The organism is Serratia bockelmannii, assembly GCF_051803255.1.
GTDB classification, from domain to species: Bacteria; Pseudomonadota; Gammaproteobacteria; order Enterobacterales; family Enterobacteriaceae; genus Serratia; species Serratia bockelmannii.
Genome location: NZ_CP196512.1, coordinates 2,841,327 through 2,951,294, shown reverse-complemented (window position 1 = coordinate 2,951,294; position 109,968 = coordinate 2,841,327). Strand labels below are relative to the sequence as shown.

Below are 109,968 nucleotides of genomic sequence, written 5' to 3'. Positions count from 1 at the left end.
TCCACCACCAGCAGGCGTTTTACCGCCAGCAACAGGCGTTGGATGACGTGCGCCGCAAGATGGCGACGCTGGACAGCGAGCTGGTGGCAATCGAGGTGCCGACAGAGCGCGTCTCGGTGGCGGACGCGGTAGCGACCTATCTGTTCAACAGCCAAATTCTCACCAAGCCGAACGGCAAGATGATGATCGTGGTGCCAGAAGAGTCGCGCCAACATGCCGGCGTGTGGCGTTATCTGAACGACATGGTCGGCAGCGGCGGCCCGATCGATGAAATTCGCGTGTTTGACCTGCGCGAAAGCATGCGCAACGGCGGCGGCCCGGCCTGCCTGCGGTTGCGGGTGGCGCTCAACGAGCAGGAGCTGCGGGCGGTGAATCCACGCGTGATGATGAACGAGCGGCTGTTCGCGACGCTGAACGAGTGGGTGGATCGCCATTACCGCGATCGCCTGACGCAGGATGACCTGGCCGATCCGCTGCTGCTGCGCGAAGGGCGTGAGGCGCTGGATTCGCTGACGTCGATCCTCGGTCTCGGCGCCATTTATCCGTTCCAACGCTAAGGGAGGCGGCATGATCGATCTACTGCCCCTGACGCTGGAAGGGAACGAACCCGTCGAATGGCAAGGTGAAACGCCGCAGCTGCGCTGGCGTTGGCAGGGGGAAGGCGTGCTGGAGCTTATGCCGCGGCAGCCTTACCGCCAGGCGATGGTCATGTCGGCGGGCGTGCACGGCAACGAAACCGCGCCGATTGAACTGCTCAATCAGCTGGTTGGCGATCTGCTGATCGGCCGGTTGCCGCTGACGGTGCGGCTGTTGGTGGTGCTGGGCAACCCGGCGGCGATGCGGGCCGGCAAGCGTTATCTGCACAGCGACATGAACCGCATGTTCGGCGGCCGCTACCGCAACTTCGCCGCCAGCGGCGAGACCGTGCGTGCGCAGCAGTTGGAGCGTGCGCTCGCCGCCTTTTTCGATGGGGAACTGGCGGCGCGTTTCCATTACGATCTGCACACCGCCATCCGTGAATCGCGGTTGCCACGTTTCGGCATTCTGCCTTTCCAGAAACGCCCGTACAGTGAGCCGATGTTGAAGCTGCTGGATGCCGCCGATTTGGATGCGCTGGTGGTGCACAGCGCACCAGGCGGGACGTTTAGCCACTATTCCAGCGAGCATCTCAATGCGGCGAGCTGTACGCTCGAGCTGGGCAAGGCGCGGCCGTTTGGCAGCAACGATCTACAGCAGTTTGCTGCCATCGATCGCGCTTTGCGGGCGGCGGTCAGCGAGGGGCCGTTGCCGGAGCGCGAGGGCGAGGCGATCCGGGTATTCCGTGTGATGCATTCGTTGATCAAACACAGCGAGGATTTCAAGCTGCACCTGGATGATGACACGGCCAACTTCACCGAGTTGAAACCGGGGATGTTGCTGTGCGAGCAGCCGCAGGAGGACTATCGCGTTGGCCAAGAGGGCGCGTGGATACTGTTCCCTAACCCCACTGTGGCGCTGGGCCTGCGCGCTGGCATGCTGTTGAGCGAAGTTTCCCGTTCTACGCTCTATTGATTTATCCTCGGCGGCGCCGTCAGCGCGCCGCCGTTATTCCGTTCATTATTTTGCTCTGCTATTTCCCGCTATTTTAATTGCCCTAAGGCGAATTTTATTCGTTCCTAATACCTCCTTTTATACGCGTGAATAAAAGGCTGTATCAGGTCGTTATCTGAAAGCCTTAATTGCCTGGTGAGATTGTTAAGATAAAAATGTGAAATAAGTAACGTTTTTAATAACCATGCTAATTTTGTTGTTACTTTTGAATCGCGCAGAAAGCACGCAAAACGAAACCAAAATGCACCAAAATAGTGCGATGCACCATTTTGGTTATAAGTTATGTGATAAAAAATTCTTATATTCAATAGGTTATATGCTTTCTTCTTGGAAATATTTAGTTACAAATAAACATGCTTTCTCCTCGTTGTTTCATGAACTTTTTGATTTTAAGTTTTGATTCATGATGCTAATGTCACATCACCCCACATTAGGGGGGCTCATAAAATACCAAAAGATAAAATCACAGCCCAAACTATAAATTGGGCGTGACGGGCAGGGTTCTAATTATAATATCTAGGAAAATAAATGATGAAACGCAGTGTATTAGCCTTAGCTGTCGCCCTCGGGGCGATCACCTCCTTCGCCAACGCGGCTGAAATCTACAATAAGGATGGTAATAAACTCGACCTGTACGGCCGCGTTAACGCCAAGCATTATTTCAGCGACAGTAAGTCCAATGACGGCGATATGACCTATGTTCGCCTGGGCTTCAAAGGCGAAACGCAAATCAATGACCAGTTGACCGGTTACGGTCAGTGGGAATACAACGTCCAGGCCAATCACGACGAAGCGCAGGGCACCGCCGGCACCAAAACGCGTCTGGGCTTCGCGGGGCTGAAATTCGGCAACTACGGTTCTTTCGACTACGGCCGTAACTACGGTGTGGTGTATGACGCCGAGGCTTACACCGACATGCTGCCAGAATTCGGCGGCGACTCCTACAGCTATACCGATAACTTTATGACCGCCCGTTCCAACGGTTTGGCTACCTACCGTAACCGTGATTTCTTCGGTTTGGTGGAAGGCCTGAATCTGGCGGTGCAGTATCAGGGTAAAAACGACGGCGACGGTCGCAGCGTGACCAAGCAAAACGGCGACGGTTACGGCCTGTCCCTGGACTACCAGGACATCGGCGGTTCCGGCATCGGCGTAGCGGCGGCGTTCTCTGATTCTAACCGCACCAGCAAGCAAAAAGAGCTGCAGTATGGTAAGGGCGACAGCGCCACTGCATGGACCACCGCAGTGAAATACGACGCCAACCAGGTTTACCTGGCCGCGATGTATGCCGAAACCCGTAACATGACGCCGATCAGCGTCAGTGGCACCTCCGGCTTCGCCAATAAAACGCAAAACTTCGAAGTGGTGGCCCAGTATCAATTCGAAAACGGCCTGCGTCCTTCCTTGGGCTACGTGCAGTCCAAAGGCAAGGATATCGAAGGGATCGGTGATGCCGACCTGGTGAAATATGTGGAAGTGGGGGCGACTTACTACTTCAACAAAAATATGTACACCTACGTTGATTATCAAATCAACCAGCTGAGCGACAATAACAAACTGAAACTGGCCAACGATGATATCGTTGCCGTCAGCTTGACGTATCGCTTCTAAGCGGCAATTTCATTACCTTCATCCTGTGTCGGGAGTGGTAATCAGGCAGGGCGTAAGCCCTGCCTTAGCTTGCTGACAAAGGAGGAAAAAGCGTGGTTTTTCCTCCTTTGTGGTGAGCAGTCGAAAATCAATGAATTGATTTTCCTTATTTTAAAGGTTGTCTTCGGTAAACCTGGTAATGTCATCAGGTTTGTCATTAACCTCAGGCAGGGCGCAAGCCCTGCCTTTGTTTTATCGGGAACTCAGCCTTTGGGTGCCAACCCGACCAGCTCAATGGCGGAACGCAGCGCGGCGAAACGTTGCTGATCCTGCTCCCGCTCTATTTCGGTCACCAGCTGTGAAAGAATATTGCCGCCGGATACTTTTTTATGGTTTTTGATTAACTGCAACACTGCGTCGCCTAACGCCAGGCTGACGTCGCGCAGCAGAGTTTCATATTGCTCGTTGGAATGAGCTGATGCTGGCATGACCTTTCTCTGTCTCTCTCTTCTTCGGGAGCCGCAATTTAGCAAAACAGCGGCCTTATGCCTCGGAGGAAGGCGAAGTTTCTGATGAAATCAGAAATTCCTCAGCATCGCGCGGGGAGGGAATTAAAAATCCGAATATTCGCTGGCTGGCAACCAGAAGCCGTCAATGAACTCTTCCATGGGATAACAACCGGCGTGTCGCAAGTTCTGTTCCTTCATCGCGACCAGGCATTGTGGCTCGTCGCGCAATATGTCGACCACCATTTCACTGCAGCCACCATCCAGATAACAGACAAACATCACCAATGCGTACATCGTTGCACGCCTCCTTCGTCGAGTTGCCTTGTCTGCAACAGTGTAGGTAAAAAAGCACGATTTTTCAGCATCATTGCGCAATTAATCACCGTTGAAACGCCGCTGACGACACTTTCGGAATACTCTACCCGTTTCTGGCGCCGTGAGCGGATGGCATATCCTTTTGACGATGCTAAGCTTAACAAGCCTTACTTAAACGCATTAATGCAACCATCAAAAGGAGTGAATATGGGCTTGTTTAACTTCGTCAAAGAAGCGGGAGAAAAACTGTGGGACACAGTCACCGGCAATGCCTCCGCCGAAGATCAAGGCGCCAAACTCAAGGAGCATCTCGATAAGAGCGGCTTGCCGGGCACCGACAAAGTCGATGTGCAGGTGGTCGATGGTAAAGCCGTAGTGACCGGCGATGCCGTCAGCCAGGAGTTAAAAGAGAAGATCCTGGTGGCTATCGGCAACGTGGCGGGTATCAGCGGGGTGGAAGACAAGGTGGCGGTGACGCAACCCGACGCCGAGAGCCGCTTCTATACCGTGAAGAAGGGCGATACGCTGAGCGCGATCTCTAAAGAGATGTACGGCAACGCCAATCTGTATAACAAGATTTTTGAAGCCAACAAGCCGATGCTGTCGAGCCCGGACAAGATTTATCCGGGGCAGGTATTGCGTATCCCGCAATAACGCATCGGTCTGCCATAGCCCGGTTGCGTACCGGGCTTTTTTTTGCCCTCTGCAATAGGCGTCTCTTATTTCCCTGCGATCTCCATGCCAGTTACATCTCCCCTGTGTCCCTGCTCGCTCGCCGGCAGGGGCGGTGTTGACCCTGATGGGGAAAATTGATAGCGTCATCCCCCGGTTGAGGCCGGAACGACCAAGGCGCCAACGTGCGTGCCTTATTCTGAGGGGATATTTTGCCCCGTCAAACAGCAATGCAGCAGTTGAACGAGTGAAAACCGATTTAGTGAAACAACAGCGTAACGCCTCAACGGATAAAAATTATCGAGAAACCTTGGGTGATGCGCAATTTGCGATCGTCGTGTTGGCGGTGGCGTCCTGCTCACTGATTATCTTTACGCTGGCGGTCACGCTGTGGGTGACCTGACGCGATTAACTAGGGGAGATAAAATGGAGCCTAATCTCCATGATGAAACCAAACTGCTGGCGATCATCGGCCTGTTGGTGTCCGTGCTGCTGGTGGTATCAATTCTCTTTGGCGTGACCTATTTCTCCGATCTCAGGCACGCGCATGACGATCTAGACATCAAGAGCTGCTATATCAAAGCGCCCTGAACCGCGCGAAAGCGCCTGAGCGTCGCCGCTCTGTGGGAGGCTGTCCTGTGTTAAGCTTGGGGGTACCCTTGGCGAATCGGCGCCATTCAGGAGGTCTTTGCGATGAGTCAGTCACGTCCTACGCTCTCTTCATCTTCACGCGAATGCCCTGTCGTTGACGGCGTGCGCCAGATACAACGTATTGCCGTGCGTAATGCCGAAGTGGGAGGTATCCCGATCAATCGTGCGTTGCCAACTCGGGAGCGGCGCACCGTCGGCGCCTGGTGTTTTCTCGATCACGCTGGACCGACGGTATTCAACGGCACCTCGCCCGGCATGGATGTGGGGCCGCATCCGCACATCGGGCTGCAAACGTTCACCTGGATGATAGAGGGTGAAGTGCTGCACCGTGACAGCCTCGGCAGTGAGCAAGTGATTCGCCCAGGGCAGGTTAATCTGATGACCGCAGGGCGTGGCATTGCGCATACGGAACAGTCGGTGGGCGAGCAGCGGCGATTGCATGCCGCACAATTATGGATCGCGCTGCCGGCCGAACATGCCGACATGGCGCCACGTTTCGATCACTATCCGGACTTGCCACAATGGCAGAATAACGGCGTGAATCACCGTTTGTTGGTCGGGGAATTTGGCGCTTATCGTTCACCGGTGTTTACTTTCTCGCCACTAATTGCCATTGATATGGAGTGGCAGGAAGCGGCGAGGATAGAATTGCCGCTGCGCGATGATTATGAAATCGGCTTTTTGCCCCTTATTGGTGCATTTGAACTTAATGGTGAAACTTTTTCACCTGATGAGTTTGCCTATTTGGGCATGAAGAATAACTCTATTGGGTTAAATGCACGGAAGGGCAGCCGGGGATTATTAATCGGTGGAGTGCCACTAAACGAAGAGATCCTTATCTGGTGGAATTTCGTTGGCCATACCAAAGCTGAAATTACTCAGGCTCAGCATGATTGGGAGCAAGAGGCGCCGCGTTTCCCGGCGGTTGACGGTTATTCTGGTGAGCGCATGACCGCGCCACGCCTGCCCTGGAGCGATGTTTGATAGCGTTAGGATATAATCGCCGCGGTTATTCGGCTTATTTCGCTCTAATAAGACGTAATTAATGTGATCACGGCTCCAGCTTTAGGACAATATAAGGTTTCTCGGCGGAAAAGTGATCTGGCGCATATAATGACAACGAGAAGAAGTTTAGGATAATCCTCAGGAAGTCAGGTTGTCTCCCGTTAGTCAGATGTCAGTGAGGTCATTATGAGCCAGGTACTCTATCGTGCAAGACTGTCCCATGTCGTGGTTGCCACGGCGTTGTTTTGGGTCTCTGTCGCGGCATTGTTGGTCGCCGTATTAAACTAACCTCAAAAAATGACTCCTGCATAAACCCGCTTCGGCGGGTTTTTTTATCTCTATCGATGGGGAGGTGAGAGGCGGCGTTTATAATTGACGACATCTTCAATAAACGACAGGGATCATCATGAAGCTCTTTGCCGATATTTTGTTGCTGCTCATCGCAGCGCTCCATCTTTATATCCTGGTGTTGGAAATGTTCCTGTGGCGTACGCCACTCGGCAGACGCGCATTTGGCACGACGGCGGAGTTCGCTGCAGCCACGCGGGTGTTGGCCGCCAATCAGGGGTTGTACAACGGCTTTCTGGCGTTGGGGTTGGCATGGAGCTACTGGCGTGAGGATATGGCGCTGCAGCTGTTTTTTCTCGGGTGTGTGCTGGCGGCCGGCGTATTCGGCGGCCTGAGCGCCAGCCGTAAAATTCTCTGGGTGCAGGCTCTGCCGGCCGCGATCGCGATACTGGCGGTCTGGGGAACGCGTTAACCCGCCGGTTTACGGCGGGCTTCAGGCGGATTTTTGATGAATGACGTGCAGCGGCGGATCGATGTGCAGATCGACGCTCAAATCCTGGCGAAAATCATAGGGCGTGATATTAAAACGCTTTCTGAACATGTAGGTGAAGTGGGACTGTGAACCGAAGCCAAAGTCCAGGGCGATATCGAAGATCGACGCTTCACTGCTGCGCAGTTGATAGACCGCGCCGGCCAGACGGCGTTCGCGAATGTATTTGCCGAGCGAAATCCCTGTCGCTTCTTTGAACAGCTTCTGCATGTGCCACAGCGAGTAGCCGGAGTACTCGGCCAACTCTTCGAGATGGATCACTCGTCCGAGGTGAGTTTCGACCCATTTGCTGAGGGCGCAGACCAATGAGAGGTGGTGTTCTTGTATCATCAGTGCGTCAGTGTGAGACCTACATAGCGGTGAAGTATACACAACTTGCCGCCGTGGACAAAAACGCCACCGATGACCGGGGGGGATTATTCGGAAAAACCGTTGAACCGCCGCTTGTCAGCAGAAAGGAAAAACGGCTAATCTGAGACTGTCGCCGCCGCGGTGGGGGACGGAAAGAAGGCCACAGCAAGTAACCGCCAAAACAGAGTCAGCCGTAACAACTCAACGTTGATGGGGTGATCGCATGTTAATGACAGTGATTATTACTCTGGTTGTAATCGTGGGCGTCGGCGCTTTTATGGCGATGCCGGTGATGAGCATGAAAAATGCGGAAAGTGTGGGAGGTGAAGAGCCGTGAGAGCAAGAGACATTGCACGCCGCTGAGCGGGGCGTTCGCTAATCGGGAAAGCCTGGGTCAGAAACCCGGGCTTTTTGTTGCGCGGGCGCTCAAACGTTTTTCCGCTCGACGGTTTCCTCTCCCCAATAAAGCTGGTCGGCGGTGGTTTTGGCAAAGGCCTTCTCCAGTGCTTCATCGCTGCCTTCTTCCCAGATTTTCTGCGCCAACACTTCGTCGTTCCCTGCCAGCTCAAAAATGGCTTCGGCGATTTCCACCGAAGTTTCACGCACTGTCGCCCAGGATTTCACATTGTGATTCGCCATAACTTTCTCCTGTTGGTTGTGGCTTATGGGTGGTTTTTGCCACCGTCATGCTGCAAGTATAGGCTAATCCGCCGCGGGCTTTTGCCCGGCGGTGCGCAGAAGGGGAAAAAAACGGGGAGAGCGGGCAATGGCGCGGACGCCGTGCTATTCTGTGCGGCGTTTGAATCAAGAGGGAAAGTTATTATGTCTGACATGCTGAGCAACGAGCAGGAACTGGCTTCCGATCTGGTCGCTTGCCAACTGGTCATCAAACAGATTTTGGACGTTATCGACGTGATTGCGCCGACCGAAGTGCGCGACAAGATGGCGGGTCAGCTAAAAAGCATTGATTTCTCCACGCACCCGGCAGGTGCCGATCCGGTGACACGCCGAGCGATTGACAAGGCGATTGCGCTGATCGAGATGAAATTCACCCGCAGCTGAGGCGGGGCCGCCGCAAAGCGACGGCGTCGGGCGGTGGCGGTTAATCCACCACCGTTTCGATTTTCTTGAACAACGGGCAGTCGGCTACGCCGATGAAACCGTTGTCGCCATTCACGTACTGGGCGATCGCCACGTTGCGCGCCGTCAGGTATTTGCACTGCAATCCCAACCCGCCAACGTTTTTGTTGCTGCCGATCAGCACGCCGTAACCCGAGATCAAAAAACCGCCGTAAATGACCGCTAGCACCAGTACCCACTTAATCAATTTGCTCATTGCGCTTCCTCATTATCCCTGAGGGTTCATCTAGCCATGACTGCCGCGCGACGACAAGGGTAACAGTCTGAAAACCGGGCAATAGCCAGAAATCTAAACGGAAAGTTAAACTTCGTTTAACTTCGCTGTGATAACATGCGCGATAGATTACCCAGATAACAATGAGGCTGCTAAATTTGTTGCGAAAAAAAATCCTCGTGATAATGACGGCCGTCGCTGCCTGCCTGTTTTTCTACCTGCTGGCGCTGGATAGCTATTGCGACGACGGTGGAAATTTTGCGTTGGGCATCTGTTCGGTGACCCGCTTCGTGCCCTGGTAAGCAATTTTCGGTAGGGATGTTCGCACGGCCGCCGCGAGTGCTAAGATGGCGGCCTGAATTTCGCAGTAGATAGGGTTGTCCATGTACGATTTAGGTTTTGGCCAGAACGGCCTGTTGTCGCTGGCGCTCGCCGTTGTGGCATTGTTGGCCGGGCTGTGGGTTTGGTTCCTGGTGAACCGCGCCAGTGTGCGCGCCAACGAGCAGATTCGCCTGCTGCAGGAAATTGCCGAGCAACAACGCCAGCAAACGGCGCTGTTGAAGCGTTTGGCGCACAGCGCAGGCGCTGACGGCGCCGCTGCGGCTGACGACGACGATCTCAGCCCCGCGCTGGATTTCAAAGGTTTTATCCCCGAACGTTGAACATGATGCTCCGGCCGGCGGCAGCGTCGCCGGGGCGTTTCAGTAAAACACCATGCCCTGATACGGTTTTTCCCGGCATGCCGCCAGGCGGCTGGCCAGATCGCCGGCATGGATCTCCAACTGATGCCCATCGGGATCGAGAAAGTAGAGCGATTCGCCTTCGCTGCGATTGCTTTTCCACTCTTCGACGCCGGCCTGGCGCAGCCGCTCGCTGACCCGTTCAATGTGTTCCGGCGCGACGCTGAAGGCGTAATGGGTGTAATCACGCTCCCGTGGTCGCATGCGGGCCTCATCCAATGACAGACACAGCCACAACGCCCCCAACGACAGATAGGCGCCGCCTTGCCAGCGGGCGTGAGGGGTAAACCCCAACAGATGACGATAAAAATCGAAGCTGCGATCGAGATCGCTGACGGCGAGCGTCAGGTGGTTGAGGCCGGTCAACATGCGTGCGTTTCCTGGGCGCTAAACAGAGGAAAAGTGTACGCAGAAGGGGAGAAAAGTTAAAGGGAGCAAAACATTAGTTCAGATAATGTGAAAACCGGCGGCACTGTCATAAAACTGTCTTACAGACATCGTAATGTAGCGCGAACCTTACGAAAGATGGATGAAGCCGATGATTAAATGGTACGAAGAAAGCGATGCCGAAGTGAATCGCAGCATCGCGCTGCTGACCGGAGAGAACCCGGACAAGTGGTATCCCTACGGTGGCGTGAAAGGTAAAGATTACTGCAAGAATCCCTCCGATGCCTGGCCGATCATTTGCGCCAACAAAATCAGTCTGAACCCCGACAATCAAAGCGACAGCCCGCAGTGGCAGGCGCGCATGAGCACCCAGGGCGGTGAATGGCAGGCGGACAGCGCCAGCCCGCTGCGCGCGGCGATGATCTGCTTCCTGATGAGCCGGCAGGCTAACTGAGTCGAACAATACCGGTGATTGGTAAGAGTTTCTCCTTTTTCTAATAACAGAGCTGTCGTTGGCGGAGGCTGTTTATGAAGCGCATTATCAAAGGTGATAAAAACTTGTCTCATCTGGTGATTGCCCATGCGGCGATCGATCGTCATGCCGAAAGCTTTGGCCAGCGTCGTCAGGGTTGGCCCTCGACCTACCTGATAAAATATCAAAACGATCGCGTGGCGGTGGAAGTGGTCACGCGTCGCCAATCTTATGTCGCCACGCTGATGATAGGCGCGCGCAACCTGACCAAACTGTGCGGCATGCCTGGCTGAACGCCGCCATTTCACGCTTTCTCACGGTTAAAAAATCGCGCTCCGCTACGCCGTCTCGGGGCGCTTCTCCTTGATGCTCACGGGGTTAAGTGTTAAAAAGCCGCCCGCAGATACATTTATTGATTGGTGATATCTTGGCCGATAACGGCAAGGGTGTACGCCATATGAGGATAAGATGGGCGGTCAGCATCAGGATACTCCGCTAAAACGCGGCTTAAAAAACAGACATATACAGCTTATTGCCCTCGGGGGCGCCATTGGCACCGGTTTATTTCTCGGCATTGCGCAAACCATCAAGATGGCCGGCCCCGCCGTGCTGTTGGGCTACGCCATCGGCGGTTTTATCGCGTTTTTGATCATGCGCCAGCTGGGAGAAATGGTGGTGGAGGAGCCGGTCGCCGGATCTTTCAGCCACTTTGCCTATAAGTATTGGGGCGACTTCGCCGGCTTTCTTTCCGGCTGGAATTATTGGGCGATGTTCATTCTGGTCGGCATGGCGGAATTGACCGCCGTCGGCATCTACATTCAGTACTGGTGGCCGGAGATCCCCACCTGGGCCTCCGCCGCGCTGTTTTTCGTGCTGATCAACCTGATTAACCTGGTAAATGTGCGCCTGTATGGCGAAACCGAGTTCTGGTTCGCCATCATCAAGGTGGTGGCGATTGTCGGCATGATCGTGTTCGGCGCCTGGCTGTTGGCGAGCGGCAACGGCGGGCCACAGGCCAGCATCACCAACCTGTGGCAGCAGGGTGGCTTTATGCCGCACGGCTTCTCGGGGCTGGTGATGGCGATGGCGGTGATCATGTTCTCGTTCGGCGGCCTGGAAATGGTCGGCATCACCGCGGCGGAGGCCGCCGATCCGCGTCGCAGCATTCCTAAAGCCACCAATCAGGTGGTGTACCGCATTCTGATCTTCTATATCGGCTCGCTGACTGTGCTGCTGTCGCTCTATCCGTGGGGGCAAGTGGTGGAGGGCGGTAGCCCGTTCGTGTTGATCTTCCATGCGCTGAACAGCAACCTGGTGGCAACCGTGCTCAACGTGGTGGTATTGACCGCCGCGCTGTCGGTTTACAACAGCGGTGTCTACGCCAACAGCCGCATGCTGTTCGGGCTGGCCAGCCAAGGCAATGCACCGAAGGCGCTGACGCGCGTTAACAAGCGCGGCGTGCCGGTGCTGTCCATCGCGCTGTCGGCGTTGATTACCTCGATCGGCGTGCTGATTAACTACCTGATGCCCGGTAAGGCGTTTGAGCTGCTGATGGCGCTGGTGGTTTCAACGTTGGTGATCAACTGGGTGATGATCTGCCTGGCACACCTGAAATTCCGCGCTGCCAAGAACCGTCAGGGCGTCATTCCCAGCTTTAAGGCGCTGTGGTATCCGTACGGCAACTACCTGTGCCTGGCGTTCCTCGGCCTGATTCTGGTGATTATGTATTTCAGCGAAGGGATACGCATTTCGGTGTTGCTGATGCCGGTGTGGATTGCGGTGCTGTGGTGCGGGTTTATGCTGACGCGCCGTAAAGGCGCCAAGCGCTAAACGGTATGCAGCGGAGGCGTAGTCTGCGCCTCCGCGCTTTTCTCGTCAGCCGCGCGGCATAAAGGCGCGCCCCTCAGCGTGACCCCGCCCCAGCAGTTTCCGGCACAGCAGCAGCAGAGTACTGATCACGTCGATGGCCACCACGCTGAGCATCAGCAGGGTCAACATGAAGAATCCGAGCAGCGAACCGCCCAGCAGCACCAGCGGTGCAGGTACGCGCAGACGGCGCAACTTCATGGCGAAATACATTTTCCAGTATTGCTTCTGCGCCAGCAGCGCGCTGCGAATACGGCGCCCCAGGCTTGAGCCTGATTTGCGGGATGTAGAACGACTCATAACTTCTCCTTTTCTGTATGCCCTACAAGTCAATCACAAAGATCTTAAGAGAGTCTTAACGGGCTCTTGGCGGCCCTGGCTGTCTCACCGGAGTGAGACAACAGCATACGGCAAAAGGTCCCGAGATGCAGCGCACGGCTGACAAAGTGCGAGCTTCATCGGGTTTGTTACACTGAAAGTCATGCCCGTGCAGGGCGCAGTGGTCGGGAGAAAAGGCTGGATGAAAAGAATCAACCGTTATTACGACGCGGCCAAGGCGCATCATACGCCGGAGGGATTTCGCAACCTGGAACCTTCGCGGCGTCAGGAGGGGGACCTTCAACGTTGGCAAGATGAACGCAAGCGCCAGGGATTGCCCAAGCCGCCGCAGCAGGGTTACGCACAATTTACCGAACGCTGGTGGCAGCCTGCCGATCTCAGCGGCAACGACGACAGCGTCTGGTGGTTGGGGCATGCCTCGATGCTGCTGCGGTTGAGCGGGCGCTATATCCTGATCGATCCGGTGTTGTCCGAACGTGCATCGCCACTGAGCTTTTACGGCCCGAAGCGCAGAACGCCGCCGCCGCTGACGGTGGAGCAACTGCCGGCGGTGGATGCGGTACTGATCTCCCATAACCATTATGACCACCTTGACAGGCGCACGGTGCGGCAATTGGCGCGGCGTTTCCCTCAGGCCGAGTTCATCGTGCCGCTCGGCTTGAAGCGCTGGTTCCGCCGTTATCGGCTGAAGGTGCATGAGCTGGACTGGTGGCAAAGTCTGCCGTTGGGCGAGCTGACGGTCTACGCCACGCCGGCGCGGCACTGGAGCATGCGCACGCTGTGGGATCGCAATCGCTCACTGTGGTGCGGATGGGTGATCCACCATCCGGCGCTGCGGTTTTATTTTTCCGGCGACAGCGGTTATTCGGAACGGCTGGCGGAGATTGGTCAACGGCTGGGGCCGTTCGACGTGGCGGCGCTGCCCATCGGCGCCTACGCACCGCGCTGGTTTATGCAGGAGCAGCATATGGATCCGCAGCAGTCGGTGACGCTGTACCGTCAACTCAATCAGCCGCGCGCCATTCCCATCCATTGGGGGGTATTCGAATTGGCGGATGAGTCGCTGGACGAACCGCCGCAGCAGTTGAATCTGGCGCTGAGTGAGGCGGGGCTTGAACAGCATCAATTCCACCCGCTGAAGATTGGCGAGCGCATCGCGTTGCAGGATTCTCAGCAAGCGTGGTCTCTTCGCCCTGCGGTACAGAGGAAAGAATAAGAGCAACGGTTTGAAAGCGCGGCAGTAATTAGCAAAATTGATAAGTGCGGGTGGTGATTCAAATAACCACCCGATCTTCAGGATTTAATTCAACGCCACACTTTTGCTATTCATAAGATTATTCCGGCTATTCGGACTCATGGTTTTCGGATTATTTAGGATGAAGCCACTGGCCAGCGGGAGAGGCGTCTGGACGTTGCATGCTTATGCAACCGTTGTGCAGGACGGTAACATCATCGCCCGCCTGTGTGCTGCTCCTGCTCGCGCGGTGTGGCGGCAGGGCTGAAGGCTGATGATGATGCGTTTTCGACGGTAAAGGGTCGGAGCAGCGATGAATAAATTGGCCCCCGTTCATCGATATTCAAATGTTGCATATCAAATTCCATAAAGATTCAAATTTTTTAACGCTATAAGCGGCAAAAAAGCGGAAATGACGAGACGGACATGCGACAAAACGATGAAAGTTTTGTTAAAACTCCACCAGAATGCGGGGTCTGGTGCGGTGGTTTTAGCAAGCAGAAAATAGCCGATGCTTCAACATCTTTTGGCCTATTTAAGCAAATGTGGCTCTCGACCGTTTCAAATATGTGCGACATGTCGTTCAGTGATTAAAAATGGCTTGCCATCGCATACAGAGTATGTGATAACGCATCTGGGTAAAACGAGGTACAGTTCTGTATATGTGTGGCATTTTCAGTAAAGAAGTTCTGAGTAAAGACGTTAGCGTTGAATACCGCTTCTCTGCCGATCCTTATCTTAGTGCCTCAAGCAGTAACGACTCTAGTTTGTCTATGTAACGCCCACGGGCGGTTTAAACAATCCAAAGGAAATACTCAAGATGGCAAAGATCAAAGGTCAAGTTAAGTGGTTCAACGAGTCTAAAGGTTTCGGTTTCATCACCCCGGCTGACGGCAGCAAAGACGTGTTCGTACACTTCTCTGCAATCCAGGGTAACGGCTTCAAAACCCTGGCTGAAGGCCAGAACGTTGAGTTCGAAATCCAAGATGGCCAGAAAGGCCCATCTGCAGTAAACGTTACTGCTATCTAATCAGCGTCAGCTGTACAAAAAGCCCGCCTTCGCGCGGGCTTTTTCGTTTCCGTCATCCGGCGGCGATGACGATGCCTGCGTACTGGTTACGGCCTTTGATTCCCGGATGCGTCGGATCCTGCGCGCGCCGGTGGCTATTGCGGCGATAGCTGGTGTATTTGAAGCGCTGCGGCCGCTGCGGGTCGACGTCCGGCGTGCAGATGGTGCAACTGCCGGCGCGGTCAACGGCGGCGAAACCGAGCGCCGTCAGCTTGTATTCGGCAATTGCGGCCAGATCCAGATGCCGGTAATGCGGGCTGATCAGCGTGGCGGGCAGCGGCAGGCGCTGTTTAAAATTTTCCACCAGCGCTTCATCGACTTCGTAGCAGCATGGGCCGGCGGCGGGGCCGATAGACACCACCCAATCGGCGGTGTCGCCATCTTGGCGAATGCGGGACGCCATCTGCTCCAGAATGCCGTCCAGTAACCCGCGCCAGCCGGCGTGTACCGCCGCGATAGCGCCACCGTCGCGGCGGCTGAACAGCACCGGCAGACAGTCCGCCGTCAGTACGCTGATCAGAATGCCGGGCTGGCGAGTATAAAAACCATCGGCCTCGCCGCACGCCTGCGCCGGTTGCAGCACGTCGACGATGCGGGTGCCGTGTACCTGCTTTTTTTCCGGCAGCGTGGCGCTGTAGGGCAGCAGATGCCCTGGCAGCAGCGCGAGTTTGCTGCCGAAGCCGTGCTGAATGTGGGGCACCGCATCGAGCAGCGCGGAACGATCGCTCATAAGTTATGTTCACCTGCGTGAGAAAACAGACTCTCAGTGTAGCCAGCTTTTTCCCCGCTTGGCCAGGTGTTGTTGGCGGCGAAAGCGAGTGGGGATGCGCCTTGCATCAAACCGGCGCCTTCTTTAGACTAGCCGCGCCCTGTCTCTCTGGAAGCCCATTCATGTCTTATCAATGTCCCCTGTGTCATCAATCGCTGCATTTTTCATCACAACACTGGCGTTGTGACGGCAATCATCAGTTCGATCAGGCCAAAGAGGGCTACGTCAATCTGCTGCCGGTACAGCACAAGCGATCGAAGCAGCCGGGAGACAGCGCGGAAATGATGCAGGCGCGGCGAGCGTTTCTCGACGGTGGATATTATCAGCCGTTGCAAGAGCAGGTGGCCGAGTGGCTGGATTTGGCGCTGGCGGCCGATGCTGGCGCGTTGTTGGACATAGGCTGTGGGGAAGGGTATTACACTGCCGCGGTGGCCGCCAGGCTGGCCCAGGAGCGCAATATGGCGGTCAATGGGCTGGATGTCGCCAAGGTGGCGATCCGCTACGCCGCTAAACGTTATCCGGCGGTCTCGTTCTGCGTCGCTTCCAGTCACCGTTTGCCGTTCGCCGATGGGGCGTTGGATGCGGTCTTGCGCATTTATGCACCTTGCAAGGCGGAGGAGCTGGCACGGGTAGTGAAGCCGGGCGGCGTGGTGCTGACGGTGTCGCCGGGCCCGCGTCATCTGTACCAGCTGAAAGAGCAGGTGTACCAGCAGGTGCAGCTGCATGCCGAACAGGATGAACAGTTCGCCGGATTCGACTGCGAGCGCAAAGAGGCGCTGGCCTATACGATGACCCTACCGGGCACGCAGGCCGCCAATCTGCTGCAGATGACGCCGTTCGCCTGGCGCGCCACGCCGGAGGTGCAACAGCGGTTGGCCGAGAGCGGCGAGTTTGTGTGCGAGACGGACTTCGTGCTGGCGTTGTACCGACGTCGCGCTTAAGGGGCCTTGAACTCAAAAACAAAAAAACCTGCCGCGGCAGGTTTTTTTCAAAGCGAGCGCTTCAGGCCAGGTAGCCGAGGTGCTCCAGCAGAATGTTGACGCCGATACCGATCAGCACCACGCCGCCGAGGATTTCGGCGCGCTTGCCCAGCAGCGGGCCGATAAAGCGGCCGATCATCATGCCTAGCGTCGCCATGATCATGGTGGCGCAGCCGATGGCCATCGCGGTATGCACGATGTTCACCTGCAGGAAAGCCAGACCGACGCCGATGGCCATCGCGTCGAGGCTGGTGGCGATGGCGGTGGCGACCAGCAACCAGAAACCATGACGTTTGACCTTCTCTTCTTCATCGGGCTTGTTACGTACCCCTTCGACGATCATGCGCATGCCGAGAATGAACAGCAGCGAGAAGGCGACCCAGTGGTCCCATTCCATGATGTATTGACTGGCGAACAGGCCGATGGCCCAACCGATGAGCGGGGTGATCGCTTCGACCACGCCGAAGATCAGGCCGGTGCGGATCGCTTCGCGGAAACGGGGTTGATGCAAGCTGGCACCTTTGCCGATCGACGCGGCGAAAGCATCCATGGACATGCCAAAAGCGAGAATAAGCGTTGCTGAAAGGTTCATGTGAAATAGCCTCGGCCGGGTGGCTCCATATACACGTAACCCACCCCCAACCAAACGACGGAGTTACGTGTCTATGGTCTCGCCAACCTTACCTGGCTGCCCGCACCACGTTTCTTACGGCGAAACGAGTATGTTGATACGGGCGTTTCTGGCTTTTTATTCTCCAGAAACCGGCTACTCCCCAATGACGGCGCAACCATATCATATTATTTCCGCCACGGACAACCTTATTCTATGGCAATGTTTGTTCTTAATTGAGACTCGTTTTCATTAATCTAATTTCATGCGGGAATATAATGTAGCCAGGGGTAACAATGTTGCAGAAATAATAGTCAGAAAGGAGATTGCGCTGCCGATTAATTACCCACAAGCAGCGCAAGGTTTGAGCTAAAATAACGTTAATTTTTCTTTATTTATTGATTATCAACAAAAAAGTGGTAAATCTTCTCCAGGTCGTCCAGGTGGGTCACCTGAACCAACAGCCGGCGCTGTTCCAGGTCGACGGCCAGAATGCCGTCCTCCGATAAATTCATGGCTTTAATGCGGTTATATTCGACAAACACATTGGCGAAGAAAAAACCGTGCGCTTTAAACACCATCTTGGGAGCGCGAATATAAGAAATATAGATGGCGAGCAACGCCAAAGAAATAAGCAGATAGGTGGTTAATACCGCACCGTTGTCGGTGACATTGCGGTAAATCAGAATGGCGATCAGGCCGACGAAAATCAGGCTGTCGAGGCGGTGGCGGCGTTTAAGCGGTACTTTGAGCCGCGTTTTACCTTTCAGCAGATCCAAGCCGAATTCGTCGTACAGCGAATACAGCAACAGCAGGGCGATAAACAGCATCAGTACGGCGTCGGTCAGTGACATCTCTTGCTCCATAAAAAAGCCGGGGGTTGCCCCCCGGCCGTTTCGAACGATTACAGGCCCAGCAGGCCAATCCAATAGCCAAAGATACCGATGACGAAGAAGCCGATGATGATCCACAGCGCGTTGACTTTCTTGCGCAGCAGCCACATACAGGCGAAGGTCAGCAGCAACGGCACCAGGCCCGGCATCAGCTGGTCGAGGATGGTCTGCACCGTGGTGACGTTGGTATGCCCGGTCTGGTCGGTTATCTTGGACACCACCAGCGGGATATTCACGTGCGTCCACTTGTTGACCAGCGCCCCCATGACAAACAGGCCGAGAATGGACGCTCCTTCCGTCAGTTTCTGCAGGAAGCCGCCGCCCATGTCGTTGACGATATCGACCCCTTTACGGTAACCGTAGGCCACGCCGTAGTAGCGGGTCAGCAGGCGCACCAGGTTGAACAGCACGAAGAACAGGATCGGTCCAAGCAGGCTGCCGCTCATGGCGATGCCCGCCCCAAGCGCGGCGAACACCGGTCGCACGGTGCCCCAGAAGATCGGGTCACCGACGCCCGCTAAAGGCCCCATCAAACCGACCTTGATGCCGTTGATTGCGGCGTCATCGATCGGCGCGCCGTTGGCGCGTTGCTCTTCCATCGCCATGGTCACACCGAGCACCGGCGCCGCCACGTAAGGGTGGGTGTTGAAGAACTCCAGGTGACGCTTGATCGCCTGTTTGCGATCGTCATTGTTTTCCGGATACAGGCGGCGGATCACCGGCACCATCGAGAAGCAAAAACCCAGCGCCTGCATGCGTTCGAAGTTCCATGAACCCTGGAACAGGTTCGAACGCAGGAATACGCCGCGAATATCGGCCGGCGTGAGTTTCTTTTGAGCAGTTGTATCAACCATTTCTCTCACCTATTCCTAGTCGAGTTCGTTATCGAGATCGTTCGCGTTAGCCGGGCCGGCCTGTACAACTTGAGACTTGTTGTATTTCGGGCTGAGCTGGATATACAGCACGGCCATCACCACGCCAATGACGCCGAGCGCCACCAGGTTGAAGTTGGTGAAGGCGGCGGTAACGAAACCGAGATAGAAGAACGGCATCAGGTAGCCGGCGCGCATCATGTTAATCACCATTGCGTAACCGACCACGACGATCATGCCGCCGGCGATGTTCAGGCCGCTGGTGACCACTTCCGGGATCGAGTTGAGCAAGGCATGTACCCCGGCGGTGCCGACCGAGATGGCGACGATGACCGCCGGGATGGCGATACGCATCGCCTGCAGCAGCAGGGCGCCGACATGGATCCAGCTAATGGCGCGCAGGCTGCCGCGCTCCGCTGCGCTATCCGCCGCGTGCTGGAACGCCACGGTGAGGGTACGCACGATGATGGTTAATACCTGGCCGGCCGCCGCCAGCGGAATGGCCAGGGCGATACCGGCGCCGACGCTTTGCCCGCCGGCGATGACCAGAATGGTCGAGATGATGGACGCCAGGGCAGCATCCGGCGCGACGGCCGCACCGATGTTCATCCAGCCCAGGGCGATCATTTCCAGCGTACCGCCGATGATGATGCCGGTTTTCATATCGCCGAGGATAAAGCCGATCAGGGTACAGGCGACCAGCGGACGGTGGAACTGGAACTCGTCGAGGACGGAACCCATCCCGGCGATACAGGCAACGATAAATATCAGCACAATCTGAAGAGTGGTGATCTCCATTGCACTTCTCCTATGACCAAAAAGCTCTGAGTAAAATAATTAGCGGCTGGCGCCACTAATTGAGTTTGTTAATCAGGTCCATCATTTTTAGCCGGCTGTCGGACGAGACCTTACGCACCTCCAGCTCGATACCGCGATCGTTCAGTTTCTTAAACGCTTCGATATCTTTTTCATCGACGGAAACGGCGTTGTTCACCTGGGTTTTCCCCTGGCGGAACGCCATGCCGCCGATATTGACGGATGTAATCTCCACGCCGCCTTCCACCAAACGCCAGACGTCGGTCGGGTTGGTGAATAACAGCATCACGCGATCGTTGGCGTATTTCGGGTTGTTCCAGACGCGGATGGCCTTCGCCACGTCCACCACGTGGGCGGTGACGCCCGGCGGGGCAACCTGGGTCAGCAGGGTCTTGCGCACATGGTCGGCGGCGACTTCATCGCTGACGACGATAATGCGGCTGACGTTGGTCTCTTTGGTCCAGCGGGTAGCGACCTGGCCGTGGATTAAGCGATCATCGATGCGCGCCAGGCCGATTTTCATGTGGTCGTTCGGCCCCAGCGGCGCCTGAGGGGCAGCGGCTTTGGCGACGGGTGCTGCGGGTTTTGCGGGTTCTTCCTGCGGTTTTTTCAGCGCTTTCACGCCTTCACGGCCGGTTTCCAACGCCAGCGCCACCAGTTCATCGAAAGCGGGGTTGTCGTCCCGCGCCATGAAGGTTTCCACCAGCATCGGGATGTTGACCCCGGTGACGACCTCATAGTTTTCTTTGTCGACCGCAATGCGGCTGGCGGCGTTGAACGGGCTGCCGCCCCAGGTATCCACCAGGAACAGCACGCCGCCGCTGGTATCCAACCCATTGATTTTTTCGTTGTACTTGACGATTAACGTTTCGGCATTCTCACCGGGAACGAAGTCTATAAAGGCGACGTTGTCCTGCTCGCCCAATAGCATCTCCGCCGTTTTCAGCAGTTGTTCCGCTGCAGCCCCGTGTGTGCCGATGATAATAGCTATTGCCACTCGCTACCTCCTCATTGAACTCCAGACGCGGTGTGTGTCGTTTCTCCGCGCCGTCTTGGCAGTCACTTCCGCGGTTCAGATACATTATGGTAGAAAAAAAGAAACGCACGCCTAACATTTCTCACGCAGTTTCAAATGCCTGTGCGTGATACTTCACGAACGCGAGATTTATTTTAGTGAGTGAAAAAATATTTTTTGTGACGCTGCTCCGCTATTGAATGCTCGGAGAAATCTTAGCTGTCGCAGACGATATGGTGTGGCGCCACCCTAAACCGCCGTTGAAAAAGCCGCTTTGTCCCCCAGAAAAATCCTGATACAGTAATTTCTTCTTTCATCACTAAGGAGTGAAGGGCCTCAGCCCTCCCTATGGACTGTCACCGAAGTTACTGTTTTTCCAGGTTTCACCCGCCACCTGCTGGCGTTGTATATGCTGTTCGGCCCTTCGGCCATCTCCCGGTAACCCCATCCCGTCACCTTGCTATTGTCGACTGCGCCCATGCAGCGGCGGCATCGTCACGTCTGAGCGGCGAGCGCTCATTCCCACTTTTTTCTGGAGTCTGATATGGAATTTTTAATGGACCCCTCTATTTGGGCGGGGTTGCTTACGCTGGTGGTGCTGGAAATCGTCCTGGGCATCGACAACCTGGTGTTCATCGCCATTTTGGCCGACAAATTGCCGCCGAAGCAGCGCGATAAGGCGCGCGTTATCGGCCTGTCGCTGGCGTTGCTGATGCGTTTGGGCCTGCTGTCGGTGATCTCCTGGATGGTAACCCTGACCACACCGCTGTTCAGCGTCGGCGATTTCAGCTTCTCTGGCCGCGATCTTATCCTGCTGTTCGGCGGGGTATTCCTGCTGTTCAAGGCCACCATGGAGCTGCATGAGCGGCTGGAAGGGCAGACGCACCAGGATGGCGCCAACCGCGGTTATGCCAAGTTCTGGGCGGTGGTGGTGCAAATCGTGATCCTGGACGCGGTGTTTTCGCTTGATGCGGTGATTACCGCCGTAGGCATGGTGAACGATCTGCCGGTAATGATGGCGGCGGTGGTGATCGCGATGGCGGTGATGCTGTTGGCATCCAAGCCATTGACCAACTTCGTCAATGCGCACCCGACCATCGTGGTGCTGTGCCTGAGCTTCCTGTTGATGATCGGCCTGAGCCTGATCGCCGAAGGCTTCGGTTTGCATATTCCGAAAGGCTATCTGTACGCCGCGATCGGCTTCTCGATCCTGATTGAATTGTTCAACCAGATCGCGCGTCGCAACTTCATCAAGCATCAAGCGCGTCGGCCGATGCGCGAGCGCACCGCGGAAGCGATCATGCGCCTGATGGGGCAGCAGCGCGCGCAGCAGTCGGACGATGAGGTCGCTTTGCCGAGGGATGAAACCTTTGCGGCGGAAGAGCGTTATATGATCAGCGGCGTGTTGACGCTCGCCTCGCGTTCATTACGCAGTGTGATGACGCCTCGCACGGACATCTCCTGGGTCGACTGCGAGCGCTCCCGCGAGGAGGTGCGCGCCCAGTTGCTGGATACGCCACACAGTCTGTTCCCGGTGTGTCGCGACTCGGTGGATGAGATCGTCGGCGTGGTACGCGCCAAGGATCTGCTGGTGGCGCTGGAGCAGGGTGAAGATATTGCCGAGTTTGCCGCCCGCACGCCGCCGATCGTGGTGCCGGAAACCATGGACGTCATCAAACTGCTGGCGGTGCTGCGCCGCGCCAAAGGGCGTCTGGTGGTGGTCACCAATGAATTTGGCGTTGTGCAGGGGCTGGTGACGCCGCTGGACGTGCTGGAAGCGATTGCCGGTGAGTTCCCGGACGAGGATGAAACGCCGGATATCGTGGCGGAAGGCGACGGCTGGCTGGTGAAGGGGGGAACCGATTTGCACTCGCTGGAACAGGCGCTGGCCTGCGATGACCTGGTCAGCCCAACCGCAGACTACGCCACCCTGGCGGGGCTGCTGTTGGCTCACTACGGCCAGATGCCGGTGGTGGGGGACACCATTGAACTGAACCACCTGCGTTTCGATATCGTCGAGGTCTCCGACTATCGCATCGAATTGGTGCGTGTTACCCGCGTCGTCTTTGACGAGCCGACGCAGTCGTAACCCTCCCGCCGGGGGCTCAGGCCTCCGGCGGATCCTCTTCCGCTTTCCTGACGCGCGATTCGTACTGTTGCAACCACAGCGGGAAAACGTGGATCGGCATCGGCTTGGCGAAATAATACCCCTGCAGGGCATTGACCTCGCGTGAGCGCAGATAGTCGGCCTGTTCCTCCGTTTCGACCCCCTCTGCCACCAGTTTCAGCTTCAGCCTCTGCGCCAGCGTAATGATGGTGTCGGTCACCGTGGCGTTGACCGCGTCGGTGCCGATGGCCGCGGTAAACCCGCGGTCGATCTTCAACACGTCCGGGCTGAGGTTTTTCAGGTAGCTCAGCGAGCTGTGGCCGGTGCCGAAATCGTCGATAGCCAGCATGATCCCCATGTCTTTCAGCGTGCGAATCTGGTCATACTGGATCGCCGACAGCGCGGTGCGTTCGGTCAGCTCCAGCATCAATGAGGGCATCGGATGTGCCGGCAGCCAAATCTGGCGGATATCGTCGATGATGTTGAGCGTTTTAAAATGCTCGGCAGCAACGTTAATGCTGATGTAGAAGGACGGTCGTGGCGGGAACAGCTGCAGATTTTCCGTCACGGTGTTCATTAGATAGCGAGTGAGCGGAATGATGAGGTCATGCTGCTCGGCCAACGGAATAAACACGTCTGGCGAGATCCACCCCTGCCGCTTCTTTTTCCAACGCAGCAGCATCTCTACGCCGGCACAGCGCCCGGTATCGCTGTGAATGATCGGTTGGCAGTAAACGCGGAACTCCCGATGGGTAATAGCATGGCCAATGTGGTAAGACAGGCTCATGCGGTTAGCGGTGAGCAGGTAGACCACATAGGCCGCCAGCAGGCTGATCAGCAGCGCCAGCGGGATATGGCGCGGCAGTGCGGAAAACGCCAACATGCCGACCTGCGGGCCGAACAGCGAAATCGAGAACGGGTAACGCTCGGAACCGGCGGTGTAACGCAGATCGTTGGTCAGGGTGTCGCGGCGCAGGATTTCGCGGCGCCCGTATTCCAGGCTGCTGTCGGCTACGTTCAGCACCATGCGCTGAACATAAGGCTCCTGGGGTTCGAGTAAAAAGTTCGATAACAGCTCGATATTGAAGACGTGCAGCACGCCGCTGCTTCTATCGCCGGGGGAGGGTGTCCACATCACCAACGTGGGCAGTCCTTTGCTCACCGCCAACGAAGGGCGCAGCGCCAGCCTGACGTTGCTGTTGACGAAAATCGGCAGCACTGCAGCCAACTGATAATGTCGGGCGCCAAACAGACTGGAGCAGTAGATGATGCCATTTTTTACCAGCAGCATGGCGCGCAGCGCCTGATTTTGCGCGGCGCGAAAGCGCAGGGTCGATGAGACGTTCTCGCAGGGTTGTTCCAGCATGTCCATACTGCGTTCCGCCTGCAGCTGCGCGGGGGACAACAGCTGGTCAATTTTACCGACGGTGCGGGTGGCCAACGTTTGCTGGCTCTGCTCGATGCTTTTGACCTCTTGATAGTAACGGGTATACAGCGATACCAACAGAATAGCCACGCCCACCGCTCCGGCCAGCAGCCAACGGTAGTAACGATATTGGGACGCGGCGAGATGGGTCATCAACATCCGGTAAATCCTTGTTCGGTAATCCAGCTCCGAGTCACAGTCAGGCCACAGCTCCTTAAGTTGCGCTCGGCTAATTCTAGCCTGAGGTTATACAAGATTGATGGTAACTCAGTAAATTATTTCGATTTGGCAAAACAGAAGGTCAATTTGCAGGCTAACCGCTGGATCGATGAGAAAAATGCAGGATATTTTCTGGTGACATTGTCACTAAAAGCGGTCAATGAATTGATTGCCCATAAAAAACCCCGCCGGGCGGCGGGGTTGTCTGTCAGTCGCATTGCACCTTGATTGCCAGGCCACCGCGTGACGTTTCTCGGTACTTGGCGTTCATGTCTTTGCCGGTTTCGTACATGGTCTCGATCACCTTATCCAGCGAAACGCGCGGTTCGCTGGTGCGGCGCAGAGCCATGCGGGCGGCGTTGATCGCCTTGACCGAGGCGATGGCGTTGCGCTCGATGCACGGCACCTGTACCTGGCCGGCGACCGGGTCGCAGGTCAGACCCAGGTTGTGTTCCATGCCGATCTCTGCCGCCACACAGACCTGCTCAGGGCTGCCGCCCAGCAGTTCAGCCAGGCCTGCGGCCGCCATGGAGCAGGCCACGCCGACTTCGCCCTGACACCCGACTTCGGCGCCGGAAATGGACGCGTTCATCTTGTACAACGCGCCGATGGCGCCCGCTGCCATAAAGTAACGGATGTAGATATCCGGGCTGACGGACTCGATAAAGTGATCGTAGTAAGCCAGCACCGCAGGCACGATGCCGCAGGCACCGTTGGTCGGCGCGGTGACGACGCGGCCGCCGGCGGCGTTTTCTTCGTTAACCGCCAGTGCGAACATGTTGACCCAGTCGATCACGTTCATCGGATCGTTGGACAGTTTGTCCGACGCCACCAGCATGCGGCGCAACGCGGAAGCACGGCGCGGTACGCGCAGCGGCCCCGGCAGCACGCCTTCGGTGTTCAGACCGCGATCGATACAGGCACGCATGGTTTGCCAGACGTTGCCGAAGTAGGTTTCGATCTCTTGCTTGCTGTGCAGCGCCAGTTCGTTCTGCATCACCATGCCGGACAGTGACAGCCCGGTCTCGCGGCAGTGGTCGAGCATTTCGCGCGCGGAGTTGAATGGATAAGGCATTTGCAGCTCTTGCTCGGCGTCCTTACCGAAGTTCTCCTCGTCGACGATGAAACCGCCGCCGATGGAGTAATAGGTCTTGCTGTACACTTCTTTATCGCCGGCGAAGGCGTGGATTTGCATGCCGTTCTCGTGCAGCGGCAGGTTGTCGCTGCGGAAGACCATGCCGCCGTCGCGTGGGAAATCGACTTCATGCAGGCCGTTGGCCAGCATCAGGCGTTGACGTTGTTCTACATCGCGAATAAAGCCAGGAATGCTATCGATATCGACGGTGTCCGGCATGTTGCCGGCCAGGCCGAGAATGATGGCGATATCGGTATGGTGACCTTTACCGGTCAATGAGAGTGAGCCGTAAACGTCTACGGCAACACGCGTGATAGAAGGCATCAGGCCTTTATTTACCAGATCGTCGACAAACTGTTTGCCGGCTTTCATCGGTCCAACCGTATGAGAGCTGGACGGGCCGATGCCGATCTTAAACATGTCGAAAACGCTAATCACGCTAAAACTCCTTAAAGAGACGTATTGTTATGGCTGCGGCGGTTAAAAACCGCGCAGGGAACAGCGATATTGTAAAAGGGCCGTGCGGGTTCGGCTGCCTTTTTCGCATGAAATTAAATAATCCGTGGTGTCGCTTTTTTTACTGATTACCCGGGGCGAACCCTTATGCGAGGTATCCGCTTTCGCCCAAGCTCCATTAGCGGTAATCGCGCCAGCTTTCCGTGCTGAACGCCGCCGGCTTAATCCCTGTTTCTACAGTGGTTTATCTCGGACGGTGGTATTTTACAGGTATTTCGTAAGGTTTAAGAGAGGGTTTACAGTTTTTTTAAAACCATTCAATCGGAACGGTAGTTGAAAAAGCGTTCAAATGAAGTGATTTCGATCGCTTTACCGGCAGCGGAGGCCGTCGGCCATGCCAGATTGCGAGTCAGATCACGTAATATGGGCTAAATACTGACCTGCTGCGCCAGACGCCGAATGATGGCTGCGGTCAGCCCCCAGATAAACTGGCTGTGATACCAGGAGAGGTAAATGCGGTGCGTATGGCCGGCGCGATGAATATCCAGCGGATAGTAACGCGACAGGGTCAGCGCTTCCCTCAAGGGCATCTCGAACACGTCCGCCACTTCACCCTCATTGGCGTGGAACTGCACATCCGGCGAGACCAGGCCGACGATGGGCGTGACCTGAAATCCGGTGCTGCTGTCGAGCGGCGCCATTTGGCCGAGGACGGTCACCGCCTGCGGTGGTATCGCCACTTCTTCCTGCGCTTCTCGCAGCGCCGTGACGATCGCCGACCCGTCTTCGGCATCGGTTTTACCGCCGGGGAAGGCCACCTGGCCGGCATGTTTGCGCAGCGAGTCGGCGCGGCGGGTCAACAGCAGCGTCGGCTCTGCGCGGCAGACGATCGGGATCAGCACCGCCGCCGGGCGCACATTGTGCGAGATCTGCGCCGCCTGGGGCAGCTGCAGTTGAAAACGGCTGATAAAGGCGTGCAGTGAGGCCGGTGTGTTCGATGGGATCACGACAGGGCACACTCCCCAAGCTGCGGCAGAATACGGCCAACCTTGTCAAAGGTCTCCTGGTATTCCGCCTGCTCCTGGCTGTCCGCCACGATGCCGCCACCGGCGGAGCAGTGGATGCGGCCGTTTTCGGTGACGAGCGTGCGGATGGTGATATTGGTGTCCATGGTGCCGCAGGCGCTTAGGTAACCGATACTGCCGCAATAGGCATTGCGGCGCTGCGGCTCCAGCTCTTCGATGATTTCCATCGCCCGCACCTTGGGCGCGCCGGTGATCGAGCCGCCGGGGAAGCAGGCGCGCAGCAGTTCGGCCGCCGAGGTCTGTTCCGGCAGGGTTGCGGTGATAGTGCTCACCAGGTGATGCACGGCGGGAAACGGCTCCACGGCAAACAGTTCCGGCACCCGTACGCTGCCAGGCTGAGCGACGCGGCCGATATCGTTGCGCAGCAGATCGACGATCATCAGATTTTCAGCGCGATCCTTGGGGGAATCGGCCAAACGGCGAGCCTGAGCGGCGTCCTGTTCCGCGTCCGCCAGCCGCGGCAGCGTGCCCTTGATCGGGCGGGTTTGGATGCGCTGCTGCTCCAGCCACAGGAAGCGCTCGGGAGAGACGCTCAGTACGCTGTTGTGCGGCAGGCGCAGGAAGGCCGAGAACGGCGCGCGGTTGCAGGCGCTCAATCGACAGAAAGCCTGCCACTCATCTCCCTGATAGTCGGCGGAGAACCGTTGCGCCAGATTAATTTGGTAACAGTCACCGCTGCGCAGGTAGCGCTGAATACGTTGGAATTTCTCGCCGTATTGCCGCCGGCTCATATTGGCGCGCCAGTCGCTCAGCAGCGTGAAAGGGCGTTCTGTCGGCGCGGTTTGGCTATTGAGCCAGCACCAGCGCTGTTCCACGTCGCCATAGCTGAGCAGCGTCAGGGTTTGCAGCCGGTGATCGGCGATCAGCGCCCAGTCATAAATGCCCACCGCCATGTCCGGCAAGGCGAGGTCGGCTGCGGCCAACTGCGGCAAGCTTTCCACCCGCCGCCCGAGATCGTAGCCGAACAGCCCCAGTGCGCCGCCCTGAAATGGCAGATCCGGGTTAAACGCCGGTTGCCAACCTTGCGCCACCAGGTGTTGCTGCAGCAGGGAGAATGGATCTTCCTTCGACTGAATAGTGACGCCGTCACTTTCTATTTTCGTGCTGGCGCCCTGGGTGGTGAGCGTAACGCACGGCTGCGCGACCAGGATGTCGAAGCGGTTATGCGAATGGTCGGCGAAGCCCGAATGCAGCAGCATCGCCCACGGGTGGGTTGAAATCGGGGCGAAAAGCGTCATCAGGGCACTGCGGCTGTAGGGCAAAGATTTTATGTTTGGGGCGGTTACGCTCATGAACGTCAATAAACCTGGCTGTGAGGACGGCGATATCTGGCGGCTAGTGTGCCATAGACGGTCACGTCATGCATGTTTTGCCACGCGCGACATGGAGCACAGTTCACATAAACGGCAGTTCAATAAACCTGAGATAAGGCATTTTTTGCGCCATTGATTATACTTCGATATGTTAAAAATTTAACGTCAAATGCACTGGACGTTTATTCATCGAGGGCGCAAGACCCGAGAAATATAAAAAAGGTTCGTTAATTTCATACTTTTATTGTTGCTTGCTGTTATTAAGCTGGCGATGCGAAACGGTTTTGCCTGTGTTTTTTCATGGTGGCCGTCTTGTGAAAGTTATTCCTTGTTGTGGAACGCTTTTCTTGTCGAAAGCATGAAAAGACAAACAAGATTAATCTTATTTGGCCTGCGGCGGAAATGTGAAGGTTCGCGTTTTATTTCGCTCGTGCGCTGAAGCGGTTTCTATTTTTTAAAAAAATAAAATTATCATTTTGTTACATTATTATTGAAGAGCTACCTATGTCGTTAATGCTGAGCGTCATCGTCCCGATGCACAATGCGGGGGAGTTATTGGAGCCGTTCCTGGTCTCGCTGCTGGCCCAGCGCGAGCAACGGTTGGAGGTGATCATCGTCAACGATGGTTCCACCGACGGTTCGGGAGAGATCGCGCACCGTTACGCGGCGGTGCATCCGCATATTCGCGTGATCGATCAAGCCAATGCCGGCGTTTCTAATGCACGTAATGCCGGGCTCGCCGTTGCCCGAGGTAAATATGTGGCGTTTCCGGACGCCGACGATTTATTGGCGCCGGAGATGTATTCCACGCTGTTGGAACAGGCAGAACGACACCAATTAGACGTGATGCAATGTAATGGTGAACGCTATTTTACCAGCCAAGACGAATTACAGCCGATTTTTCCCGAGGCGCGTTTACGCACTACCGACGTTATCACTGGCGTTCAGTGGTTCGAACGTGCATTGAAGTCGCGAAAGTTTATTCATGTTGTATGGCTGGCAATATATCGCCTCGATTTTATTCGCCAGCATCGGCTTTATTTTGAGCCGGGGTTGCATCACCAGGATATTCCCTGGACGACGGAGGTCATGTTTAATGCCAAACGGGTCAAATATTTAAGCACGCCGCTGTACCGGCAACGGGTGCACGACAAGTCGATCAGTAACCGTCGTCGCACCGGCAAAGCGAACGTAGAGTATCAGCGTCACTATATGAAAATCGTCGAAATGCTGGAGCGGCTCAACCGGCGCTATGCGGGCACTGTCGCCATTCGTCCCGCTTTCCATTGGCAAATCACCCGTGAGGCGTTGGGCATTTGTCACAGTATCCGTCGTGAGCCGGATCCGGCCGCCCAGAGTCAGATTACCGAAGAGTTCTATCAGCGCGGCATCGACAGAGCGATGTTCGCCAATACGCGCGGCCTGAAGCAGGGGTGGCATGTCATGCTGTGGCGGCATCGCCTGAAGCAGTGGCGCAGCGATAACGGCTGTTCGCAACCGGCCTGAGCCACAAGACGTTGGGATCCGCCGCGTTAGCGCGTATACTCGCTCTCCCTTTTGCCGGAGAGAACGACACATGCATGCAGGTATGCCATTACTGAGCCACGCGGAGCAGCAGGAAGCGGCGGATCGCATCCATCAGCTGATGGAACAGGGCATGAGCAGCGGTGAGGCCATTGCTCGCGTTGCGCAGGAAATTCGTGAGCAGCATCAGGGCGCTCAGGTTGCGGTGCTGTTCGATGACGAAGACGAGCAGCAGGATGCCGCACCGGAGGCGTCGCGGGATGACGATGCTGAAGAAGACGAAGACTATTGATGTTATCGGGGCCGCGCAAGCGGCCCCGTGAGTGTCAACCGTTGACCACCACTGCGGTGGCGGCCTGTTTCGCTTGTTCCACCGCCTGTTCCGTGGTGTCCGCCGTCGCCAGCGCTACGCCCAGGCGGCGCTGGCCGGCGATTTCCGGCTTGCCGAACAGACGCAGCTGGTTGTGCCCGCGCAGCGCGTTTTCCAATCCGCTGAAGCGCACATCGGTGCTGGTGAGCTGTGGCAGGATCACCGCCGAAGCGGAAGGGCCGAACTGGCGGATAGCGCCGATCGGCAAACCGAGAAACGCGCGCACGTGCAGGGCGAACTCAGACAGATCCTGTGAAATCATTGTGACCATGCCGGTATCGTGCGGGCGTGGCGACACTTCGCTGAAGATCACGTCGTCGCCGCAGACGAACAGCTCCACGCCGAACAGGCCGAAGCCACCCAGGGCCTTCACCACCTTCTCCGCGATAGCCTGAGCACGGCTCAGCGCCGTAGCCGACATACGCTGAGGCTGCCAGGATTCGCGATAATCTCCGTCTTCCTGACGGTGCCCGATCGGCTCGCAGAAATGCACGCCGTCCACGGCGCTGATGGTCAGCAGCGTAATTTCAAAATCAAATCTTACCAGCCCTTCGACGATCACCCGGCCACCACCGGCACGACCACCCTGTTGGGCGTAATCCCAGGCGCTTTGCAGCTGTTCGGGCGTGCGGATCAGGCTTTGGCCTTTGCCGGAGGAGCTCATCACCGGTTTGACGATGCACGGGTAGCCGATGTGTTCGACCGCCTGCCGGAAGGCGATTTCACTGTCGGCAAAGCGGTAGCTTGAGGTGGGCAGAGCGAGCTCTTCCGCCGCCAGACGGCGGATGCCTTCACGGTTCATCGTCAGGCGGGTGGCTTCGGCACAGGGCACCACGCGGTGGCCCTGGCGTTCAAGCTCGACCAGCATGGCAGTGGCGATCGCTTCGATTTCGGGAACGATATAGTCAGGCCGCTCTTGTTCGATAACGGCTTTCAGCGCGTCACCATCCAGCATATTGATGACGTGGCTGCGGTGCGCCATATGCATGGCGGGGGCGTCGGGATAGCGATCGACGGCGATCACTTCCAGACCGAGGCGCTGGCATTCAATGGCGACTTCTTTACCCAGCTCCCCGGAGCCGAGCAACATAACGCGGGTGGCGGAAGGGCGCAGGGCGGTTCCAATCGTTAACATAGTGTCGTACCTGGATCGGTGAAAGTAAGCGGATTGATGATCGGCGGGCAGTATATACGAAAACGATTGCGTTCACAGCCGCTGCGCCAGGTTTGTTGCTAACTGACTGTTTTTATAACAAACAGAAATATTTGCCCTGCATGAGCGATTATGCGTTAATAACCGACGGCGAAAGAAGGCCTACATATCACAGGGTTTTCGCGTCTCGTGCCGTTAAGGCAGGTTTATCAAGTAAAGGAAACACAAATGAGCAAGATCACTGGTCACGTTAAATGGTTCAACGAAAGCAAAGGTTTCGGCTTCATCACGCCTGCCGACGGTTCTAAAGACGTTTTCGTTCATTTTTCCGCTATCGTTAGCGATGGGTTCAAAACCCTGGCTGAAGGCCAGCAGGTTGAATTCTCCATCCAGGACAGCCAACGTGGCCCAGCCGCAGCCAACGTCGTTGCGATTTAACGACTGCGTTGCCAAGAAACCCGCCGCCGGCGGGTTTTTTTATGCCCGCACCCCGTAACGCCGCCCATCTCTGTTATCATTTACCCCTGATTCGGCGCCAACCTGCGGGCGCGCCGCCATTCCATTCGTCATATAAGAGTTATCGCCGTGAGCACAGTTTCTTTTTCTTCCCTGCCGCTGCCAGCCGAACAGTTGGCCAACCTCAACGAACTGGGGTACGCCGAAATGACGCCGGTACAGGCCGCCGCGTTGCCCGCCATCCTGCAAGGGCGGGACGTGCGCGCCAAGGCGAAAACCGGCAGCGGTAAAACGGCGGCCTTCGGCATTGGTCTGCTGAACAGTATCGTCGTCGGTCAGGTCGCCACGCAGGCGCTGGTGCTCTGTCCCACCCGCGAGCTGGCCGATCAGGTGAGCAAAGAGCTGCGCCGCCTGGCGCGTTTCACGCAAAACATCAAGATCCTGACGCTGTGCGGCGGTCAGCCGATGGGGCCGCAGCTCGATTCGCTAGTGCATGCGCCGCACATCGTGGTGGGGACGCCGGGCCGTATCCAGGAACACCTGCGCAAGAAAACGCTGCAGCTGGACGAGCTGAAGGTGCTGGTGCTGGATGAGGCCGATCGCATGCTGGACATGGGGTTCGCCGACGACATCGACGATGTGATCAGCTATACGCCGCCGCAACGTCAGACGCTGCTGTTTTCCGCCACGTACCCGGCAGGCATCGAGCGCATCAGCGCGCGCGTTCAACGCCAGCCGCTGAGCGTCGAGGTGGACGATGGAGAAGCGCAGGCCTCCATCGAACAACGCTTTTATGAGACTACGCGCGATCAGCGCCCGGCGCTCCTGGTGTCGGCTATTCGCTATCATCAACCCGCGTCCTGCGTGGTGTTCTGCAATACCAAACGCGATTGTCAGACGGTGCTTGAGGCCCTGGAGGCCCGCGGCATCAGCGCGCTGGCGCTGCATGGCGATCTGGAACAGCGCGACCGCGACCAGGTGTTGGTGCGTTTCGCCAACCGCAGTTGCCGAGTATTGGTGGCGACCGACGTTGCCGCACGCGGGCTGGATATTAAAGAGCTGGAGCTGGTGGTCAACTACGAACTGGCGTTCGATCCCGAAGTGCATGTGCACCGTATTGGCCGTACCGGCCGCGCCGGCATGAGCGGGTTGGCGATCAGCCTGTGCACGCCGCAGGAAATGGCGCGTGCGCACGCGATTGAAGACTATCTGCAGATGAGCGTCGACTGGTCGCCGGTGTCCGAGCTGAGCGGGGCGGCCAACGGCTCGCTGGAGGCGGAGATGGTGACGCTGTGCATCGACGGCGGCCGCAAGGCGAAGATCCGTCCCGGCGATATTCTCGGGGCGCTGACCGGTGATGCCGGGCTGACGGCGGCGGAAGTGGGCAAGATTGACATGTTCCCAGTGCATGCCTATGTCGCAATCCGCAAAGCCAGCGCGCGCAAGGCGCTGCAACAGTTGCAGCAGGGCAAAATCAAAGGCAAAAGCTGCAAGGTGCGGCTGCTGAAATAAGCCGAAGGCGGGCGGCGGTTTGCCTTCCCGCCATGATCTATTTATACTGTACATAATTACAGTAATTTGAGTTTTTGAGGACGCACGCATGGCGGTTGAAGTTAAATATGTGGTGGTGAGAAACGGTGAGGAAAAAATGACTTTCGCGAGCAAGAAAGAAGCCGACGCCTACGACAAAATGCTGGATCTGGCGGACAATCTCGGGGAGTGGCTGCAGCAGGCACCGCTGACTCTGGATGACGAACAGCGCGAAGGCTTGAGCTTCTTCCTGGCGGAGAATAAGGACGCGCTGGGTCTGATTTTGCGTGGCGCTTCGCCGGCGGAAACCCTCAAAAAACCGGCGGAAAGCAAAGCGAAAAAAGCGACATCTAACCCAAAAGAGGGATCTGCGTCAGAAAAGCAAGCAGCATAATGACTTATGTTGCGGTGTTGTGATGAAAAAGGATCTAAAATGAGCCGTGAAATAACTTTCTTCAGCCGCTTTGAGCAAGACATTCTGGCCGGGCGTAAAACCATCACCATTCGGGATGCCAGTGAGTCGCACTTCGAACCGGGCGAGGTATTGCGCGTAAGCCGCAATGAAGACGGCGTCTTTTTCTGTTTTATCGAAGTGCTGTCGGTAACGCCGGTGCGCCTGGATGCGCTGACCGAACGCCACGCACAGCAGGAAAACATGTCGCTCGGCGAACTGAAGCAGGTGATCAAGGAAATCTATCCGGGCCTGGATGCGCTGTTTGTCATCGAGTTCGTCAAACGGTAACTCTTTGCCGAAACCCTGTTGTGAGCCAGGGATGGGCGCCCGGATAGCGCTAATCACAACGGGAGGACATATGAAAAAAATGGGTTTGGCTATCGCCTTGTTGGCCATGATGGGAGCATCAACTGCGGTGTGGGCGCAGGATCACGAGCAACGCACTGCCAAGGTGGGGCAGTGTGCAGGCCTGCAGCCGGCGGATATCGCCGCCCAGGTCAAGCGCGACTTCTTGCAGAACCGCATTACGCGCTGGGAGTCGGACAAAAAGCTGCTGGGTACCGCAACGCCGATTGCCTGGGTTAGCCCGGATGCCATCAGCGGCAAGGATCAGGTATGGCAGGTGCCGTTGACGGTGCGTGGTACCAAGGCAGATAAAACCTACAACGTGACGCTCAACTGCAACACCGGCGAAATCGCCTACAGCGCGCCGCAGTAATACTGTTTTGCAATAAAAAGCCCGCCTGGTGGCGGGCTTGATGCATCAAGACGAGGTCAGTCGCTGAACGGGATCACCAACTCACCCGGCTTCACTTCCAACCCCTTCGCCAGTTTTTTGGCCAGCGCTTCGGTTTTGCTGTTGTCAGGATTTAGCACATAAGCTGGCTTTTGGTCGAAGTAAGACTTCAGTGACTGGTTCAGATACGGCGTCAGCGCTTTCATTACCGTCTGCATTTTTTCCGGCTGCACGCTGTAATCAGTCAGCTCCATGTCCTTCAGGAAAATGGCGCCCTGCGCCCGGTCGTAAACCGGCTGCGCCTTCAGCGTCAGCTTCAGATCCGCGGTCTGCGGGCCGAGAATCGACGTGATATTGACCTTGGCGTCGCCGGAAAGGGTAACTTTACCCGGTTCGCTGCGGCCGATTTGGCTTTGCAGCTGAGTCAGCACGATATTGGCGTCCACCAAGCCGGGCACGCCGATCTGCTTCTGATAGTCGTTGTGTTTCTGCAGGTAATCATTCACTTCCTGCTCGCTCAGGGTGTACTGGGTCAGTTGATTGCAACCGGCCAATACGCCGGCGAACAGCAGGGCGGCTGCGCCCATCAGGATCTTCTTCATTAATGCCTCATTGCGACTGCTGGCGAAAAGTGCTGCAGATAATTGATTAATCATTATAAACGTTCCGCCTGCGCGTGAAAACGACAGGCGGCGATGTGCAAAGGATAGTGCGCGCAAAAGCGGGTGAGACCTATCGGATAACGCCGAAAGCATCAGCGCCGCAATCGTAGCGCCAAGAGAATTACGCCGGCCACGCAGGCCGCGCTCCCCAACAGCGGGAACAGCGGGATGCCCCACAGCCGCAGCGAAGAATGCATCAGATAAGGCGCCAGGCCCAGAGCAAAAGCGGCGGTGACGATGGCGATAGCCAGCGTGACGGCGGCGCGTTCCAGCGCTTTGCTCAATTGGCCGAGGTTCTTGACGTTGATCTCGGCATTGAGCTGCCCCCGCTTCAGGCGACGTACCAACAACCGCAGGGTTTGCGGCAGCTCCTCTCCGGCGTCGAGCGCTTCCCCGCCCAGGGCCAACAACCGCTGGCGCACGGCGTCGGGGGCATAGCGCTGCAGCACCGTTTGTTGCAGCATCGGCTTGAGCGTGGCGACGATGTCGAAGGCCGGATCCAATCGGTGCAGTACGCCGTCGGCGGTGATTAACGCCTTGAACAGCAGCACCAGATCGGGCGGCAGCGCCAGCTGGTGTTCACGCGCCATCACCAGCAGGTCGGTCAAGGCTTTACCCAGCGTCAGGGTGGCGGCGGCCTGTTTGTCGAGAAAGTTTTGCGCCGCCAACTCCAGATCCATCAGGTCCAATGGCTCGCTGTCCGACCAAGCGATCAGCGTGTTGACGATGCCTTCTGATTGACGATCGGCGATGGCTTGCAGCAGCAAAAGTAACTGGTTGCGCCGCCGCTCGGACAGCTGGCCCACCATGCCGAAGTCGATAAAGCCGACGCGGTCGCCGCTCAGCGCCATGACGTTGCCGGGGTGGGGATCGGCGTGATACAGCCGATGCTCCAGCACCATGCTCATAAAGGCGCGGGCGCCGCGTTGTGCCAGCAGCGGGCCGTCAAAGCCTGCCGCCGCCAATTGCTGAGGGTTCTCCGGCGCGGTACCGGGCAAGTATTCCTGCACTAACAGACGCGGAGACGACCATTGCCAATAGATTTTCGGCACGACCACGTCGGGTTCTCGTGCAAACATCTTGGCGACGCGATCGCAGTTATGCCCTTCGTGAGTCAAATCCAGCTCGTGATTGAGCGCCGTCGCCAGCGCTCGGACCATCTGCCGCGGCCGATAGCGTGCCAGCGTGGGGCTCTGCTGCTCCACGGTTTCCGCCAGCGAGGCCAGCAGCCGCAGATCGGCGTGGATGGTTTTCGCCAGGCCGGGCCGCAGCACTTTCACCACCACCTGTTCGCCACTGTGCAAGCGGGCGCGGTAAATTTGCGCCATCGACGCTGCCGCCAGCGGCGTGCGATCGAACTCGGCAAACAGGTGCTCGGGCTCGCCCCCCAGATCGGCAACGAGCTGCGGCGCCAGTGTCTCCCATGGCAATACCGCCGCTTGGCTGTGCAGGCGATCCAGTTCGTCGGTCCAGGCCGGATCCAGGAGGTCAGAACGCGTGGCCAGGATCTGACCGAATTTGACGAAGGTGGGGCCCAGCGCCTCGAGCGCCTCCCGCAGCCGTTCAGGCAGGGTCTGTGCGTCCTGCAGGGCGGGCTCGCCGCGGACACCGCGCAGCAATGCCCCCAGGCCCAGCAAGCGCAGAACGTCTTGCAGACCATAACGAATCAGAACGGAGGTAATTTCCTTCAGCCGCGCCCGATCGCGAGCGGTGGCGAGCACCATTTTCAACATCAGTACGCCATGTCCTTTTTGTGACTCTCGAACGTTATTGTTCCATATCCAGTAGCAACGGCACCTCGCTGCGCTGCGCCATGCGGTTGCGGTAGGCTTCCACGTTATCCGGCAGCGCAACCCCGGCGACGATCGACAACGAACGTAGCAGCGGGAACAGATGAATGTCGTCCTCGGACAGCTCGCCGTTCACCGCGTCAGCGGAGACGATCAGGGGTGACAGGGTTTGCAGATCGGCCTCCAACTGAGCGATCAGATCGGCGCTGTTGGCGAGATGTTCGGCGAAATCTCCGATTGACGCCTGTTTTTTATCGATAAAGTACTGGCGCGCACTGGCGGTGGCAAACTCTTCGAAATCGGCGTGCGCAATACGCGGCAGCAGCAATTTTGCGCTGTAACCGCCGACCCGCTGCAGCCATTCGGCGATAGCCGGGTTGGTGCGGCCGGTCAGGACCGGCTTGCCGTCCAACCCATCGACATAGCGTACGATATCCAGGCTTTCCGGCATCGCTTCACCGTTGTCTTTAATCAGAATCGGCACCATTTTTTTGCCGATCAGGTTGAACGGGGTCGTCTCATCGTCGTTGAGCAACGTGACCAGGCGAATCGGCAAACGTTTCAGGCCGAAAATCATGCGGGCTTTAACGCAGAATGGGCAATGATCGTAAATGAACAGTTTCATGCTTGCTCCGGGTTGTCAGGTTTTAACAGCAATAGTTACCACAGCTTATCGAGGCTGTCTTGACGTGCGTGTGTTGGATGGTGCGTTATTGCGATATTGCCCGCGCACCGGCACGGGCTAGAGGGCGTTATTTCTTGGCCGGTACCGAGTTGAGCACATCGATCAGGTGAATGCGAGCTTCTTCGAGGTCGATTCTGTCACGTTCGTTGGCGGCGGTGACGACCTGCAGCTGCTTGATAATATCGTCCTTCAGGCCGGCGTCGCCGGCGAGGATGTGGGCCAGTGCTTTTTCCACCAGGGTGGAACGCGCATAAATCATGCGCAAGTTCAGTATCATATGTTCGAGTAGTTGCGGTAATTTTGCTTCTTCGCTCATGCCGACGGGCTCCTGTGGGTGTTTTTACTAACAGGATAGCAGCTGTTGCCGATTCGGCCGGATTTCTATGGCGTTATCCGCCGCGCAGCATCATCGGGGCGCTGCGTCGTGGGCTGAACTGCCAGTACAGCGCCAGCAGCGTAGCGAAGCCTACTGCCCCAAGCAGCAACCAGGGCAGTTCCGGCATGTTCATCGTGCGTCCGGTATCGTACATCCAGCCGCCGCCGGTGTAACCCAACGCGCCACCCAGCGCCAGGCCAAGGCGACTGAAGCCCATATAGCTGCCGCGTGCACGCGGATCCGCCAGCGAAGCGCTTAGCGTTTCGCGCGCCGGCTCGGCGATAATCGATCCCAGATAGAAGCAGCAGATCAGTGTGAACACCCCCTGCAGGCTGGTGGCGAGGCCAATCGGCAACAGGCTGAGCGTCATTAGCAACAGGCCCGCCATCAGGCGCTGCTCAAGCCGGAAGTGTTTTTCTCCCCAACGCGCCAACGGATAGAGCAGCGATAATGACAGCGCCGCTTCAATCGCATACATCCATTTTACTGCCGCCGGTGAACCGGCGATTTCGTTGACCACGATCGGCAGCATCAGCATCACCTGTACCGCCAGCATATAGTAACCGGTCAGCGTCAGGACATAGGTGAGGAAGCGGCGATCGCGCAGTACCCGCAACATGCCTTCCTTCATCGGTATACGCACGGTAGAGATGCGGTAAGCCGGCAGTAGCCAAGCGTTCCAGCCAGCGGCGAGCACGAAGATCGCCGCCCCAACCCAGCAGACAAAGTGGAAATCGTACTGCAGCAGCCAACTGCCGATCAGCGCGCCGACCACCGCCCCCGCGCTGTCCTGCATCATCAGCAGCGAGAAAAAACGGCCGCGTTCATGCGGGCGGGTCAACTTGATTACCAAAGCGGTGCGCGGCGGATCGAATAACGTGCCGCCGAGGGCGGACAGCGCGCAGGAGAACCACAGGATCCAAGGCTCATCCGCCATCGCCATGGTAGCGAAACCGGCGGCGCGCAGCAGCATGCCGGTGACGATCATCGGCTTGGCGCCGAAGCGATCGGCGATGGCGCCGCCAAAGATGCCGAGCCCTTGTTGCAGCAGCTGACGCAAACCCAGCGCGATGCCGACGATCAGCGCCGCCCACCCTAATTGATCGACAAAGCGGATCGAAATAAGCGGGAACACGACAAAGAAGCCTAAAACCACCAGCAGGTTGTCGAGCAACAGAAAATATTTACCCAAGCTGCGCGCTTGCGACACCAGAGACATGCATCACCATGAGCAATTAAGAGAGAGGGGAAGGCAACCCCACCATTCTCTACCCAATTGCCGGGCGGCGACAGGGGCGGAGTAGATAATATTTTTTTATCGTCAAGGTGTTACCTGCACTGCAAAATGGGCGGAAAAACGCCGTAAAACGTGTGTTCGGCGATTTACTGAGCGACCGGGATTTTACCTCGGGGGCGGGCTACGGTTATATTGAATGCAGGGAAGTGCGGTTCTGAGGCGCTATTGGCTAAATAAAGTCATGGCATTAGATCGGCGCCGGATAATTAACCATGCGGCTTCCCAATAAATACTTCTTATCGAACCGTTTTGACTGCGGGGGAAATGATGTTCGGCTACCGCTCTGCATCGCCAAAAGTACGTCTTACTACCGACCGGATGGTGGTCCGTTTAGTGCATGAACGGGACGCCTATCGTCTGGCGGACTATTATGCCGAGAACCGGACCTTTCTCAAACCCTGGGAGCCGGTGCGCGATGAAAGCCACTGTTATCCGTCCGGCTGGCAGGCGCGCCTGGGGATGATCGCTGAAATGCAAAAGCAGGGCAGCGCCTACTATTTTATCCTGCTCGATCCGGAAGAGCAGGAAGTCCGCGGTGTGGCGAACTTCAGTAACGTGTTGCGCGGTTCGTTTCACGCCTGTTTCCTCGGCTATTCGCTGGGGGAGAAATGGCAGGGGCAAGGGCTGATGTTCGAAGCCTTGCAGTCCGCCATCCGCTATATGCTGCGCCAACAGCGCATGCACCGCATCATGGCCAACTATATGCCGCACAACCAGCGCAGCGGCGCATTGCTGACGCGTCTGGGATTTGAACGCGAAGGTTACGCCAAGGATTACCTGCTGATCGATGGCCAGTGGCAAGACCACGTTTTGACGGCATACACCAATAAAGAGTGGCTCCCCCCACGTTGAGGCCAAACGATGAAATATGAATTGAACGCCAAAGAGGCCCGGGTCATCGGCTGCCTGTTGGAAAAACAGGTGACGACGCCGGACCAATACCCGCTTTCGCTTAACGCCATTACCCTGGCCTGTAACCAAAAGACCAACCGCGAGCCGGTGATGGATCTGAGCGAGAGTGAGGTGCAGCAACTCCTCGATCTGTTGCTGCGCAAACATTTCCTGCGCACCCTCAGCGGATTCGGCAATCGGGTAGTGAAATACGAGCAGCGGTTTTGCAATTCCGAGTTTGGCCAGCTGAAACTTTCACCCGCCGAACTGGCGGTGATCGCCACTTTGTTGCTGCGCGGTGCGCAAACACCGGGCGAGCTGCGCACCCGCACCAATCGGATGCACGAGTTCAGCGATGTCAGCGAGGTCGAGCAGGTGCTGCAACAGCTGGCCACGCGGGAAGATGGCCCGTTCGTGGTGCGCCTGGCTCGTGAGCCGGGCAAGCGCGAAAGCCGGTTCATGCATCTGTTCAGCGGCCAGATTGATGAAGCGCCGCCGGCGGCGTTCGAATTCGAGGAAGACAGCGAACTGAGCGCCAGGGTCAGCGCATTGGAAAACGAAGTGGCGGAGCTGAAACGGCAGCTGCAACACCTGTTGGCGAGGGATGCGAATGACTAAATTACGAGTAGGCGTGGTGGGATTGGGCAGTATCGCGCAGAAGGCTTACCTGCCAATCCTCGGCCAAGCGGCGGATTGGACGCTGGTGGGCGGTTTTTCGCCCAATCAGCAAAAAGCGCAGCCGCTGTGCGACAGCTACCGCATGGCCTGTTTCTCCCGGCTGGACAGCCTGGCCGAACAGTGCGACGCCGTATTTGTCCACAGCAGCACCGCCAGCCATTTTTCGGTCATTGGCGAGCTGCTAAACCGCGGCGTGCACGTTTACGTCGATAAGCCGCTGGCGGAAACGCTGGAGCAGGGCGAGCAGCTGCTCGAGTTGGCCGAGCGGCGAGGCAAAACGCTGATGGTGGGGTTTAACCGCCGTTTCGCGCCGCTTTACCGGCAGCTCAAGCTGGAAATGAACCAGCCGGCCTCTATCCGTATGGATAAACATCGGGCGGACAGCGTCGGCCCGCACGATCTGCGTTTTACCCTATTGGATGATTACCTGCACGTGGTAGACACGGCGCTGTGGCTGGCGGGCGGACGCGAGCAACTGTTGAGCGGCAGCTTACGGGCCAACGCCGCAGGCGAAATGCTGTACGCCGAGCACCACTTCGCCTGCGGCGACACGCAGGTGACGACCAGTATGCATCGCCGCGGCGGCAGCCAGCGCGAAAGCGTGCAGGCGGTGACCGACGGCGCGCTGTATCAGTTGACCGATATGCGCCACTGGCTGCGTGAAGATGTACAGGGTGAGTTGGAACAGCCGGTGCCGGGTTGGCAAAGCACGCTGGTGCAACGCGGCTTCGACGGGGCGGTACGGCATTTCCTTGATGCCGTCGCCAACCAGAGCGCGCCGGAAACCGGCGGCGAACAGGCGCTGGTCGCCCAGCGGGTGGTCGAGCGTTTGCTGCGGGATAACTCTATGTAACATATGGCGGTAGCTATTCTTTTCCGGATGCGTAAACTGAGCCGATTGTTTCACTGACGCCTGCTGTTGCAGGCGTTGATATTTACGGTACCTATCAGACAACCACATGAACCTACTCAAATCCTTGGCTGCCGTCAGCTCGATGACGATGTTTTCGCGGGTGTTGGGCTTTGCCCGCGATGCGATCGTCGCGCGCGTGTTCGGGGCCGGCATGGCAACGGACGCCTTCTTCGTGGCGTTCAAACTCCCTAATCTGCTGCGCCGTATCTTTGCCGAAGGCGCGTTTTCGCAGGCCTTCGTGCCGATCCTGGCCGAATACAAGAGCCAGCAGGGTGAAGAAGCGACGCGCACCTTTATCGCCTATGTCTCCGGGCTGTTGACGCTGGTGCTGGCGGTGGTGACGGTGTTGGGGATGCTGGCCGCGCCCTGGGTGATCTACATTACTGCGCCGGGCTTTACCGACACGCCCGACAAATTTGCGTTGACCTCGGCGCTGCTGCGCATCACGTTCCCCTACATTTTGTTGATCTCACTGGCGTCGCTGGTGGGGGCTATTCTCAATACCTGGAACCGCTTCTCGATCCCGGCCTTTGCCCCCACGTTGCTTAACGTCAGCATGATCGGCTTCGCGCTGTTCGCCGCCCCGTATTTCCACCCGCCGGTGCTGGCGCTGGCCTGGGCGGTGGTGGTGGGCGGCGTGCTGCAGCTGGGTTATCAGCTGCCGCACCTGCGCAAGATCGGCATGCTGGTATTGCCGCGCCTCAAACTGGGTGATGCCGGGGTCTGGCGCGTGATGCGCCAGATGGGGCCGGCGATCCTCGGGGTGTCGGTCAGCCAAATCTCGCTGATCATCAACACCATTTTCGCTTCGTTCCTGGTGTCCGGCTCGGTGTCCTGGATGTACTACGCTGACCGCCTGATGGAGTTTCCGTCCGGCGTGTTGGGCGTGGCGTTGGGCACCATCCTGCTGCCGTCGCTGGCCAAAAGCTTCTCAAGCGGCAACCACGACGAGTATTCGCGCCTGATGGATTGGGGGCTGCGCCTGTGCTTCCTGCTGGCGTTGCCGAGCGCCATCGCGCTGGGTATTTTGGCCAAGCCGTTGACCGTCTCGTTATTCCAGTACGGCAAGTTCAGCGCCTTTGACGCAGCGATGACGCAACGCGCGTTGGTGGCGTACTCGGTAGGGCTGATGGGGCTGATCGTGGTTAAAGTGTTGGCGCCAGGCTTCTATTCGCGGCAGGACATTAAAACGCCGGTCAAGATCGCCATCATCACGCTCATCATGACACAGGTGATGAACCTGGCGTTTATTGGTCCGCTTAAGCATGCCGGTCTGGCGCTGTCGATCGGTTTGGCGGCCTGCCTGAACGCCACGTTGTTGTATTGGCAGCTGCGCAAGCAGAAGATCTTCCAGCCACAGCCGGGTTGGGCACTGTTCCTCACCAAGCTGGTGATCGCCGTGCTGGTGATGTCGGCGGTGCTGATTGGTGTGATGTGGCTGATGCCGGCCTGGGATCAGGGCAATATGCTGGAGCGTTTGCTGCGCTTGGCGGCGGTGGTCGTGGCCGGCGTGGTGGCCTACTTCGGCGTGCTGGCCGGGTTGGGTTTCCGCCCGCGTGATTTTGCGCGCCGCGTCGCCTGAGCCGAATGCAAGAATAAAAAAAGGTCGCCTTGGCGACCTTTTTGCTTTCCGCGCAGTGCGGTTTACATACGTTCGACGGTTTCGATGCCGAGCGTGTCCAGACCCGTTTTCAGCGTTTTAGAGGTCAGCAGCGCCAGCTTCAGGCGGCTCTGACGCGCTTCTTCGCTGTCGGCGTTGAGGATCTGGCAGTGCTCGTAGAAACCGGAGAACAAGCCCGCCAGATCGTACAGGTAGCTGCACATGACGTGCGGCGTGCCTTCACGTGCAACGGTAGTGAGCACCTCTTCGAACTGCAGCAGGCGAGTGGCCAGTGCAATTTCACGCTCTTCGGTCAGTGTCAGCGGCAGCGTCAGGCTGCTTTCGTCGATCCCGGCGCGTTTGAATACCGATGCCACGCGGGTATAGGCGTATTGCATATAAGGCGCGGTATTGCCTTCGAAGGCCAGCATGTTATCCCAGTCGAAAACATAGTCGGTGGTGCGGCTTTTCGACAGATCGGCGTATTTCACCGCGCCGATGCCGACCACGCGGGCCACGGTCTTCATTTCCTCTTCCGGCATGTCCGGGTTTTTGCCGGCGATCAGCTGTTCGGCGCGTTCGATGGCCTCATCCAGCAGATCGGAGAGCTTCACGGTGCCGCCTGAGCGGGTTTTGAACGGCTTGCCGTCTTTGCCCAGCATCATGCCGAACATGTGGTGTTCCAGCGAGACGGACTCAGGCACGTAACCGGCTTTGCGCACGATGGTCCAGGCCTGCATCAGGTGCTGATGCTGGCGGGAGTCGATGTAATACAGCACGCGGTTGGCGCCCAGGGTCTCGTAGCGATATTTGGCGCAGGCGATATCGGTGGTGGTGTAGAGGTAGCCGCCATCCTTTTTCTGGATGATGACGCCCATCGGGTCGCCGTCCTTGTTCTTGTATTCGTCGAGGAACACCACGGTGGCGCCTTCGCTTTCCACCGCCAGCCCTTTGGCTTTCAGATCGGCGACGATGCCCGGCAGCATCGCGTTATACAGGCTTTCGCCCATCACGTCGTCTTCGGTCAGCGTGACGTTCAGGCGGTTATAGGTCAGCTGGTTTTGCGCCATGGTGATGTCGACCAGCTTGCGCCACATTTTCAGGCAGTACTGATCGCCGCCCTGTAGCTTCACGACGTAAGCGCGCGCGCGCTCGGCGAACTCGGCGTCTTCGTCGTAATGTTTCTTGGCTTCGCGGTAAAACTGCTCGAGATCGGACAGGCCCATATCGCTGGCGTTTTCATTCTGCATTTTTTCCAGGTAGGCAATCAGCATGCCGAACTGGGTGCCCCAGTCGCCGACGTGGTTGGCGCGGATCACTTTGTGGCCCAGAAACTCCTGGGTACGTGCCGCGGCGTCGCCGATGATGGTGGAGCGCAGATGGCCGACGTGCATCTCTTTCGCCACGTTCGGCGCAGAGTAGTCGATAACGATGGTTTGCGGTTCAACCGGGGCAATGCCCAGCTTCGGTGCATTCAGCACCTGGTCGGCCTGGCGGGCGACCCAGTCGCTGTTCAGGAAAATGTTGATAAAGCCGGGACCGGCGATTTCCACTTTACTGGCGACATCGCCGAGATCCAGCAGTTGCACCACTTTTTCCGCCAGCTGACGGGGTGGCATGCCCAGCTTTTTGGCGACTGACATCACGCCGTTGGCCTGGTAATCACCAAACTGCGCCTTGGCGGAAGGGCGGACCTGCGCTTCGCAATCGGCTGGCGCACCAGCGGCGATCAGCGCCTGGCTGACTTTATCTGAAAGAAGAACCTGAATATTCACCGGGTTACCTTAATGACGAACGAGGAGCTGAAGCCAGCCCCTGCGGGATTCAACGGTGGCGGGCGCGACGGGCGACCTCCACAAAACAGCCTGCAATTGTAACCGATCTGACGGAGCCCGTCAGCAGTTGGCGCGGCCGCTGCGATGAAACAGTTGTCGGGTGCGGCGCGTAGAATGCCTGAAGGTGAAAAGCAGAATGACCTGACCAGAATGTACGGAGGGGAAAGTTATGAGGCTAACGCTTTTTATTGTGACGCCTGGCATCCAGCGTGTTGGTACTGCGTGATTTAAAATGACGGTAGATGGCGTATACGGCGATAATTATCAACACCAAGGATATCGTCAGCAATAACATAATGGTCATCTCGAATTTAAATTTTCTCCAAAGTAGCTGAGTTGCGTTGGTGAATCAATTGCCTAGATTAAAATTAAGATAATCCTTAGTTTTTTATTAATTATTCTAATTTTATTGTCTTTGTTTACAATGGGTTGATTGTTGTTTTTTTATGGATTTGATAAGTGGCTAAAGTGTGATTAAGTGAAGCGATTCAATCGGTTTAACCCGCGAATCACGAATGGTTTTGTGAAAAATAACTTAAATCATAACGTCATGATGATGGGTTATAATGGCTTGCGAAAATTCTTAATTTTTATTTTTCTGTTGACTTAATAAACTGCCTTCTTAATAAAAAGTTGGTTTTTTGCTCTCTCCGCACGCAACCGAAAATCATTCTGAATGACTGCTGAAAACCCTCTCAACGCTGGCGAGCGCTGTCACCACCGTGTAAATTACGGCGTCTAACTTTGTGCTCCGTTGTTTTGAGGTTCCTATGACCACTCCCTTGCAGGCCATTGCCGAGCTTGACGATCTGAAGCTCGACCTGCCGCGTTTCGAGCAGGCGTTGCAACAATTTGCCGCCAGATTGCGGCTTGATCTGTCTGCCTTTATCGCCGATCACATCTCCCTGCGTTGTCACCAGAACGCTACCGCCGAACGCTGGCGCCAGGGATTGATGCAGTGTGGGACACTGCTGTCCGAATCGATGATCAACGGGCGGCCTATCTGTTTGTTTGATTTACAGCAGCCGCTGGCCGTGGGGCCGTGGCGCATAGATTGCGTCGAGCTGCCGTACCCCGGGGAGAAACGTTATCCGCATGAAGGGTGGGAACATGTCGAATTGGTGCTCAGCGGCGATCCGCAGACGCTGCATGCACGGGCGTTGAGTCACCTTGCTGATGAAGCGTTGTTGGCGCCGGGGATCAAGCTGAAGCAAAGTTCGCCAAAAGGCGAAGGCGAACGGCTGCCGAACCCGACGCTGGCCATCACCGATGGAACGGTTACGATCAAGTTTCATCCTTATTCCATTAGAGACATCGTCGCCAGCGAACAAGGCTAGCCAGCCAGTGCCGCACAGGCTTGCGCCATGCGATCGAGCGCTTCATCGAGCAGGGCCCGCCGGCAACCGAAGTTCAGCCGTACAAAGCGCCGATCGCCGAAATCCAAACCGGCGCTTAACCCAACGCCTGCGCGCTCGAAGAACTGATGCGGGTTATCCACCGGCAAAGCGCTGCAGTCGATCCAGGCCAAATAGGTGGCTTCGATCGGTAACAACGTCAATCCCGGCATAGCGTTGATGCGCTCTGTCAACCGATCGCGATTGGCGCGCAGATAAATTAACTGCTCATCCAGCCAGGGTTGCCCGTATTGATAGGCCGCCTGGGCGGCGACCAGCGCCAGCAGATTAACCTCCGGGACAATGCCGCTGCGTGCGCGTTTCAGCTTTTGTCTCAACGTTTCGTTGGGGACGATCGCCATCGAGGCGCCGAGCCCGGCGAGATTGAATGTCTTTGACGGTGACATCAGCGTCACGCTGCGTTGGGCCGCATCTTCATTCAGGGTGGCGAAAGGGATGTGTCGCACGCCGGGTTCAAGTAGCAGCTCGCAGTGGATTTCATCGGAGCAGACGATTAAATCGTGCTCGAGAGCGAACTGATGGTGCTGCAACAGTTCATCCCGGCGATAAACGGTGCCTCCGGGATTTTGCGGGTTGCACAGCAACAGGAGCTTCTCGTTGCCGCTGAGCTGCCCATGCAGCGCGGAAAAATCCAGCACCCAACGTTGGTTTGCCGCCGTTAGCGGCACCGAGAGGTGTTTACGCCCCGCGAATTTGGCCGCTTTGCGAAACGGCGGATAAATGGGAGAGGGAGCCAGCGTGCTCTGATGTTCTTCGGTGCAGGCGCGCACGCACAGGTTCAGGCCGCACACCAACCCAGGCAAGAAAATGATCCATTCAGGCTTGATGTGCCAACCGTAGCGCTCTACCATGCGGCGGATAAAAACCTCAAGAAGATCAGGGGATGGGTGGGTGTAGCCGAATACGCCGTGCGCTACGCGCCGCTGCAAGGCTTCTATCACCGCCGGCGACGAGGCGAAATCGCTGTCGGCGACCCAAAGCGGGAGGATGTCGCGGCCGCGATATTTATCCCACTTAACGCTGTCACTGTGACTGCGGTCTACCCATTGATCAAAATTGAATGCCATAGTTACAACCCTGAACCGGTTTATGCCTATGCATGAGCCTACGTGAGAAATGAAGAAATGAACAATTGCCGCCGTATGTTGGCCGTTATCTGGGGGTGACAATGATAAAACTGGAAGTTTGTTGCTTTAGCGTCGACTGTGCGCTGACGGCCGAACGGGCGGGCGCCGATCGCATCGAGTTGTGCGCCAGCCAGAGCGAAGGGGGATTGACGCCGAGCTATGGCACGCTGCGTCTGGCGCGCGAGCGGGTTGCGATCCCGGTGCATCCGATCGTTCGCCCTCGCGGTGGCGATTTTTGCTACGGCGCGGTGGATTTCGAGGTGATCAAGCAAGATATCCGCCACATCCGCGAGATGGGATTCCCCGGCGTAGTGGTAGGCATGTTGGACGAAGAAGGGCACATCGATCTGCCGCGCATGCGCGAAGTGATGAGGCTGTGCGAGGGGATGGCGGTGACGTTCCACCGCGCGTTCGACATGTGCCAGAATCCGATGGTGGCGCTGGAGCAACTGACTGAGCTGGGCGTGGCGCGCATTCTGACCTCCGGCCAACAGCAGAGCGCCGAACTTGGCCTGCCGTTGCTGCGTGATTTGCGTCAGGCCAGCCAGGGCCCGGTGATCATGGCGGGTGCCGGTGTGCGCCTCAGCAATCTGCACAAGTTCGTCGATATCGGCCTGCATGAACTGCACAGCTCTTCCGGCCATCTAGCGCCGTCGACCATGCGTTATCGCAAGGCGGGTGTCACCATGTGCTCCGATAACGAGTTTGACGAATTTAGCCATTATTGCGTGGATGGCGAAATGGTGGAGGCGATGAAAAACGCGCTGGCCTTGGTTGATCCCCTGGCGCAAAGCGCATAAACACGCAGCTAACCGTGTTTGATAACCGGTTTCCGGGCCGTAAGACCCCTTTGCGTGTCACCGAGCCCTCGGCGATCACGCAAGTACCAGGCCCCGGCGTTTTGCCGGGGCTTTTTTTATTTTGCGGATGATTAGTGCTGTGCATCGGGCGAGAAGTTGAAGACTTCGCCCGGAGTAATGCCGCAGTTTAAAACGCGCACCGCATTATTGCCACTTCCGGGATTGACCAGGATATCGTGGATAGTGCGATTGTTGTTCATGACAAAACGCGCGTAGTAGAGGTTGCCGATGCGTATCCAGGGAATCGCTTCATTGCTCTCGACAGTGTCGGTATAATTATCGTTGTACGAGCGGGCCCAAATGCCAGTCGAAGCTTGCGCGGTAGATTGATCGCCGATAGAGGATGCGATGGCCCAGAATGTTCTCAATCCCATGCTCCGATGAATACGTTGACCCAAACCTTTATAAGCCGGGTTGTCTCCATTGGCGGTCAGGATATTGCTATCCGCCGTCAGATTCCCGTCAATAAACCAGCCAACAGGCTGTTTGTCAGCACCGATGGCGATCATGTTGCTGTTCGTCAAACAATTTAGCGGAGCCGCATGTAGCTGATAGCTGCGTTGCGCAATGCTCAGTGTGCCTCTAAGAATGTTGTAACCCGCTTCATTGTTCAGACTGCCGTTCGTCCACATTGGCATGACGGTGTTGCTGAATGAAAGTTGATACCCGCCGTTCGCTTCGAAGCGAATGGCCTGAGGGGAGAGTGAACCCTTCGGTCCATTAGCGGTAGCGAAGTTAACATTGCTGATTTGCACTGGGGTGATATTTGATTGGCCAGTAGACTTTCTTAATACCAGGAACCCTCCAACGGTATCACCATAGTCATTAATATAAGAACCGTTGGCGATTTGAATATTGGCGGAGGAATCCGAGTCGATATCAATTCCGGTACCATTTCTGTCTGCCATGAAATTGCTCAGGCTAAGGCCGCCTAAATAGGAGGTTCCTTGTGTTGTAGTTTTGATAAAGATCTTTTTGCCATAAGAGAATACATTCACCATAAACGTATTGTCGTGGCGATCGAGATTGAAAGCACAAGAACCGGCTACGGCGATAGAGGCAGTCACCGCGTTTTCTGTCGGGCGCACGACGTTGGCATTGACGTGAACATTGGTAAATCTGTTGATGTCCCTGCTTTCATAAACCCTGTAGTCGCAGCGTACTGCCCAACCGTAGATATTCTCAAAGCTGTTGGCTTCTCCACGAGCTTCAACAAAATCATAGGCGCCTACATAACGGCAGTTGGCGACTGACAGAGCGCCGGTTGCGGTAATGGTGGCTCCGTATGGAACAAACGCCTCCGGCTGGGTGGCAGTATATTTCTGATCTGGATAGAGGAACGACCACCCATCAAAGACAACGTTCTTATCGCAGGCGAAACAAACCGTACCTGCCGGCTTTTTGATGATGAAAGCACTATCGTCAGCAAGGCCTGCCCGATTAGGGCCATTGTTTGTAAGACTTGCAGGGCCTTGAGCAATACCGCGGCGGGATCCTCTGACTGTGACGCCATTTGCGACGTTGATAGGTTGAGTGCTGGTCAGCAGATATTGAGCATTTTCCGAAGCATAGACCACTTTGTTTTTTAAACTCGCGGCATAGTTTAATGTCGCGCTGATTGCTGCGTCAGAGGCGGAAGTGCCACTAGGATCGGCACCGAAGTGATCGAAAGTCAGTTTCTGATCCAGTCGTTTCCAGCGCGCTCCTCCCGTTGTAACCACCACGGTACCGTTATTGTCCGCACTGGTTGTATCCGTTTTCGCATAATAGAATTCGCCGCCTCCGGTGAAGTGTCCAGCGGTGTGAGAAACTAAAAAGACAATCTGGTCATCTGTAACTGGCGTCAGATTACGCAATTCACTGATGTTATTAACACTAATCATATTGTTCATGAAATTTCTCCTGTTGGTTGGCAACACTATTCTCAATCAGGCTGGACGTTTCAAAAAGTCGATGAGGTTTGCTGGGTGCTGATACAGCGTGAAGTTCAGGCCGCGGAAAGTGGAGCATGGATTGGCCTGGTACCTTGTAAAGACGCAGCACCGTTTCAACGCTGTTATTCGGTCGGCGGCCCCATCTCTTCTTGCGCTCGCTATGCCCTGCTGATAAATTTGTGAGTTAAAATCCTTTAAATATCATGATATTAAATGATTTTTTGGTATTTATTTGCGTGGTGAATGATTTGCGCTCTGCCGCTCATTATCGCGTCTGCATTTTATACCTGCTCACCGCCGGTTTTATGGCCGGAACATCACAGCATCAATTGAGGAGAGCCGTCGGCGCAGCCACAGAGCACGCCGACGGCGGACTTTACAAGGAGATAACGATAATGACCCGAACGGCACACTGTTTAACCGCTGCGCTTTTGCTGACGTTGGCCCTGACCGGCTGCCAGACCGCCAAGCGGCCTGTTTCTACATTAAGTAAGCCGCCCAGCGCGGAAGAAGTTGCCGAGCAAGACAAACGGCAGCGTGAAGCTGAGCGCATGCAGCAGTGCCAGCGCGAGCTGGATGCCATGCGCGGTATGGATAACGAAAAATACCAAAAATTCAAACGCGAGTTCGATACTTTGATGGGCGGCGCGGCGCAGTATGCCGGGGTACGCCAGCGGGTCAACACGGGCACGCAGGAAACCGTTGACGCCCTGTATCGTTATCGCACCAGCCGTCTGTGCGCAGACATCAGTTCTGCCATGATGACCGGCCTGGCTGAGCGCGGAGAACGCGCCCAATGACTCTCCGTGCGAGAAAGGCGCTACTGAGCCTGATGATAGCGTTGGCGTTTGCGCCGGCGGTGGTCGCTGCGGATGACGACGTGCCGGCGTTATTGCAGTTTGCCGAGCGCTATCAGCGGCAAGATGCACCGGCAGCGGATACCGCAGTCACTCAATCCCAGGCCCCACAAAAGTCAGCATCCCGGCCGGTTCAAACGCGTGAGACGGCGGCGCATAAGAAGCAGCTGGCGCAGTGGCAAAAGGCGCTGCGCGAGAAAGAGGCCCGATTGGAGCAACAGCAGGCGGTAATTCAATCACTGCAGCAGGAGCTGACCGCGTTGCGCGTCGCGTCCACCCTGACGGCTGCCGACAAACCGTCACCGGCACCCGATCTGAGCGCGTTGAGCAACTTCGCCAGCGGCGTGCGGCAGGCGCTGAACCTGACGCCGCAGGAGCGTAAGGCTCAGGCGCAGATCGCCGAAACGCAAGCGGCGTTAGCGCGGCAAAAGCAACAAACCGCGGAGCGCGATCGGCGTATTGCCTTGCTGGAACAACGGCTGGCGGTGCTGCCTGGCCAGGCGGATAACGCCTGGCAGGAGAAATTGGCCGCGGTGCAGACCGCCCACGATAAAGCGCGCCAACGTTATGAGCAGGATAAAAAAGCGGCCGCCGCTGAGCTGGAACAGCAGAAGGCCGAGGCTGCCAGGCTGACGGGCGAACTGCAGCAGCAGCTGGCGAAACTGCAAAAAGAGCAGGTGGATCAACGGCAGCAGGGGGGGCAGCAAGAGCAAAGCCTGAAGACGGCGCTGGCGCAGCAAAAGGCCGAAACCGCCAAGGCTGCGGGTGAACTTCAGCAGCAGCTGGCGCAGGTGCAAAAAGAGAGGGATATCGTACGCCAACAGGCCGAGCGGCAAGAAAAAAGCCTGAAGACGGCGCTGGCGCAGCAAAAGGCGGAAGCCGCCAAGGCTGCGGGTGAACTTCAACAGCAGCTGGCGCAGGTGCAAAAAGAGAGGGATATCGTACGCCAACAGGCCGAGCAGCAAGAAAAAAGCCTGAAGACGGCGATGGCGCAGCAAAAGGTCGAAGCCGCCAAGGCTGCGGCTGAACTTCAGCAGCAGCTGACTCAGCTGCAGAAAGAGCGTGATGGTCAACGCCAACAGGCTGAGCAACAAGAGCAAAACCTGAAGATGGCGCTGGCACAGCAAAAGGCCGAGGCCGCCAAAGCGACGGGTGAACTTCAGCAGCAGTTGGCAACGCTGCAGGGAAAAAACAAAACGCAAACCGAGCAGGCTAAGGCGCTGGAACAGCGTCTGGCGGCGCTGACGACGGAAAACGCGCAGACAGTGCAGCTACGGAATAAAGCGGCGCAACAGGCGGATAAAACGGCGACGGAGCTGGCGGCCGCGCAACAGGCACAGCAAGCCTTGCGCGAGGAACTGGATGGGCTGAGATCGCGGGCTAAATGGCTGCCGGAGAGTCAGACGCTCAAGAAAAAGCCGGAGCAACAGAGCTACGCCGCCGGTGTCGCTTTGGGGCGCGATATTCAAACGATGCTGGCGGAACGTAAAAATTGGGGTATCACGCCCGACAAAACCGTGCTGCTGGCGGGCGTGATCGATACCTTCAGCGGCCATTACCAGTTGAGCGATGCGCAGTTGACCAGCGCACTGGCGGAGTCGGAAAAAGCGGTAAATGACGCCAGAAACCAGGCGGCGAAGACGCAGACCAGCAAGGGTGAGGCGTTCGTCGCCGAGTTTAAAAAGAAGAAGGGTACGCAGAAGTCGCCTGCCGGTTTCTGGTATCGCATCGATTATGCGGGTGATGAGGCCATTAAGGAAAACGCGCGGGTGGACATCGTGGTGAAAGAAAGTTTAACCGACGGTCGCGTGATTCAGGATATGGATCGCAGTGGGAAGGTGATGTCCCAGCCGCTCTCCGCCTATCCGCCGTTGTTCCGCGAGGCGATCGGCCACCTGAAAAATCACGGCTCGCTGACGATGGTGGTGCCGCCGGCGTTGGCGTACGGTGAAACCGGCTATGCGCCGCAGATCCCGCCGAACGCGACGATGGTCTATGAGCTGCGAATTGTCGATGTCAGTAACGGGTGAATTCGGGCCGGCGCAGGCCGGCCCGATTAGCGAGTACTAGGGTTTTTTGGCGGTCAGTACGGCGCGCAGGGGCGCCGGATAGCCTTCGACCGTTTTGCTGCGATCGTTCGGATCGAGGAATTCTGCCAGCGACTCGCTGGTCATCCAGTCGGTGCGGCGCTGCTCCTCGAGGCTAGTGACGCACATATCGGCGATCTTCACGTCGACGAAGCCACACTTCTCCAGCCAGCATTTCAGCGCTTCGGCGGAAGGGATGAAATACACGTTGCGCATCTGCGCATAACGATCGCCCGGCACCAGCACCTGGTGGCGATCGCCTTCCACCACCAACGTTTCCAGCACCAGTTCACCTTCAGCCACCAGCTGATTTTTCAGCTGATACAGATGATCAAGCGGCGAGCGGCGGTGATACAGCACCCCCATCGAGAACACGGTGTCGAACGCCGCCAAATCTGGCAACTGCTCGATGCCGAGCGGCAGCAGGTGGGCGCGCTGATCGCCGCCCAACAGCTTGCGCACCGCTTCGAACTGGCATAGGAACAGCTGCATGGGATCGATGCCTACGGCGAAGTGGGCACCGGCGCCGATCATGCGCCACAGGTGATAACCACTGCCGCAGCCAACGTCGAGAATGGTGCGGCCGGCCAGCGGAGAAATGTGCGGCAGCACGCGATCCCACTTCCAGTCGGAATGCCATTCGGTATCGATATCGATGCCATACAGCGAGAACGGCCCTTTACGCCACGGCATCAGGGTGCGCAGCATTTTCTCGATGCCTTCGAGCTGGCCCGGCGACAGGCCGGGCTCCATTTCGGCGCGCACGCCGTGCAGCAGATCGAGGCGGGTTGGGGTCAGCGTCGGCAAATGTTCTACCGAGTTGAACCACTGTTTGAATTTGCCGTGCAGCGATTCGCGTTGCCAGGCGCTGAGCTGCGCGGGCAGGGTATCCAACCAATGGCTGAGGGGACTCTTGGCAATATGCTGATAGAAATCACCGAACTCGATCATTGCGCCTCTCCCGCTTTCAGGGCGATCAGCGAACCGAAGTTGAAGCACTGGAACCACACTTCGGCATGCTCGAACCCGGCCTGTTGCAGTCGCGCTTTGTGCGCTTCTACCGAGTCGGTGAGCATCACATTTTCCAGCATGCTGCGTTTTTGGCTGATCTCCAGCTCGCTGTACCCGTTAGCGCGTTTGAAATCGTGATGCATGTTGAACAGCAGTTCGCCGACTTCGGCGTCTTCAAAGCTGAATTTCTCCGACAGCACCAGTGCGCCGCCTGGGCGCAGGCCGCGATAGATTTTCTCCAGCAGACGCAGGCGATCGGCCGGCTCGAGGAACTGCAGCGTAAAGTTCAGCACCACCATCGAGGCGTTTTCGATGTCGATGTCGCGAATGTCGGCTTCGATGATGTCGACCGGCGTGTCGGCGCGGAAGGCGTCGATATGGCGGCGGCAACGTTCCACCATCGCCGGCGAATTGTCGACGGCGATGATAGTGCAGCCAGGCACCTTGATATTCCGCCGCATCGACAGCGTCGCCGCGCCCAGCGAGCAGCCCAAGTCATACACCCGGCTGTCGGGTTGCACAAAGCGTTCGGCTAGCATACCGATCATCGAGATGATGTTGGAATAGCCGGGAACGGAGCGTTGGATCATGTCGGGAAACACTTCGGCGACGCGTTCGTCGAAGGTCCAGTCGCCCAGTTTGGCGATGGGGGCGGAGAAAAGGGTATCGCGGTTTGGCATAGCGGCAAATCAGTTCAGAATTCGAAGCTGCGTAGTCTAACAGAAAAGCGTAAAAAAGCGGAGCGGAAGCAGGCGGCGCGGCCGCCTGATGATAAAACGGGATCAATGCAGGCTGAAAATTAGATCCCAGGGCAGATAGAAGATATTTGCCAGAACCATCAACAACAAAGAGATATAGGTCGCGGCCATGCCTGAACGACGCCAGCGAACCTCGCGGTTGCGCAAACCGTAGTAATGCACCAGTCGCCCGGCCATCAGCATCAGGCCGCAAAGGTGAATCATCCAAATTTCCGCGCCGTTCATCTCCATGATCACCAGCAATACGGCAGCGATAGGAATGTATTCAACGGCGTTGCCATGCACGCGGATGGCGGTCTGCAATTCGTAAAAACCGCCGTCGCCGTAGGCTACGCGGTACTGCATCCTTAATCTGACTACGTCATAAGAGAGTTTGATCAACAACAATGCGCCGAGCACTACATAAAGCGCGCTTACCATTTTTAACTCCGTTCCCTAACCAAAACTGGCAGCCAGCATCATAGCCGTCATTGTATTCACTGTCGCGGGGAAATATTTGATGTTATTGGTCAGATTAATAGGTCAAAACAGTGCATCTTGCTCTGGCCAGTCCGGCGGCGCAGGCAAATCGGGGATCGCCCGGCGCAGCTGCTGCCAAATTTTTTGCGCTTGCTGGGGTGAATCGCCGTTGTCCGGCGTATGAATAAACAGATACGGTTGATGTTGTTGCTGCCACAGCGGCAGTTTTTGCTGCCAGGCTTCGAACCAGCGCAGGTTGTCGGCCAATTGGTCGCCGCCGATAAAGCGCACCAGCGGTTGGTCGGCGGTGACCAGAGCGTGCACCGGCAGCTTCGGTTTTTTCTGCTGGGCATCGCGCACGGCGGCGGTATGGGGGGTGGCGTGATGCACCGGGCGGCTGTCGAGGATCACCCGATTGATGCCGCGCTGATGCAGCCCCTGATTCAACGCGCGCTCTTCCTCGCCTTTGGCGAAAAATGCCGGATGACGCACTTCGACGCCGTAGGTGAATTCCTGCGGCAGGCTTTCGAAGAACTGCCACATGCGCGGCAGCTCGTCGGGGCCGAAGGCGGCGGGCAACTGCAGCCACAATTGCCCGATGCGTTGATGCACCGGGCTCAGGCAGTGGTAAAACGCCTGCAGCTCGGCGGCGCAGTTGCGTAGGGCGGCCTTGTGGCTGATGTCCGACGGGAATTTGAAGCAGAAGCGAAAATCGTCGCCGGTCATGTCGCGCCAGCGCTGCACGATGTCCAGCTTCGGCAGCGCGTAGAAGGTGGTGTTGCCTTCCACGCAGTTGAAGTAGCGGCTGTAATCCGCCAAGTCACGCAGCCCGATACGATTCCAGGCTGAATGTTGCCACTGGGGCAGTCCGATGTAGATCACGGCGTCGTCTTCCTTTACTTATCCTTGGCTTATCAGGCTACAACTTAACGTTACCGGTCGAGCGCGGCAAGAATTTCGCCGGTGTCGCGCACTCGCGCCAAACGCGGGAAGATGTGTTCGAACGCGAAACGGTGCATTTCCGCGTTCTGCGCGCTGCAGACGTCTTCGGCGATCACCAGCTCATAGCCGTGTTCCCAGGCGGCGCGGGCGGTGGATTCCACGCCGATATTGGTGGAAATACCGCCCAGCACCACAGACTTGATGCCGCGACGGCGCAGCTGCAAGTCCAGATCGGTGCCGTAGAAGGCGCCCCATTGGCGCTTGGTGATCAGAATATCGCTGTCGCAGACCGCCAGCGGCGCGGGGAACTCCCACCAGCTGGCCGGCAAACCGCCGGCGGGCGCGGGAGTCGGTTTATCCACCGGTTGTTTCAGCGCTTCGGCGAAGGAGTCTGACCAACCGACGCGCACCAACAGCACCGGCGCGCCTAGCAGACGAAAACGCGCGGCCAGCAGGGCGGCGTTCGCCACCACCTGCTCGGCGCCGTGCGGGCCGCCGGCGTAGGGCAGAATGCCATTTTGCAAATCGATCAGCACCAGAGCGGTGGTTTGGGCGTCAAGTTTCAGCATGGATTTCATCTCGTTGCGAAGTGGATAAAAACTGTTCGGCGCGTCGGGCGAGCTGCGTTCGGCGCAAAACCGGGGGAGAATCAGGCTACGTGAAAAAACTGTCGCAGGTTAATGGGAAATTTGTTAACCGATGTGTTGATTCGAGCAAAAACGCGCCATTTAGTGCGGTAACAATGCTGTGTTCGCACTTATCGGGCGGATGAATTTCCTTTATAATGACTCCCTTTTTTCAACACTCTTTAATCCAACGACCTATGCCGATTTATGAATATGCATGTGGTGCTTGCAACCATCGGTTAGAGAAATTGCAAAAATTTTCCGATGCGCCGCTGGCAGACTGCCCGGCGTGTGGGCAGCCCGCGTTGACCAAGTTGATTTCATCCTCCGGCTTCCAGCTTAAGGGCACCGGGTGGTATGCGACGGATTTTAAACCGGGTAACAAGTAGAATTTATCAGATAACAGCCGCGCGACAGGGGCGCAGTAGCCCGGCGCGGCATCGGCTGTGTAAAAGGATAGCGTATGCGTACTGAATATTGCGGACAGTTGAATCTGTCCCACGTGGGCCAGGAAGTCACTCTGTGTGGTTGGGTCAATCGTCGTCGCGATCTCGGCGGCCTGATCTTTATTGATATGCGCGACCGCGAAGGCATCGTGCAGGTGTTCTTCGATCCGGACGAGAAAGTGGCGTTCGACAAGGCCTACGACCTGCGCAATGAGTTCTGCATCCAGATCGTCGGCACCGTGCGTGCGCGTCCGGACAGCCAGATCAATAAAGATATGGCCACCGGCGAAGTGGAAGTGTTTGCCCACGCGCTGGAGATCATCAACCGCTCCGAGCCGCTGCCGCTGGACTCCAACCAGGTCAACAGTGAAGAAGCGCGCCTGAAATACCGCTACCTGGATCTGCGCCGCCCGGAAATGGCTGAGCGTCTGAAGACCCGCGCCAAAATCACCAGCTTCGTACGCCGCTTCATGGACAGCCATGGCTTCCTCGATATCGAAACGCCGATGCTGACCAAGGCGACGCCGGAAGGCGCCCGCGATTACCTGGTGCCAAGCCGCGTGCACAAGGGCAAATTCTACGCGCTGCCACAGTCTCCGCAGCTGTTCAAACAGCTGCTGATGATGTCCGGCTTCGATCGTTACTATCAGATCGTCAAATGCTTCCGTGACGAAGACCTGCGTGCGGACCGTCAGCCTGAATTCACCCAGATCGACGTCGAAACCTCCTTCATGACCGCCGATCAGGTGCGTGAAGTGATGGAGAAACTGGCGCGCGAGCTGTGGCTGGACGTGAAGGGCGTGGATCTGGGCGATTTCCCGGTCATGACCTTCGCCGAAGCGATGCGTCGCTTTGGCTCCGACAAGCCGGACCTGCGTAACCCGCTGGAGCTGGTGGACGTGGCCGACCTGGTCAAAGACGTCGAGTTTAAAGTGTTCTCCGGCCCGGCTAACGACGCCAAAGGCCGCGTGGCGGCAATCCGCGTACCGGGCGGCGCACAGCTGACACGCAAGCAGATCGACGAGTACGGCGCTTTCGTCAACATCTACGGCGCGAAAGGCCTGGCCTGGCTGAAGGTCAACGACCGCGCCGCCGGCATGGAAGGCGTGCAGAGCCCGATCGCCAAATTCCTCAGCGCGGAAGTGCTGGAAGCTGTCCTGGCGCGCACCAACGCGCAGACCGGCGACATCCTGTTCTTCGGCGCAGACAGTTTCAAGATTGTCACCGACGCGATGGGCGCGCTGCGCCTGAAGCTGGGTCGCGATCTGGGGCTGACCCAACTCGACAGCTGGGCGCCGCTGTGGGTGGTCGACTTCCCGATGTTCGAAGAAGACGAAGAGGGCGGCCTGGCGGCGATGCACCACCCGTTCACCTCGCCGCGCGACATGAGCCCGGAAGAGCTGGCGGCAGCGCCGGTCAACGCTATCGCCAACGCCTATGACATGGTGATCAACGGTTACGAAGTGGGCGGCGGTTCGGTACGTATTCACCGCAGCGAAATGCAGCAGACGGTATTCAGCATTCTGGGCATTAACGAACATGAACAGCGCGAGAAGTTCGGCTTCCTGCTGGACGCGCTGAAGTACGGTACGCCGCCGCACGCCGGCCTGGCCTTCGGCCTGGATCGTCTGGTGATGCTGCTGACCGGCACCGACAACATCCGCGACGTGATCGCCTTCCCGAAAACCACCGCGGCGGCCTGTCTGATGACCGACGCACCGAGCTTCGCCAACCCGGCGTCGCTGCAGGAGCTGGCGATCAGCGTGGTAAAGAAAGCCGGTGCGGAACAAGAGAGCGAGTGATGAGTTATAAGCGCCCTGAATCTATCCTGGTAGTGATTTACGCGAAATCCAGTGGTCGGGTGCTGATGTTACAGCGGCGCGACGATACCGAGTTCTGGCAGTCGGTCACCGGCAGCCTGGAACAGGATGAGTCACCGCCGCATGCCGCGCGGCGTGAAGTCATGGAAGAAGTCGGCATCGATATCGAAGCAGAGCACCTGCCGTTGTTCGATTGCCAACGCTGCGTGGAGTTTGAACTCTTTGTCCATTTGCGACATCGCTATGCGCCGGGAACCACGCGCAATAAAGAGCACTGGTTCTGTCTGGCGTTGCCCGAGGAGCGCGATCCGGTGATTACCGAGCACCACGCTTACCAATGGCTTGAGGCGGCCGAAGCCGTGAAGTTGACCAAGTCATGGAGCAATCAGCAGGCGATTGAAGAGTTCGTGATCAATTCAGTCCAGTAGTTTTTTTCGGAGATTTTTTATGGCAGGTCATAGTAAGTGGGCCAACACAAAGCACCGTAAAGCGGCGCAGGACGCCAAGCGCGGTAAAATTTTCACCAAGATTATTCGTGAGCTGGTCACTGCCGCGAAGCTGGGCGGCGGCGATCCGGATTCCAACCCGCGTCTGCGCGCGGCGATGGACAAGGCGCTGTCGAACAACATGACGCGCGACACCATGAACCGTGCGATCGCGCGCGGCGTGGGCGGCGATGATGATACCAATATGGAAACCATCATCTATGAAGGTTACGGCCCTGGCGGCACCGCCGTCATGATCGAATGCCTGAGTGACAACCGCAACCGCACCGTGGCGGAAGTGCGTCACGCTTTCACCAAGTGTGGCGGCAACCTCGGCACCGACGGTTCCGTAGCTTATCTGTTCACCAAGAAGGGCGTGATCACTTACGCACCGGGCCTGGATGAAGACAGCGTGATGGAAGCGGCGCTGGAAGCCGGTGCGGAAGACATCGTGACCTATGACGATGGCGCCATCGACGTGTTCACCGCCTGGGAAAGCCTGGGCGCGGTGAAAGACGCGCTGACCGCGGCGGGCTTCGAGGCCGAAGCGGCGGAAGTGTCGATGATCCCATCGACCAAGGCCGACATGGACGCGGAAACCGCGCCTAAGCTGTTGCGTCTGATCGATATGCTGGAAGACTGCGACGACGTGCAGGAAGTTTACCATAACGGTGAAATCTCCGACGAAGTGGCGGCGACGCTGTAATCCGGTAAAACGGGCGCCGCCGTTCGGCGGCGCCGTGCATGCAAGGTGGATGTAGATATGGCGATCATACTCGGTATCGATCCCGGTTCACGCGTCACCGGCTATGGCCTTATCCGCCAGCAGGGGCGTCAGTTGAGCTATATCGCCAGCGGCTGCATCCGCACGGTGGTGGACGACATGCCGACGCGGCTGAAGCTGATTTACGCCGGCGTCAGTGAGATCATCACCCAGTTTCAGCCCGACTTCTTCGCCATCGAACAGGTGTTTATGGCTAAGAATCCGGATTCGGCGCTCAAGCTCGGCCAGGCACGCGGCGTCGCGATCGTGGCGGCGGTGAATCAGAATCTGGAAGTGTTCGAGTATGCGGCGCGGCAGGTCAAACAGACCGTGGTCGGCACCGGTGCGGCCGAAAAGGCGCAGGTACAGCACATGGTGCGCTCGCTGCTCAAACTCTCGGCCAACCCGCAGGCGGACGCCGCCGATGCTCTGGCTATCGCCATCACCCACTGCCACCTCAGCCAGAACGTGCTGCGGATGAGCGAAGGGCGGTTGAACCTGGCGCGCGGGCGTTTGCGCTGACGCAAAGCGATGATTGCTCAGGCTGGATATTCATCCAGCCTTTTTTATGTTATAAGCTTTACCAGCAACGGCATGGCAGGGCGCCATGCCCGGTCATTCTGCAGGAGGGTAAATGATAGGTCGTCTCAGAGGAAATATTCTGGAAAAGCAGCCGCCGCTGGTGTTACTGGAGGCGAACGGCGTGGGCTACGAGGTACACATGCCGATGACCTGCTTTTACGAGCTGCCTGAACTGGGGCAAGAGGCCATCGTGTTTACCCACTTCGTGGTGCGTGAAGACGCGCAGCTGCTGTACGGTTTCAACGACAAGCAGGAGCGTGCGCTGTTCCGCGAGCTGATCAAGGTCAACGGCGTCGGGCCGAAGCTGGCGCTGGCGATCCTGTCAGGCATGTCCGCGCAGCAGTTCGTCAGCGCGGTGGAGCGTGAAGAGATCACCGCACTGGTCAAGCTGCCGGGCGTGGGCAAAAAAACCGCCGAGCGCCTGGTGGTAGAGATGAAAGACCGCTTCAAAGGGCTTAACGGCGACCTGTTCAACAGCAGCAGCGAGATCAGCCTGCCGTCCGCCGCCGACAACGCGCCGGAAGCGGACGCGGAAGCCGAAGCCGTTTCGGCGCTGGTGGCGCTGGGCTACAAGCCACAGGAAGCGAGTCGCATGGTCAGCAAAATTGCCAAACCGGGCGCCGACTGCGAGACGCTGATCCGCGACGCGTTGCGCGCTGCTTTGTAAGGCCGCTAAGAGGTAGATAATGATTGAAGCCGATCGCCTGATCTCCGCCGAACCGATCAACGAGGAAGAAGTCCTCGATCGCGCCATTCGTCCCAAGCTGTTGACTGAATACGTGGGTCAGCCGCACGTACGCGAGCAGATGGAGATCTTCATCCAGGCGGCCAAGCAGCGCGGTGACGCGCTCGACCACCTGCTGATCTTCGGCCCGCCGGGCCTGGGGAAAACCACCCTGGCCAACATCGTGGCCAACGAAATGGGCGTGAATCTGCGCACCACTTCCGGCCCGGTGCTGGAGAAGGCGGGCGATTTGGCGGCGATGCTGACCAACCTCGAACCGCACGACGTGTTATTCATCGACGAAATCCACCGTTTGTCACCGGTGGTGGAAGAAGTGCTGTATCCGGCGATGGAAGACTACCAGCTGGATATCATGATCGGCGAAGGGCCGGCGGCGCGTTCGATTAAGCTCGATCTGCCGCCGTTCACGTTGGTGGGCGCGACCACCCGCGCCGGTTCGCTGACCTCGCCGCTGCGCGATCGTTTCGGCATTGTCCAGCGGCTGGAGTTTTATCAGGTGGCGGATCTGCAGCATATCGTCTCACGCAGCGCCGGGTGCCTGGGGTTGGAGCTGTCCGACGAGGGCGCCCATGAGGTGGCCCGCCGCGCGCGCGGTACGCCGCGTATCGCCAACCGCCTGCTGCGCCGGGTGCGTGACTTCGCCGAAGTGCGCGCCAACGGCGTGATCAGCGGCGCAGTGGCGGCGCAGGCACTCGATATGCTCAACGTCGATGCCGAAGGCTTCGACTATATGGATCGCAAGCTGCTGCTGGCGATTATCGACAAGTTTACCGGCGGCCCGGTCGGGTTGGACAACCTGGCGGCGGCGATCGGCGAAGAGCGTGAAACCATCGAAGATGTGATCGAACCGTTCCTGATCCAGCAGGGCTTTATCCAGCGCACGCCGCGCGGCCGTTTGGCGACGCAGCATGCCTACCGGCATTTCGGCCTCGAACGCGAAGCATAAGTTTTCCACCCATCATAAAAAAGGGCCGCATTCGCGGCCCTTGTCATATTCTGCTGCTGGCTTTAATCAAGCCTGCTGTTTTTTGAACAAACTCAGCGTAAACAGCACGGCGGCGCTCAGCACCACCGAAGGGCCGGCCGGCGTATCGTAAAATGCCGAGAAGGTCAGGCCGCCGGTGACGGCCACCATGCCGAGCAGCACTGCGACGCCCGCCATCTGCTCCGGCGTGCGTGCGAAGCGCCGAGCGGTGGCTGCCGGAATGATCAGCAGTGAGGTGATGATCAGCGCGCCGACGAATTTCATCGCCAGACCGATGGTCAAGGCGGTGACCAGCATCAACACGGTGCGTGCGCGCACCAGATTAACGCCGTCGACGTGCGCCAGCTCCGGGCTGATGGTCATCGACAGCAGATCGCGCCACTGCCACCACAGCACCAACAGCACCACGGCGACGCCGCCGGCAATCATCACGATATCGCTCAGCGTAACCGACAGCAGATCGCCGAACAGGTAGGCCATCAGATCGACCCGTACGTTAGACATCAACGCCACCACCACCAGCCCCAGCGACAGCGCGCTGTGGGCCAGAATGCCGAGCAGGGTATCCACCGAGAGCTGCGGGCGACGTTCTAGCCACACCAGGGCCAAAGCCAGCAGCAGCGTAATGGCGATCACCGCATAGAAGGGGTTGATGTCCAGCAGCAGACCAAAGGCGACGCCGAGCAGCGAGGCGTGCGCCAGGGTATCACCAAAGTAGGACATGCGGCGCCAGACCACGAAGGAACCCAGCGGCCCGGCGGCGCTAGCCAGCAACACGCCGGCCAGCCAGCCGGGAAGTAACAGTTCAATCATGCTTCGCGGCTCCCGGTTTTCTTCAAGACAATTCTTCCCTGCAGATCGTGGCGGTGGTTGTGATGGTGGCGATACACCGCCAGCTGCTCTGCGCCGCGGTTGCCGAACATGGCGATGAATTCGGGATGCATCGAGACCACCTCCGGCGCGCCGGAGCAGCAGATGTGCTGATTGAGGCACAACACCTCGTCGGTTTTCGCCATCACCAGATGCAGATCGTGCGAGACCATCAGCACGGCGCACCCCAGCTCTTTACGCAGCTGATCGATCAGATCGTACAGCGCCAGCTGGCCGTTGACGTCCACCCCTTGCGTGGGTTCGTCCAGCACCAGCAGCTGCGGTTTATTCAGCAGCGCTCGCGCCAGCAGCACGCGCTGGTTTTCACCGCCGGAGAGCTTTTGCATCGGCTGGTCGAGCAGGTGGGCGGCGTGCACGCGTTTGAGCGCCGGCAGAATGTCGGCTTTCTTTACGCCAGGTTTAAGACGCATAAAGCGGCTGACGGTCAGTGGCAGGGTGGCGTCGAGGTGCAGCTTTTGCGGCACATAGCCGATGCGCAGATCGGGCTCACGCTCCAGCGTGCCGGCGGTCGGTTTGACCAATCCCAGCACCACGCGCACCAGCGTGGATTTGCCCGCGCCGTTCGGGCCAAGCAGCGTGAGAATACGGCCGGGTTGCAGGCTGAGGGAAATGTTCGACAGCACCTTGCGGCTGCCGAAGGCGACGGAGATATTTTTTAGCGTTATCAGTGTAGACATCTCGAGATTACAGGTTGCAGAACGAAGCGAATGTTATAATATCACGCCTTGTTGATGAAAACGATGGGATTACTGATGATGGCAAAGAAAAATAAATGGCTGCAGCGTACGCTGTTGGCCAGCGCATTGTTGATGGCCGGCCCGCTGAGCAGCGCTTCCGCGGCGGTGGTGACCACGATTCGTCCGCTGGGCTTTATCGCTTCGGCGATCGCCGACGGCGTGACACCGACCGAGGTGTTGCTGCCGGACGGCGCTTCACCGCACGATTTTGCGCTGCGTCCTTCCGATATCCAGCGTTTGCGCTCTGCGGACCTGGTGCTATGGGTTGGGCCGGACATGGAAGCGTTCCTGAACAAGGCGCTGGTGCCTATCTCGGCAACCCGAAAGCTGGCTGTCAGCGAACTGCCGGCGGTGAAGCCATTGCTGATGAAAGGCGAAGATGACGACGATCATGATCATGCAGGTGAAGCGCATAACCATGCCGATGACGATCATGGGCATCATCACGGCGAGTACAATATGCACGTTTGGCTGTCGCCGGAGATAGCAAAAGTGACCGCGATCGCGATTCACGACAGATTGTTGGAACTTATGCCGCAAAATAAGGACAAATTAGACGCAAACCTGCGCCAGTTCGAGAATCTGCTGACGCAAACTGACAAAAATGTTGGTAACATGCTTACGCCTGTGCAAGGTAAGGGTTATTTTGTTTTTCATGATGCTTACGGCTACTTTGAGAAACACTACGGTTTGAGTCCGCTGGGCCATTTCACCGTCAATCCCGAAATTCAGCCTGGAGCACAGCGCCTACACCAAATTCGAACACAGTTGGTTGAGCAGAAAGCGGTATGCGTTTTTGCTGAGCCACAATTCAGGCCGGCCGTAATCAATGCCGTCGCCAAGGGTACCAAAGTGCGTTCCGGAACGCTGGACCCGCTGGGCATCGGCATCGCGCTGGGGAAGGACAGCTACGGGAAATTCCTGACTCAGCTGTCAAACCAGTACGTGAGCTGCCTGAAGTAAAGCTTATGAGGATAATATCGAGTGCAGCGGATAGTCCGAACTATCGCTCTGGCGTATAACAACCTGCCACGGCCCCATCGCGTCATGCTGGGGTCGCTGACAGTCGTCACATTGGCCGTCGCTGTTTGGCGGCCTTTTGTTTACCACCCAGAACACAACCCCATCGCCAAGAGCGTCGAGTTAGAATCCAGCCAGATGCGGTCATTGCTCCCCGAAGCCAGTGAACCGATAGATGTCGACCAACCCACCCCCGATGACGAAATCCCGCAGGATGAGCTGGATCAAAAAGATGCCGGCGATGATGGCGTGCATGAATATGTGGTTTCCACCGGCGATACCCTCGGCAGCATTCTGACGCAGTACGGCATCGATATGTCGGATGTCACGCTGCTGGCTTCGCAAAACCGCGATCTGCGCAACCTTAAGATCGGCCAACAGCTGTCGTGGACTGTGAATGATGCGGGCGATTTGCAGCAGTTGACCTGGGAAGTTTCCCGCCGCGAAACCCGCACCTACGATCGCGTCGGCAACAGCTTCAAAGAGTCGAAAGAGGCGCAGCAGGGCGAATGGCGCAACAACGTGATCAGCGGTCGGGTTAACGGCAGCTTCGTCAGCAGCGCCGGCGACGCCGGGCTGAGCCGTAACGAAATCAACTCGGTGATCAAAGCCCTGCAGTGGCAGCTCGATTTCCGCAAGCTGCGCAAAGGCGACCAGTTCTCCGTGCTGATGTCGCGCGAGCATTTCGACGGTAAGAAATCGCAAAGCCAGCTGTTGGGCGTGCGTCTGCGCACCGGCGGCAAAGATTACTATGCGATCCGCGCCGAAGACGGCAAATTCTACGATCGCCAAGGCTCTGGCCTGGCGCGCGGCTTCATGCGTTTCCCGACCATGAAACAGTTCCGCATCTCCTCCAACTTCAACCCGCGCCGCGTGAACCCGGTGACTGGCCGCGTGGCGCCGCACAAGGGCGTCGATTTCGCCATGCCGGTCGGCACGCCGGTGCTGGCGGTCGGCGACGGTGAGGTGGTGATCGCCAAACGCAGCGGCGCAGCGGGCAACTATGTGGCGATCCGCCACGGTCGTCAGTACACCACGCGCTATATGCACCTGAAAAAACTGCTGGTGAAACCAGGCCAGAAGGTGAAACGCGGCGATCGCATTGCGCTCTCCGGCAACACCGGCCGTTCCACCGGGCCACACCTGCACTTTGAACTGTGGACCGGCCAACAGGCGGTGAACCCGCTGACGGCCAAACTGCCGCGTTCCGAAGGGCTGGGCGGCAAAGACCGCAGCGATTATCTGGCACAGGTGAAGGAAGTGGTTCCTCAGCTGCAGTTGGATTAACGTCCCCCTTTTTCCGGCGCTCCGGCGCCGTTAATTTCATCGGCCTGATTGCGGGCCGATGCTGTTTTATCTGGGTGGTTCGCGGTTGTTAATTGCAAAATCGGTGATGGCAATTATGATTAGCCGAATCGCTAAGCGAAGAGCACGTGCATGCAAAACGAGAAGAAATCGAACGTAGAGTTCATCCCGCAGTTTCAAAAAGCCTTTTTATATCCGCGCTACTGGGGCGTGTGGTTGGGAACCGGTCTGATGGCCGGCATTTCGCTGGTGCCTGCGCGCCTGCGCGATCCGGTGCTGGGTGCGGTCGGCAAACTGGCCGGCAAACTGGCGAAGGGCGCGCGCCGTCGTGCCCGCATCAACCTGCTGTATTGCTTGCCTGAGCTGCCTGAAAGCGAACGCGAGCACATTATCGACCAGATGTTCGCCTGCGCGCCGCAGTCGATGGTGCTGATGGCTGAACTGGCCTGCACCAAGCCGGAGAAAGTGCTAAAGCGCGTGCGTTGGCACGGTGAAGAGGTGCTGGACAAGATCCGGGCGGAAGGGCGTAACGTGATTTTCCTGGTGCCTCACGGCTGGGCGGTGGATGTGCCAGCGATGCTGATGGCTGCGCGCGGCCAACCGATGGCGGCGATGTTCCACAACCAGCGCAATCAGCTGATCGACTACCTGTGGAATGCCGTGCGTCGTAAATTCGGCGGCCGCATGCACGCGCGCAACGACGGCATCAAACCGTTTATCAGTTCGGTACGGCAGGGGTACTGGGGCTACTACCTGCCCGATCAGGATCACGGCGCCGAGCACAGTGAGTTCGTCGATTTCTTCGCGACCTATAAGGCGACGCTGCCGGCGGTAGGCCGGTTGATGAAGGTTTGCCGTGCGGCGATCGTGCCTTTGTTCCCGGTGTACGATGGCAAAACCAGCATGCTGGATATTTATATTCGCGAGCCCATGGACGATCTGGCCGAAGCCGATGACCCACGGATTGCGCGCCGCATGAATGAAGAAGTGGAAAACCTGGTGGGCCCGAACCCTGAGCAGTACACCTGGATCCTAAAACTGTTGAAGACGCGCAAGGAAGGGGAGATTGAGCCTTACTCGCGCGACGATCTGTATCGCTAATCCTTCCTAACGTTAACGCCGGTCGGGCTATAACCCGGCCGGTATCACTTCAGATGTGCACCATACAGCCGCGCGCCCGCAGGATGTCGATGACTTTAGGCGTGCGGGTGAAATCATTCCAGCGCAGATCCAGCTTGCGCAGCCGGCTCAGTTCGCCGAGGCTTTCCGGCAGCTCGCTCAGGCGGTTGGCGCGCAGATCCAGACTTCTCAGCGCTGTCAGCTCACCGATATTTTCCGGCAGGCGCGTCAGTTGATTGAAACGCAGGTTCAGCTCGCTCAATCGCGGCAGGCGGCAGAAGGCTGCCGGCAGTTCGGTGATAGCATTGTTGGCCGCATCGAGTATCTCCAACTCACCGAGCAGAGCCATTTCCGCCGGCAGCGTGGTCAGGGCATTTTTCATGATATGCAGTTCGCGCAGCGCGCGCAGCTGCCCGATTTCGGCGGGCAGGCTGCGGATGCGATTGTTGTATAAACGCAGCTCCTGCAACGCCGCCAGCCTCGGTATTGCCTGCGGCAAGGCGGTCAGTTGGTTATCGGTCGCGTTGAGATAGATGAGCTGCTGCAGCTGTGCCAGCGAATGGGGCAGGTCGCTAAAACCGTTATCGCTCAGATAGAGGTATTTCAGCCGGTGCAGTTGCCCCAACGCTTCAGGCAGTTCGCTCGCGCGATTGTGGCCAAAGTCGAACATCTCGAGCTGTTGCAACTGACCAATCTCCGGCGGCAGACGGTCGAGCTGATTGCAGGAGATATTCAGCACCTGCAGATTCTGGTGCCGGAAGATTGGGGTGGGGAAGGCCGTCAGCTGATTGTCGTACAGGCTGACCTTGCGCAGCGCGCGGCCGGCAAGCTGCGATTCGTCGAGCTGCGTCAGGCTACGGCCGTCGAGATCGAGCTCATCAGCGCTCGCTGCGGGGTTGTGTTGGTGGAGCATGGCGTTCTCCGTCGTTTATGGCGATGTCAGCGCAAAAAAAATGCCGGCCAACGTGAGCCGGCCGGCATTTCGTCTGCGGCGTGAATTACTCGACGCGCAGGATACGGCTGGTATTGGTGGTACCGACGGTTTCCATCACGTCGCCCTGGGTGACGATCACCAGATCGCCGGAGACCAGGAAGCCTTTGTCACGCAGGCGATTGACGGCTTCATTGGCGGCGATCACGCCGTCTTTGTGGCTGTCGAAATATACCGGCGTCACGCCGCGATACAGCGCAGTCAGGTTCAGCGTGTGCTCATGACGCGACATGGCGAAGATCGGCAGGCCGGAGCTGATGCGTGACATCATCAGCGCGGTGCGGCCGGACTCAGTCATGGCGATCAGCGCGGTGACGCCTTTCAGGTGGTTGGCCGCATACATCGAAGACATGGCGATCGCCTCTTCGATATTGTCGAACTGCACGTCCAAACGGTGTTTGGAAACGTTGATGCTCGGGATCTTCTCGGCGCCCAGACAAACGCGCGCCATCGCCGCCACGGTTTCCGCCGGGTATTGGCCAGCAGCGGTTTCCGCCGACAGCATGACGGCGTCGGTGCCGTCCAGCACGGCGTTGGCCACGTCCATGACTTCGGCGCGGGTCGGCATCGGGTTGGTGATCATTGACTCCATCATCTGAGTCGCGGTGATCACCGCGCGGTTCAGGGTGCGGGCGCGGCGGATCAGTTTCTTCTGAATGCCGACCAGTTCCGGATCGCCGATTTCGACGCCGAGGTCGCCACGGGCAACCATCACCACGTCGGAGGCCAGAATAATGTCGTCCATCGCTTCGTCGGTGCAAACCGCTTCGGCGCGCTCAACCTTGGACACGATCTTGGCGTTGCAGCCCGCATCGCGCGCCAGGCGGCGGGCATAGTTCAGGTCTTCACCGGTACGCGGGAAGGAGACCGCCAGATAGTCGACGCCAATCTTGGCGGCGGTCACGATGTCCGCCTTGTCTTTTTCGGTCAGCGCTTCGGCTGACAGGCCACCGCCTAGCTTGTTGATGCCCTTGTTGTTGGACAACGGGCCGCCGACGGTCACTTCGGTAAACACTTTCATGCCCTGAACTTCGAGCACTTTTAACTGAACGCGGCCGTCGTCAAGCAGCAGGACATCGCCCGGCACGACGTCGGCAGGCAGGCCTTTATAGTCGATACCGACTTTTTCTTTATCGCCTTCGCCTTTTGACAGGTTGGCGTCCAGCAGGAATTTATCACCCACGTTGAGGAAGATTTTGCCTTCCTTGAAGGTGGATACGCGGATTTTCGGCCCTTGCAGATCGCCGAGGATAGCGACGTGACGTCCCAGTTTGGCAGCGATTTCGCGCACTTTGTCTGCGCGAGCCTGGTGATCTTCCGGGCTGCCGTGGGAGAAGTTAAGCCGAACTACGTTGGCACCGGCGGCAATGATCTTTTCCAGATTATTGTCGCGGTCTGTAGCCGGACCCAGGGTGGTAACGATTTTGGTTCTTCTGAGCCGTCTGGACATGTATTACTCCGTTGACTGGTGAAGCAAATATTGGTGTTGCGATAACGTCGGATAACGAAACCAGGCGTGAAATGTAATTTTACAACACTGATATTTCACCCGGGTTACCCGCATGAGCATGTTAACAGGGTACCGCCTCTGATGCCGTCATTCAAATGTCTGTTGAACGGCGATTTTTTTCTTCGTCGGGTCACGAATCAAAACTGTTGGGAATGACCACGCCTTTATCAAAGCGCGATTCTTTGAGCGCTTCTTTGACCCGCTTCAAGTTATCTCTGAATTTAGCCCCTCGGCGCAAGGTAAATCCGGTGGCAAGCACGTCAATGAGCGTTAATTGCGCGATCCGCGACACCATCGGCATGTAAACGTCGGTGTCTTCAGGCACATCGAGCAGCAACGCGAGGGTCGCCGCTTGGGCGAGCGGGGTGTCGCGCGAGGTGATAGCCAGTACCGTGGCGTCGTTCTCCCGCGCCAGGTGAGCCATCTCCACCAGATTTTTGGTGCGGCCGGTGTGTGAGATCAGCACCACCACGTCGCCCTCGCCGGAGTTCATGCAGCTCATGCGTTGCATGACGATGTCATCGAAGTAGACCACCGGAATGTTGAAGCGGAAAAATTTGTTCATCGCGTCGTGCGCCACCGCCGCGGAGGCACCCAGGCCGAAGAAAGAGATCTTTTTTGCCTGGGTGAGCAGGTCAACCGCACGATTGATTGCGGCAATATCCAAATTTGCCTTTACTGTATCCAGGCTGGCCATGACCGATTCGAAGATCTTGCTGGTATAGGAATCGACGCTGTCGTCTTCCTCAACGTTACGGTTTACGTAGGGCGTGCCGTTAGCCAGGCTTTGGGCGAGGTGCAGTTTGAAATCGGGAAAGCCTTTGGTATCAAGGCGGCGGCAAAAACGGTTGACGGTAGGTTCGCTGACGTCGGCCATGCGCGCCAGCGTGGCAATGCTGGAGTGAATGGCGGTCTGTGGGGAGGCCAGGATCACCTCGGCGACTTTCCTTTCAGATTTGCTCAGGCGTTCCAGATGGTTCTGGATTTTGTCCAGCGTATTCATATAACGAGAGTCACTCATGGTTTTATCCCTGTGGCTTTCAAGCAACAGCGCCGAATTTCGCCCGTGTTCGCCGTGCACGCAGACGCCAAACGAGCGGCTGTAACCTGGAATCGATAGGGTATGTCGATTTCAAACAAAGGAGAAATCAATGCCGGTTTAGTGAAAATATACTACGTGCTGGTAACCGTTGGCAGTCTCGACAGGGCGTATGCAGGCTTTTTTCACCAGAATATGACCTGTGTCTAACTTTCATAATGGTAACAGAGCGTCAAAAAAGACGAAAAATTACAGTTTTGCCCGCCTGTGCGGGCTCTGGCGCGCATTGGCGCTATCACTGGAATCTTGAGGTCTTTTTTCCTGCTTCTGCACCGGGTTTGCTGGCCGTAGTCAAACAGAGTACATTAGTAATGTAAGAAAATTACAAATATCCTGCAACGAGGAGATGAACATGGCGGTAACCTCTACAGCCCAGGCGTGTGACCTGGTTATTTTCGGCGCGAAAGGTGATTTGGCGCGCCGTAAGCTGCTGCCTTCCCTGTACCAGTTAGAGAAAGCCGGACACATCCACCCGGATACGCGGATTATTGGCGTCGGCCGCGCGGAGTGGGATAAAAAAGCGTATACCGAAGTGGTCAAGGAAGCGCTTGGCACCTTCATGAAGGAAAAACTGGATGACGAACTCTGGGCCACGCTGAGCGCACGCCTGGACTTCTGCAATCTGGACGTCAACGACAGCAAGAACTTTACCAAACTGGGTAAAATGCTGGATCAGAAACACCGCACCACCATCAACTACTTCGCCATGCCGCCAAGCACCTTTGGCGCCATCTGCAAAGGGTTGGGCGAAGCCAAGCTGAACCATGAACCGGCGCGCGTGGTGATGGAGAAGCCGCTGGGTACCGATCTGGCGTCTTCCCGCGTGATCAACGATCAGGTGGCGGAGTACTTCAACGAATCCCAGGTTTACCGTATCGACCACTATCTCGGCAAAGAGACGGTGCTGAACCTGTTGGCGCTGCGTTTCGCCAACTCGCTGTTCGCATCCAACTGGGATAACCGCACCATCGATTCGGTGCAGATCACCGTGGCGGAAGAGGTGGGCATCGAAGGGCGCTGGGGTTACTTCGACCAGGCCGGCCAGATGCGCGACATGATCCAGAACCACCTGCTGCAGATCCTGACCATGATCGCCATGTCGCCGCCGGCGGACCTGACGACCGACCGTATCCGCGACGAGAAGGTGAAGGTATTGCGCTCGCTGCGCCGCATCGATCAGACCAATGTACGGGAAACCACCGTGCGCGGGCAGTACACCGCCGGTTTCGTCCAGGGCAAGAAAGTGCCGGGTTATCTGGAAGAGGAAGGCGCGAACAAGAGCAGCAGCACCGAAACCTTCGTCTCCATCCGCGTGGATATCGACAACTGGCAGTGGGCCGGGGTGCCGTTCTACCTGCGTACCGGTAAACGCCTGCCGACCAAATGTTCGGAAGTGGTGGTGTACTTCAAAAACCCGCCGCTTAACCTGTTCAGCGATTCGTACCAGCAGCTGCCGCAGAACAAGCTGACCATCCGTCTGCAACCGGACGAAGGCATCGAAATTCAGGTACTGAACAAGGTGCCGGGGCTGGATCACAAGCACCGTCTGCAGACCACCAAGCTGGACCTGAGCTTCTCGGAAACCTTCAACCAGGAGCACGTGGCGGACGCCTACGAGCGCCTGCTGCTGGAGACCATGCGAGGCATTCAGGCGCTGTTCGTGCGCCGCGATGAAGTGGAAGAGGCCTGGAAGTGGGTCGACTCCATCATGGATGCATGGAAAGCCGACAACGAGGCGCCTAAACCTTATCAGGCGGGCACCTGGGGGCCGGTGGCCTCGGTGGCGATGATCACCCGCGACGGCCGTTCCTGGAACGAGTTCGAATAATGCGCAATGCCGGCAGCCTGTCTGCCGGCTTTTTTTTGCCTGCGATCTGCGCGTGGGCCACATCACTTACGGTACGGCCGGACGTTCGCGCGCTTGCGCGGAGCCCTGTGGCAGGGGCGTGCCATTGTTAACCGCGAGTCATGGAGAAATAACGATGAAAAACTGGAAAACCAGCGCCGAGCAGATCCTGACGGCAGGGCCGGTGGTGCCTGTTATCGTGATCAATAAGTTGGAGCAGGCGGTGCCGCTGGCGAAAGCGTTGGTTGCCGGCGGCGTGCGGGTATTGGAGGTGACGCTGCGCACCGCCTGCGGGCTGGAGGCTATCCGCGCTATCGCCAAAGAGGTGCCGGAGGCGATCATCGGCGCCGGTACGGTGATCAATCCGCAGCAGCTGCGGGAGGTGACCGAGGCGGGGGCGCAGTTCGCCATCAGCCCGGGGCTGACCGACGCTTTGCTGCAGGCGGCGACGGCGGGGTCAATCCCGCTGATCCCGGGCATCAGCACCGTATCTGAACTGATGCTGGGCATGGATTACGGCCTGCGCGAATTCAAATTCTTCCCGGCGGAAGCCAACGGCGGCGTTAAGGCGCTGCAGGCGATCGGCGGCCCGTTCCCCCAGGTGCGTTTTTGCCCGACCGGCGGCATTACGCCGAACAATTACCGCGATTATCTGGCGCTAAAAAGCGTATTGTGCATCGGCGGCTCCTGGTTGGTGCCGGCCGATGCGCTCGAAAGCGGCGACTATGCGCGCATCACTGAACTGGCGCGCAGCGCGGTCAGCGGCGCCGCGTTGTAACCCGCGCCAGGCCTGGGATTGGCGCTTATTTGCTCACCCGCGGATATCGCAAGGCTCAACGCTCCGTTGGGCCTTTTTTAATTTTTATCGCGATTAACTTTCTTATTTTTAACCCGTTTTTTTCTGCTTTTTTATGAAAACGGCAGTTTGCTTTCTAATTTTGGCTGTGGTAAAAATATCTCAGTTGAAAATTTTACTTTTATGAGGATATTGGGCAAATCGCACGGTGTGCGGCTGATAATAGAGAACTATTATGATGACTATTAACGGAACTACCCTCAGAACCTCTACGTGCCAACTCTTCCTGTCTGCGATCCTTGCCAGTGAGCATCACTGGTGCAGCGAGCTATAGCGTCTTTCTCCCTTAACCGGTGCTGGTAGCGGGCTTAGGCCTTCGCATTACCGTTCAGCCGGGCAAACATTCTTTTTGCGTTTGGGTCAGTTTATCCCCAGGGATCTCTGCGTCTTGCGCGCCGCATTGCGGCCGTTCGACGAGATAAATCGGGATAAATATGCCTTGGCGCGCGTTATTCGCCGTTTGGGAGAAAAATTATGATTTATTGGATCTTTTTAGGTTTGGCCATCATGACCGAAATCATCGGCACCTTGTCGATGAAATACGCCAGCGTCAATGGCGGCATGATCGGGCATATCGTGATGTACGTGATGGTCACCGCGTCTTATGTATTGTTGTCGGTAGCGATAAAACGCGTGGCGCTCGGCGTGGCCTATGCGCTGTGGGAAGGCATCGGCATTCTGTTCATTACCCTGTTCAGCGTACTGTGGTTCGACGAGCCGATCTCGGCGCTGAAGGTGCTGGGCTTGGCTACGCTGATCGCCGGCATCATGTTGGTGAAATCCGGTACCCGCAAAGAGCGAAAACAGGTCAGCCCGCGAGGTGACAACCATGCAACAGTTTGAGTTGTACCACATTGGGTTCCTGGGGCTGGCCATCGTGCTGGAAATTATCGCCAACATCTTCCTGAAGATGTCGGACGGCTTCCGTAAAATTTGGCTGGGATTGCTGTCGCTGCTGTCGGTGCTCGGTGCGTTCAGCGCCCTGGCGCAGGCGGTTAAGGGTATCGATCTGTCGATCGCCTATGCGCTGTGGGGCGGTTTCGGTATCGCCGCCACCATCGCCGCAGGCTGGATCATGTTCGGCCAGCGGTTGAACGCCAAAGGCTGGATTGGCCTGGCGCTGTTGCTGACGGGGATGGTGATCCTTAAACTGTCTTGATAGCGGGCAATAAAAAACCGCAGGCGTCGCCGTCTGCGGTTTTTTTTCGTCTGCGCTCAGGCTTACAGCGCGGCGATGATTTTGATTTCCACCTTGTACTTCGGATTCATCAGCTGCGCCTGCACCGTGCAGCGCACCGGCGCGCTGCCGGCGACCACCCAGGCGTCCCAGGCGGCGTTCATCGCGGCGAAGTCGGCGCTGTTGGCCAGGAAAATGGTGGCATCCAGAATACGGCTTTTGTCCGACCCTACGCGTTCCAGCAGCACGTCGATGGCGGCGAGGGCGTTGGCGGTCTGCGCGGTCGCGTCGTCGTCCAGGTTCTCCGGCACGCTGGTGTAGTAAACGGTCTCGTTGTGCACTACGGCTTCGGACCAGCGCTGATCGGGATCAATTCTTTCGATATTCATTTGCTTATCTCCATATCATAGTCGCGCTAAGGGTAGCACAGCCGGTGATAAAAAAGCGCGGCGATAAAGTGGGTGGTAGCCGGGCGGCAGGCTTGGCATAATCACCGCTGAATGACACCGGCAGAGAGACAGCGTGACAGACGATTTTGCAACAGACGGCGCATTGGCGCAGGCTATCAAGGGATTCAAACCGCGTGAGCCGCAGCGGCAGATGGCGCAAGCCGTTACCGAAGCGATCAATTTCAAGCAGGAACTGGTGGTGGAAGCCGGCACCGGCACCGGCAAAACCTTCGCTTATCTGGCGCCGGCGCTGCGTGCCGATCGCAAAGTGATCATCTCCACCGGTTCGAAAGCGCTGCAGGATCAGCTGTATGCGCGCGATCTGCCCACCGTCGCCAAGGCGTTGAAGTACAAAGGCAAGCTGGCTCTGCTGAAGGGGCGCTCCAACTACCTGTGTCTGGAGCGTCTTGAGCAACAGTCGATGGCCGGCGGGGAGCTGGCGGGGCAGACGCTGATCGATTTGGTGCAGCTGCGCAAGTGGTCGTCGCAGACCAAAGAGGGTGATATCAGCACCTGTAGCGAAGTGGCGGAGGACAGCTTCGTCTGGCCATTGGTGACCAGCACCAATGACAACTGTCTGGGCAGCGACTGCCCGTTGTATCAGGATTGCTTCGTGGTCAAGGCGCGCCGCCGCGCGATGGATGCAGATGTGGTGGTGGTAAACCATCACCTGTTCCTGGCGGATATGGTGGTGAAAGAGGGCGGTTTCGCCGAGCTGATCCCAGAAGCCGAGGTGATGATTTTCGACGAGGCGCACCAAATCCCCGACATCGCCAGCCAGTATTTCGGCCAGCAGCTCACCAGCCGCCAGCTGCTGGATCTGGCGAAGGACATCACCATCGCCTACCGCACCGAGGTGCGCGATGCCGCTCAGCTGCAAAAGAGCGCCGACCGTCTCAGCCTGAGCACGCAAGATTTCCGTCTGAATCTGGGAGAACCGGGGTTCCGCGGTAATCTGCGTGACGTGCTCGGCGAACCCAACGTGCAGCGCGCTCTGTTGCTGCTCGATGACGCGCTGGAGCTGTGTTATGACGTGATGAAGCTGTCGCTGGGGCGTTCGGCGCTGCTGGACGCCGCCTTTGAGCGCGCCACGCTGTACCGCGCGCGTCTCAAACGCCTCAAGGCGGTAACGGAACCGGGCTACAGCTATTGGTATGAGTGCAATTCGCGCCACTTCGTGCTGGCGCTGACGCCGCTGACGGTAGCCGATCGTTTCCGCGAAATGCTGGACGAGAAGCCGGGCAGCTGGATCTTTACCTCGGCCACGCTGTCGGTCAACGATCAGTTGGGCCACTTCACCGAACGGCTGGGGCTGACCAAGGCCAAAACGCTGCTGTTGCCGAGCCCGTTCGACTATGCCAAACAGGCGTTGCTGTGCGTGCCGCGCTTTTTGCCTTCGCCGAATCAGCCCGGCGGGGCGCGCCAGCTGGCGCGCATGCTGCGCCCATTAATCGAAGCCAACAACGGCCGCTGCTTCTTCTTGTGCACATCGCACCAGATGATGCGCGAGCTGGCGGAAGAGTTCCGCGCCACGATGACGCTGCCGGTCTTATTGCAAGGGGAAACCAGCAAAGGGCAGCTGTTGGCGCAGTTCGTCGCCGCCGGTAACGCGCTGTTGGTGGCGACCAGCAGCTTCTGGGAAGGGGTGGACGTGCGTGGCGATGCGCTGTCGTGTGTCATCATCGATAAGCTGCCGTTTACTTCACCGGACGATCCGCTGCTGAAGGCGCGCATTGAAGATTGCCGCCTGCGCGGCGGCGATCCGTTCAATGACGTACAGTTACCGGATGCGGTCATCACCCTGAAACAGGGGGTGGGCCGTTTGATCCGCGATACCGACGATCGTGGCGTGCTGGTGATTTGCGATAACCGTCTGGTGATGCGCCCTTATGGCGAGGTGTTCCTCAATAGCCTGCCGCCCACGCCGCGTACCCGCGATCTGAAACAGGCCATCGCCTTCCTGCAGGCCGCCGATACGTCGGCCACGTGAAAGATGAAGGGCTTACGGGGCTGTGCTACAATGCGCGCCCTGTATGAAAAACCCAGTTTTATTCCCGCCAGAGGTTGGCATGTCCACGCGAATTTTAGCGATCGATACCGCGACGGAAGCCTGTTCCGTCGCCGTCTGGAATCAAGGCGAAATCCACGCCCTGTTTGAGCTGTGCCCACGCGAGCATACGCAACGAATTTTACCTATGGTGCAGCAGGTGCTGGCGGAATCCGGTCTGGCGCTCAACCAGCTCGATGCGCTGGCCTTCGGCCGCGGCCCCGGCAGTTTTACCGGGGTGCGCATCGGCATCGGCATCGCTCAGGGCCTGGCGCTGGGCGCCGATTTGCCGATGATTGGCATTTCCACGCTGCAAACCATGGCGCAGGGCGCCTGGCGCGTCAGCGGCGCGGCGCGCGTGCTGGCAGCGATCGATGCGCGCATGGGGGAAGTCTACTGGGGGCAGTTCGAACGCCAAGTGGACGGCAGCTGGTTGGAAAGCGAAGGCGAGGCGGTGCTGTCGCCGGCGCAGGCGCTCGAGCGTGCACAGCGTCTGCAGGGCGAATGGGCCCACGTCGGCACCGGCTGGCAAACCTATCCCGACCTGGTCAACGGTTCTACGCTGAGCGTGCGTGACGGCCAAATGCTGCTGCCGCAGGCGCAAGACATGCTGCCGCTGGCGCTGCACGCCTGGCAACAGGGGTTGGCGGTGGCGGTGGAAAACGCCGAGCCGACCTATCTTCGCAATGAAGTCACCTGGAAAAAACTGCCGGGCCGCGAGTAATCGCGGCGTATTGTGCTGTTGTTGATGCCGGGCGATGAAGGCCTGCAACTTGAACGACGAAACGCGGTCAAAGTTACAGGCATTTCAGGAGATTGCGACCATGTTAATCCGCACTGCAAGTAAAAAGCTGTCGCTGCTGGCCGTCGCCTGCGGCGCGCTGGTTCTGACCGGGTGCGTCACCGTACCGGATGCGATCAAAGGCTCCAGCCCTTCGCCGGTGACTCAGCTTTCCTCGGTACAAAATGCACCGAACCTGTTTACTGGCGCGGAAGCCCGCTTCGGCGGCACTGTGGTGAACGTCGCCAACGAACAAGGGCGTACGCTGCTGGAGATCGCGGCGGTGCCGCTCGACAGCGGTGCGCGGCCGATACTGGGTGAACCGTCGAACGGCCGCTTGCTGGCCACGGTGAACGGCTTCCTCGAACCGGTCGATTTCAAAGGCCAACTGGTGACCGTCGTCGGCCCTATCACCGGCCTGAAAGAGGGGCGGATCGGCATGACGCCATATCGCTTCGTAACGATGAACGTGACCGGTTTCAAGCGCTGGCATCTGGTGCAGCAGGTGGTGATGCCGCCTGCGCCGATGGGCCCTTGGGGCTGGCGCGGTGGTCCGTGGGGGCCCGGCTGGGGCGCAGGCTATGGCTGGTACAACCCCGGTCCGGCACAGGTGCAAACCATCGTAACCGAGTAGCATACGCTTGATGTGAACATATTTGACAGGGCGGCTCAGGCCGCCCTTTTGCTTTTTGGGATAGGGAATATCCGACAATTAGTGACGTACATCGCAACCTGAATAATGTTTAAAACCCGAACTGGTCTGCTGAGTTAAAATATTGTTATGGTTAGGCTGCGAGTTTGAGGGCTGCGATGATAATTAGTAATGATTTCAGGAGTAATACCTTGGATAAGGTCTGGTTAAAACGGTATCCGGCAGATGTGCCCGCAGAGATTGATGCCGATCGCTATTCGTCGTTGATCGAAATGTTTGAGCATGCCGTGCAGCGTTATGCCGATCAGCCCGCCTTTATCAACATGGGCGAGGTGATGACCTTCCGCAAACTGGAAGAACGCAGCCGGGCTTTCGCGGCTTACCTGCAAAATGAACTGGGCCTGAAGAAGGGCGACCGTGTCGCGCTGATGATGCCTAACCTGTTGCAATACCCCATCGCTCTGTTCGGCATTCTGCGTGCCGGCATGGTGGTGGTCAACGTCAACCCGTTGTATACCCCGCGCGAGCTGGAGCACCAGTTGAACGATAGCGGGGCCAGCGCCATCGTTATCGTTTCCAACTTTGCCCATACGCTGGAAAAAGTGGTGTTCAACACCCAGGTCAAACACGTGATCCTGACGCGCATGGGCGACCAGCTTTCGGCCGCCAAAGGCACGCTGGTTAACTTCGTGGTCAAATACGTCAAGCGCCTGGTGCCCAAATACAACCTGCCGGACGCCATTTCATTCCGCAGCGCGCTGCAACGCGGCCGCCGTTTGCAATATGTAAAACCGGACATCATTAATAGCGATTTGGCTTTCCTGCAATACACCGGCGGTACCACCGGCGTGGCGAAGGGCGCGATGCTGACGCACCGTAACATGCAGGCCAACCTTGAGCAGGCCAAGGCCGCTTATTCGCCGCTGTTCCGTGAAGGGCAGGAACTGGTGGTGACGGCGTTGCCGCTATACCACATTTTCGCGCTGACGGTGAACTGCCTGCTGTTTATCGATCTGGGCGGGCGCAATTTGCTGATCACCAACCCGCGCGATATTCCGGGGCTGGTGAAGGAGCTGGGTAAATATCCGTTCACCGCCATGAGCGGGGTGAATACGCTGTTCAACGCGTTGCTGAACAACGAAGAGTTCCACAAACTCGATTTCTCTACGCTGCGTTTCTCGGTCGGCGGCGGTATGTCGGTGCAAAAAGCGGTGGCCGAGAAGTGGGAGAAAACCACCGGTAAACACCTGCTGGAAGGCTATGGTCTGACCGAGTGCGCGCCGCTGGTGGCCGGTAACCCTTACGATCTGAAACACTACAGCGGCAGCATCGGCCTGCCGGTGCCGTCGACGGACATTCGGTTGGTGGACGACAACGGCCATGACGTGCCGCCGGGCGAACCGGGCGAACTGTGGGTCAAAGGGCCGCAAGTTATGTTAGGCTATTGGCAGCGCCCGGAAGCCACCGACGAAGTGCTTAAAGATGGCTGGCTGGCGACCGGCGATGTGGTGACCGTGGACGATCAGGGATTTGTGCGCATCGTCGACCGCAAGAAAGACATGATCCTGGTCTCGGGTTTCAACGTGTATCCGAACGAGATTGAAGATGTGGTCAGCCAGCACCCGAAAGTGCTGGAATGTGCGGCAATCGGCGTGCCCAGCGAGGCCTCCGGTGAAACGGTGAAGATCTGCGTGGTGAAGAAAGACGCCTCGCTGACCAAGGAAGAGCTGTTGACCCATTGCCGTCGCCACCTGACCGGGTATAAAGTGCCTAAAATTGTTGAGTTCCGCGATGAACTGCCGAAGTCGAACGTCGGCAAGATTTTGCGGCGAGAACTGCGCGATGAGCTAAAAACGCCGAAGCCGGCCGATGCCGCCTAGGTGTCGCTTTCGCGTCTGACTATCAACAACGCCGGTGAATGCCGGCGTTGTTGTGTTTGAATCCTACAAGAGAATGATGTTTTGAATTATCAGTTGATCACTACCGATGCCGGATTGCAGCAGGTCTGCGAGCAGGCGAGAAAGCATGCCCAGATTGCGCTGGACACCGAGTTTGTCAGAACGCGCACCTACTATCCTCAGCTGGGCCTGATCCAGCTCTACGACGGTGAACAACTCTCCCTCATCGATCCTCTGCCGATCAAGCAATGGCAGCCGTTTGTCGACCTGCTGGCCGACACCGCCGTGGTGAAGTTCCTGCATGCCGGCAGTGAAGATCTTGAAGTGTTTCTCAACGCCTTTAAAACGCTGCCGACGCCGATGATCGACACCCAGATCCTGGCGGCCTTTACCGGTCGGCCGCTCTCCTGCGGTTTTGCGACGCTGGTGGCGGAGTACATGAAGGTTGAACTGGACAAGAGCGAGTCGCGCACCGACTGGTTGGCGCGCCCGCTGACCGAAAGACAGTGCGTGTATGCGGCCGCCGACGTGTTCTACCTGCTGCCGATGGCCAAACAGCTGGTGCAGGAGACCGAAGAGGCCGGCTGGACCGCTGCGGCCCATAACGAGTGCCTGCTGCTGTGCCAACGCCGTAGCGAGACGCTGGCGCCGGAAGTGGCCTATCGCGAAATCAGCAATGCCTGGCAGCTGCGCCCGCGTCAGCTCGGCTGTTTGCAGAAGTTGGCAGAATGGCGGTTGCGCCAGGCGCGCGAGCGCGATCTGGCGGTGAACTTCGTGGTGCGTGAGGAGAACCTATGGCAGGTGGCGCGCTACATGCCGTCTTCGCTGGGAGAACTGGATTCTCTGGGGCTGAGCGGGCCGGAGATCCGTTATCACGGCAAAACGCTGCTGGCGCTGGTGGCCGAAGCCGAAGCGCTGGAGGAGTCCGAGTTGCCCGCGCCGTTGGCTAACCTTATCGATCAGCCGGGCTACAAGAAGGTGTTTAAGGACATCAAGGCCGCTATCGCTACCGTCAGCGAGCAAAGCGGGTTGAGCAGCGAGCTGCTGGCATCCCGTCGCCAAATTAACCAATTGTTGAACTGGCATTGGAAACTGAAGGACGGCGAGAGTCGCCCTGAATTAATCAGCGGCTGGCGCGGCGATTTATTAATGGCGCCGTTGCAGGACATCCTGAAAGATTATTAATCGCTGGTTATCACCAGGGCAGGGTAGGGAAACTCTGCTCGGGTGAATATAGGCAGGAAATAATGCGTTGAAGGTAAATCTGGCCAGAATTTACTTTAAACGAGGTGGCGGCAAAGTTAATTGGGAATTGTCCCAAAGGGAAAAATCAATTTTTTGCTGCCGATAATGCTTAATAACTGGATACACATACAGTTACCCCCTGCATAAAATATACAGGGGGTAATTAATGCGTCGCAATCATTTAGCTGCTTCTTCCGATTCCGGTAATGTCACGTTAAGTTCAAGTACCGAAATATCGTCCCCTTTCTGCTCGAACTGCACATGCAGCATTTCAGGATCGATCTGAATGTATTTGCAAATAACCGCCAGAATATCGCGTTTCAGATCAGGCAGATACGGGGGCTCACTGTCCCCACGACGACGCTCTGCGACGATAATCTGCAGCCGTTCCTTGGCTATATTGGCTGTCTGTTTTTTGCGGGACAGAAAGAAGTCTAATAAGGCCATGGTTTATCCCCCAAAAAGGCGTTTCAGGAAACCCTTCTTCTCTTCTTCAATGAAGCGGAATGGGCGTTCTTCCCCCAACAAGCGGCAAACGGTATCGTCGTACGCCTTACCGGCGTCTGACTCGGCATCCAGAATGACAGGCTCACCCTGGTTGGAAGCGCGCAGCACGGACTGGTCTTCCGGGATCACACCCACCAGCGGAATGCGCAGAATTTCAAGCACGTCTTCCATGCTCAGCATGTCGCCACGGCTGACGCGGCCCGGGTTGTAACGGGTCAGCAGCAGGTGTTCCTTGATTGGCGATTCGCCTTTCTCGGCGCGGCGTGACTTGGAAGAGAGGATACCCAGGATACGGTCAGAGTCGCGTACCGAAGACACTTCCGGGTTGGTGGTGATGATAGCTTCGTCGGCGAAATACAGCGCCATCAGCGCACCGGTTTCGATACCGGCCGGTGAATCGCACACCACGAAGTCAAAATCCATCTCGCCGAGATCGTTGAGGATTTTTTCAACGCCTTCGCGGGTCAACGCGTCTTTGTCGCGCGTCTGCGAAGCCGGCAGGATATAGAGGTTTTCAGTGCGTTTGTCTTTGATCAACGCCTGATTCAGCGTGGCATCGCCCTGAATCACGTTCACGAAATCATACACTACCCGACGTTCGCAGCCCATAATCAGGTCAAGATTACGCAGGCCGATATCGAAATCGATCACGACGGTTTTCTTGCCTTTCTGGGCCAGGCCGGTAGCGATGGCCGCGCTCGAAGTGGTCTTGCCAACGCCCCCTTTACCCGATGTAACAACAATAATGCGTGCCATGAAATGGATTCCTTGTCAAAAGGGCTTAATTTAAAGGTTGTATGGTTAAAGCGTTATCCAACAGGCTGAGTCGTACGGCCTGCCCGACGTAATCGGACGGGATTTGGTCGCTCAACCAGTACTGCCCTGCGATAGAGACTAGCTCAGCCGCCAGGTGGGTGCAAAAAATCTGACATTGCGTGTCGCCTGACGCGCCTGCCAGTGCGCGACCGCGCATCATGCCGTAGACATGAATATTGCCATCGGCAATCAATTCGGCGCCGGCGCTGACGCTGCTGGTCACGATAAGATCGCAGTTGCGGGCGTAAATCTGTTGGCCGGAACGGACAGGCGTACTGATGATGCGCGTTTTGGCGGGGGCGTTATCCGCCACCACGGGCGCAGGTGCAGGCTCCGGCGCAGCCATCTTCTGGCCTTTGCCTTCGCTCAGCAGCGGCAGCCCGGCACGGGCTATCGCGCGCTTTTGACGCTCATCTCTGCAACCGCTGATACCCACAACGCGCAGGCCTGCTGCCGCGACAGCCTGTTGAAGTTCTTTCCAGTTCGCATCGCCTTCCAGCGTTGCGACGTTGATAACAACAGGGGCGTTTTTCAGAAAAGCGGGCGCTTGCTCAACTTTTTCCTGTAACGCCTGACGTATTACCTCGGGCTGTGAATTATGCAAATGAACAACCGATAGGGTAAAACTGCTGCCTTTTAGCTCAATTGGCGATTGTGACATCTATCCTGACTCAGTCTCAGCAACTTTAAATCCCCGGAATACCACTCGGGGTGCGATATTCCGATGTACTATAAGCATGTTATAGTCAGAGTTATATCCAGGCAAGACGCTCCCTCAATTAAATAGAGTTAAAAAAATGCTTTGTGTGATCTATAGAAGCCCGAAACGCGATCAAACTTATCTTTATGTCGAAAAAAAAGACGATTTCTCTCGTGTGCCGGAAGCGCTGCTGAAAAGTTTCGGTGTACCGCAATTCGCCATGATGCTGTCGCTCGATGAGCGCAAGAAATTGGCCTCGGCGGATATCGAAAAGGTGAAGCAGGCGTTGAAAGACGAAGGCTATTACCTGCAGTTCCCGCCGCCGGTAGAAAACCTGCTCAACCAGCATCTGGCGGGCGACAAGGCCTGAGACAGTGGCCACGGCCAGGGGAGGCGCGATGACACCTTCGGCAAGAAGAATTGTATTGGCCGCCTGGCTGACGTTGGGCGGGGTGCTGATGCCGGGCGCAGCGCAGGCGGCGCAGGAGACGACGCTGGCGACGAGCGGCCGGGATCCGGCGCAGTTCCCGGCGTATGTCGAACAGCTCAAGCGCCGGGCGCGGGAGCAGGGCATCAGTCAGGCCACCCTCGACCGCGCCTTTGCGCAAATCCATTTCGTCGATCGGGTGATCAAGGCCGATCGCAATCAGCCGGAGCAGAAGGTAACCCTGGACGACTATCTGCGGCGGGTGATGACGCCCGTTAAAGTGCGCCAGGGGCGCGAACTGTACCGGCAGCGCCACGCGCAATGGACGCGCGCCGGCGAGCGCTACCGGGTGCCGGGGCGCTATATCATCGCGCTGTGGGGCATGGAGAGCGCCTACGGCAAGATTCAGGGGCGGGAAGATGTGGTGTCCGCGCTGGCGACGCTGGCGTTTGAAGGGCGCCGCGAAGCCTTTTTCAGCCAGGAGCTGATGGCGGCACTGCAGATAGTCGAGCAGGGGCACGTCGGCGATACACCGCTGAAAGGTTCCTGGGCCGGCGCGATGGGGCAATGCCAGTTTATGCCGAGCTCTTTCCTGCGCTATGCGGCGGACGGTGACGGTGACGGGCGCATCGATATCTGGAACAACATTGATGATGTCTTCGCGTCTACGGCCAGTTATTTGTCCAAAGAGGGCTGGCAGCCCGGCATCGGCTGGGGGCGTGAGGTCAAACTGCCCGCCGGTTTCAATCGGGCCGAGCTGGGGTTGAAAGACGCGCAAGCGCGCAGCGTCAACGCCTGGCAACAACGCGGGGTACGTCGTGCGGATGGCAGTGCGTTGCCGCATGCCGTTCAGCGCGGTTGGATCATTGCGCCGGATGATCTGCAGGGCCGGACGTTCCTGGTCTATGATAATTTCCGCACCCTCATGCACTGGAATCGCTCTTACTATTTCGCTATCGCCGTGGGTATGATGGCGGACGCGATCGGACATTGATCCGGCACACCAATAATCGGCTTGGCGCGCCAAGCCTCTACAGTTTGGGAGAAGCGGTATGTATCAACATAGAGACTGGCAGGGTTCGCTGCTCGATTTCCCGGTGAACAAGGTGGTTTGCGTCGGCAGTAACTATGCCGATCACATCAAGGAAATGGGCAGCGCGGTTTCCGTCGAGCCGGTGGTATTCATCAAACCGGAAACGGCGCTGTGCGATATTCGTCAGCCGGTGGCCATCCCCAAAGAGTTCGGTGCGGTGCATCATGAGGTGGAGCTGGCGGTACTGATCGGCACGCCGTTGAAACAGGCCAACGAAGACCGCGTTGCGCGGGCGATCGCCGGCTACGGTGTGGCGCTCGATCTGACGTTGCGCGATTTGCAGGCGGGCTTTAAAAAAGCCGGCCAACCGTGGGAAAAGGCCAAGGCCTTCGACGGTTCCTGCCCGATGTCGGGGTTTATTCCGGTGGCGGAATTCGGCGATCCGCAAAACGCCGAGCTGTCGTTGACCGTCAACGATCAACTGCGCCAGAAGGGCAATACGCGCGACATGATCACGCCGATCCTGCCGCTAATCAGCTATATGAGCCGTTTCTTCACGCTGCGCGCCGGCGACATCATCCTGACCGGCACGCCGCAGGGCGTGGGCCCGATGGCTTCCGGCGACATGCTGAAAATCAGCCTGAACGGCAAAACGCTCAGCACCCGGGTGATCTGATTTCTCCTTGCCGCCGGCGGTGTCGGCGGCAAAGCTTGCATCTTGTGGCTAAAATGTCTATATAGTCCCCCCTCGAACCTGTGCGCAGGTGACTTATCCATTTACCGAAACCGGACGCTAACATGTCACAACTCGCTTTTTGGCAACAGAAAACGCTGGCGGAAATGTCAGAACAAGAGTGGGAATCGCTGTGCGACGGGTGCGGGCAATGCTGTTTGAATAAGCTGATCGACGAAGATACCGACGAGATTTATTTTACCAACGTAGCCTGCAACCAGCTCAACATCAAATCCTGCCAATGCCGTAACTATGAGCGGCGCTTCGAGCTGGAAGAAGACTGCATCAAACTGACGCGCGAGAATCTCACTACCTTTGAGTGGTTGCCACCGACCTGCGCCTATCGCCTGATCGGTGAAGGCAAGCCGCTGTTCCCCTGGCATCCGCTGCTGAGCGGTTCCAAGGCGGCAATGCATGGCGAGCGCATTACGGTGCGGCATATCGCGGTGCGTGAAAGCGAGGTGGTGGACTGGCAGGACCATATCCTTAACAAGCCGGACTGGGCCAGATAAAGGCGGGCGCCTGCAGAGCAATACGCGTTTTCATGCAAGAGGGCGGCGTGTTCAGACATGCCGCCCTCTGCGTTATTGAGCTAACCACCGGGTGTGGGGCTCATGGCATAAGCCGCCATTTCACGCTTTTTTGTCGCGGCGATGCCAGTTAGCCAGATTTTTCAGCGGCTGCTTCACATACGGGCTGGCTTTGATCAGGCTGAACAGCAGTTTATTCACCGCCGTACCTACTTTGTCCATTGGCCGATCGATATCGAGAAACAGCACAGCGCGCAGTTCGTCGGTATCATTGCGCACCTCGTGTTCGTAGGAATCATCAAACAAAATCACCTTGCCTTCATCCCAGTGCAGAATTTGGTCGTCAACGCGGATCCAGAGCTTTTCCCGATCCTTTGGCACGATTAATCCCAAATGCGCGCGCACCACGGCACGAGTCGGGCCTTTGTGGGGGACGATGTGATAGTGCGGCTTAAGGATCGAAAACATGGCGGTGCGCATGCCGGGGATCTCGCTGACCGCCTGTGCGGTCTGCGGGCAAATGGCGCAGTTCTCATCAACCCGCTGCCCGTAGACAAACAGCCCGAAGGTTTTCCAATTATCCCCTTTGGAGATGCGTTGCTGATCCGGTGATATTTGGTGGAACGCGGGGATATCCTCCGGGTGCTCCAGCAACCGATCCAACTCCTCGCGAATGGCAGGCCAACGGGCTTCCAGCGCCGTGACCCAATTAAATTCATGATTACCGATCCGCGGTGTGGTGGAGATCAGCGAATGGCGAGTCTGAAAATCGCCGTTCCAGCGCAGGAATTTTTTCCCTGCTTTGAGCAGCATGCGCCGCAGGAACGGGCGCTGAGACGAAGGGGGCAATGTGGTATCCGGCATAGTATCGTGTCCTTGATGTCATATGATGTGCAGTAGTCAGCCAAAGCCTGGCTCACAGGAAGAAAGGGTGAAAGTCAACACGTCATTCAGCATAGGGAAAGCATCGCGAACGATTTTAATCTTTAATGCGCGAATGGCGTTGATGCTTGGTGCCGGATAGAGGGAAATTCCAACAATTTTTTTAAGGCGGGTAAGGGGTTGCGTGATGGGGGATAGGGGGAAAAAAGCCCCTGCAAAGATGAGGGGCAAGACACACAACAACACCAGGGAAATCGGTAGTACTCACGTTGCCGATACTATAAGGATTTTATGGGTAAACTTCACCAAAATATTGTGCTCTGAATGTGACAAAGGCGCAGTCGTTCATAAGTAACGGTAATTTATTGATGCTCGGAGGTTGAAAGGAAGGGCCGGTTTTAGCCGCCGGTATTGCAGAAGTTTAATGTTATGTAAATTACGTGCTGAACTGAGCCGGGATGCTTCTTTTTAAACGATAAGTTGGGTAATTTGGCCGCTCTCCCGCAAGTTCGAGAGCATAACAATGAAAATGGTCCGTCTGTTTGCCGTAGCTGGAGCGCTAATCGTGCTCGTTTACTTCCTTACACATACCTGAAATGGGGTTATCTCTGAATTTGACAGTAATACCCTAAAAAAACGGCGCCAGGTGGCGCCGTTTTTTGTTTGTCTGCCGTTCAGCGGCCGAACAGATCGCGGCGGCGTGGGCGGACAAACTGTGCGATCAGTACAATCAGCGCCACCAGCAGATAGGCGCCGAAGATACCAACCAGCCATTGTGGCATTTCCAGCGTCAGGAACTGCCATTGACGCACGGAACAGTCACCGGAAGCGTGGAACACCGCCGGCAACCATTTGTCCAGCGGCAGCCAGGACGGGAAGCTGACGAAGAAATCGCAGGTATTGAATGGCGAAGGATGCAACTGGATCATGGTGTGCTTCCACGCCAGCTGTACGCCTTCCCAGGCGCTGTAGATCCACAGCAAGATCGCCGCGTAGCGCAGCGGGGTTTTCGGCGCGATAGCGCCTACCAACGAGGCGCCGAGGATGCCGAATAGCGCGCAACGCTCGTAAATGCACATCACGCACGGCTGCAGCAGCATAACGTGCTGGAAATAGAGCGCGACCAGTTCCAACACCAACGCTGTCAGGGCCATCAGCAGCCAGGCGCCGCGTCCTTGTGAACAGCGGTTAAAGAATTGCAACATATCTAGATTCTTCCATGCAGTAAGCAATTGAACCGGCAGTGTAAACCAATTCCCCCTCGCTGCCAGCCACTTGGGCCGGTTTCAGCGTAAAAATATCGGTTCACCCTGCCGGCGCCGTCTCAGTGGCTGACGGTGTCGATGGGCGGCAGCGTCAGCCAATGCCACTGCGTCAACAGCTCGGTCGCCGGCTCCAAAGTGAATTGGACGCACAGCAGGCCAACTACCGTCAACACCACCGTATAAGGCAGGGCCATCCAGACCATGCGGCCATACGACAGACGCACCAGCGGCGCCAATGCCGACGTCAGCAGGAACAGAAACGCCGCCTGCCCATTAGGGGTGGCGACCGAGGGCAGGTTGGTGCCGGTATTGATGGCGACCGCCAGCAGCTCGAACTGCTTCAGCCCGATCGCGCCGGTTTCCAGCGCGGTGCGCGCCTCGTTGATGTAAACGGTGCCGACGAACACGTTGTCGGAAACCGACGACAGCAGGCCGTTGAACAGGTAGAACAGCGAAAGCTGAGAGGAGGGCTCGGCGCGCAGCACAAACTGGATCACCGGGCTGAACAGGTGCTGTTCGATGATCACTGCGACCACGGTGAAGAACACCGTCAGCAGAGCGGTGAATGGCAGCGCTTCCTGGAACGCTTTGCCGATGGCGTGCTCGTCATTCACGCCGCACAGGGAGGTGGCGAGAACGATGACCGACAGGCCGATCAGCCCAACTTCTGCCAGATGGAAGGCCAACGCCAGCACCAGCCAAACGCCGATCAGCGCCTGCATCACCAATTTAAGCCGTTCTTGTTTGCTACGGCCTGCGCTGGCCTTGCGGTCATACTCTTTCAGCACGTCGCGCACCGCTCCCGGCAATTGCGCGCCGTAGCCAAACAGGCGAAAACGTTCTACCAGCCAACACACCAGCAGGCCGCATACCAACACCGGCAGCGTGACCGGCGCCATACGCAGGAAGAAATCGATAAAACCCCAGCCCGCGTTTTTGGCGATAATCAGGTTTTGCGGCTCGCCCACCATGGTCATGACCCCGCCGAGCGCGGTGCCGACGCCGGCGTGCATCAGCAGGCTGCGCAGAAAGGCGCGGAATTGCTCCAGCGTCTGTTTGCGCTCTTCGCCGGTAAAATCACTGTCATCGCCAATGTCGCCGTCAGGGCGGTTTGACGTCACGTTGTGATAGATGGAATAGAAACCGGTGGCCACGCTGATCACTACCGCCACGACCGTCAGCGCGTCGAGGAAGGCAGAAAGGAAGGCGGCGGCCAGGCAAAACGCCAGCGACAGCAGCGTTTTCGAACGGATGTTGAGCAGCAGCTTGGTGAACACGAACAGCAGCAGCTGCTTCATAAAGTAGATGCCTGCCACCATAAAGATCAGCAGCAGCAACACTTCCAGATTATGTTCGATTTCCTGCGAAACCTGCGCCGGGCTGGTCATGCCGATGGCCACGGCCTCTAGCGCCAGCAGGCCGCCCGGCAGCAGCGGGTAGCATTTCAGCGCCATCGCCAGGGTAAAGATGAACTCGACCACCAGCAGCCAACCCGCAATAAACGGGCTGGCGAAAAAGAACACCAGGGGGTTGATCGCCAGAAAAATGAGAATGGTCAGTTTGTACCAGTCGGGAGATTGCCCCAGAAAATTTTTGAGCAGGGCGCTGCGCAGGGTTGTTTCCATTGTCCTCTATGCATCCTTAATCAGTCGTAGCACGTACCCTAACAATGCGGTGGGGGCGTGCGCAACCGGAGCTTGTTTTACGGCGGCAAATTTCCTTCGGCCGGTGTTTTTGCGCGTTTTTTGCCACTTTATGCACACTTTCGTTTATTGTTTTTCGCTCACGCTATGTCATGTCAGCACGATCTGGTATGATGAGCTGATTACTTTTACTGATTTTATCGTCGCAACGGAACGTCAAACACATGGTCATAAAGGCGCAGAGTCCTGCCGGTTTCGCGGAAGAGTACATTATTGAGAGTATTTGGAATAATCGCTTCCCCCCTGGCTCTATTTTGCCCGCGGAGCGTGAGCTTTCGGAGTTGATTGGCGTCACGCGCACTACGTTACGTGAAGTGTTGCAACGTCTGGCCCGCGATGGTTGGTTGACCATTCAGCATGGCAAACCGACCAAAGTGAACAATTTCTGGGAAACGTCCGGCCTCAATATCCTTGAGACCGTAGCCCGTCTCGATCACAAAAGCGTCCCGCAGCTGATCGATAACCTGCTGTCCGTGCGCACCAATATCGCGTCGATCTTTATTCGCGCCGCGGTGCGCAATCATCCGGAACAGGCCCAGGAAGTGCTGGCGAAAGCCGCCGAGGTAGAAGATCAGGCAGACGCGTTCAATCTGCTCGATTACGAGATCTTCCGTGGTTTGGCGTTCGCTTCTGGCAACCCGATCTACGGCTTGATTTTCAACGGCCTGAAAGGGCTGTACACCCGCGTGGGCCGTTACTACTTCTCCAACCCGGAAGCGCGCAAGCTGGCGCTGACCTTCTACAGCAAGCTGTCCACGCTGTGCCATGAGAAGCTGTACGACCAGGTGATGGACACCGTGCGCAACTACGGTAAAGACAGCGGGGCGATTTGGCAGAGCATGCAGGGCACCATGCCGAGCGATCTGACCGAAGCGCGTCGCTGATTGCGTATTAATGAAATTAAGAAAGGGCGCCATTTTGGCGCCCTTTGTCGTTATGGCGGATTACAGCGGCGTTGGTCGCGGCGGGCACCGATCGAGCAGCTCCACGCTGCCGTCTTCGTTTTGCTGTTCTAGGATCACGTCGAAGCCCCACAGGCGGTGCAGGTGCTTCAACACGTCGCGACGGCTTTTATCCAACGGCGCACGCTCCTGTGGGATATAACGCAATGTTAGCGAGCGGTCGCCGCGCAGGTCCACGTTCCAGATCTGAATGTTCGGCTCGTGATTGCTCAGGTTGTATTGTGCAGACAGCTCCTGACGGATCGCCCGGTAGCCGGCCTCGTTGTGGATCGCGGCAATTTCCAGATAGTTGTTGCGATCGTCGTCCAGCACGGTGAACAAGCGGAAGTCGCGCATCACTTTGGGCGACAGGAACTGGCTGATAAAGCTCTCGTCCTTGAAGTCGCGCATGGCGAAGTGCAGTGTCTCCAACCAGTCTTTTCCGGCGATGTCCGGGAACCAGTAGCGGTCTTCCTCGGTCGGTGATTGGCAGATGCGCTTGATGTCCTGGAACATGGCGAAGCCCAGTGCATAAGGGTTGATGCCGTTATAGTACGGGCTGTTGTAAGGCGGCTGATACACCACGTTGGTGTGGCTGTGTAAAAACTCCAGCATAAACCGCTCGGTCACACGGCCCTCGTCGTACAAATGGTTGAGGATGGTGTAGTGCCAGAAGGTGGCCCAGCCCTCGTTCATCACCTGAGTCTGTTTTTGCGGGTAGAAATACTGGCTGACTTTGCGCACGATGCGTAACACCTCACGCTGCCAAGGTTCCAGTAGCGGTGCGTTCTTCTCGATAAAATAGAGGATATTTTCCTGCGGTTCGCTTGGATAGCGACGAGCCTGCTCCGGCGACTCTTCGCGCTCGACGCGTGGCAGGGTCTTCCACAGCGTGTTCACCTGGCTTTGCAGATATTCTTCGCGGCTTTTCTGGCGCGCTTTCTCTTCCACCAAGGAGATTTTCTGCGGGCGTTTGTACCTGTCGACGCCGTAGCTCATCAGTGCGTGGCAGGAGTCCAGCAACCGTTCCACTTCTTCTACGCCGTAGCGTTCTTCGCACTGGCTGATGTAGTGACGGGCGAACAACAGATAATCGACGATGGAACTGGCGTCGGTCCAGCTGCGGAACAGATAGTTATTCTTGAAGAACGAGTTGTGGCCATAGCAGGCGTGTGCCATCACCAGCGCCTGCATGGTGATGGTGTTCTCCTCCATCAGGTAGGCGATGCAGGGATTGGAGTTGATGACGATTTCATACGCCAGCCCTTGCTGGCCCTGTTTGTAGCGCTGTTCGGTTTCGATGAACTTCTTGCCGAAGGACCAATGGGTATAGTTGATCGGCATGCCGACGCTCGAATAGGCGTCCATCATCTGCTCGGAGGTGATCACCTCGATCTGATGGGGGTAGGTGTCGAGCCGGTAATGCTTGGCGACGCGGTCGATCTGCTCCAAATACACCTGCAGCAGTTCGAACGTCCAGTCCGGTCCATCGCTCAGACGTTTATCATCCTTAACCTTTTCATGTGTTGAAGTAGTCATCAGCGCACCCTCATTATTCACGGGTCTTGCTCAAACGGCAGACCCTGTAACAAGCATAGTTCAAGTCATAATTAATCATTGCAAATCAGTGAAATAAAAATGCCGGTACGCAAAGGCGCGAACGGCGCTCAATTCGACGCCCGTCCTGGCAGAAGGCGGCATAGCACCGCGCGTCTTCTCCGAGTATAGCCCTGCGGCAAGGGCGTGCAACACATGCCTGTTGTACGACAGGGATTGAAAATTGTTATGTTATATTGTAACTTTTAATTTTCTCAATAACGGACAAGGAGCGCATTTTGGCGAGGCATTTTGGCAAAGTGGCGGTGGCGCTGGCAGCGCTGTTTATCAGCGGACAGGCGTTTGCCCACGGGCATCATTCACATGGCAAGCCGCTGACGGAAGTGGAAAAAAAGGCCGAGGCGGGCGTGTTCGACGATAAGGACGTCAAAGATCGCGACCTGGCGGATTGGGAGGGTGTGTGGCAATCCGTGTACCCTTACCTGCTCAATGGGGATCTCGATCCGGTGTTCAAGAAGAAAGCGGCGCAGGATAAGAGCAAGACCTTCGCAGAAGTGAAGGCGTATTACCGTAAAGGGTACGCCACCGATGTGGATACTATCGGCATTGAAAACGGAGTCATGGAGTTTCACCGCGGCGACCAAGCCAGCGCTTGTCAGTATAAGTACGCCGGGCATAAGATCCTGACCTATGTCTCTGGTAAAAAGGGCGTGCGTTATCTGTTCGAATGCCAGGAAGCCGGCAGCCTGGCGCCGAAATTCGTGCAGTTCAGCGATCACATTATCGGCCCGCGCAAATCGGCGCATTTCCATATCTTTATGGGCAACACCTCGCAGGAAGCGTTGCTGAAAGAAATGGATAATTGGCCGACTTACTACCCATTCCAACTGCAGACCAAAGAAGTCGTGGACGAGATGCTGCATCATTGATGCCCCCCGCTCCCGCGACCCCAAGCCCGCTTAGGTGGGCTTGTCCTCAGTCAAACGGTCTGACTTGCAGATAATCGTCCGTCACTTCCATTTCAAACAGCGTTTTATCCGCCAGCAAGGTCGCACGCATTCGTTCCCGGGCTTGCCGGTAGCGTTCATCCAACTGAATATCACCGGCGCTTTCCCATGCGACTCGGCTTGGCCATTGTGCATAGCCGATAAACTGCCCGCTCACATCCTGATGCAGGCGCGAGCCCAGGCTGCCGCGCTGCAGATAGATACCTTGGGTCAATTCAAGCCAGGCCTGGCGAAAGGCGTGTTCGTGCCCGGTTTTGACTGAAAATTGGTAGATGGCGATGAACATAAGGCGTTCTCCACGATAGCGACAGTGTGAACTTTAGGCGTTGCTTCTGGCGTTAACGTTCATATCGTGCTGCAGCGTTCAATGTAAACGGGCGGGCTAAGGGCTCGGGTGTTTTATTCCAGCACTGAAAGCAAGGTTAACGGTAGCTGTAATTTTACGCGATTTTTCTGCTGCGGAGGGAGGGGGCTCTCTTTGTTTGTTGTGTTGGAATTTTTTATTTTATTGGTTTTTTGTTCTGCTTATGTACTGGCTGGTATTTTTATATTCTGTTAAATCAATGTTGCTTATTACGCCTTTTTTGATTGCTATCATTGATAGCGTTGCTATCTATTCAGCGGCGGTTTGACGCCATAGGCCCCTCTAAACCGCATCTTATCGCTATTTTCAGGTGGCTATTGCAAATGCATGACCCATCGACGATAAATTAATTGTGAATATTGTCACGTTTGATGACGAAGTTGTTGGACGGATTTTTTCACTGAGTTAATTTCCTGTGAGCAGAAGATTATGCTTTGTGAAGCCTTAGGCTGGAGTCAGCGATGCGAGTGGTAATTTTAGGTAGTGGAGTGGTGGGCGTAGCCAGTGCCTGGTATTTGGCGAAGGCGGGGCATGAGGTGTCGGTGATCGATCGCCAGCCTGGCCCCGCACTGGAAACCAGCGCTGCGAACGCTGGGCAGATCTCACCGGGCTATGCCGCACCCTGGGCGGCGCCGGGTGTGCCGCTTAAGGCCATCAAGTGGATGTTCCAGCGCCATGCGCCGCTGGCCATCCGTCTCGATGGCAGCAGCTTCCAGCTGAACTGGATGTGGCAGATGCTGAAAAACTGCAACACCGAACACTACATGACCAACAAAGGCCGCATGGTACGTCTGGCGGAATACAGCCGCGATTGTATCAAGGCGCTGCGTCAGGAAACCGGTATCCAGTACGAAGGTCGCCAGGGCGGCACGCTGCAGCTGTTCCGCACTCAACAACAGTTCGAAAACGCCGCGAAAGACATTGCGGTATTGGAAGATGCCGGCGTGCCTTACCGATTGCTGGAAGCCGGCCAACTCGGTAGCGTCGAGCCGGCGTTGGCGCAGGTGGCGCACAAGCTGACCGGCGGCCTGCAGTTGCCGAACGACGAGACCGGCGATTGCCAGCTGTTTACGCAACAGTTGGCGAAGATGGCAGAGCAGGCGGGCGTAACCTTCCTGTTCAACCGCGGCGTCGATCGTCTGCTGGTTGAAGGCGACAAGATCGCCGGCGTCCAGTGCGGCGAGGAAGTGTTTAAGGCCGACAGCTATGTGGTGGCGTTCGGCTCGTACTCCACGGCGCTGCTGCGCGGCCTGGTGTCCATTCCGGTTTACCCGCTGAAGGGCTATTCGTTGACCATTCCTATCACCGACGAAGCGGCGGCGCCGTTCTCTACGGTATTGGATGAGACGTATAAAATCGCCATCACGCGTTTTGACCAGCGCATTCGCGTCGGCGGCATGGCGGAGATCGTCGGTTTCAATACCCAGTTGGAGCAAAAACGGCGCGAAACGCTGGAGATGGTGGTGCGCGATCTCTACCCGAACGGCGGCAGAGTGGAAGAGGCGACGTTCTGGACCGGCCTGCGGCCGATGACGCCGGACGGCACGCCAATTGTCGGCCGCACTTCGCTGAAGAACCTGTATCTCAATACCGGGCATGGCACGTTGGGCTGGACGATGGCCTGCGGCTCCGGGCAGTTGTTGTCCGATCTGATGTCCGGCATTACGCCGGCGATCCCTTCCGATGACCTGGCGGTGGCGCGTTACAGCGCCGGGTTTCGCCAGCAACACGCGGTTCCGCTGAACGACGTGCATCCCGCACGTTAATCGTCGACGTTGTCATAGACTTTTCCGGCCACGCGCAGGCGCGCGTGGCCGCTGTACGCTGCCCCAAGGAGAACCGATGCCCCGTCCGATAACCGCCACGATGCATCTCGGCGCGATTGAAAATAACCTGCAGGTGGTGCGCCGTTTCGCTCCCGGCGCCAAAGCTTGGGCGGTGGTCAAGGCCAACGCCTATGGCCACGGCATCAAACACGTTTGGCGCAGCATGGCGCAAACCGACGGCTTCGCCATGCTGGATCTGGCCGAAGCGGTGCTGCTGCGCGAGTCGGGTTGGCAAGGGCCGATTCTTCTGCTGGAGGGATTCTTCCAGCCGCAGGATCTGGCGTTGCTCGACCGTTATCGCCTGACGACGGCGGTGCACAGCGACTGGCAGCTGTCGGCGATCGCCGACGCCACGCTGAACGCGCCGCTCAATGTCTATCTGAAAGTGAACAGCGGCATGAATCGGTTGGGGTTCGCACCCGATCGGCTGCATGAGGTGTGGCGCAGGGCGCAGGCGGTTGCGAATATCGGCGAGCTTACGCTGATGAGCCATTTCGCCACCGCCGACGGCCCGGAAGGTGTGGCCCAGCAGATGGCCACTATCGAGGCAGCGGCAGTCGATATACCGTTGCCGCGCTGCCTGGCTAACTCGGCCGCCACGCTGTGGCACCCTTCGACCCACGGCAGTTGGGTCCGCCCTGGGATTGTTCTCTATGGCGCTTCGCCGAGCGGTTGCTGGAATGATGTTGCGGGGACGGGGCTGCAGCCGGCGATGACGCTGAGCAGCGAGATCATCGGCATTCAGCAACTGAAGTCTGGCGATCGCGTGGGGTATGGCGGCCGTTACAGCGCCGCCGGCACGCAGCGTATCGGCGTGGTGGCCTGCGGTTACGCCGACGGCTATCCGCGTCATGCGCCGACCGGTACGCCGGTGTGGGTTGACGGCGTGCTGACGCGCACCCTGGGAACGGTGTCGATGGATATGCTGGCGGTGGATCTGACGCCCTGTCCACAAGTCGAATTGGGCGCCGACGTGGAGCTGTGGGGGAAACGCCTGCCGGTGGACGAGGTGGCCACGGCGGCAGGAACGTTGGGTTATGAGCTGCTGTCGGCGTTAGCGGCGCGGGTGCCGGTCGTCACCGAAGCCTGAGCCGCGGCTCAGGCGACTTTTTTTATCTGCCCTTTAATCTGCTTGCTGAGCCGCCGCGCGTGCAGCGCCAGCAGGCAGCCCGCCAGCATGACCAATGCCAGCGACAACTTCGGCTGCAACGGCAACGCCATCGCCACCAGCCCCAGTGCGGCACCGCCGGCCATCTGTACGAAACCGACCAGCGCGGACGCGACGCCTGCCTCATTGGAGTACGGCTCCAACGCGTAGCTGGTGGCCGGACCCATCACGAACGCCAACCCGGCGCAGGCGCTGGCGACCGGCAGCATATACGCCAGCCAGTGCGCTTGCGCCGCCGCGGGCAGCAGCATGACGCCCAGCAGCAACCCCAGACAGCCCAGCCCCATCAAAATGCCGCCGGTCGCCAGGCAAACCGGACGGCCTACCTTGTGGATGATGCGGTTGGCGAAGAAGCTGACCAGCATGATCCAGAAACCGTTGGCGCCGAACACCAGCGAAAATTGCAGCGGGGTCAGGCCGGCGGTGCCCATCAGCACGTTCGGTGCCAGGGAAACGTAGGTCAGCGCCATGCCCATCGCCCCGGAGTTCACTACCGCAAAGGAAAGGAAACGCCGTTCGCTGAGGATGCGCGCATATTGGCGTACCGGCAGCCCCTTGACCGGGACGGTGTCGGCAGGGCGGGTTTCCGGCAGGCGCAGCGCGATGAGCACCAACACCAGCAGCGCATAACCGACCAGGAACCAGAAAGGGGCTCGCCAGCCGAAGGCTTCGGCGAGCAGGCCGCCGAGCAGCGGCGCCAGCGCGGGGATGATGTTCAGCGTGCCATTGAGAAAGCCGAAGGCGCGGGCAGCGTCGTCACCATTCAGGCGGTCGCGCACGCCGCTGAAGGCGACGACGGCGGTGCAGCAAACCGCCACCCCTTGCAGCAGACGCGAAGCGATGAAAAGCGTCGGGCTGGTAGCCAGCGCCGCCATCGCGGCGCCGATCATGTAGAGGATAATGCCGGCCAGCGCCACCGGCTTGCGGCCATAGTTATCCACCAGCGGGCCGGCGATGACCTGGCCGAGGCCGAGCACCAGAATAAACAGTGAAATGGTGGATTGGATCAGCGCTTCGCTGCTGCCCAGGCCGACGGCAATGGCGGGAATGGTCGGCAGGTAAAGATCGATGCCTAATGGGCCGAGCAGCACCAGGCTGAGAAGCATAAACAGAAACTTTTGCATAACAGGAAAGGCACGTCCGAGTGACAAAGAGGGCTAGAGTAGAGACTCCGGCGACAAATGAAAAGGGGCAAAGCGGGTCAGCGCTACGCCCCCTGGCGGTAATAGAGCGCCGAGACGGCATCGGCCACGTAACGGGCCTGGTGGCGAGCATCATCCAACGCACGGTGCGGCATGCCTTCGAACGGGCGTGTCTTTTTGGGGTTAAAGCCGTGAAGTTCTGCCAACGTGATCACCGTGCGCACGTCCTGAGTATCCCAGAATTTCCACGGGCAGGGCATTTCCAGCTGCTGGAAGGCGTGTTCGAGGATCGCACAGTCGAACTCTTTGCCGTTGCCCCAGACTTTCACCGTATCGGTGCTGTTCATATGGATAAAGCGGCTGAGGCTGCTCAACACGCGTTTCAGGCTCTCGGTGCCGCCGAAGGCCTGTTTGCGCGCTTCGTCGGACTGTTTCGCCCACCAGGCAACCGTATCCAGGCTGATGGTACGGCCCGGTTGCTCTTTCTGGCAACTGACGGCGGCTTCGAATTCGGCGCCCAGTTCCCCGGTTCGGGGATCGAAAAACACCGCCGCAACCACCAGAATGACGGCGCTGGGTTTTGTGTCCAGGGTTTCAATGTCTAACATCAGATGGTGCATCGGCGTTTCCGGTGGTAGGCGTGGTGGCTTAATATTACTACAGAACGTGCGCCGATGCGGGCCGATGCGCACATGAAATCCTTTTAAAGCGCCGCGTTCAGGTTATGATGCTCGGGATACTCTTATCAGGTTGGTCGTTATCGGTGAGAACGCTTATCTTTATTCTGTGCATGGTCGGCTACTTGCTGTTGCTGGGCTACCTTAGCATGTTCGTCACGGACAAGATCTGTGAGAAGGCGGGCAACTTCACTAAAATATGCCGCGTCGTAGACATTTCCGAACCTCACATCCCTAAGTAGCAGTCTGTTTACCCCAGATAGTCGGTGGTAATCAACGGGGTCAGGATGGCCGCCAGCGCCATGAGCGCTCCCCATTGCCGCCAGCCCAGCCGCGCCAGCCAGTCATGTCGCTGCGGCGGCGTGGCCAACTGCCCGACGGCCACGCCGCCGGTCAGCAGCAGCGTCAGAATCAGCAGCACCAGGCCGCGGCTCACCAGCGTGAACTCGACATGCAGCACATTGGCGTAATAGAGGCGCATCAGAATAAAATAGCTCAGCAAGATCCAGGCGAAAACGACGTTCTTCCTGAGTACCTGCTGCAGCATCAACGCGATGAACAGGCTGTGAAAAAGCGACAGTAGCGGGGCCTCGATCGGATGCCGAACGCAGACGTTGTAGACCGCCATGTAAATGTTGAAAACCAGCAGGATATAGATCACGTAAATATACCAGCCGTAGATGACTTTGAGCTTTTTCGGGTTCGGCGGCAGGGAGAGTGCGTCCGGTTTCATTAATGCCTCCTGATGATGCCATGCAAACGCTGCGGTTGAAGACGACGCGGCGACATCGTAATTTTAAATCCACTGGGTATATATCACCCGTGCGCTAAATGACAATTAAACGCATGAACGGCTTTATTTCCGCGTTGACCTGGAACTCTTTGGCGCTTGCGGGGTCGATTAGCGTGCGAATGTCTGGCGGTTTTCCCACCACAATGGAAGACGTAATACATTGATATGAGAGATTATAAAAACACTTCTGGCACAAAAATCCTGCTGCTGTTCAGCCTGACATTTTACACACTGTTGCCACCGTTGTTGACGACGGCCGTGTTCAACCGTTTCAATCTTAATCCGTTCGCGATCGTCAAATTTTTTCACTTTAACCCGTTTTTGGCCGATCGGGGCATACCCAGCTATCAGACTTTCTTCTATTTGCTGATGCTATGGTTGGGGTTCAATGTTTTGCTCTGGCTGCTGGTGTGGGGGGAGGGCGACTGTATCAGCGCTGGCGAGCGCCGCGCGGCTGATAGTTTTCCAAAGGGAAAAAGTTGCGTGGGGAAATGACTTTACATTCAATAATGAGACGTATTATCATTTGTTTCGCCGGTGAGGGGAAAAGGGGTGTCTCCTTCTGTGCCCCCCGCTCCGGCACGACATTGCTCACATTGCTTCCAGTTTTCATGCCAGCCTTGCGCTGGCGTTTTTTTATCCCTCGCCCAAAACCACGACGTCGGTGGTCAGCCTCATTTCATTAACACGATTGCTTAAAAGCCACCGCGCGGCATGGGGGCATTAGAACAGCGAAAACAGCAACACGACCGGCAGGCTCAACGGCCAGGTTAACCCGATGGTCACTGCGCTGATACAGCGAATTTTGACGGTGTCCCGGCTAACCAGGTAGGTGAAAACCATAGAAACTAAAAGACCAATAAAATAACAGTATTGCGTTGCAACCCACAGCGGCGACATGAAACCCGATCCCAATTGTATTTTTACGCGCGAATTCTAGGAGCTTGGCGGGGGATAATCAATGACCAAAGGCCGTTTATTCAAACCTTTATTCATAAGGACGCATAATTCATTTCTATAAAGAACGTGGGGTTATTAACGGCTTTACGTTTATTACCAAAAGAAATCAACAGCATAGTTACCGGTAACATTCTGCGTCAGGCAAGCCATCGTTTTGGAGGAACTCCGCTGAGCAGTAAAAGGGCCTGTGAGGGGGGGAAAAGCGATGAGTCTATAATTCATAAAAATTAATGATGTATTTGCGGCAAAAAGGCTGAGGTGAAGTGCCGTTGTCCGTTCGCGAGCCCTTTAAGCGTCGGTTTTAGCGCATCGTAACGATGCGCCGCTGATGAGTCGGGAAGAGGGATTGTTGTCGTTGTAGGTTTAATGAATGTTAAGACCGTAGACGAACAGCCACGAAAACAGCAGCGCCAGCAGGCATGCCATAAAAACGATGGAGATCATTTCCTTCACAACTTCATTCCTTTTCCCGTGAGTCAAATTTACTTCTCTTTGTTTTTGCGCGAAATTTTAGATCGTCATGGGTAAAAATCCTAGTTTTAATCCCGTTTTTTTCTCTGGCATTGCGGCGTAAGCCGCGTCGATAGGCCGTGGCGACGCCGGAAAAGCAGGGGACGTTAACTCGTCGTAGCTATTGCTGAACGCTGTGGGGCTGACTATATAAAATAGGGACTGTGTGACGTCGAAGGCAGCCAGGCGTGTCTCTTAAGGGGGGCCGTTCATCTGTCTACGGCGCTTTCCTATGAGATGAGGAGTCGGCAATGAGCACAAAACCCACTATCGTGCTGGTACATGGATTCTGGGGCGGCGCCGCGCACTGGAGTAAGGTTATCATCGAGTTGTCACGCAGGGGCTATTCGGCGATTCATGCGGTAGAAATGCCGTTGACCTCGTTGGCTGAGGATGCGGAACGTACGCGTAAGATGGTCGCGCAGCAAGCGGGACCGGTAGTGTTGGTAGGGCACTCTTACGGTGGTGCCGTGATCACGGAAATGGGCAACCAGCCTAACGTGGTTGGCCTGGTCTACATCGCCGCGTTTGCGCCGGATGCCGGTGAAAGTGCCGGCGGTATTACGCAAGCGCATCCTCCTGCGGCAGTCGAGAATTTGACCCCGGACAGCGACGGTTATCTGTGGATCAAAACCGACAAGTTTCACGAAAGCTTTTGCCAGGATCTGACCGCCGACGAGGCGCTGGTGATGGCGGTGGCGCAGAAGGCTCCGCTGGCTGATACCTTTGGTAACACCCTCGGTGAACCTGCCTGGAAACATAAACCGTCATGGTATCAACTCTCCAGCGACGATCGCATGATAGCCCCGGAGAATCAGCGACGTATGGCGCAGCGGCTGCAGCCTAAGAAAGTGATGGTACTCAATGCCAGCCACGCCTCGCTGGTCTCTCACGCCGAGGAGGTGGCGAGTTTGATTGACGAAGCGGCCGGTTCGCAATAAAGCAAGAGCCGAAAGGTTCTTCGGAATAAAAGGTGACAGACTATTCCTCCGCTGCCTATTACGCCGGGCTAAAGAGCCGGCGTAATAGGGGCCCATTAAGGATAAACGCTGATATCGCTATCGACATTAATGATTAACAGCATCATCAGCACGACGGCGGTGGCAATAATGGCGTAGATGTCTGCCTTACGCATATCGCCTTAACGCCCGTTAACCCCGATCATTTCTATTGCCGCACGATGCAGCCTCTGAAAATAATCATCGGGCTGTTTTTCTATCTCCTGGATAAGGCTGGCGAGCAGGTTCTGTTTGGTTATCGGCTTGTTGGCGGTCAGCACCAGAAGCACGTTTTTGCCGAGCAGGCAGCATATTTGCTTATGGTATTCATCAACGTCGTGTTTGTTGAGGCCATAGAGGGTGTAGTCGATCATGATGTTTAACCTGCTGACAGGTAGATGCCCGCCGCAGCGGGCTGAGAAGCCATAGAAAAATAAAATGAGGCAAATTTCGCTTAGGAAAGGTCTTAAGCGATGGGATAACGATAACTGAATGGGAATATTCCTATCAAGCCGTGTGGACGTGGAGGCGAATGTTTAGGAATAACCTCAGAAGAACAAATAATAGAGAGGGCCGTTCTGGGGAACGCGACTTATTATTGACATTGTTATTGTGTAAAAAACAAACACGGATGATGTAAATATAATGCGGAAAAGAAACAGCCGGAAAACGGCATTTTCCGGCTGTGGTGACATTCACGCGATGTTATTCACACGGTCTGCTTGCGAAACAGTTCGCGGAATACCGGATAGATATCGTCCGGTTCACGGATATGCTGCATGGCGAAGTTGTCGAACTTCGCCTGCAGATCCTCATATTCACGCCACAGCGTTTGGTGAGCGCGGCGAGTGATCTCTATGTAGCTATAATAACGCACCATCGGCAGGATCTTCTTCGCCAACAGTTCATGGCACAGCGGTGAATCGTCGGCCCAGTTGTCGCCGTCCGAGGCTTGCGCGGCGTAGATATTCCATTGCGCCGGGTCATAACGTTCTTCGACGACGTCGTTCATCAACTTCAGCGCACTGGAGACGATGGTGCCGCCGGTTTCCTGTGAATAGAAGAACTCCTGTTCATCCACCTCTTTTGCCTGGGTGTGATGGCGAATATAGACCACCTCGACGTTTTTGTAGGTTCGGCTCAGGAACAGATAAAGCAGAATGTAAAAACGCTTGGCCATGTCTTTGGTCGCCTGATCCATCGAACCGGATACGTCCATCAGGCAGAACATCACCGCCTGGCTCGAGGGCTCCGGCCGGCGCTCGTAGTTTTTGTAGCGCAGGTCGAAGGTATCGATAAACGGCACGCTTTCGATTTTCTTGCGCAGTTCGGCAATTTCTTTGCGCAGCCGCTCCTCTTCCAGCAATTGCACGGGTTCGGTGTTTTCCAACTGGGTCAGCGCGTCTTCCAACTCGTGCAACGCGCGTCTTTTACCGGCGGTCATGGCGGTACGCCGCGCCAGCGAGTTCTGCAGCGAACGCACGACGCTGATGTTGGCCGGCACGCCGTTGGCGGTATAGCCGGCGCGATGGGTTTTGAACTCGGTCAATTGCTTGTACTGATTCTTCTTCAAGTTGGGCAGGGCGAGATCCTCGAACAAAAGATCGAGATACTCATCTTTGGATATCTGGAAGACGAATTCATCCTGGCCCTCACCGTCCTGACTGGCGTTCCCTTGGCCGCCGCCACCGCCTGCGCCGCCCTGAGGCCGCTCAACGCGATCGTTCTGCACGAAGTGGTCATTGCCCGGGTGAACGCGATGGCGAGTGCCGCCGCGCCCCTGATGAAACATCGGTTCGTTGATATCGTCAGTGGGGATGGAGACCGACTCCCCGCTGTCTACGTCGGTGACCGAACGCTTGTTGATGGCTTCGGCAATCGACTGTTTGATTTGCGACTTGTAACGGCGCAAGAAGCGCTGGCGGTTCACCATGCTCTTGTTTTTGCCGTTCAGCCGTCGGTCAATGAAATAGGCCATACTTCCCCCAAACGACGTTGCCAACTCTTCATGTCCCGGTCGCGGCAGCGCAATGTGCCAGCCCCTCCGTGGGCTGCGCTGCAACGTCCATGACTGTGGACATGGCCCTGATAATGCCGCTTACCTGAGGCGTTATGAGGATTTTCTGACCCGCAGATACCATTCACACAGCAGGCGCACCTGCTTGCGGGTATAGCCTTTCTCCATCATGCGGTCGACGAAGTCGTCGTGTTTTTTCTGCTCGTCCGTCGACGTTTTGGCGTTGAACGAAATCACCGGCAACAGCTCTTCGGTATTGGAGAACATTTTTTTCTCGATCACGGTGCGCAGCTTCTCGTAGCTGGTCCAGTTCGGATTGCGGCCGTTGTTGTTGGCACGAGCGCGCAGCACGAAGTTCACGATTTCGTTACGGAAATCTTTCGGGTTGCTGATACCGGCCGGTTTTTCAATTTTTTCCAGTTCGGCGTTCAAAGACTCACGATCGAACAGCTGGCCGGTATCGGGATCGCGATACTCCTGATCCTGGATCCAGAAGTCCGCGTAGGTCACATAACGGTCAAAAATGTTCTGTCCGTATTCCGAGTAGGATTCCAGATAGGCGGTCTGGATCTCTTTGCCGATAAACTCGGCGTATTTCGGGATCAGATAGCCTTTCAGGTGTTCCAGGTATTTCTCGGCCAAATCCTGCGGGAACTGTTCGCGTTCGATCTGCTGCTCCAGCACATAGAACAGGTGTACCGGGTTGGCCGCCACCTCAGCGTGATCGAAGTTGAATACCCGCGAGAGGATTTTAAAGGCGAAACGGGTGGAGAGGCCGTTCATGCCTTCGTCAACCCCAGCGTAGTCGCGGTACTCCTGATAGGACTTGGCTTTCGGATCGGTATCCTTGAGACTTTCGCCGTCATACACGCGCATTTTCGAGTAAATGCTCGAGTTTTCCGGCTCTTTCAACCGCGACAGCACGCTGAACCGCGCCAATGTTTCGAGGGTGCCCGGTGCGCAAGGCGCGTGGGTCAGCTCACTGTGATCCAGCAGCTTGTCGTAAATTTTGATCTCTTCAGACACGCGCAGGCAGTAAGGTACTTTGACGATGTACACGCGGTCGAGGAACGCTTCGTTGTTCTTGTTGTTGCGGAAGGTCACCCACTCGGATTCGTTGGAGTGCGCCAGAATAATGCCGCTGAACGGCAGGGCGGAGATGCCTTCAGTGCCGTTGTAGTTGCCTTCCTGGGTCGCGGTCAGCAGCGGATGCAGCACCTTGATCGGCGCTTTGAACATCTCGACGAACTCCATAATCCCCTGGTTGGCGCGGCACAGGGCGCCGGAGTAACCGTAAGCGTCCGGATCGTTCTGCGCGTGGTTCTCCAGTTTACGGATATCCACTTTACCGACCAGCGCCGAGATGTCCTGGTTGTTTTCATCGCCCGGTTCGGTTTTGGCGATGGCGATCTGTTCCAGAATGGAAGGGCGCACCTTCACGACTTTAAATTTGGTGATGTCGCCGCCGAACTCATGCAGGCGTTTCGCCGCCCACGGCGACATGATAGTGCCGAGGTAGCGACTCGGGATGTTGAACTCTTTCTCCAGGATCGAGGCATCTTCCTGCGGGTTGAACAGGCACAGCGGATGATCGTTGACCGGGCTGCGCTCGCCGTTGGCGCTGAGGGTGTAGATGGGCACGCGCTGCATCAACGCCTTAAGACGTTCCGCCAGCGAGGACTTACCGCCGCCCACCGGGCCCAGCAGGTAAAGGATCTGTTTCTTCTCTTCCAGGCCCTGCGCGGCGTGTTTCAGGTAAGAGACGATCTGTTCGATGGCCTCTTCCATGCCGTAGAATTCTTCGAAGGCCGGATAGCGTGCGATCACGCGGTTGGAGAACAGGCGCGACAGGCGTGATTCTAGCGCAGTGTCGACCATCACAGGTTCACCGATAGCCATCAGCAGACGTTCGGCCGCGTTGGCATAGGCACTGCGATCTTGCCGGCAAATGGTAAGAAATTCCTGCAGTGTGAACTCTTCGTCCTTGGCAGCTTCGTAGCGCTGGCGATAGTGGTCAAATATGTTCATGATGCCCGTCCTTTCGTTATTAGCACAGGTTAAAGAGAGCGTGTGATAGTGTTCTGGCCCCCGGAAGATGAGAATACGCCTGAGTACAGCAACCCGTATGCCAACTTGGTGCGCTTATTATCGCGAGTTGCGCTGTATGCCACTGGGCCCAGGATAAATTCGCCTTCTGATTTAAGCTTAGTTTGCTTGCCGGAAAATTTCCTGCCGCAGAAAAAGCTTTTTTTAAGTCATATCAATGACTCAGTTATTACCGTGTTAGCCAAATGCCTTGTCTGGCGCGGCCTGCGGGATAAAACGTCATCGTTCCGCCATGATTAATTCATAATTCCGCTATAAGTTATTCGATCTTGGTCGTTTTCTATTGTAAAGATTAGGCGCGCAACTAAATTTTCACATAAACTATTGCGGCTATTAACCCTGTAATTTATGGAAAAAGAACCAGTGAAGATTTCAAAACTCAAAACGCTAGCAATTATCGCTTCCGCAATGGTTTGTGCGCAAAGTGCTCAGGCGGGGACCTGGTCACTTGGCGCTGCCGCGCTGGTTAGCCCGGACGCGTATCGCGGTTATCAGGACCGCGTTTATCCGGTGCCCGTCATCGACTATGAAGGTGATGACTTCTACTTCCGTACTCTGACCGCCGGTTACTACCTGTGGAAAGATCAAGAAAACCAGCTGAGCATCATGGGTTACTACACGCCATGGGGCTACCGTCCGGGCGACAGCGACGACGATCGCATGAAGCGCCTCGACAAGCGTCGCGGCACGCTGATGGCCGGCCTGGCCTATTCGCACAACGCGGAGTGGGGCACTATCCGTACTACTTTCACCGGCGACACGCTGAACAACAGCAACGGGCTGGTGGGCGATGTGGCTTACCTGTACAAGTTTGATCTGGACGCATTGACGCTGGTCCCGGGCGTGGGCGTAATGTGGAACAGCAAGAACCAGAACAAATATTACTACGGCGTCAGCGCCAATGAATCCCGCCGCAGCGGCCTGGATAGCTACACCCCAGGCGATAGCTGGGCACCGTATCTCGAGCTGAGCGCCAATTACCAGATCAACAAGAGCTGGAACGCTTTCTTCGTCGGCCGCTATGTGAAGCTGTCGGATGAAGTAAAAGACAGTCCGATGGTGGATAAATCCTACACCGGTTTGTTGATGACGGGTGTGAGCTACACCTTCTAATCACGCATTGCACGATTATCGTGCATGGCGTGCATTAAAAAGGGGCGCAAGCGCCCCTTTTGCACATCTGCAGTGCGCTGCCGCGCACGATCCATCAGGCTTTTTTACGGCTGCGGAAGGTGACTCCCAAACGGGCGGGTTGCTCGCCGGCGGCGATCAGCGGTTTGCTGACGCGCCCGGTCTCGATACAAACCATGGTCTTGTAACCGTCGTTCGGCATATCCCCCATGCTGCAGGAGAGTTCTGCGCCGGGGTTCCAGGCGATGACGTCGCTCATATGATGGTGGTGAACCTCGATGGTGCGTGCGAGCGCCGGATCGCGGATCTGGCTGAAGGCCTCCGGGCGAGTATAGACACGGTCGGTTTGGCCGACGAAGGTCACTTCACCTGCCTGACGTGCCTCTGCACCGCCCGCCACCTTGTCGATATAAGGCTCGCCCAGACCCGCCACGCTGACCCGTTCGATGTCGCCGACCTGGAAGTAGCTATGTAGCGCCGCCGTGGCCTGATAATCGCCGTGCGATTCCAGTTCGATCTCGCACTCTGCACCCAGTTTGAAGCGGGCAATCAGCGTGAAGGCGTGCGGCCACAGTTTTCGGGTCTGCTCATTGTCTTTCAGCGTGAAGGTCAGAATGACGCCGTTGTCATCTTCATCGTGCGCCGTCAGGCTCCAGGGCTGGTTACGGGCAAAGCCGTGGGAGGGTTGCGCCACTGGACCGAACCACGGCCAGCAGATCGGTACCCCACCGCGGATGGCCTTGCCTTTGGCAAACGGGGTATTGTTGCTGAGCCAAATTACCGGCTGCTCACCGCTGGGCTGCCAGGCCAGCAAATGGGCGCCCTGCAGCGCGACGGCCGCGCGCACTTTCGGGTGCGAGACCACCACCACGCCCAGCTCATCGAGCTGACGTTGGCTGATGTAAGGTGAAATCTGTTCGGAAACGGGCAGGGTGAAAATTTTCTCGTTCATTTCATGACCTATTGTTTGCCGGAGAGACAAATAAAAAAGGGCGACAAAAATGTCGCCCTCATTATCAGCT

General features: G+C 57.2%; 118 protein-coding genes and 1 riboswitch (1 of these 119 cut by a window edge). Of the genes, 65 read left to right on the top strand and 53 right to left on the bottom strand.

All coding sequences use genetic code 11. From position 1 onward, the window contains the following. The 3 genes from astB to ACSJLU_RS14135 form a co-directional block, all read left to right on the top strand. On the top strand, positions 1-557 hold the final stretch of the coding sequence (astB, locus tag ACSJLU_RS14145) for an N-succinylarginine dihydrolase (RefSeq protein ID WP_025303177.1). 784 nt of this gene lie to the left of the window's left edge; the window shows 557 of its 1,341 coding nt (coding positions 785-1,341); its start codon lies beyond the left edge, outside the window; it ends in the stop codon at positions 555-557. A 10-nt stretch (positions 558-567) separates the two neighbouring features. Next, entirely contained in the window at positions 568-1,551 is a 984-nt protein-coding gene (gene astE, locus ACSJLU_RS14140) for a succinylglutamate desuccinylase (protein WP_043143868.1), read from the top strand. Between the two features lie 567 nt (positions 1,552-2,118). Beyond that, positions 2,119-3,201, top strand: a complete 1,083-nt coding sequence (locus ACSJLU_RS14135) for a porin (protein ID WP_380825012.1) — start codon at positions 2,119-2,121, stop codon at positions 3,199-3,201. Positions 3,202-3,443: 242 nt separating this feature from the next. Here the strand turns inward: ACSJLU_RS14135 and ACSJLU_RS14130 are convergent, their stop codons facing one another. Continuing rightward, positions 3,444-3,668, bottom strand: a complete 225-nt coding sequence (locus tag ACSJLU_RS14130; protein WP_016927388.1) for a biofilm development regulator YmgB/AriR family protein — start codon at positions 3,666-3,668, stop codon at positions 3,444-3,446. A gap of 123 nt (positions 3,669-3,791) precedes the next feature. Continuing rightward, positions 3,792-3,983, bottom strand: coding sequence for a YebW family protein (locus ACSJLU_RS14125; protein WP_004934567.1), 192 nt, complete (start codon positions 3,981-3,983; stop codon positions 3,792-3,794). Between the two features lie 228 nt (positions 3,984-4,211). On the opposite strand from ACSJLU_RS14125, the gene lysM reads away from it, so the two are divergent. The 5 genes from lysM to ACSJLU_RS14100 all read left to right on the top strand — a co-directional run bounded on the left by lysM (position 4,212) and on the right by ACSJLU_RS14100 (position 7,092). After that, a complete protein-coding gene (gene lysM / locus ACSJLU_RS14120) occupies positions 4,212-4,658 on the top strand; it encodes a peptidoglycan-binding protein LysM (RefSeq protein ID WP_025303174.1) in 447 nt (148 codons plus the stop codon). A 265-nt stretch (positions 4,659-4,923) separates the two neighbouring features. Continuing rightward, complete coding sequence (locus ACSJLU_RS14115) at positions 4,924-5,079, top strand: hypothetical protein (protein WP_016927390.1); 156 nt, start codon at positions 4,924-4,926, stop codon at positions 5,077-5,079. A 23-nt stretch (positions 5,080-5,102) separates the two neighbouring features. After that, on the top strand, positions 5,103-5,267 hold the full coding sequence (locus ACSJLU_RS14110; RefSeq protein WP_165698101.1) for a hypothetical protein: 165 nt from the start codon (positions 5,103-5,105) through the stop codon (positions 5,265-5,267). Positions 5,268-5,369: 102 nt separating this feature from the next. Beyond that, complete coding sequence (locus tag ACSJLU_RS14105; RefSeq protein WP_025303173.1) at positions 5,370-6,311, top strand: pirin family protein; 942 nt, start codon at positions 5,370-5,372, stop codon at positions 6,309-6,311. 427 nt (positions 6,312-6,738) lie between these two features. Then, positions 6,739-7,092: a DUF1304 domain-containing protein gene (locus tag ACSJLU_RS14100; protein WP_025303172.1), complete on the top strand. Its 354-nt coding sequence runs from the start codon at positions 6,739-6,741 to the stop codon at positions 7,090-7,092. A 21-nt stretch (positions 7,093-7,113) separates the two neighbouring features. On the opposite strand, the gene ACSJLU_RS14095 is transcribed toward ACSJLU_RS14100, so the two are convergent. Both ACSJLU_RS14095 and ACSJLU_RS14090 read right to left on the bottom strand, forming a co-directional pair. Then, the gene (locus tag ACSJLU_RS14095; RefSeq protein WP_004927697.1) at positions 7,114-7,500 is read right to left on the bottom strand and encodes a helix-turn-helix domain-containing protein; all 387 of its coding nucleotides are present in this window, start codon (positions 7,498-7,500) and stop codon (positions 7,114-7,116) included. A gap of 447 nt (positions 7,501-7,947) precedes the next feature. Continuing rightward, positions 7,948-8,160, bottom strand: coding sequence for a YccJ family protein (locus ACSJLU_RS14090; RefSeq protein ID WP_004927694.1), 213 nt, complete (start codon positions 8,158-8,160; stop codon positions 7,948-7,950). A gap of 183 nt (positions 8,161-8,343) precedes the next feature. Between ACSJLU_RS14090 and ACSJLU_RS14085 the strand changes: the two genes are divergently transcribed. Further along, complete coding sequence (locus tag ACSJLU_RS14085; RefSeq protein ID WP_025303170.1) at positions 8,344-8,583, top strand: DUF2766 family protein; 240 nt, start codon at positions 8,344-8,346, stop codon at positions 8,581-8,583. A 40-nt stretch (positions 8,584-8,623) separates the two neighbouring features. Here the strand turns inward: ACSJLU_RS14085 and ACSJLU_RS14080 are convergent, their stop codons facing one another. Beyond that, the gene (locus ACSJLU_RS14080; protein WP_004927690.1) at positions 8,624-8,857 is read right to left on the bottom strand and encodes a YobH family protein; all 234 of its coding nucleotides are present in this window, start codon (positions 8,855-8,857) and stop codon (positions 8,624-8,626) included. A 161-nt stretch (positions 8,858-9,018) separates the two neighbouring features. Between ACSJLU_RS14080 and ACSJLU_RS14075 the strand changes: the two genes are divergently transcribed. Both ACSJLU_RS14075 and ACSJLU_RS14070 read left to right on the top strand, forming a co-directional pair. Further along, positions 9,019-9,177: a PhoP/PhoQ regulator MgrB gene (locus ACSJLU_RS14075; RefSeq protein ID WP_004927688.1), complete on the top strand. Its 159-nt coding sequence runs from the start codon at positions 9,019-9,021 to the stop codon at positions 9,175-9,177. An 81-nt stretch (positions 9,178-9,258) separates the two neighbouring features. Next, the gene (locus ACSJLU_RS14070; RefSeq protein ID WP_025303169.1) at positions 9,259-9,537 is read left to right on the top strand and encodes a YebO family protein; all 279 of its coding nucleotides are present in this window, start codon (positions 9,259-9,261) and stop codon (positions 9,535-9,537) included. A 39-nt stretch (positions 9,538-9,576) separates the two neighbouring features. Here the strand turns inward: ACSJLU_RS14070 and fos are convergent, their stop codons facing one another. After that, positions 9,577-9,984 (bottom strand): fosfomycin resistance glutathione transferase, encoded by a 408-nt coding sequence (gene fos, locus ACSJLU_RS14065; RefSeq protein ID WP_197770690.1) that lies wholly within the window; start codon positions 9,982-9,984, stop codon positions 9,577-9,579. 169 nt (positions 9,985-10,153) lie between these two features. Here fos and ACSJLU_RS14060 point away from each other — a divergent pair, with 169 nt between their 5' ends. The 3 genes from ACSJLU_RS14060 (at position 10,154) to ACSJLU_RS14050 (ending at position 12,304) form a co-directional block, all read left to right on the top strand. Further along, positions 10,154-10,456 (top strand): phage protein NinX family protein, encoded by a 303-nt coding sequence (locus ACSJLU_RS14060; RefSeq protein ID WP_004927682.1) that lies wholly within the window; start codon positions 10,154-10,156, stop codon positions 10,454-10,456. 74 nt (positions 10,457-10,530) lie between these two features. Further along, positions 10,531-10,767 carry a DUF4060 family protein gene (locus tag ACSJLU_RS14055; protein ID WP_025303167.1) on the top strand — a complete coding sequence of 79 codons (237 nt, stop codon included), beginning with the start codon at positions 10,531-10,533 and terminating at the stop codon, positions 10,765-10,767. 175 nt (positions 10,768-10,942) lie between these two features. After that, complete coding sequence (locus ACSJLU_RS14050; protein ID WP_319868818.1) at positions 10,943-12,304, top strand: amino acid permease; 1,362 nt, start codon at positions 10,943-10,945, stop codon at positions 12,302-12,304. Positions 12,305-12,349: 45 nt separating this feature from the next. Here ACSJLU_RS14050 and ACSJLU_RS14045 read toward each other — a convergent pair whose 3' ends face one another. Continuing rightward, on the bottom strand, positions 12,350-12,640 hold the full coding sequence (locus ACSJLU_RS14045) for a hypothetical protein (protein ID WP_025303165.1): 291 nt from the start codon (positions 12,638-12,640) through the stop codon (positions 12,350-12,352). 220 nt (positions 12,641-12,860) lie between these two features. Here ACSJLU_RS14045 and ACSJLU_RS14040 point away from each other — a divergent pair, with 220 nt between their 5' ends. From ACSJLU_RS14040 to cspE (ACSJLU_RS14030), 3 genes are all read left to right on the top strand, one after another. Next, complete coding sequence (locus tag ACSJLU_RS14040; protein ID WP_025303164.1) at positions 12,861-13,895, top strand: MBL fold metallo-hydrolase; 1,035 nt, start codon at positions 12,861-12,863, stop codon at positions 13,893-13,895. A gap of 680 nt (positions 13,896-14,575) precedes the next feature. Continuing rightward, positions 14,576-14,692 (top strand): DUF2627 domain-containing protein, encoded by a 117-nt coding sequence (locus tag ACSJLU_RS14035; RefSeq protein WP_002211058.1) that lies wholly within the window; start codon positions 14,576-14,578, stop codon positions 14,690-14,692. Between the two features lie 41 nt (positions 14,693-14,733). Beyond that, entirely contained in the window at positions 14,734-14,943 is a 210-nt protein-coding gene (cspE, locus tag ACSJLU_RS14030; protein WP_002221949.1) for a transcription antiterminator/RNA stability regulator CspE, read from the top strand. Between the two features lie 52 nt (positions 14,944-14,995). Here cspE (ACSJLU_RS14030) and pgeF read toward each other — a convergent pair whose 3' ends face one another. After that, a complete protein-coding gene (gene pgeF, locus ACSJLU_RS14025) occupies positions 14,996-15,712 on the bottom strand; it encodes a peptidoglycan editing factor PgeF (RefSeq protein WP_025303163.1) in 717 nt (238 codons plus the stop codon). 161 nt (positions 15,713-15,873) lie between these two features. On the opposite strand from pgeF, the gene rlmA reads away from it, so the two are divergent. Then, positions 15,874-16,692, top strand: coding sequence for a 23S rRNA (guanine(745)-N(1))-methyltransferase (gene rlmA, locus ACSJLU_RS14020; protein ID WP_025303162.1), 819 nt, complete (start codon positions 15,874-15,876; stop codon positions 16,690-16,692). Positions 16,693-16,753: 61 nt separating this feature from the next. Here rlmA and mntP read toward each other — a convergent pair whose 3' ends face one another. From mntP to manX, 5 genes are all read right to left on the bottom strand, one after another. Continuing rightward, the gene (gene mntP, locus ACSJLU_RS14015) at positions 16,754-17,323 is read right to left on the bottom strand and encodes a manganese efflux pump MntP (RefSeq protein ID WP_025303161.1); all 570 of its coding nucleotides are present in this window, start codon (positions 17,321-17,323) and stop codon (positions 16,754-16,756) included. Between the two features lie 11 nt (positions 17,324-17,334). Then, positions 17,335-17,518, bottom strand: a riboswitch (yybP-ykoY riboswitch). Positions 17,519-17,736: 218 nt separating this feature from the next. Next, positions 17,737-18,195: a DUF986 family protein gene (locus ACSJLU_RS14010; protein WP_342096341.1), complete on the bottom strand. Its 459-nt coding sequence runs from the start codon at positions 18,193-18,195 to the stop codon at positions 17,737-17,739. A 50-nt stretch (positions 18,196-18,245) separates the two neighbouring features. Further along, positions 18,246-19,088, bottom strand: a complete 843-nt coding sequence (locus ACSJLU_RS14005) for a PTS mannose transporter subunit IID (RefSeq protein ID WP_015378157.1) — start codon at positions 19,086-19,088, stop codon at positions 18,246-18,248. Positions 19,089-19,103: 15 nt separating this feature from the next. After that, positions 19,104-19,904 (bottom strand): PTS mannose/fructose/sorbose transporter subunit IIC, encoded by an 801-nt coding sequence (locus ACSJLU_RS14000; RefSeq protein ID WP_015378156.1) that lies wholly within the window; start codon positions 19,902-19,904, stop codon positions 19,104-19,106. Between the two features lie 55 nt (positions 19,905-19,959). Next, positions 19,960-20,919 carry a PTS mannose transporter subunit IIAB gene (manX, locus tag ACSJLU_RS13995; protein ID WP_197819127.1) on the bottom strand — a complete coding sequence of 320 codons (960 nt, stop codon included), beginning with the start codon at positions 20,917-20,919 and terminating at the stop codon, positions 19,960-19,962. A 562-nt stretch (positions 20,920-21,481) separates the two neighbouring features. Here manX and ACSJLU_RS13990 point away from each other — a divergent pair. After that, positions 21,482-23,026, top strand: a complete 1,545-nt coding sequence (locus ACSJLU_RS13990) for a TerC family protein (RefSeq protein WP_025303158.1) — start codon at positions 21,482-21,484, stop codon at positions 23,024-23,026. 16 nt (positions 23,027-23,042) lie between these two features. On the opposite strand, the gene ACSJLU_RS13985 is transcribed toward ACSJLU_RS13990, so the two are convergent. Continuing rightward, positions 23,043-24,629, bottom strand: coding sequence for an EAL domain-containing protein (locus ACSJLU_RS13985; protein WP_025303157.1), 1,587 nt, complete (start codon positions 24,627-24,629; stop codon positions 23,043-23,045). Between ACSJLU_RS13985 and ACSJLU_RS13980 the strand changes: the two genes are divergently transcribed. Further along, a complete protein-coding gene (locus tag ACSJLU_RS13980) occupies positions 24,615-24,917 on the top strand; it encodes a hypothetical protein (RefSeq protein ID WP_164064165.1) in 303 nt (100 codons plus the stop codon). The genes ACSJLU_RS13985 and ACSJLU_RS13980 overlap by 15 nt on opposite strands. Here the strand turns inward: ACSJLU_RS13980 and sdaA are convergent. The 3 genes from sdaA to pabB all read right to left on the bottom strand — a co-directional run bounded on the left by sdaA (position 24,898) and on the right by pabB (position 28,657). Then, positions 24,898-26,262: an L-serine ammonia-lyase gene (gene sdaA, locus ACSJLU_RS13975; RefSeq protein ID WP_025303156.1), complete on the bottom strand. Its 1,365-nt coding sequence runs from the start codon at positions 26,260-26,262 to the stop codon at positions 24,898-24,900. The two genes, ACSJLU_RS13980 and sdaA, sit on opposite strands and share 20 nt — an antisense overlap. A 446-nt stretch (positions 26,263-26,708) precedes the next feature. Next, complete coding sequence (locus ACSJLU_RS13970) at positions 26,709-27,287, bottom strand: CoA pyrophosphatase (RefSeq protein WP_025303155.1); 579 nt, start codon at positions 27,285-27,287, stop codon at positions 26,709-26,711. Beyond that, complete coding sequence (pabB, locus tag ACSJLU_RS13965) at positions 27,284-28,657, bottom strand: aminodeoxychorismate synthase component 1 (RefSeq protein ID WP_043143602.1); 1,374 nt, start codon at positions 28,655-28,657, stop codon at positions 27,284-27,286. Before pabB ends, ACSJLU_RS13970 begins: the two co-directional genes overlap by 4 nt. Positions 28,658-29,182: 525 nt before the next feature. Here pabB and ACSJLU_RS13960 point away from each other — a divergent pair. Continuing rightward, positions 29,183-30,184, top strand: a complete 1,002-nt coding sequence (locus ACSJLU_RS13960; protein WP_049209167.1) for a glycosyltransferase — start codon at positions 29,183-29,185, stop codon at positions 30,182-30,184. 70 nt (positions 30,185-30,254) lie between these two features. Continuing rightward, positions 30,255-30,494 carry a YoaH family protein gene (locus ACSJLU_RS13955; protein WP_025303152.1) on the top strand — a complete coding sequence of 80 codons (240 nt, stop codon included), beginning with the start codon at positions 30,255-30,257 and terminating at the stop codon, positions 30,492-30,494. A gap of 34 nt (positions 30,495-30,528) precedes the next feature. Here ACSJLU_RS13955 and purT read toward each other — a convergent pair whose 3' ends face one another. Continuing rightward, positions 30,529-31,707 (bottom strand): formate-dependent phosphoribosylglycinamide formyltransferase, encoded by a 1,179-nt coding sequence (gene purT / locus ACSJLU_RS13950; protein ID WP_060433260.1) that lies wholly within the window; start codon positions 31,705-31,707, stop codon positions 30,529-30,531. A 246-nt stretch (positions 31,708-31,953) separates the two neighbouring features. Here purT and cspE (ACSJLU_RS13945) point away from each other — a divergent pair, with 246 nt between their 5' ends. The 5 genes from cspE (ACSJLU_RS13945) (at position 31,954) to yebF (ending at position 34,883) form a co-directional block, all read left to right on the top strand. Continuing rightward, complete coding sequence (cspE, locus tag ACSJLU_RS13945) at positions 31,954-32,163, top strand: transcription antiterminator/RNA stability regulator CspE (RefSeq protein ID WP_004927572.1); 210 nt, start codon at positions 31,954-31,956, stop codon at positions 32,161-32,163. A gap of 147 nt (positions 32,164-32,310) precedes the next feature. Continuing rightward, positions 32,311-33,693 carry an ATP-dependent RNA helicase DbpA gene (dbpA, locus tag ACSJLU_RS13940; protein WP_043143580.1) on the top strand — a complete coding sequence of 461 codons (1,383 nt, stop codon included), beginning with the start codon at positions 32,311-32,313 and terminating at the stop codon, positions 33,691-33,693. Positions 33,694-33,781: 88 nt separating this feature from the next. Beyond that, positions 33,782-34,105 (top strand): YebG family protein, encoded by a 324-nt coding sequence (locus ACSJLU_RS13935; RefSeq protein WP_025303149.1) that lies wholly within the window; start codon positions 33,782-33,784, stop codon positions 34,103-34,105. Between the two features lie 39 nt (positions 34,106-34,144). Further along, positions 34,145-34,453 carry a N(4)-acetylcytidine aminohydrolase gene (gene yqfB / locus ACSJLU_RS13930; protein ID WP_004927562.1) on the top strand — a complete coding sequence of 103 codons (309 nt, stop codon included), beginning with the start codon at positions 34,145-34,147 and terminating at the stop codon, positions 34,451-34,453. 70 nt (positions 34,454-34,523) lie between these two features. Further along, positions 34,524-34,883 carry a protein YebF gene (yebF, locus tag ACSJLU_RS13925; RefSeq protein ID WP_334671046.1) on the top strand — a complete coding sequence of 120 codons (360 nt, stop codon included), beginning with the start codon at positions 34,524-34,526 and terminating at the stop codon, positions 34,881-34,883. 56 nt (positions 34,884-34,939) lie between these two features. On the opposite strand, the gene ACSJLU_RS13920 is transcribed toward yebF, so the two are convergent. The 5 genes from ACSJLU_RS13920 to mdtH all read right to left on the bottom strand — a co-directional run bounded on the left by ACSJLU_RS13920 (position 34,940) and on the right by mdtH (position 39,633). Then, the gene (locus ACSJLU_RS13920) at positions 34,940-35,503 is read right to left on the bottom strand and encodes a lipoprotein (RefSeq protein ID WP_025303147.1); all 564 of its coding nucleotides are present in this window, start codon (positions 35,501-35,503) and stop codon (positions 34,940-34,942) included. A gap of 152 nt (positions 35,504-35,655) precedes the next feature. After that, positions 35,656-37,296: an ABC1 kinase family protein gene (locus ACSJLU_RS13915; protein WP_141998269.1), complete on the bottom strand. Its 1,641-nt coding sequence runs from the start codon at positions 37,294-37,296 to the stop codon at positions 35,656-35,658. Positions 37,297-37,330: 34 nt separating this feature from the next. Then, a complete protein-coding gene (grxB, locus tag ACSJLU_RS13910; protein ID WP_049295784.1) occupies positions 37,331-37,978 on the bottom strand; it encodes a glutaredoxin 2 in 648 nt (215 codons plus the stop codon). 127 nt (positions 37,979-38,105) lie between these two features. After that, positions 38,106-38,354 (bottom strand): hypothetical protein, encoded by a 249-nt coding sequence (locus ACSJLU_RS13905; RefSeq protein WP_025303144.1) that lies wholly within the window; start codon positions 38,352-38,354, stop codon positions 38,106-38,108. Between the two features lie 73 nt (positions 38,355-38,427). Continuing rightward, a complete protein-coding gene (mdtH, locus tag ACSJLU_RS13900; RefSeq protein WP_025303143.1) occupies positions 38,428-39,633 on the bottom strand; it encodes a multidrug efflux MFS transporter MdtH in 1,206 nt (401 codons plus the stop codon). A gap of 345 nt (positions 39,634-39,978) precedes the next feature. Between mdtH and rimJ the strand changes: the two genes are divergently transcribed. The 4 genes from rimJ (at position 39,979) to murJ (ending at position 43,775) form a co-directional block, all read left to right on the top strand. Beyond that, entirely contained in the window at positions 39,979-40,563 is a 585-nt protein-coding gene (gene rimJ / locus ACSJLU_RS13895) for a ribosomal protein S5-alanine N-acetyltransferase (protein WP_025303142.1), read from the top strand. Between the two features lie 9 nt (positions 40,564-40,572). Next, positions 40,573-41,220 carry a YceH family protein gene (locus ACSJLU_RS13890; RefSeq protein ID WP_099817157.1) on the top strand — a complete coding sequence of 216 codons (648 nt, stop codon included), beginning with the start codon at positions 40,573-40,575 and terminating at the stop codon, positions 41,218-41,220. Further along, positions 41,213-42,133: a Gfo/Idh/MocA family protein gene (locus tag ACSJLU_RS13885; RefSeq protein WP_060447818.1), complete on the top strand. Its 921-nt coding sequence runs from the start codon at positions 41,213-41,215 to the stop codon at positions 42,131-42,133. Before ACSJLU_RS13890 ends, ACSJLU_RS13885 begins: the two co-directional genes overlap by 8 nt. A gap of 106 nt (positions 42,134-42,239) precedes the next feature. Further along, positions 42,240-43,775, top strand: coding sequence for a murein biosynthesis integral membrane protein MurJ (gene murJ, locus ACSJLU_RS13880; protein ID WP_043143599.1), 1,536 nt, complete (start codon positions 42,240-42,242; stop codon positions 43,773-43,775). Between the two features lie 62 nt (positions 43,776-43,837). On the opposite strand, the gene argS is transcribed toward murJ, so the two are convergent. Next, positions 43,838-45,568, bottom strand: a complete 1,731-nt coding sequence (argS, locus tag ACSJLU_RS13875; protein WP_025303138.1) for an arginine--tRNA ligase — start codon at positions 45,566-45,568, stop codon at positions 43,838-43,840. A gap of 830 nt (positions 45,569-46,398) precedes the next feature. On the opposite strand from argS, the gene ACSJLU_RS13870 reads away from it, so the two are divergent. Next, positions 46,399-46,965, top strand: a complete 567-nt coding sequence (locus tag ACSJLU_RS13870) for a VOC family protein (protein ID WP_025303137.1) — start codon at positions 46,399-46,401, stop codon at positions 46,963-46,965. On the opposite strand, the gene ACSJLU_RS13865 is transcribed toward ACSJLU_RS13870, so the two are convergent. Further along, positions 46,962-48,110, bottom strand: a complete 1,149-nt coding sequence (locus ACSJLU_RS13865; RefSeq protein ID WP_043143038.1) for a MalY/PatB family protein — start codon at positions 48,108-48,110, stop codon at positions 46,962-46,964. The two genes, ACSJLU_RS13870 and ACSJLU_RS13865, sit on opposite strands and share 4 nt — an antisense overlap. A 101-nt stretch (positions 48,111-48,211) precedes the next feature. Between ACSJLU_RS13865 and cutC the strand changes: the two genes are divergently transcribed. Then, positions 48,212-48,970, top strand: coding sequence for a copper homeostasis protein CutC (gene cutC / locus ACSJLU_RS13860; protein ID WP_043143046.1), 759 nt, complete (start codon positions 48,212-48,214; stop codon positions 48,968-48,970). A gap of 131 nt (positions 48,971-49,101) precedes the next feature. On the opposite strand, the gene ACSJLU_RS13855 is transcribed toward cutC, so the two are convergent. Then, on the bottom strand, positions 49,102-50,922 hold the full coding sequence (locus tag ACSJLU_RS13855; RefSeq protein ID WP_060447816.1) for a hypothetical protein: 1,821 nt from the start codon (positions 50,920-50,922) through the stop codon (positions 49,102-49,104). 437 nt (positions 50,923-51,359) lie between these two features. On the opposite strand from ACSJLU_RS13855, the gene ACSJLU_RS13850 reads away from it, so the two are divergent. Beyond that, the gene (locus tag ACSJLU_RS13850; RefSeq protein WP_025303133.1) at positions 51,360-51,764 is read left to right on the top strand and encodes a hypothetical protein; all 405 of its coding nucleotides are present in this window, start codon (positions 51,360-51,362) and stop codon (positions 51,762-51,764) included. After that, a complete protein-coding gene (locus tag ACSJLU_RS13845) occupies positions 51,761-53,851 on the top strand; it encodes an FKBP-type peptidyl-prolyl cis-trans isomerase N-terminal domain-containing protein (protein ID WP_197812506.1) in 2,091 nt (696 codons plus the stop codon). The genes ACSJLU_RS13850 and ACSJLU_RS13845 overlap by 4 nt, the downstream gene beginning before the upstream one ends. Positions 53,852-53,887: 36 nt before the next feature. Here ACSJLU_RS13845 and cmoB read toward each other — a convergent pair whose 3' ends face one another. The 5 genes from cmoB to ACSJLU_RS13820 form a co-directional block, all read right to left on the bottom strand. Then, complete coding sequence (gene cmoB, locus ACSJLU_RS13840; RefSeq protein ID WP_025303131.1) at positions 53,888-54,859, bottom strand: tRNA 5-methoxyuridine(34)/uridine 5-oxyacetic acid(34) synthase CmoB; 972 nt, start codon at positions 54,857-54,859, stop codon at positions 53,888-53,890. Next, a complete protein-coding gene (gene cmoA / locus ACSJLU_RS13835; protein ID WP_049209177.1) occupies positions 54,856-55,599 on the bottom strand; it encodes a carboxy-S-adenosyl-L-methionine synthase CmoA in 744 nt (247 codons plus the stop codon). Before cmoA ends, cmoB begins: the two co-directional genes overlap by 4 nt. A 102-nt stretch (positions 55,600-55,701) precedes the next feature. Continuing rightward, the gene (locus ACSJLU_RS13830) at positions 55,702-56,097 is read right to left on the bottom strand and encodes an MAPEG family protein (protein ID WP_004932387.1); all 396 of its coding nucleotides are present in this window, start codon (positions 56,095-56,097) and stop codon (positions 55,702-55,704) included. 102 nt (positions 56,098-56,199) lie between these two features. After that, positions 56,200-57,015: a DUF72 domain-containing protein gene (locus ACSJLU_RS13825; RefSeq protein ID WP_342096371.1), complete on the bottom strand. Its 816-nt coding sequence runs from the start codon at positions 57,013-57,015 to the stop codon at positions 56,200-56,202. A 53-nt stretch (positions 57,016-57,068) separates the two neighbouring features. After that, complete coding sequence (locus ACSJLU_RS13820; protein ID WP_147823890.1) at positions 57,069-57,647, bottom strand: hydrolase; 579 nt, start codon at positions 57,645-57,647, stop codon at positions 57,069-57,071. Between the two features lie 215 nt (positions 57,648-57,862). Between ACSJLU_RS13820 and ACSJLU_RS13815 the strand changes: the two genes are divergently transcribed. The 7 genes from ACSJLU_RS13815 to ruvB all read left to right on the top strand — a co-directional run bounded on the left by ACSJLU_RS13815 (position 57,863) and on the right by ruvB (position 63,491). Beyond that, a complete protein-coding gene (locus ACSJLU_RS13815) occupies positions 57,863-58,093 on the top strand; it encodes an FmdB family zinc ribbon protein (RefSeq protein ID WP_320204121.1) in 231 nt (76 codons plus the stop codon). A gap of 74 nt (positions 58,094-58,167) precedes the next feature. Beyond that, positions 58,168-59,952, top strand: coding sequence for an aspartate--tRNA ligase (gene aspS, locus ACSJLU_RS13810; RefSeq protein ID WP_025303127.1), 1,785 nt, complete (start codon positions 58,168-58,170; stop codon positions 59,950-59,952). Further along, positions 59,952-60,398: a dihydroneopterin triphosphate diphosphatase gene (gene nudB, locus ACSJLU_RS13805; RefSeq protein ID WP_004932373.1), complete on the top strand. Its 447-nt coding sequence runs from the start codon at positions 59,952-59,954 to the stop codon at positions 60,396-60,398. Before aspS ends, nudB begins: the two co-directional genes overlap by 1 nt. A gap of 19 nt (positions 60,399-60,417) precedes the next feature. Continuing rightward, entirely contained in the window at positions 60,418-61,161 is a 744-nt protein-coding gene (locus ACSJLU_RS13800; protein ID WP_004932370.1) for a YebC/PmpR family DNA-binding transcriptional regulator, read from the top strand. Between the two features lie 57 nt (positions 61,162-61,218). Then, positions 61,219-61,740 carry a crossover junction endodeoxyribonuclease RuvC gene (gene ruvC / locus ACSJLU_RS13795; RefSeq protein ID WP_004932367.1) on the top strand — a complete coding sequence of 174 codons (522 nt, stop codon included), beginning with the start codon at positions 61,219-61,221 and terminating at the stop codon, positions 61,738-61,740. 112 nt (positions 61,741-61,852) lie between these two features. After that, entirely contained in the window at positions 61,853-62,467 is a 615-nt protein-coding gene (gene ruvA, locus ACSJLU_RS13790) for a Holliday junction branch migration protein RuvA (protein WP_025303126.1), read from the top strand. 19 nt (positions 62,468-62,486) lie between these two features. Then, entirely contained in the window at positions 62,487-63,491 is a 1,005-nt protein-coding gene (gene ruvB, locus ACSJLU_RS13785; protein WP_025303125.1) for a Holliday junction branch migration DNA helicase RuvB, read from the top strand. Between the two features lie 66 nt (positions 63,492-63,557). On the opposite strand, the gene znuB is transcribed toward ruvB, so the two are convergent. After that, positions 63,558-64,343 carry a zinc ABC transporter permease subunit ZnuB gene (znuB, locus tag ACSJLU_RS13780; RefSeq protein ID WP_025303124.1) on the bottom strand — a complete coding sequence of 262 codons (786 nt, stop codon included), beginning with the start codon at positions 64,341-64,343 and terminating at the stop codon, positions 63,558-63,560. Continuing rightward, positions 64,340-65,098, bottom strand: a complete 759-nt coding sequence (gene znuC, locus ACSJLU_RS13775; RefSeq protein WP_004932357.1) for a zinc ABC transporter ATP-binding protein ZnuC — start codon at positions 65,096-65,098, stop codon at positions 64,340-64,342. Before znuC ends, znuB begins: the two co-directional genes overlap by 4 nt. A 78-nt stretch (positions 65,099-65,176) precedes the next feature. On the opposite strand from znuC, the gene znuA reads away from it, so the two are divergent. The 3 genes from znuA to lpxM all read left to right on the top strand — a co-directional run bounded on the left by znuA (position 65,177) and on the right by lpxM (position 68,584). Further along, entirely contained in the window at positions 65,177-66,121 is a 945-nt protein-coding gene (gene znuA, locus ACSJLU_RS13770) for a zinc ABC transporter substrate-binding protein ZnuA (protein ID WP_025303123.1), read from the top strand. A gap of 21 nt (positions 66,122-66,142) precedes the next feature. Further along, a complete protein-coding gene (gene mepM, locus ACSJLU_RS13765) occupies positions 66,143-67,465 on the top strand; it encodes a murein DD-endopeptidase MepM (protein ID WP_342096340.1) in 1,323 nt (440 codons plus the stop codon). A 150-nt stretch (positions 67,466-67,615) separates the two neighbouring features. After that, positions 67,616-68,584, top strand: a complete 969-nt coding sequence (gene lpxM / locus ACSJLU_RS13760; protein WP_015378127.1) for a lauroyl-Kdo(2)-lipid IV(A) myristoyltransferase — start codon at positions 67,616-67,618, stop codon at positions 68,582-68,584. A 49-nt stretch (positions 68,585-68,633) separates the two neighbouring features. Here lpxM and ACSJLU_RS13755 read toward each other — a convergent pair whose 3' ends face one another. From ACSJLU_RS13755 to ACSJLU_RS13745, 3 genes are all read right to left on the bottom strand, one after another. Further along, the gene (locus tag ACSJLU_RS13755; RefSeq protein WP_043143025.1) at positions 68,634-69,515 is read right to left on the bottom strand and encodes a leucine-rich repeat domain-containing protein; all 882 of its coding nucleotides are present in this window, start codon (positions 69,513-69,515) and stop codon (positions 68,634-68,636) included. 85 nt (positions 69,516-69,600) lie between these two features. Continuing rightward, positions 69,601-71,043: a pyruvate kinase gene (gene pyk / locus ACSJLU_RS13750; protein WP_004932339.1), complete on the bottom strand. Its 1,443-nt coding sequence runs from the start codon at positions 71,041-71,043 to the stop codon at positions 69,601-69,603. A 190-nt stretch (positions 71,044-71,233) separates the two neighbouring features. Next, positions 71,234-72,106, bottom strand: coding sequence for a MurR/RpiR family transcriptional regulator (locus ACSJLU_RS13745; protein ID WP_025303120.1), 873 nt, complete (start codon positions 72,104-72,106; stop codon positions 71,234-71,236). A 448-nt stretch (positions 72,107-72,554) separates the two neighbouring features. On the opposite strand from ACSJLU_RS13745, the gene zwf reads away from it, so the two are divergent. The 4 genes from zwf (at position 72,555) to mdtI (ending at position 76,063) form a co-directional block, all read left to right on the top strand. After that, positions 72,555-74,030 carry a glucose-6-phosphate dehydrogenase gene (gene zwf, locus ACSJLU_RS13740; RefSeq protein WP_019452799.1) on the top strand — a complete coding sequence of 492 codons (1,476 nt, stop codon included), beginning with the start codon at positions 72,555-72,557 and terminating at the stop codon, positions 74,028-74,030. Between the two features lie 154 nt (positions 74,031-74,184). Beyond that, the gene (locus tag ACSJLU_RS13735) at positions 74,185-74,826 is read left to right on the top strand and encodes a bifunctional 4-hydroxy-2-oxoglutarate aldolase/2-dehydro-3-deoxy-phosphogluconate aldolase (protein ID WP_025303119.1); all 642 of its coding nucleotides are present in this window, start codon (positions 74,185-74,187) and stop codon (positions 74,824-74,826) included. Positions 74,827-75,378: 552 nt separating this feature from the next. Beyond that, the gene (gene mdtJ, locus ACSJLU_RS13730; protein ID WP_380825052.1) at positions 75,379-75,747 is read left to right on the top strand and encodes a multidrug/spermidine efflux SMR transporter subunit MdtJ; all 369 of its coding nucleotides are present in this window, start codon (positions 75,379-75,381) and stop codon (positions 75,745-75,747) included. Continuing rightward, a complete protein-coding gene (gene mdtI / locus ACSJLU_RS13725; protein WP_016927446.1) occupies positions 75,734-76,063 on the top strand; it encodes a multidrug/spermidine efflux SMR transporter subunit MdtI in 330 nt (109 codons plus the stop codon). The genes mdtJ and mdtI overlap by 14 nt, the downstream gene beginning before the upstream one ends. 62 nt (positions 76,064-76,125) lie before the next feature. Here the strand turns inward: mdtI and ACSJLU_RS13720 are convergent, their stop codons facing one another. Then, positions 76,126-76,470 (bottom strand): RidA family protein, encoded by a 345-nt coding sequence (locus tag ACSJLU_RS13720; RefSeq protein ID WP_025303117.1) that lies wholly within the window; start codon positions 76,468-76,470, stop codon positions 76,126-76,128. Positions 76,471-76,603: 133 nt separating this feature from the next. On the opposite strand from ACSJLU_RS13720, the gene ACSJLU_RS13715 reads away from it, so the two are divergent. The 5 genes from ACSJLU_RS13715 (at position 76,604) to rnd (ending at position 83,093) form a co-directional block, all read left to right on the top strand. After that, positions 76,604-78,520 (top strand): ATP-dependent DNA helicase, encoded by a 1,917-nt coding sequence (locus ACSJLU_RS13715; protein WP_004932318.1) that lies wholly within the window; start codon positions 76,604-76,606, stop codon positions 78,518-78,520. A 79-nt stretch (positions 78,521-78,599) separates the two neighbouring features. Further along, a complete protein-coding gene (gene tsaB, locus ACSJLU_RS13710) occupies positions 78,600-79,301 on the top strand; it encodes a tRNA (adenosine(37)-N6)-threonylcarbamoyltransferase complex dimerization subunit type 1 TsaB (protein ID WP_025303116.1) in 702 nt (233 codons plus the stop codon). A 100-nt stretch (positions 79,302-79,401) separates the two neighbouring features. Continuing rightward, complete coding sequence (locus ACSJLU_RS13705; protein ID WP_021503867.1) at positions 79,402-79,992, top strand: Slp family lipoprotein; 591 nt, start codon at positions 79,402-79,404, stop codon at positions 79,990-79,992. 209 nt (positions 79,993-80,201) lie between these two features. Continuing rightward, positions 80,202-81,890 carry a long-chain-fatty-acid--CoA ligase FadD gene (gene fadD / locus ACSJLU_RS13700; protein WP_025303115.1) on the top strand — a complete coding sequence of 563 codons (1,689 nt, stop codon included), beginning with the start codon at positions 80,202-80,204 and terminating at the stop codon, positions 81,888-81,890. Positions 81,891-81,971: 81 nt separating this feature from the next. Then, the gene (rnd, locus tag ACSJLU_RS13695; protein WP_025303114.1) at positions 81,972-83,093 is read left to right on the top strand and encodes a ribonuclease D; all 1,122 of its coding nucleotides are present in this window, start codon (positions 81,972-81,974) and stop codon (positions 83,091-83,093) included. A 237-nt stretch (positions 83,094-83,330) separates the two neighbouring features. Here rnd and minE read toward each other — a convergent pair whose 3' ends face one another. Genes minE through minC form a run of 3 tightly spaced genes read right to left on the bottom strand, consistent with a single transcriptional unit; the run spans position 83,331 to position 85,137 of the window. After that, complete coding sequence (minE, locus tag ACSJLU_RS13690) at positions 83,331-83,600, bottom strand: cell division topological specificity factor MinE (RefSeq protein ID WP_004932303.1); 270 nt, start codon at positions 83,598-83,600, stop codon at positions 83,331-83,333. A gap of 3 nt (positions 83,601-83,603) precedes the next feature. Next, positions 83,604-84,416 carry a septum site-determining protein MinD gene (gene minD, locus ACSJLU_RS13685; RefSeq protein ID WP_016927452.1) on the bottom strand — a complete coding sequence of 271 codons (813 nt, stop codon included), beginning with the start codon at positions 84,414-84,416 and terminating at the stop codon, positions 83,604-83,606. 25 nt (positions 84,417-84,441) lie between these two features. Continuing rightward, a complete protein-coding gene (minC, locus tag ACSJLU_RS13680; protein WP_025303113.1) occupies positions 84,442-85,137 on the bottom strand; it encodes a septum site-determining protein MinC in 696 nt (231 codons plus the stop codon). A 136-nt stretch (positions 85,138-85,273) separates the two neighbouring features. On the opposite strand from minC, the gene ACSJLU_RS13675 reads away from it, so the two are divergent. From ACSJLU_RS13675 to ACSJLU_RS13660, 4 genes are all read left to right on the top strand, one after another. Beyond that, positions 85,274-85,546: a YcgL domain-containing protein gene (locus tag ACSJLU_RS13675; RefSeq protein WP_025303112.1), complete on the top strand. Its 273-nt coding sequence runs from the start codon at positions 85,274-85,276 to the stop codon at positions 85,544-85,546. 88 nt (positions 85,547-85,634) lie between these two features. Then, the gene (locus tag ACSJLU_RS13670) at positions 85,635-86,597 is read left to right on the top strand and encodes a lytic murein transglycosylase (protein WP_225735592.1); all 963 of its coding nucleotides are present in this window, start codon (positions 85,635-85,637) and stop codon (positions 86,595-86,597) included. A 58-nt stretch (positions 86,598-86,655) separates the two neighbouring features. Continuing rightward, a complete protein-coding gene (locus tag ACSJLU_RS13665) occupies positions 86,656-87,312 on the top strand; it encodes a fumarylacetoacetate hydrolase family protein (protein WP_060447809.1) in 657 nt (218 codons plus the stop codon). A gap of 122 nt (positions 87,313-87,434) precedes the next feature. Continuing rightward, a complete protein-coding gene (locus ACSJLU_RS13660) occupies positions 87,435-87,881 on the top strand; it encodes a YcgN family cysteine cluster protein (protein WP_025303110.1) in 447 nt (148 codons plus the stop codon). Between the two features lie 120 nt (positions 87,882-88,001). Here ACSJLU_RS13660 and ACSJLU_RS13655 read toward each other — a convergent pair whose 3' ends face one another. The 3 genes from ACSJLU_RS13655 to nhaB all read right to left on the bottom strand — a co-directional run bounded on the left by ACSJLU_RS13655 (position 88,002) and on the right by nhaB (position 91,671). Next, positions 88,002-88,763 carry an aspartyl/asparaginyl beta-hydroxylase domain-containing protein gene (locus tag ACSJLU_RS13655; protein ID WP_043143013.1) on the bottom strand — a complete coding sequence of 254 codons (762 nt, stop codon included), beginning with the start codon at positions 88,761-88,763 and terminating at the stop codon, positions 88,002-88,004. 692 nt (positions 88,764-89,455) lie between these two features. Further along, positions 89,456-89,986, bottom strand: coding sequence for a disulfide bond formation protein DsbB (dsbB, locus tag ACSJLU_RS13650; protein WP_004932277.1), 531 nt, complete (start codon positions 89,984-89,986; stop codon positions 89,456-89,458). Positions 89,987-90,105: 119 nt separating this feature from the next. Continuing rightward, entirely contained in the window at positions 90,106-91,671 is a 1,566-nt protein-coding gene (nhaB, locus tag ACSJLU_RS13645; RefSeq protein WP_025303108.1) for a sodium/proton antiporter NhaB, read from the bottom strand. A gap of 242 nt (positions 91,672-91,913) precedes the next feature. On the opposite strand from nhaB, the gene fadR reads away from it, so the two are divergent. After that, positions 91,914-92,633, top strand: a complete 720-nt coding sequence (fadR, locus tag ACSJLU_RS13640; RefSeq protein ID WP_025303107.1) for a fatty acid metabolism transcriptional regulator FadR — start codon at positions 91,914-91,916, stop codon at positions 92,631-92,633. 60 nt (positions 92,634-92,693) lie between these two features. On the opposite strand, the gene ACSJLU_RS13635 is transcribed toward fadR, so the two are convergent. Next, a complete protein-coding gene (locus ACSJLU_RS13635; protein ID WP_025303106.1) occupies positions 92,694-94,229 on the bottom strand; it encodes a SpoVR family protein in 1,536 nt (511 codons plus the stop codon). Between the two features lie 296 nt (positions 94,230-94,525). Here ACSJLU_RS13635 and zinT point away from each other — a divergent pair, with 296 nt between their 5' ends. Then, on the top strand, positions 94,526-95,176 hold the full coding sequence (gene zinT, locus ACSJLU_RS13630; RefSeq protein WP_025303105.1) for a metal-binding protein ZinT: 651 nt from the start codon (positions 94,526-94,528) through the stop codon (positions 95,174-95,176). Positions 95,177-95,222: 46 nt separating this feature from the next. Here zinT and ACSJLU_RS13625 read toward each other — a convergent pair whose 3' ends face one another. Continuing rightward, the gene (locus ACSJLU_RS13625; RefSeq protein WP_025303104.1) at positions 95,223-95,540 is read right to left on the bottom strand and encodes an antibiotic biosynthesis monooxygenase family protein; all 318 of its coding nucleotides are present in this window, start codon (positions 95,538-95,540) and stop codon (positions 95,223-95,225) included. A 539-nt stretch (positions 95,541-96,079) separates the two neighbouring features. On the opposite strand from ACSJLU_RS13625, the gene ACSJLU_RS13620 reads away from it, so the two are divergent. Together ACSJLU_RS13620 and dadX are read left to right on the top strand one after the other, a co-directional pair. After that, positions 96,080-97,384: a D-amino acid dehydrogenase gene (locus ACSJLU_RS13620; protein WP_342096338.1), complete on the top strand. Its 1,305-nt coding sequence runs from the start codon at positions 96,080-96,082 to the stop codon at positions 97,382-97,384. Between the two features lie 76 nt (positions 97,385-97,460). Continuing rightward, positions 97,461-98,534 carry a catabolic alanine racemase DadX gene (gene dadX, locus ACSJLU_RS13615; RefSeq protein WP_380825065.1) on the top strand — a complete coding sequence of 358 codons (1,074 nt, stop codon included), beginning with the start codon at positions 97,461-97,463 and terminating at the stop codon, positions 98,532-98,534. A gap of 8 nt (positions 98,535-98,542) precedes the next feature. Here the strand turns inward: dadX and ACSJLU_RS13610 are convergent, their stop codons facing one another. The 3 genes from ACSJLU_RS13610 to ACSJLU_RS13600 all read right to left on the bottom strand — a co-directional run bounded on the left by ACSJLU_RS13610 (position 98,543) and on the right by ACSJLU_RS13600 (position 101,164). Then, positions 98,543-99,736: a multidrug effflux MFS transporter gene (locus tag ACSJLU_RS13610; protein ID WP_025303101.1), complete on the bottom strand. Its 1,194-nt coding sequence runs from the start codon at positions 99,734-99,736 to the stop codon at positions 98,543-98,545. An 83-nt stretch (positions 99,737-99,819) separates the two neighbouring features. Continuing rightward, complete coding sequence (locus tag ACSJLU_RS13605) at positions 99,820-100,374, bottom strand: 3'-5' exonuclease (RefSeq protein ID WP_038629407.1); 555 nt, start codon at positions 100,372-100,374, stop codon at positions 99,820-99,822. 307 nt (positions 100,375-100,681) lie between these two features. Next, positions 100,682-101,164 (bottom strand): hypothetical protein, encoded by a 483-nt coding sequence (locus ACSJLU_RS13600; protein WP_025303100.1) that lies wholly within the window; start codon positions 101,162-101,164, stop codon positions 100,682-100,684. A gap of 225 nt (positions 101,165-101,389) precedes the next feature. Here ACSJLU_RS13600 and ACSJLU_RS13595 point away from each other — a divergent pair, with 225 nt between their 5' ends. Beyond that, positions 101,390-101,719, top strand: coding sequence for a hypothetical protein (locus tag ACSJLU_RS13595; protein ID WP_439040998.1), 330 nt, complete (start codon positions 101,390-101,392; stop codon positions 101,717-101,719). Between the two features lie 228 nt (positions 101,720-101,947). On the opposite strand, the gene ACSJLU_RS13590 is transcribed toward ACSJLU_RS13595, so the two are convergent. Further along, positions 101,948-102,124 (bottom strand): GhoT/OrtT family toxin, encoded by a 177-nt coding sequence (locus ACSJLU_RS13590; RefSeq protein WP_025303098.1) that lies wholly within the window; start codon positions 102,122-102,124, stop codon positions 101,948-101,950. 821 nt (positions 102,125-102,945) lie between these two features. On the opposite strand from ACSJLU_RS13590, the gene ACSJLU_RS13585 reads away from it, so the two are divergent. Then, positions 102,946-103,635, top strand: a complete 690-nt coding sequence (locus ACSJLU_RS13585) for an alpha/beta hydrolase (RefSeq protein ID WP_043142997.1) — start codon at positions 102,946-102,948, stop codon at positions 103,633-103,635. A gap of 200 nt (positions 103,636-103,835) precedes the next feature. On the opposite strand, the gene ACSJLU_RS13580 is transcribed toward ACSJLU_RS13585, so the two are convergent. From ACSJLU_RS13580 to yeaG, 3 genes are all read right to left on the bottom strand, one after another. After that, positions 103,836-104,066, bottom strand: a complete 231-nt coding sequence (locus ACSJLU_RS13580; protein ID WP_004932237.1) for a hypothetical protein — start codon at positions 104,064-104,066, stop codon at positions 103,836-103,838. A 335-nt stretch (positions 104,067-104,401) separates the two neighbouring features. Continuing rightward, positions 104,402-105,670, bottom strand: a complete 1,269-nt coding sequence (locus ACSJLU_RS13575) for a YeaH/YhbH family protein (protein ID WP_004932234.1) — start codon at positions 105,668-105,670, stop codon at positions 104,402-104,404. 132 nt (positions 105,671-105,802) lie between these two features. Beyond that, entirely contained in the window at positions 105,803-107,737 is a 1,935-nt protein-coding gene (yeaG, locus tag ACSJLU_RS13570) for a protein kinase YeaG (RefSeq protein WP_025303096.1), read from the bottom strand. A gap of 426 nt (positions 107,738-108,163) precedes the next feature. Between yeaG and ACSJLU_RS13565 the strand changes: the two genes are divergently transcribed. Beyond that, on the top strand, positions 108,164-108,928 hold the full coding sequence (locus ACSJLU_RS13565; protein ID WP_025303095.1) for a MipA/OmpV family protein: 765 nt from the start codon (positions 108,164-108,166) through the stop codon (positions 108,926-108,928). 94 nt (positions 108,929-109,022) lie between these two features. Here ACSJLU_RS13565 and ACSJLU_RS13560 read toward each other — a convergent pair whose 3' ends face one another. Then, positions 109,023-109,898 carry a D-hexose-6-phosphate mutarotase gene (locus ACSJLU_RS13560; protein ID WP_025303094.1) on the bottom strand — a complete coding sequence of 292 codons (876 nt, stop codon included), beginning with the start codon at positions 109,896-109,898 and terminating at the stop codon, positions 109,023-109,025. Positions 109,899-109,968 lie beyond the last annotated feature (70 nt).

What these genes read in the sequence shown, in the direction of transcription:
- minC (WP_025303113.1), bottom strand. Translation starts at nt 85,137, where the DNA reads ATGTCACAATCGCCAATTGAGCTAAAAGGCAGCAGTTTTACCCTATCG.
- ACSJLU_RS14105 (WP_025303173.1), top strand. Translation starts at nt 5,370, where the DNA reads ATGAGTCAGTCACGTCCTACGCTCTCTTCATCTTCACGCGAATGCCCT.
- ACSJLU_RS13800 (WP_004932370.1), top strand. Translation starts at nt 60,418, where the DNA reads ATGGCAGGTCATAGTAAGTGGGCCAACACAAAGCACCGTAAAGCGGCG.
- znuB (WP_025303124.1), bottom strand. Translation starts at nt 64,343, where the DNA reads ATGATTGAACTGTTACTTCCCGGCTGGCTGGCCGGCGTGTTGCTGGCT.
- ACSJLU_RS13610 (WP_025303101.1), bottom strand. Translation starts at nt 99,736, where the DNA reads ATGCAAAAGTTTCTGTTTATGCTTCTCAGCCTGGTGCTGCTCGGCCCA.
- ACSJLU_RS13815 (WP_320204121.1), top strand. Translation starts at nt 57,863, where the DNA reads ATGACTCCCTTTTTTCAACACTCTTTAATCCAACGACCTATGCCGATT.
- ACSJLU_RS13635 (WP_025303106.1), bottom strand. Translation starts at nt 94,229, where the DNA reads ATGACTACTTCAACACATGAAAAGGTTAAGGATGATAAACGTCTGAGC.
- ACSJLU_RS14010 (WP_342096341.1), bottom strand. Translation starts at nt 18,195, where the DNA reads ATGTCACTGACCGACGCCGTACTGATGCTGTTTATCGCCCTGCTGTTG.
- ACSJLU_RS14110 (WP_165698101.1), top strand. Translation starts at nt 5,103, where the DNA reads ATGGAGCCTAATCTCCATGATGAAACCAAACTGCTGGCGATCATCGGC.
- ruvB (WP_025303125.1), top strand. Translation starts at nt 62,487, where the DNA reads ATGATTGAAGCCGATCGCCTGATCTCCGCCGAACCGATCAACGAGGAA.
- ACSJLU_RS13985 (WP_025303157.1), bottom strand. Translation starts at nt 24,629, where the DNA reads ATGTTGATGACCCATCTCGCCGCGTCCCAATATCGTTACTACCGTTGG.
- ACSJLU_RS13590 (WP_025303098.1), bottom strand. Translation starts at nt 102,124, where the DNA reads ATGTCGCCGCTGTGGGTTGCAACGCAATACTGTTATTTTATTGGTCTT.
- rlmA (WP_025303162.1), top strand. Translation starts at nt 15,874, where the DNA reads ATGTCTTATCAATGTCCCCTGTGTCATCAATCGCTGCATTTTTCATCA.
- ACSJLU_RS13580 (WP_004932237.1), bottom strand. Translation starts at nt 104,066, where the DNA reads ATGATCGACTACACCCTCTATGGCCTCAACAAACACGACGTTGATGAA.
- ACSJLU_RS13960 (WP_049209167.1), top strand. Translation starts at nt 29,183, where the DNA reads ATGTCGTTAATGCTGAGCGTCATCGTCCCGATGCACAATGCGGGGGAG.
- ACSJLU_RS14100 (WP_025303172.1), top strand. Translation starts at nt 6,739, where the DNA reads ATGAAGCTCTTTGCCGATATTTTGTTGCTGCTCATCGCAGCGCTCCAT.
- minD (WP_016927452.1), bottom strand. Translation starts at nt 84,416, where the DNA reads ATGGCACGCATTATTGTTGTTACATCGGGTAAAGGGGGCGTTGGCAAG.
- ACSJLU_RS13980 (WP_164064165.1), top strand. Translation starts at nt 24,615, where the DNA reads ATGGGTCATCAACATCCGGTAAATCCTTGTTCGGTAATCCAGCTCCGA.
- ACSJLU_RS14055 (WP_025303167.1), top strand. Translation starts at nt 10,531, where the DNA reads ATGAAGCGCATTATCAAAGGTGATAAAAACTTGTCTCATCTGGTGATT.
- nhaB (WP_025303108.1), bottom strand. Translation starts at nt 91,671, where the DNA reads ATGGAAACAACCCTGCGCAGCGCCCTGCTCAAAAATTTTCTGGGGCAA.
- ACSJLU_RS13655 (WP_043143013.1), bottom strand. Translation starts at nt 88,763, where the DNA reads ATGCCGGATACCACATTGCCCCCTTCGTCTCAGCGCCCGTTCCTGCGG.
- ACSJLU_RS14125 (WP_004934567.1), bottom strand. Translation starts at nt 3,983, where the DNA reads ATGTACGCATTGGTGATGTTTGTCTGTTATCTGGATGGTGGCTGCAGT.
- ACSJLU_RS13820 (WP_147823890.1), bottom strand. Translation starts at nt 57,647, where the DNA reads ATGCTGAAACTTGACGCCCAAACCACCGCTCTGGTGCTGATCGATTTG.
- yeaG (WP_025303096.1), bottom strand. Translation starts at nt 107,737, where the DNA reads ATGAACATATTTGACCACTATCGCCAGCGCTACGAAGCTGCCAAGGAC.
- ACSJLU_RS13595 (WP_439040998.1), top strand. Translation starts at nt 101,390, where the DNA reads ATGAGAGATTATAAAAACACTTCTGGCACAAAAATCCTGCTGCTGTTC.
- ACSJLU_RS14080 (WP_004927690.1), bottom strand. Translation starts at nt 8,857, where the DNA reads ATGAGCAAATTGATTAAGTGGGTACTGGTGCTAGCGGTCATTTACGGC.
- ACSJLU_RS13620 (WP_342096338.1), top strand. Translation starts at nt 96,080, where the DNA reads ATGCGAGTGGTAATTTTAGGTAGTGGAGTGGTGGGCGTAGCCAGTGCC.
- mdtI (WP_016927446.1), top strand. Translation starts at nt 75,734, where the DNA reads ATGCAACAGTTTGAGTTGTACCACATTGGGTTCCTGGGGCTGGCCATC.
- ACSJLU_RS14060 (WP_004927682.1), top strand. Translation starts at nt 10,154, where the DNA reads ATGATTAAATGGTACGAAGAAAGCGATGCCGAAGTGAATCGCAGCATC.
- cmoA (WP_049209177.1), bottom strand. Translation starts at nt 55,599, where the DNA reads ATGCCAAACCGCGATACCCTTTTCTCCGCCCCCATCGCCAAACTGGGC.
- zwf (WP_019452799.1), top strand. Translation starts at nt 72,555, where the DNA reads ATGGCGGTAACCTCTACAGCCCAGGCGTGTGACCTGGTTATTTTCGGC.
- fadR (WP_025303107.1), top strand. Translation starts at nt 91,914, where the DNA reads ATGGTCATAAAGGCGCAGAGTCCTGCCGGTTTCGCGGAAGAGTACATT.
- ACSJLU_RS13665 (WP_060447809.1), top strand. Translation starts at nt 86,656, where the DNA reads ATGTATCAACATAGAGACTGGCAGGGTTCGCTGCTCGATTTCCCGGTG.
- ACSJLU_RS14075 (WP_004927688.1), top strand. Translation starts at nt 9,019, where the DNA reads ATGAGGCTGCTAAATTTGTTGCGAAAAAAAATCCTCGTGATAATGACG.
- ruvA (WP_025303126.1), top strand. Translation starts at nt 61,853, where the DNA reads ATGATAGGTCGTCTCAGAGGAAATATTCTGGAAAAGCAGCCGCCGCTG.
- ACSJLU_RS14130 (WP_016927388.1), bottom strand. Translation starts at nt 3,668, where the DNA reads ATGCCAGCATCAGCTCATTCCAACGAGCAATATGAAACTCTGCTGCGC.
- mntP (WP_025303161.1), bottom strand. Translation starts at nt 17,323, where the DNA reads ATGAACCTTTCAGCAACGCTTATTCTCGCTTTTGGCATGTCCATGGAT.
- ruvC (WP_004932367.1), top strand. Translation starts at nt 61,219, where the DNA reads ATGGCGATCATACTCGGTATCGATCCCGGTTCACGCGTCACCGGCTAT.
- rimJ (WP_025303142.1), top strand. Translation starts at nt 39,979, where the DNA reads ATGTTCGGCTACCGCTCTGCATCGCCAAAAGTACGTCTTACTACCGAC.
- ACSJLU_RS14090 (WP_004927694.1), bottom strand. Translation starts at nt 8,160, where the DNA reads ATGGCGAATCACAATGTGAAATCCTGGGCGACAGTGCGTGAAACTTCG.
- cspE (WP_004927572.1), top strand. Translation starts at nt 31,954, where the DNA reads ATGAGCAAGATCACTGGTCACGTTAAATGGTTCAACGAAAGCAAAGGT.
- ACSJLU_RS14070 (WP_025303169.1), top strand. Translation starts at nt 9,259, where the DNA reads ATGTACGATTTAGGTTTTGGCCAGAACGGCCTGTTGTCGCTGGCGCTC.
- ACSJLU_RS13720 (WP_025303117.1), bottom strand. Translation starts at nt 76,470, where the DNA reads ATGAATATCGAAAGAATTGATCCCGATCAGCGCTGGTCCGAAGCCGTA.
- ACSJLU_RS13565 (WP_025303095.1), top strand. Translation starts at nt 108,164, where the DNA reads ATGGAAAAAGAACCAGTGAAGATTTCAAAACTCAAAACGCTAGCAATT.
- aspS (WP_025303127.1), top strand. Translation starts at nt 58,168, where the DNA reads ATGCGTACTGAATATTGCGGACAGTTGAATCTGTCCCACGTGGGCCAG.
- cutC (WP_043143046.1), top strand. Translation starts at nt 48,212, where the DNA reads ATGATAAAACTGGAAGTTTGTTGCTTTAGCGTCGACTGTGCGCTGACG.
- ACSJLU_RS13855 (WP_060447816.1), bottom strand. Translation starts at nt 50,922, where the DNA reads ATGAACAATATGATTAGTGTTAATAACATCAGTGAATTGCGTAATCTG.
- tsaB (WP_025303116.1), top strand. Translation starts at nt 78,600, where the DNA reads ATGTCCACGCGAATTTTAGCGATCGATACCGCGACGGAAGCCTGTTCC.
- ACSJLU_RS14000 (WP_015378156.1), bottom strand. Translation starts at nt 19,904, where the DNA reads ATGGAGATCACCACTCTTCAGATTGTGCTGATATTTATCGTTGCCTGT.
- ACSJLU_RS14095 (WP_004927697.1), bottom strand. Translation starts at nt 7,500, where the DNA reads ATGATACAAGAACACCACCTCTCATTGGTCTGCGCCCTCAGCAAATGG.
- ACSJLU_RS13865 (WP_043143038.1), bottom strand. Translation starts at nt 48,110, where the DNA reads ATGGCATTCAATTTTGATCAATGGGTAGACCGCAGTCACAGTGACAGC.
- cmoB (WP_025303131.1), bottom strand. Translation starts at nt 54,859, where the DNA reads ATGATCGAGTTCGGTGATTTCTATCAGCATATTGCCAAGAGTCCCCTC.
- ACSJLU_RS14050 (WP_319868818.1), top strand. Translation starts at nt 10,943, where the DNA reads ATGGGCGGTCAGCATCAGGATACTCCGCTAAAACGCGGCTTAAAAAAC.
- ACSJLU_RS13955 (WP_025303152.1), top strand. Translation starts at nt 30,255, where the DNA reads ATGCATGCAGGTATGCCATTACTGAGCCACGCGGAGCAGCAGGAAGCG.
- ACSJLU_RS13915 (WP_141998269.1), bottom strand. Translation starts at nt 37,296, where the DNA reads ATGTTGAAAATGGTGCTCGCCACCGCTCGCGATCGGGCGCGGCTGAAG.
- ACSJLU_RS13705 (WP_021503867.1), top strand. Translation starts at nt 79,402, where the DNA reads ATGTTAATCCGCACTGCAAGTAAAAAGCTGTCGCTGCTGGCCGTCGCC.
- grxB (WP_049295784.1), bottom strand. Translation starts at nt 37,978, where the DNA reads ATGAAACTGTTCATTTACGATCATTGCCCATTCTGCGTTAAAGCCCGC.
- ACSJLU_RS13575 (WP_004932234.1), bottom strand. Translation starts at nt 105,670, where the DNA reads ATGGCCTATTTCATTGACCGACGGCTGAACGGCAAAAACAAGAGCATG.
- znuA (WP_025303123.1), top strand. Translation starts at nt 65,177, where the DNA reads ATGGCAAAGAAAAATAAATGGCTGCAGCGTACGCTGTTGGCCAGCGCA.
- ACSJLU_RS14005 (WP_015378157.1), bottom strand. Translation starts at nt 19,088, where the DNA reads ATGGTTGATACAACTGCTCAAAAGAAACTCACGCCGGCCGATATTCGC.
- fos (WP_197770690.1), bottom strand. Translation starts at nt 9,984, where the DNA reads ATGTTGACCGGCCTCAACCACCTGACGCTCGCCGTCAGCGATCTCGAT.
- ACSJLU_RS13625 (WP_025303104.1), bottom strand. Translation starts at nt 95,540, where the DNA reads ATGTTCATCGCCATCTACCAATTTTCAGTCAAAACCGGGCACGAACAC.
- ACSJLU_RS13660 (WP_025303110.1), top strand. Translation starts at nt 87,435, where the DNA reads ATGTCACAACTCGCTTTTTGGCAACAGAAAACGCTGGCGGAAATGTCA.
- dsbB (WP_004932277.1), bottom strand. Translation starts at nt 89,986, where the DNA reads ATGTTGCAATTCTTTAACCGCTGTTCACAAGGACGCGGCGCCTGGCTG.
- ACSJLU_RS13585 (WP_043142997.1), top strand. Translation starts at nt 102,946, where the DNA reads ATGAGCACAAAACCCACTATCGTGCTGGTACATGGATTCTGGGGCGGC.
- ACSJLU_RS14135 (WP_380825012.1), top strand. Translation starts at nt 2,119, where the DNA reads ATGATGAAACGCAGTGTATTAGCCTTAGCTGTCGCCCTCGGGGCGATC.
- ACSJLU_RS13845 (WP_197812506.1), top strand. Translation starts at nt 51,761, where the DNA reads ATGACTCTCCGTGCGAGAAAGGCGCTACTGAGCCTGATGATAGCGTTG.
- ACSJLU_RS13890 (WP_099817157.1), top strand. Translation starts at nt 40,573, where the DNA reads ATGAAATATGAATTGAACGCCAAAGAGGCCCGGGTCATCGGCTGCCTG.
- minE (WP_004932303.1), bottom strand. Translation starts at nt 83,600, where the DNA reads ATGGCCTTATTAGACTTCTTTCTGTCCCGCAAAAAACAGACAGCCAAT.
- ACSJLU_RS13600 (WP_025303100.1), bottom strand. Translation starts at nt 101,164, where the DNA reads ATGAAACCGGACGCACTCTCCCTGCCGCCGAACCCGAAAAAGCTCAAA.
- dadX (WP_380825065.1), top strand. Translation starts at nt 97,461, where the DNA reads ATGCCCCGTCCGATAACCGCCACGATGCATCTCGGCGCGATTGAAAAT.
- nudB (WP_004932373.1), top strand. Translation starts at nt 59,952, where the DNA reads ATGAGTTATAAGCGCCCTGAATCTATCCTGGTAGTGATTTACGCGAAA.
- ACSJLU_RS13935 (WP_025303149.1), top strand. Translation starts at nt 33,782, where the DNA reads ATGGCGGTTGAAGTTAAATATGTGGTGGTGAGAAACGGTGAGGAAAAA.
- yqfB (WP_004927562.1), top strand. Translation starts at nt 34,145, where the DNA reads ATGAGCCGTGAAATAACTTTCTTCAGCCGCTTTGAGCAAGACATTCTG.
- ACSJLU_RS13885 (WP_060447818.1), top strand. Translation starts at nt 41,213, where the DNA reads ATGACTAAATTACGAGTAGGCGTGGTGGGATTGGGCAGTATCGCGCAG.
- ACSJLU_RS14045 (WP_025303165.1), bottom strand. Translation starts at nt 12,640, where the DNA reads ATGAGTCGTTCTACATCCCGCAAATCAGGCTCAAGCCTGGGGCGCCGT.
- ACSJLU_RS13850 (WP_025303133.1), top strand. Translation starts at nt 51,360, where the DNA reads ATGACCCGAACGGCACACTGTTTAACCGCTGCGCTTTTGCTGACGTTG.
- ACSJLU_RS13745 (WP_025303120.1), bottom strand. Translation starts at nt 72,106, where the DNA reads ATGAATACGCTGGACAAAATCCAGAACCATCTGGAACGCCTGAGCAAA.
- yebF (WP_334671046.1), top strand. Translation starts at nt 34,524, where the DNA reads ATGAAAAAAATGGGTTTGGCTATCGCCTTGTTGGCCATGATGGGAGCA.
- astE (WP_043143868.1), top strand. Translation starts at nt 568, where the DNA reads ATGATCGATCTACTGCCCCTGACGCTGGAAGGGAACGAACCCGTCGAA.
- ACSJLU_RS13830 (WP_004932387.1), bottom strand. Translation starts at nt 56,097, where the DNA reads ATGGTAAGCGCGCTTTATGTAGTGCTCGGCGCATTGTTGTTGATCAAA.
- ACSJLU_RS14040 (WP_025303164.1), top strand. Translation starts at nt 12,861, where the DNA reads ATGAAAAGAATCAACCGTTATTACGACGCGGCCAAGGCGCATCATACG.
- pyk (WP_004932339.1), bottom strand. Translation starts at nt 71,043, where the DNA reads ATGTCCAGACGGCTCAGAAGAACCAAAATCGTTACCACCCTGGGTCCG.
- lysM (WP_025303174.1), top strand. Translation starts at nt 4,212, where the DNA reads ATGGGCTTGTTTAACTTCGTCAAAGAAGCGGGAGAAAAACTGTGGGAC.
- mdtH (WP_025303143.1), bottom strand. Translation starts at nt 39,633, where the DNA reads ATGTCTCTGGTGTCGCAAGCGCGCAGCTTGGGTAAATATTTTCTGTTG.
- ACSJLU_RS13990 (WP_025303158.1), top strand. Translation starts at nt 21,482, where the DNA reads ATGGAATTTTTAATGGACCCCTCTATTTGGGCGGGGTTGCTTACGCTG.
- ACSJLU_RS14035 (WP_002211058.1), top strand. Translation starts at nt 14,576, where the DNA reads ATGTGTGGCATTTTCAGTAAAGAAGTTCTGAGTAAAGACGTTAGCGTT.
- mdtJ (WP_380825052.1), top strand. Translation starts at nt 75,379, where the DNA reads ATGATTTATTGGATCTTTTTAGGTTTGGCCATCATGACCGAAATCATC.
- ACSJLU_RS13605 (WP_038629407.1), bottom strand. Translation starts at nt 100,374, where the DNA reads ATGCACCATCTGATGTTAGACATTGAAACCCTGGACACAAAACCCAGC.
- cspE (WP_002221949.1), top strand. Translation starts at nt 14,734, where the DNA reads ATGGCAAAGATCAAAGGTCAAGTTAAGTGGTTCAACGAGTCTAAAGGT.
- pabB (WP_043143602.1), bottom strand. Translation starts at nt 28,657, where the DNA reads ATGAGCGTAACCGCCCCAAACATAAAATCTTTGCCCTACAGCCGCAGT.
- ACSJLU_RS13670 (WP_225735592.1), top strand. Translation starts at nt 85,635, where the DNA reads ATGCCGGGCGCAGCGCAGGCGGCGCAGGAGACGACGCTGGCGACGAGC.
- purT (WP_060433260.1), bottom strand. Translation starts at nt 31,707, where the DNA reads ATGTTAACGATTGGAACCGCCCTGCGCCCTTCCGCCACCCGCGTTATG.
- znuC (WP_004932357.1), bottom strand. Translation starts at nt 65,098, where the DNA reads ATGTCTACACTGATAACGCTAAAAAATATCTCCGTCGCCTTCGGCAGC.
- lpxM (WP_015378127.1), top strand. Translation starts at nt 67,616, where the DNA reads ATGCAAAACGAGAAGAAATCGAACGTAGAGTTCATCCCGCAGTTTCAA.
- pgeF (WP_025303163.1), bottom strand. Translation starts at nt 15,712, where the DNA reads ATGAGCGATCGTTCCGCGCTGCTCGATGCGGTGCCCCACATTCAGCAC.
- ACSJLU_RS13560 (WP_025303094.1), bottom strand. Translation starts at nt 109,898, where the DNA reads ATGAACGAGAAAATTTTCACCCTGCCCGTTTCCGAACAGATTTCACCT.
- ACSJLU_RS14085 (WP_025303170.1), top strand. Translation starts at nt 8,344, where the DNA reads ATGTCTGACATGCTGAGCAACGAGCAGGAACTGGCTTCCGATCTGGTC.
- ACSJLU_RS13735 (WP_025303119.1), top strand. Translation starts at nt 74,185, where the DNA reads ATGAAAAACTGGAAAACCAGCGCCGAGCAGATCCTGACGGCAGGGCCG.
- ACSJLU_RS13870 (WP_025303137.1), top strand. Translation starts at nt 46,399, where the DNA reads ATGACCACTCCCTTGCAGGCCATTGCCGAGCTTGACGATCTGAAGCTC.
- ACSJLU_RS13905 (WP_025303144.1), bottom strand. Translation starts at nt 38,354, where the DNA reads ATGAGCGAAGAAGCAAAATTACCGCAACTACTCGAACATATGATACTG.
- ACSJLU_RS13675 (WP_025303112.1), top strand. Translation starts at nt 85,274, where the DNA reads ATGCTTTGTGTGATCTATAGAAGCCCGAAACGCGATCAAACTTATCTT.
- ACSJLU_RS13755 (WP_043143025.1), bottom strand. Translation starts at nt 69,515, where the DNA reads ATGCTCCACCAACACAACCCCGCAGCGAGCGCTGATGAGCTCGATCTC.
- murJ (WP_043143599.1), top strand. Translation starts at nt 42,240, where the DNA reads ATGAACCTACTCAAATCCTTGGCTGCCGTCAGCTCGATGACGATGTTT.
- ACSJLU_RS13920 (WP_025303147.1), bottom strand. Translation starts at nt 35,503, where the DNA reads ATGAAGAAGATCCTGATGGGCGCAGCCGCCCTGCTGTTCGCCGGCGTA.